Origin of the sequence: Pediococcus sp. M21F004 (genome assembly GCF_051122535.1) — a bacterium.
In the GTDB taxonomy this organism is placed as follows: Bacteria; Bacillota; Bacilli; order Lactobacillales; family Lactobacillaceae; genus Pediococcus; species Pediococcus inopinatus.
On record NZ_CP177314.1, the window covers coordinates 516034 to 631376 of the forward strand.

General features: G+C 38.2%; 108 protein-coding genes, 21 tRNA genes, 3 rRNA genes, 1 riboswitch and 3 other annotated features (2 of these 136 only partly in view). Of the genes, 21 read left to right on the plus strand and 111 right to left on the minus strand.

The genetic code is table 11. From position 1 onward, the window contains the following. The 3 genes from ACLHK8_RS02675 to ACLHK8_RS02685 form a co-directional block, all read left to right on the plus strand. A protein-coding gene (locus tag ACLHK8_RS02675; protein WP_063697358.1) for a hypothetical protein crosses the window boundary here: on the plus strand, positions 1-324 show its 3' portion. Its footprint begins 189 nt before the window's first position; the window shows 324 of its 513 coding nt (coding positions 190-513); the start codon falls outside the window, past its left edge; its stop codon occupies positions 322-324. A gap of 70 nt (positions 325-394) precedes the next feature. Continuing rightward, positions 395-931, plus strand: coding sequence for a helix-turn-helix domain-containing protein (locus ACLHK8_RS02680; RefSeq protein WP_063698703.1), 537 nt, complete (start codon positions 395-397; stop codon positions 929-931). Between the two features lie 59 nt (positions 932-990). Further along, positions 991-1740: an IS3 family transposase gene (locus ACLHK8_RS02685; protein ID WP_434520487.1), complete on the plus strand. Its 750-nt coding sequence runs from the start codon at positions 991-993 to the stop codon at positions 1738-1740. Here ACLHK8_RS02685 and ACLHK8_RS02690 read toward each other — a convergent pair. Together ACLHK8_RS02690 and ACLHK8_RS02695 are read right to left on the minus strand one after the other, a co-directional pair. Next, entirely contained in the window at positions 1737-2585 is an 849-nt protein-coding gene (locus ACLHK8_RS02690; protein ID WP_320531864.1) for an IS3 family transposase, read from the minus strand. The two genes, ACLHK8_RS02685 and ACLHK8_RS02690, sit on opposite strands and share 4 nt — an antisense overlap. Before the next feature lie 20 nt (positions 2586-2605). Next, on the minus strand, positions 2606-3091 hold the full coding sequence (locus ACLHK8_RS02695) for a helix-turn-helix domain-containing protein (RefSeq protein WP_063698689.1): 486 nt from the start codon (positions 3089-3091) through the stop codon (positions 2606-2608). Between the two features lie 50 nt (positions 3092-3141). Between ACLHK8_RS02695 and ACLHK8_RS02700 the strand changes: the two genes are divergently transcribed. After that, positions 3142-3246 carry an IS3 family transposase gene (locus ACLHK8_RS02700; RefSeq protein WP_406827437.1) on the plus strand — a complete coding sequence of 35 codons (105 nt, stop codon included), beginning with the start codon at positions 3142-3144 and terminating at the stop codon, positions 3244-3246. 400 nt (positions 3247-3646) lie between these two features. Here ACLHK8_RS02700 and ACLHK8_RS02705 read toward each other — a convergent pair whose 3' ends face one another. The 8 genes from ACLHK8_RS02705 to ACLHK8_RS02740 all read right to left on the minus strand — a co-directional run bounded on the left by ACLHK8_RS02705 (position 3647) and on the right by ACLHK8_RS02740 (position 11027). Next, positions 3647-4189 (minus strand): dUTP diphosphatase, encoded by a 543-nt coding sequence (locus tag ACLHK8_RS02705; protein ID WP_320531865.1) that lies wholly within the window; start codon positions 4187-4189, stop codon positions 3647-3649. A gap of 14 nt (positions 4190-4203) precedes the next feature. Next, the gene (locus ACLHK8_RS02710; RefSeq protein ID WP_063697223.1) at positions 4204-5145 is read right to left on the minus strand and encodes a hypothetical protein; all 942 of its coding nucleotides are present in this window, start codon (positions 5143-5145) and stop codon (positions 4204-4206) included. Further along, positions 5138-6016, minus strand: a complete 879-nt coding sequence (locus ACLHK8_RS02715) for an exonuclease SbcC (protein WP_320531866.1) — start codon at positions 6014-6016, stop codon at positions 5138-5140. Before ACLHK8_RS02715 ends, ACLHK8_RS02710 begins: the two co-directional genes overlap by 8 nt. A 243-nt stretch (positions 6017-6259) precedes the next feature. After that, a complete protein-coding gene (glnA, locus tag ACLHK8_RS02720; RefSeq protein ID WP_063697218.1) occupies positions 6260-7603 on the minus strand; it encodes a type I glutamate--ammonia ligase in 1344 nt (447 codons plus the stop codon). A 35-nt stretch (positions 7604-7638) separates the two neighbouring features. Next, a complete protein-coding gene (locus tag ACLHK8_RS02725) occupies positions 7639-8013 on the minus strand; it encodes a MerR family transcriptional regulator (RefSeq protein WP_057772542.1) in 375 nt (124 codons plus the stop codon). A gap of 86 nt (positions 8014-8099) precedes the next feature. Continuing rightward, on the minus strand, positions 8100-9362 hold the full coding sequence (locus ACLHK8_RS02730) for an aminotransferase class I/II-fold pyridoxal phosphate-dependent enzyme (RefSeq protein ID WP_063697216.1): 1263 nt from the start codon (positions 9360-9362) through the stop codon (positions 8100-8102). Between the two features lie 5 nt (positions 9363-9367). After that, positions 9368-10291, minus strand: a complete 924-nt coding sequence (gene miaA / locus ACLHK8_RS02735; RefSeq protein WP_063697214.1) for a tRNA (adenosine(37)-N6)-dimethylallyltransferase MiaA — start codon at positions 10289-10291, stop codon at positions 9368-9370. Position 10292: 1 nt separating this feature from the next. Continuing rightward, positions 10293-11027: a glycerophosphodiester phosphodiesterase gene (locus ACLHK8_RS02740; protein WP_063697212.1), complete on the minus strand. Its 735-nt coding sequence runs from the start codon at positions 11025-11027 to the stop codon at positions 10293-10295. Between the two features lie 90 nt (positions 11028-11117). Between ACLHK8_RS02740 and ACLHK8_RS02745 the strand changes: the two genes are divergently transcribed. Next, on the plus strand, positions 11118-11294 hold the full coding sequence (locus tag ACLHK8_RS02745) for a DUF3042 family protein (RefSeq protein ID WP_082623232.1): 177 nt from the start codon (positions 11118-11120) through the stop codon (positions 11292-11294). A 138-nt stretch (positions 11295-11432) separates the two neighbouring features. Here ACLHK8_RS02745 and ACLHK8_RS02750 read toward each other — a convergent pair whose 3' ends face one another. From ACLHK8_RS02750 to ACLHK8_RS02780, 7 genes are all read right to left on the minus strand, one after another. After that, on the minus strand, positions 11433-11846 hold the full coding sequence (locus tag ACLHK8_RS02750) for a rhodanese-like domain-containing protein (protein ID WP_057772533.1): 414 nt from the start codon (positions 11844-11846) through the stop codon (positions 11433-11435). A gap of 120 nt (positions 11847-11966) precedes the next feature. Next, positions 11967-12929 (minus strand): ROK family glucokinase, encoded by a 963-nt coding sequence (locus ACLHK8_RS02755; protein ID WP_063697210.1) that lies wholly within the window; start codon positions 12927-12929, stop codon positions 11967-11969. Between the two features lie 18 nt (positions 12930-12947). Further along, a complete protein-coding gene (locus ACLHK8_RS02760; protein WP_057772529.1) occupies positions 12948-13169 on the minus strand; it encodes a YqgQ family protein in 222 nt (73 codons plus the stop codon). Positions 13170-13229: 60 nt separating this feature from the next. Next, positions 13230-13910 carry a rhomboid family intramembrane serine protease gene (locus ACLHK8_RS02765; protein ID WP_063697208.1) on the minus strand — a complete coding sequence of 227 codons (681 nt, stop codon included), beginning with the start codon at positions 13908-13910 and terminating at the stop codon, positions 13230-13232. A gap of 2 nt (positions 13911-13912) precedes the next feature. Continuing rightward, positions 13913-14467: a 5-formyltetrahydrofolate cyclo-ligase gene (locus ACLHK8_RS02770; protein ID WP_231908589.1), complete on the minus strand. Its 555-nt coding sequence runs from the start codon at positions 14465-14467 to the stop codon at positions 13913-13915. A gap of 83 nt (positions 14468-14550) precedes the next feature. Then, positions 14551-14700, minus strand: a complete 150-nt coding sequence (gene rpmG, locus ACLHK8_RS02775) for a 50S ribosomal protein L33 (RefSeq protein ID WP_082623231.1) — start codon at positions 14698-14700, stop codon at positions 14551-14553. A 110-nt stretch (positions 14701-14810) separates the two neighbouring features. After that, positions 14811-16865 carry a penicillin-binding transpeptidase domain-containing protein gene (locus ACLHK8_RS02780; RefSeq protein ID WP_231908588.1) on the minus strand — a complete coding sequence of 685 codons (2055 nt, stop codon included), beginning with the start codon at positions 16863-16865 and terminating at the stop codon, positions 14811-14813. Positions 16866-17000: 135 nt separating this feature from the next. Here ACLHK8_RS02780 and ACLHK8_RS02785 point away from each other — a divergent pair, with 135 nt between their 5' ends. Continuing rightward, positions 17001-19655, plus strand: a complete 2655-nt coding sequence (locus tag ACLHK8_RS02785) for a YfhO family protein (RefSeq protein WP_063697204.1) — start codon at positions 17001-17003, stop codon at positions 19653-19655. 52 nt (positions 19656-19707) lie between these two features. Here ACLHK8_RS02785 and greA read toward each other — a convergent pair whose 3' ends face one another. The 8 genes from greA to ACLHK8_RS02825 all read right to left on the minus strand — a co-directional run bounded on the left by greA (position 19708) and on the right by ACLHK8_RS02825 (position 27733). Further along, on the minus strand, positions 19708-20193 hold the full coding sequence (gene greA, locus ACLHK8_RS02790; protein WP_057772521.1) for a transcription elongation factor GreA: 486 nt from the start codon (positions 20191-20193) through the stop codon (positions 19708-19710). A gap of 77 nt (positions 20194-20270) precedes the next feature. Continuing rightward, entirely contained in the window at positions 20271-20930 is a 660-nt protein-coding gene (gene udk / locus ACLHK8_RS02795; RefSeq protein ID WP_063697201.1) for a uridine kinase, read from the minus strand. 17 nt (positions 20931-20947) lie between these two features. After that, positions 20948-22069 (minus strand): endolytic transglycosylase MltG, encoded by a 1122-nt coding sequence (mltG, locus tag ACLHK8_RS02800; RefSeq protein ID WP_063697199.1) that lies wholly within the window; start codon positions 22067-22069, stop codon positions 20948-20950. Between the two features lie 97 nt (positions 22070-22166). Continuing rightward, positions 22167-24590, minus strand: coding sequence for a phenylalanine--tRNA ligase subunit beta (gene pheT, locus ACLHK8_RS02805; protein WP_063697197.1), 2424 nt, complete (start codon positions 24588-24590; stop codon positions 22167-22169). An 8-nt stretch (positions 24591-24598) separates the two neighbouring features. Continuing rightward, positions 24599-25645, minus strand: a complete 1047-nt coding sequence (pheS, locus tag ACLHK8_RS02810; RefSeq protein WP_057772513.1) for a phenylalanine--tRNA ligase subunit alpha — start codon at positions 25643-25645, stop codon at positions 24599-24601. Between the two features lie 51 nt (positions 25646-25696). Beyond that, positions 25697-25906: a binding site (T-box leader), on the minus strand. 45 nt (positions 25907-25951) lie between these two features. Then, a complete protein-coding gene (locus ACLHK8_RS02815) occupies positions 25952-26302 on the minus strand; it encodes a winged helix-turn-helix transcriptional regulator (protein WP_057772511.1) in 351 nt (116 codons plus the stop codon). 30 nt (positions 26303-26332) lie between these two features. Further along, positions 26333-26833 (minus strand): hypothetical protein, encoded by a 501-nt coding sequence (locus ACLHK8_RS02820; RefSeq protein WP_057772509.1) that lies wholly within the window; start codon positions 26831-26833, stop codon positions 26333-26335. Between the two features lie 123 nt (positions 26834-26956). Continuing rightward, a complete protein-coding gene (locus tag ACLHK8_RS02825; protein ID WP_057772507.1) occupies positions 26957-27733 on the minus strand; it encodes a TrmH family RNA methyltransferase in 777 nt (258 codons plus the stop codon). A gap of 169 nt (positions 27734-27902) precedes the next feature. Here ACLHK8_RS02825 and ACLHK8_RS02830 point away from each other — a divergent pair, with 169 nt between their 5' ends. Next, positions 27903-28175 (plus strand): acylphosphatase, encoded by a 273-nt coding sequence (locus ACLHK8_RS02830; RefSeq protein ID WP_057772506.1) that lies wholly within the window; start codon positions 27903-27905, stop codon positions 28173-28175. Positions 28176-28248: 73 nt separating this feature from the next. Continuing rightward, the gene (yidC, locus tag ACLHK8_RS02835; RefSeq protein ID WP_320531868.1) at positions 28249-29178 is read left to right on the plus strand and encodes a membrane protein insertase YidC; all 930 of its coding nucleotides are present in this window, start codon (positions 28249-28251) and stop codon (positions 29176-29178) included. Positions 29179-29230: 52 nt separating this feature from the next. Here yidC and ACLHK8_RS02840 read toward each other — a convergent pair whose 3' ends face one another. From ACLHK8_RS02840 to ACLHK8_RS02900, 13 genes are all read right to left on the minus strand, one after another. Next, entirely contained in the window at positions 29231-30760 is a 1530-nt protein-coding gene (locus ACLHK8_RS02840; RefSeq protein WP_320531869.1) for a HAMP domain-containing sensor histidine kinase, read from the minus strand. Continuing rightward, positions 30757-31443, minus strand: a complete 687-nt coding sequence (locus tag ACLHK8_RS02845) for a response regulator transcription factor (RefSeq protein ID WP_046871247.1) — start codon at positions 31441-31443, stop codon at positions 30757-30759. Before ACLHK8_RS02845 ends, ACLHK8_RS02840 begins: the two co-directional genes overlap by 4 nt. Before the next feature lie 202 nt (positions 31444-31645). Beyond that, positions 31646-33064 carry an NADP-dependent phosphogluconate dehydrogenase gene (gndA, locus tag ACLHK8_RS02850; protein WP_057772502.1) on the minus strand — a complete coding sequence of 473 codons (1419 nt, stop codon included), beginning with the start codon at positions 33062-33064 and terminating at the stop codon, positions 31646-31648. Positions 33065-33209: 145 nt separating this feature from the next. After that, on the minus strand, positions 33210-33392 hold the full coding sequence (gene rpmF, locus ACLHK8_RS02855; protein WP_057772501.1) for a 50S ribosomal protein L32: 183 nt from the start codon (positions 33390-33392) through the stop codon (positions 33210-33212). A 61-nt stretch (positions 33393-33453) separates the two neighbouring features. Then, positions 33454-33999 (minus strand): YceD family protein, encoded by a 546-nt coding sequence (locus tag ACLHK8_RS02860; RefSeq protein ID WP_063697192.1) that lies wholly within the window; start codon positions 33997-33999, stop codon positions 33454-33456. Between the two features lie 74 nt (positions 34000-34073). After that, positions 34074-35195 carry a nucleotidyltransferase gene (locus ACLHK8_RS02865; protein WP_320531870.1) on the minus strand — a complete coding sequence of 374 codons (1122 nt, stop codon included), beginning with the start codon at positions 35193-35195 and terminating at the stop codon, positions 34074-34076. An 8-nt stretch (positions 35196-35203) separates the two neighbouring features. After that, positions 35204-35938, minus strand: a complete 735-nt coding sequence (locus ACLHK8_RS02870; protein WP_320531871.1) for a class I SAM-dependent DNA methyltransferase — start codon at positions 35936-35938, stop codon at positions 35204-35206. Then, positions 35935-36294: a ribosome silencing factor gene (rsfS, locus tag ACLHK8_RS02875; RefSeq protein WP_323707327.1), complete on the minus strand. Its 360-nt coding sequence runs from the start codon at positions 36292-36294 to the stop codon at positions 35935-35937. Before rsfS ends, ACLHK8_RS02870 begins: the two co-directional genes overlap by 4 nt. An 11-nt stretch (positions 36295-36305) precedes the next feature. Continuing rightward, on the minus strand, positions 36306-36911 hold the full coding sequence (gene yqeK, locus ACLHK8_RS02880) for a bis(5'-nucleosyl)-tetraphosphatase (symmetrical) YqeK (RefSeq protein ID WP_057772492.1): 606 nt from the start codon (positions 36909-36911) through the stop codon (positions 36306-36308). Continuing rightward, positions 36898-37500: a nicotinate-nucleotide adenylyltransferase gene (locus ACLHK8_RS02885; RefSeq protein ID WP_406827447.1), complete on the minus strand. Its 603-nt coding sequence runs from the start codon at positions 37498-37500 to the stop codon at positions 36898-36900. The genes yqeK and ACLHK8_RS02885 overlap by 14 nt, the downstream gene beginning before the upstream one ends. Positions 37501-37565: 65 nt before the next feature. Then, entirely contained in the window at positions 37566-37877 is a 312-nt protein-coding gene (locus tag ACLHK8_RS02890; RefSeq protein ID WP_057772488.1) for a YhbY family RNA-binding protein, read from the minus strand. 17 nt (positions 37878-37894) lie between these two features. After that, entirely contained in the window at positions 37895-39007 is a 1113-nt protein-coding gene (yqeH, locus tag ACLHK8_RS02895) for a ribosome biogenesis GTPase YqeH (RefSeq protein ID WP_063697180.1), read from the minus strand. Beyond that, the gene (locus ACLHK8_RS02900; protein WP_057772485.1) at positions 39008-39535 is read right to left on the minus strand and encodes a YqeG family HAD IIIA-type phosphatase; all 528 of its coding nucleotides are present in this window, start codon (positions 39533-39535) and stop codon (positions 39008-39010) included. It abuts the gene before it with no gap. A gap of 215 nt (positions 39536-39750) precedes the next feature. Here ACLHK8_RS02900 and ACLHK8_RS02905 point away from each other — a divergent pair, with 215 nt between their 5' ends. Then, entirely contained in the window at positions 39751-40698 is a 948-nt protein-coding gene (locus tag ACLHK8_RS02905) for an NADP-dependent oxidoreductase (protein ID WP_320531873.1), read from the plus strand. A 111-nt stretch (positions 40699-40809) separates the two neighbouring features. On the opposite strand, the gene rplT is transcribed toward ACLHK8_RS02905, so the two are convergent. The 14 genes from rplT to ytpR form a co-directional block, all read right to left on the minus strand. After that, the gene (gene rplT, locus ACLHK8_RS02910) at positions 40810-41166 is read right to left on the minus strand and encodes a 50S ribosomal protein L20 (protein WP_057772482.1); all 357 of its coding nucleotides are present in this window, start codon (positions 41164-41166) and stop codon (positions 40810-40812) included. 55 nt (positions 41167-41221) lie between these two features. Continuing rightward, positions 41222-41425: a 50S ribosomal protein L35 gene (gene rpmI, locus ACLHK8_RS02915; protein WP_057772480.1), complete on the minus strand. Its 204-nt coding sequence runs from the start codon at positions 41423-41425 to the stop codon at positions 41222-41224. A 19-nt stretch (positions 41426-41444) separates the two neighbouring features. Then, positions 41445-41945: a translation initiation factor IF-3 gene (gene infC / locus ACLHK8_RS02920; RefSeq protein WP_057772478.1), complete on the minus strand. Its 501-nt coding sequence runs from the start codon at positions 41943-41945 to the stop codon at positions 41445-41447. A 44-nt stretch (positions 41946-41989) separates the two neighbouring features. After that, positions 41990-42111, minus strand: a sequence feature (ribosomal protein L20 leader region). A gap of 45 nt (positions 42112-42156) precedes the next feature. Further along, the gene (gene thrS / locus ACLHK8_RS02925) at positions 42157-44130 is read right to left on the minus strand and encodes a threonine--tRNA ligase (RefSeq protein ID WP_323707326.1); all 1974 of its coding nucleotides are present in this window, start codon (positions 44128-44130) and stop codon (positions 42157-42159) included. A 312-nt stretch (positions 44131-44442) separates the two neighbouring features. Then, positions 44443-45369 carry a primosomal protein DnaI gene (dnaI, locus tag ACLHK8_RS02930; protein ID WP_063697173.1) on the minus strand — a complete coding sequence of 309 codons (927 nt, stop codon included), beginning with the start codon at positions 45367-45369 and terminating at the stop codon, positions 44443-44445. A gap of 2 nt (positions 45370-45371) precedes the next feature. Continuing rightward, positions 45372-46775 carry a replication initiation and membrane attachment family protein gene (locus ACLHK8_RS02935; protein WP_063697171.1) on the minus strand — a complete coding sequence of 468 codons (1404 nt, stop codon included), beginning with the start codon at positions 46773-46775 and terminating at the stop codon, positions 45372-45374. Then, entirely contained in the window at positions 46775-47278 is a 504-nt protein-coding gene (gene nrdR / locus ACLHK8_RS02940) for a transcriptional regulator NrdR (protein WP_057772471.1), read from the minus strand. The genes ACLHK8_RS02935 and nrdR overlap by 1 nt, the downstream gene beginning before the upstream one ends. Before the next feature lie 20 nt (positions 47279-47298). Further along, the gene (gene coaE / locus ACLHK8_RS02945) at positions 47299-47895 is read right to left on the minus strand and encodes a dephospho-CoA kinase (RefSeq protein WP_323707325.1); all 597 of its coding nucleotides are present in this window, start codon (positions 47893-47895) and stop codon (positions 47299-47301) included. Beyond that, positions 47895-48734, minus strand: coding sequence for a bifunctional DNA-formamidopyrimidine glycosylase/DNA-(apurinic or apyrimidinic site) lyase (mutM, locus tag ACLHK8_RS02950; protein ID WP_320531874.1), 840 nt, complete (start codon positions 48732-48734; stop codon positions 47895-47897). Before mutM ends, coaE begins: the two co-directional genes overlap by 1 nt. Before the next feature lie 23 nt (positions 48735-48757). Beyond that, on the minus strand, positions 48758-51421 hold the full coding sequence (gene polA / locus ACLHK8_RS02955) for a DNA polymerase I (RefSeq protein WP_320531875.1): 2664 nt from the start codon (positions 51419-51421) through the stop codon (positions 48758-48760). Between the two features lie 159 nt (positions 51422-51580). Continuing rightward, positions 51581-52285 carry a Bax inhibitor-1/YccA family protein gene (locus tag ACLHK8_RS02960; RefSeq protein WP_063697163.1) on the minus strand — a complete coding sequence of 235 codons (705 nt, stop codon included), beginning with the start codon at positions 52283-52285 and terminating at the stop codon, positions 51581-51583. 138 nt (positions 52286-52423) lie between these two features. Then, complete coding sequence (gene murC, locus ACLHK8_RS02965; protein ID WP_057772462.1) at positions 52424-53755, minus strand: UDP-N-acetylmuramate--L-alanine ligase; 1332 nt, start codon at positions 53753-53755, stop codon at positions 52424-52426. A gap of 67 nt (positions 53756-53822) precedes the next feature. Next, a complete protein-coding gene (locus tag ACLHK8_RS02970) occupies positions 53823-55808 on the minus strand; it encodes a DNA translocase FtsK (RefSeq protein ID WP_063697161.1) in 1986 nt (661 codons plus the stop codon). Positions 55809-55826: 18 nt separating this feature from the next. Next, on the minus strand, positions 55827-56483 hold the full coding sequence (gene ytpR / locus ACLHK8_RS02975; protein WP_063697159.1) for a YtpR family tRNA-binding protein: 657 nt from the start codon (positions 56481-56483) through the stop codon (positions 55827-55829). A 97-nt stretch (positions 56484-56580) separates the two neighbouring features. Between ytpR and ACLHK8_RS02980 the strand changes: the two genes are divergently transcribed. Next, complete coding sequence (locus ACLHK8_RS02980; RefSeq protein ID WP_057772456.1) at positions 56581-56904, plus strand: PepSY domain-containing protein; 324 nt, start codon at positions 56581-56583, stop codon at positions 56902-56904. Here the strand turns inward: ACLHK8_RS02980 and trmB are convergent. The 3 genes from trmB to ACLHK8_RS02995 all read right to left on the minus strand — a co-directional run bounded on the left by trmB (position 56901) and on the right by ACLHK8_RS02995 (position 59558). Next, positions 56901-57539 carry a tRNA (guanosine(46)-N7)-methyltransferase TrmB gene (gene trmB / locus ACLHK8_RS02985; RefSeq protein ID WP_063697156.1) on the minus strand — a complete coding sequence of 213 codons (639 nt, stop codon included), beginning with the start codon at positions 57537-57539 and terminating at the stop codon, positions 56901-56903. The genes ACLHK8_RS02980 and trmB overlap by 4 nt on opposite strands. A 68-nt stretch (positions 57540-57607) precedes the next feature. After that, positions 57608-58825 (minus strand): ABC transporter permease, encoded by a 1218-nt coding sequence (locus ACLHK8_RS02990; RefSeq protein WP_063697154.1) that lies wholly within the window; start codon positions 58823-58825, stop codon positions 57608-57610. Beyond that, complete coding sequence (locus tag ACLHK8_RS02995) at positions 58818-59558, minus strand: ABC transporter ATP-binding protein (protein ID WP_057772450.1); 741 nt, start codon at positions 59556-59558, stop codon at positions 58818-58820. The genes ACLHK8_RS02990 and ACLHK8_RS02995 overlap by 8 nt, the downstream gene beginning before the upstream one ends. 143 nt (positions 59559-59701) lie before the next feature. Here ACLHK8_RS02995 and ACLHK8_RS03000 point away from each other — a divergent pair, with 143 nt between their 5' ends. From ACLHK8_RS03000 to ACLHK8_RS03010, 3 genes are all read left to right on the plus strand, one after another. After that, positions 59702-60145, plus strand: a complete 444-nt coding sequence (locus ACLHK8_RS03000) for an HIT family protein (protein WP_057772448.1) — start codon at positions 59702-59704, stop codon at positions 60143-60145. Positions 60146-60147: 2 nt separating this feature from the next. Further along, complete coding sequence (locus tag ACLHK8_RS03005) at positions 60148-60501, plus strand: hypothetical protein (protein WP_063697151.1); 354 nt, start codon at positions 60148-60150, stop codon at positions 60499-60501. A gap of 121 nt (positions 60502-60622) precedes the next feature. Beyond that, the gene (locus ACLHK8_RS03010; protein WP_063697149.1) at positions 60623-61504 is read left to right on the plus strand and encodes a peptidylprolyl isomerase PrsA; all 882 of its coding nucleotides are present in this window, start codon (positions 60623-60625) and stop codon (positions 61502-61504) included. Between the two features lie 68 nt (positions 61505-61572). Here ACLHK8_RS03010 and ACLHK8_RS03015 read toward each other — a convergent pair whose 3' ends face one another. The 18 genes from ACLHK8_RS03015 to asnB form a co-directional block, all read right to left on the minus strand. Continuing rightward, complete coding sequence (locus tag ACLHK8_RS03015) at positions 61573-62196, minus strand: HD domain-containing protein (RefSeq protein ID WP_406827448.1); 624 nt, start codon at positions 62194-62196, stop codon at positions 61573-61575. Positions 62197-62597: 401 nt separating this feature from the next. Continuing rightward, positions 62598-65264 (minus strand): ATP-binding protein, encoded by a 2667-nt coding sequence (locus ACLHK8_RS03020; protein WP_197460017.1) that lies wholly within the window; start codon positions 65262-65264, stop codon positions 62598-62600. Continuing rightward, entirely contained in the window at positions 65242-66471 is a 1230-nt protein-coding gene (locus ACLHK8_RS03025; RefSeq protein ID WP_057772438.1) for a metallophosphoesterase family protein, read from the minus strand. Before ACLHK8_RS03025 ends, ACLHK8_RS03020 begins: the two co-directional genes overlap by 23 nt. A gap of 101 nt (positions 66472-66572) precedes the next feature. Next, on the minus strand, positions 66573-66917 hold the full coding sequence (locus ACLHK8_RS03030) for a YlbF family regulator (RefSeq protein ID WP_057772436.1): 345 nt from the start codon (positions 66915-66917) through the stop codon (positions 66573-66575). Between the two features lie 80 nt (positions 66918-66997). Further along, positions 66998-69151 (minus strand): PBP1A family penicillin-binding protein, encoded by a 2154-nt coding sequence (locus ACLHK8_RS03035; protein ID WP_063697144.1) that lies wholly within the window; start codon positions 69149-69151, stop codon positions 66998-67000. Between the two features lie 157 nt (positions 69152-69308). Further along, positions 69309-69773: an arginine repressor gene (locus ACLHK8_RS03040; RefSeq protein WP_063697141.1), complete on the minus strand. Its 465-nt coding sequence runs from the start codon at positions 69771-69773 to the stop codon at positions 69309-69311. Positions 69774-69839: 66 nt separating this feature from the next. Then, on the minus strand, positions 69840-70535 hold the full coding sequence (locus ACLHK8_RS03045; RefSeq protein ID WP_063697138.1) for a Crp/Fnr family transcriptional regulator: 696 nt from the start codon (positions 70533-70535) through the stop codon (positions 69840-69842). Between the two features lie 116 nt (positions 70536-70651). Beyond that, positions 70652-71773 carry an aminotransferase gene (locus ACLHK8_RS03050; RefSeq protein ID WP_434520389.1) on the minus strand — a complete coding sequence of 374 codons (1122 nt, stop codon included), beginning with the start codon at positions 71771-71773 and terminating at the stop codon, positions 70652-70654. 362 nt (positions 71774-72135) lie between these two features. Beyond that, complete coding sequence (locus ACLHK8_RS03055; protein ID WP_231908584.1) at positions 72136-72798, minus strand: EAL domain-containing protein; 663 nt, start codon at positions 72796-72798, stop codon at positions 72136-72138. A gap of 309 nt (positions 72799-73107) precedes the next feature. Continuing rightward, positions 73108-73770 (minus strand): EAL domain-containing protein, encoded by a 663-nt coding sequence (locus ACLHK8_RS03060; protein WP_082854826.1) that lies wholly within the window; start codon positions 73768-73770, stop codon positions 73108-73110. A gap of 458 nt (positions 73771-74228) precedes the next feature. Next, positions 74229-75077 carry an IS3 family transposase gene (locus ACLHK8_RS03065; RefSeq protein ID WP_320531864.1) on the minus strand — a complete coding sequence of 283 codons (849 nt, stop codon included), beginning with the start codon at positions 75075-75077 and terminating at the stop codon, positions 74229-74231. Between the two features lie 20 nt (positions 75078-75097). Beyond that, positions 75098-75583: a helix-turn-helix domain-containing protein gene (locus ACLHK8_RS03070; RefSeq protein ID WP_063698689.1), complete on the minus strand. Its 486-nt coding sequence runs from the start codon at positions 75581-75583 to the stop codon at positions 75098-75100. A gap of 76 nt (positions 75584-75659) precedes the next feature. Continuing rightward, the gene (gene argS, locus ACLHK8_RS03075) at positions 75660-77348 is read right to left on the minus strand and encodes an arginine--tRNA ligase (protein ID WP_057775071.1); all 1689 of its coding nucleotides are present in this window, start codon (positions 77346-77348) and stop codon (positions 75660-75662) included. 292 nt (positions 77349-77640) lie between these two features. Continuing rightward, positions 77641-77711 (minus strand) — tRNA-Gly (locus tag ACLHK8_RS03080). Between the two features lie 99 nt (positions 77712-77810). Beyond that, the gene (locus ACLHK8_RS03085) at positions 77811-78518 is read right to left on the minus strand and encodes an aspartate/glutamate racemase family protein (RefSeq protein WP_063697130.1); all 708 of its coding nucleotides are present in this window, start codon (positions 78516-78518) and stop codon (positions 77811-77813) included. A 5-nt stretch (positions 78519-78523) separates the two neighbouring features. Beyond that, on the minus strand, positions 78524-79780 hold the full coding sequence (locus tag ACLHK8_RS03090; RefSeq protein ID WP_063697128.1) for a hypothetical protein: 1257 nt from the start codon (positions 79778-79780) through the stop codon (positions 78524-78526). After that, positions 79780-81324 (minus strand): UDP-N-acetylmuramoyl-L-alanyl-D-glutamate--2,6-diaminopimelate ligase, encoded by a 1545-nt coding sequence (locus ACLHK8_RS03095; protein ID WP_063697126.1) that lies wholly within the window; start codon positions 81322-81324, stop codon positions 79780-79782. Before ACLHK8_RS03095 ends, ACLHK8_RS03090 begins: the two co-directional genes overlap by 1 nt. 18 nt (positions 81325-81342) lie before the next feature. Next, positions 81343-83223, minus strand: a complete 1881-nt coding sequence (gene asnB, locus ACLHK8_RS03100; protein ID WP_057775060.1) for an asparagine synthase (glutamine-hydrolyzing) — start codon at positions 83221-83223, stop codon at positions 81343-81345. Between the two features lie 360 nt (positions 83224-83583). On the opposite strand from asnB, the gene ACLHK8_RS03105 reads away from it, so the two are divergent. Next, positions 83584-84735, plus strand: coding sequence for an MFS transporter (locus tag ACLHK8_RS03105; protein ID WP_434520390.1), 1152 nt, complete (start codon positions 83584-83586; stop codon positions 84733-84735). 82 nt (positions 84736-84817) lie between these two features. Then, entirely contained in the window at positions 84818-86644 is a 1827-nt protein-coding gene (locus ACLHK8_RS03110; RefSeq protein WP_063697120.1) for a heavy metal translocating P-type ATPase, read from the plus strand. A 62-nt stretch (positions 86645-86706) separates the two neighbouring features. Here ACLHK8_RS03110 and ACLHK8_RS03115 read toward each other — a convergent pair whose 3' ends face one another. Then, positions 86707-87366 carry a deoxynucleoside kinase gene (locus ACLHK8_RS03115; RefSeq protein ID WP_057775055.1) on the minus strand — a complete coding sequence of 220 codons (660 nt, stop codon included), beginning with the start codon at positions 87364-87366 and terminating at the stop codon, positions 86707-86709. A gap of 333 nt (positions 87367-87699) precedes the next feature. On the opposite strand from ACLHK8_RS03115, the gene ACLHK8_RS03120 reads away from it, so the two are divergent. Next, a tRNA-Leu gene (locus ACLHK8_RS03120) sits at positions 87700-87783 on the plus strand. Positions 87784-87862: 79 nt separating this feature from the next. On the opposite strand, the gene ACLHK8_RS03125 is transcribed toward ACLHK8_RS03120, so the two are convergent. From ACLHK8_RS03125 to ACLHK8_RS03145, 5 genes are all read right to left on the minus strand, one after another. Further along, positions 87863-88141 (minus strand): hypothetical protein, encoded by a 279-nt coding sequence (locus tag ACLHK8_RS03125; RefSeq protein ID WP_057774837.1) that lies wholly within the window; start codon positions 88139-88141, stop codon positions 87863-87865. Positions 88142-88159: 18 nt separating this feature from the next. Next, the gene (locus ACLHK8_RS03130; RefSeq protein ID WP_082854819.1) at positions 88160-88375 is read right to left on the minus strand and encodes a hypothetical protein; all 216 of its coding nucleotides are present in this window, start codon (positions 88373-88375) and stop codon (positions 88160-88162) included. A gap of 23 nt (positions 88376-88398) precedes the next feature. Continuing rightward, a complete protein-coding gene (locus tag ACLHK8_RS03135; protein WP_063697002.1) occupies positions 88399-89217 on the minus strand; it encodes a Cof-type HAD-IIB family hydrolase in 819 nt (272 codons plus the stop codon). Positions 89218-89325: 108 nt separating this feature from the next. Next, the gene (locus ACLHK8_RS03140; protein WP_063696999.1) at positions 89326-90408 is read right to left on the minus strand and encodes a glycosyltransferase; all 1083 of its coding nucleotides are present in this window, start codon (positions 90406-90408) and stop codon (positions 89326-89328) included. Between the two features lie 154 nt (positions 90409-90562). Further along, complete coding sequence (locus tag ACLHK8_RS03145; protein ID WP_057774849.1) at positions 90563-91021, minus strand: universal stress protein; 459 nt, start codon at positions 91019-91021, stop codon at positions 90563-90565. 131 nt (positions 91022-91152) lie between these two features. Between ACLHK8_RS03145 and ACLHK8_RS03150 the strand changes: the two genes are divergently transcribed. After that, positions 91153-91989, plus strand: coding sequence for an NAD(P)H-hydrate dehydratase (locus tag ACLHK8_RS03150; RefSeq protein WP_063696997.1), 837 nt, complete (start codon positions 91153-91155; stop codon positions 91987-91989). 60 nt (positions 91990-92049) lie between these two features. On the opposite strand, the gene ACLHK8_RS03155 is transcribed toward ACLHK8_RS03150, so the two are convergent. The 4 genes from ACLHK8_RS03155 to leuS all read right to left on the minus strand — a co-directional run bounded on the left by ACLHK8_RS03155 (position 92050) and on the right by leuS (position 97582). Continuing rightward, positions 92050-92775 carry a pseudouridine synthase gene (locus ACLHK8_RS03155; RefSeq protein WP_063696994.1) on the minus strand — a complete coding sequence of 242 codons (726 nt, stop codon included), beginning with the start codon at positions 92773-92775 and terminating at the stop codon, positions 92050-92052. Positions 92776-92785: 10 nt separating this feature from the next. After that, on the minus strand, positions 92786-94465 hold the full coding sequence (locus tag ACLHK8_RS03160) for a putative polysaccharide biosynthesis protein (RefSeq protein WP_063696992.1): 1680 nt from the start codon (positions 94463-94465) through the stop codon (positions 92786-92788). Positions 94466-94697: 232 nt separating this feature from the next. After that, positions 94698-95024 (minus strand): hypothetical protein, encoded by a 327-nt coding sequence (locus tag ACLHK8_RS03165; protein ID WP_057774860.1) that lies wholly within the window; start codon positions 95022-95024, stop codon positions 94698-94700. Positions 95025-95167: 143 nt separating this feature from the next. Continuing rightward, positions 95168-97582 carry a leucine--tRNA ligase gene (gene leuS, locus ACLHK8_RS03170; RefSeq protein WP_057774863.1) on the minus strand — a complete coding sequence of 805 codons (2415 nt, stop codon included), beginning with the start codon at positions 97580-97582 and terminating at the stop codon, positions 95168-95170. Between the two features lie 54 nt (positions 97583-97636). Beyond that, positions 97637-97854, minus strand: a binding site (T-box leader). Positions 97855-97951: 97 nt separating this feature from the next. Here leuS and ACLHK8_RS03175 point away from each other — a divergent pair. Both ACLHK8_RS03175 and ACLHK8_RS03180 read left to right on the plus strand, forming a co-directional pair. Continuing rightward, positions 97952-98596: a phosphatase PAP2 family protein gene (locus ACLHK8_RS03175; protein WP_063696990.1), complete on the plus strand. Its 645-nt coding sequence runs from the start codon at positions 97952-97954 to the stop codon at positions 98594-98596. Then, positions 98593-99159, plus strand: coding sequence for a tRNA (mnm(5)s(2)U34)-methyltransferase (locus ACLHK8_RS03180; protein ID WP_063696988.1), 567 nt, complete (start codon positions 98593-98595; stop codon positions 99157-99159). The genes ACLHK8_RS03175 and ACLHK8_RS03180 overlap by 4 nt, the downstream gene beginning before the upstream one ends. Before the next feature lie 39 nt (positions 99160-99198). Here the strand turns inward: ACLHK8_RS03180 and ACLHK8_RS03185 are convergent, their stop codons facing one another. Beyond that, positions 99199-100668: an MDR family MFS transporter gene (locus ACLHK8_RS03185; protein ID WP_063696986.1), complete on the minus strand. Its 1470-nt coding sequence runs from the start codon at positions 100666-100668 to the stop codon at positions 99199-99201. A gap of 62 nt (positions 100669-100730) precedes the next feature. After that, positions 100731-101918: a methionine adenosyltransferase gene (metK, locus tag ACLHK8_RS03190; RefSeq protein WP_057774874.1), complete on the minus strand. Its 1188-nt coding sequence runs from the start codon at positions 101916-101918 to the stop codon at positions 100731-100733. Further along, a riboswitch (SMK box riboswitch) is annotated at positions 101916-101999 on the minus strand. (Overlaps the previous gene by 3 nt.) A 214-nt stretch (positions 102000-102213) precedes the next feature. Between metK and ACLHK8_RS03195 the strand changes: the two genes are divergently transcribed. Then, entirely contained in the window at positions 102214-102939 is a 726-nt protein-coding gene (locus tag ACLHK8_RS03195; RefSeq protein WP_057774877.1) for a hypothetical protein, read from the plus strand. Positions 102940-103112: 173 nt separating this feature from the next. Here the strand turns inward: ACLHK8_RS03195 and ACLHK8_RS03200 are convergent. The 25 genes from ACLHK8_RS03200 to ACLHK8_RS03320 all read right to left on the minus strand — a co-directional run bounded on the left by ACLHK8_RS03200 (position 103113) and on the right by ACLHK8_RS03320 (position 113478). Continuing rightward, a tRNA-Asp gene (locus tag ACLHK8_RS03200) sits at positions 103113-103187 on the minus strand. 4 nt (positions 103188-103191) lie between these two features. After that, a tRNA-Met gene (locus ACLHK8_RS03205) sits at positions 103192-103265 on the minus strand. 24 nt (positions 103266-103289) lie between these two features. Beyond that, positions 103290-103362, minus strand: a tRNA-Glu gene (locus ACLHK8_RS03210). Positions 103363-103370: 8 nt separating this feature from the next. Then, a tRNA-Ser gene (locus tag ACLHK8_RS03215) sits at positions 103371-103458 on the minus strand. Between the two features lie 2 nt (positions 103459-103460). Next, positions 103461-103535 (minus strand) — tRNA-Ile (locus ACLHK8_RS03220). Positions 103536-103547: 12 nt separating this feature from the next. Further along, a tRNA-Gly gene (locus ACLHK8_RS03225) sits at positions 103548-103618 on the minus strand. A gap of 16 nt (positions 103619-103634) precedes the next feature. Next, positions 103635-103707 (minus strand) — tRNA-Phe (locus ACLHK8_RS03230). A 4-nt stretch (positions 103708-103711) separates the two neighbouring features. Next, positions 103712-103786: transfer RNA gene (locus tag ACLHK8_RS03235), tRNA-Asp, on the minus strand. Positions 103787-103790: 4 nt separating this feature from the next. Continuing rightward, positions 103791-103864 (minus strand) — tRNA-Met (locus ACLHK8_RS03240). Positions 103865-103874: 10 nt separating this feature from the next. After that, a tRNA-Ser gene (locus tag ACLHK8_RS03245) sits at positions 103875-103964 on the minus strand. Between the two features lie 50 nt (positions 103965-104014). Further along, positions 104015-104088: transfer RNA gene (locus ACLHK8_RS03250), tRNA-Ile, on the minus strand. Between the two features lie 21 nt (positions 104089-104109). Continuing rightward, positions 104110-104183 (minus strand) — tRNA-Met (locus ACLHK8_RS03255). A 33-nt stretch (positions 104184-104216) separates the two neighbouring features. Beyond that, positions 104217-104290: transfer RNA gene (locus tag ACLHK8_RS03260), tRNA-Pro, on the minus strand. 4 nt (positions 104291-104294) lie between these two features. Next, positions 104295-104368, minus strand: a tRNA-Arg gene (locus tag ACLHK8_RS03265). Between the two features lie 10 nt (positions 104369-104378). Beyond that, positions 104379-104464 (minus strand) — tRNA-Leu (locus ACLHK8_RS03270). Between the two features lie 29 nt (positions 104465-104493). Further along, positions 104494-104565: transfer RNA gene (locus ACLHK8_RS03275), tRNA-Gly, on the minus strand. A 12-nt stretch (positions 104566-104577) separates the two neighbouring features. After that, positions 104578-104650 (minus strand) — tRNA-Thr (locus ACLHK8_RS03280). Between the two features lie 47 nt (positions 104651-104697). Further along, positions 104698-104770 (minus strand) — tRNA-Lys (locus ACLHK8_RS03285). A gap of 2 nt (positions 104771-104772) precedes the next feature. Further along, positions 104773-104845: transfer RNA gene (locus ACLHK8_RS03290), tRNA-Val, on the minus strand. A 9-nt stretch (positions 104846-104854) separates the two neighbouring features. Further along, positions 104855-104971, minus strand: a 5S ribosomal RNA gene (gene rrf / locus ACLHK8_RS03295). A gap of 92 nt (positions 104972-105063) precedes the next feature. After that, positions 105064-107986, minus strand: a 23S ribosomal RNA gene (locus ACLHK8_RS03300). Between the two features lie 228 nt (positions 107987-108214). Continuing rightward, a 16S ribosomal RNA gene (locus ACLHK8_RS03305) occupies positions 108215-109792 on the minus strand. The 16S, 23S and 5S rRNA genes sit together here with 19 tRNA genes alongside, the layout of an rRNA operon. Before the next feature lie 440 nt (positions 109793-110232). Next, positions 110233-111267: a lysylphosphatidylglycerol synthase transmembrane domain-containing protein gene (locus tag ACLHK8_RS03310; protein WP_320531879.1), complete on the minus strand. Its 1035-nt coding sequence runs from the start codon at positions 111265-111267 to the stop codon at positions 110233-110235. 3 nt (positions 111268-111270) lie between these two features. Beyond that, entirely contained in the window at positions 111271-112278 is a 1008-nt protein-coding gene (locus ACLHK8_RS03315; RefSeq protein WP_105782252.1) for a glycosyltransferase family 4 protein, read from the minus strand. Positions 112279-112302: 24 nt separating this feature from the next. Then, entirely contained in the window at positions 112303-113478 is a 1176-nt protein-coding gene (locus tag ACLHK8_RS03320) for a glycosyltransferase family 4 protein (protein ID WP_063696982.1), read from the minus strand. A gap of 307 nt (positions 113479-113785) precedes the next feature. Here ACLHK8_RS03320 and ACLHK8_RS03325 point away from each other — a divergent pair, with 307 nt between their 5' ends. Next, on the plus strand, positions 113786-115069 hold the full coding sequence (locus ACLHK8_RS03325; protein WP_010620868.1) for an ISL3 family transposase: 1284 nt from the start codon (positions 113786-113788) through the stop codon (positions 115067-115069). Positions 115070-115178: 109 nt separating this feature from the next. On the opposite strand, the gene ptsP is transcribed toward ACLHK8_RS03325, so the two are convergent. Next, on the minus strand, positions 115179-115343 hold the 3' end of the coding sequence (ptsP, locus tag ACLHK8_RS03330) for a phosphoenolpyruvate--protein phosphotransferase (RefSeq protein WP_434520391.1). 1557 nt of this gene lie beyond the right edge of the window; 165 of the gene's 1722 nt are visible here — the last part of the coding sequence; its start codon lies beyond the right edge, outside the window; its stop codon occupies positions 115179-115181.

Genomic DNA, 115343 nt, shown 5'->3' on the forward strand with positions numbered 1-115343 from the left:
ACGGCAAATAAAATTTATTCGGCTATTGATGAATTAAATAAAAATGCCAGCAAAAATATGTCAAAACAAGACAAAAGCCAGTTGAAGGCCGTTTTAATCAGTAACAAGAAGAGTATTAAGCATATCGTTAAAAACGCCTATGAAAATCACTACGGTTTTGATGACGATCTATCGGGAACCATTAGTACTGAATTCCATAAATCTGTGAAATTGATGGTCAAACCAATTACAAAGCAAGCCTCAAACCGGCAAAAAATATACGATCAATTAATTAAAGATACTAACGCTCAGAAAAGACTAAATAATGTCGGTACAAATCAATAAGACAGTAGAATAAAGGCTGAAGTGAACCCCCAAGATTGGACAGATAAAATCTAATCTTGGGGGTTCTTTTATGGTTAAATTTAATTTTGATTTCAAAGTGAAAGTAGTAACTGAATATTTAGGTGGTCTGCCCGTTAATTCATTAGCACACAAATACAGGATTGGTAGTAGTGCCACAGTTTTAAATTGGATTCAAAGATATGAGAAATTTGGCCTTAACGGTCTTAAACGCAAAGCAATGGATTTAGAATATGCTAGCCAGTTCAAAGTCGATGTATTAAACTGGAGAAAACAAAATCAGGCCTCGCTTCCAGTAACTGCCTTACATTTTAATTTATCCTCGCCGAGTACCATTTGGCAATGGGAAAGTCGGTTTAAGGCATTAGGAATTGTGGGTCTAGAGCGAAAGCGAGGCAACGCCAAGAACATGGTAAAACACAAGAATAAAAGTCGCAAACCCATTGTCCAAAAGGACAATTCCACAGCCAAAGAGGATTTAAAACAGCTTCAAAAAGAAAATGAAATGTTAAAGATTGAGAACACCTACCTAAAAAAATTAGAGGCCTTAACTCGGAAAAAATCAGTACAAAAGAAATCTCAGAAATAGCCATCGAGTTAAGGCAACTATTCCAAACTTCTATCAAACTGATTCTTAAAGTAATCCAAATTCCACGCAGTACCTATTACTACACTCAGAGTCATGAGAGACGTAAATTTGATGATGACCAGATTATTCAAGCAATAGACGAGATTCGCCAAAAAGATCCAAAATACACCAAAAAATACGGCTATCGAAGACTTACAAATGCATTACATGATTTAGGATTTAAAGTTAATCATAAACGCGTTTTGCGAATTATGCAGGAACACGGGTGGTTGTGTCATGCCTTTAATCGACAAACTAAAAAATATAATTCATATAAAGGTTTAGTGGGTAAAATCGCCGCTAATCGCTTAAAGCGACGCTTCAAAACCGATAGACCTTATCAAAAGCTCGTCGCAGACGTTAGTGAATTCAGATATGGAAACATGGGAATGAACGAACGAGTTTACCTCGAACCAGTTCTTGATTTGTTTTCTGGAGAAATTCTAGCATTCAATATTAGTGAACATCCAACAGCTAAATTCGCAATTAAACCGCTTAAAGAGGCTTTAGAAAAGCTACCAAAACTAAATTACCGGACAACAGTCCATACTGACCAAGGCTTTCAGTATCAACATCGACACTGGCAGCAGGTTTTAAAGCAACATCACGCTTATCAAAGCATGTCACGTAAAGCAACTTGTCTTGATAATGCGGCGATGGAGTCATTCTTTCACATTATGAAAGCTGAAATGATGGATGAACATTTTGAAGATAAAGCTAGCTTAATCCAAGCAATTGAACTGAACCCCATAATTTGGAGTGAATTTTAAGCAACCAACTGGTCGGATAGGTTTCGGTATTGTACCGGAGTTTTTCCGGCCAGTTTTGTTCTAATTCTTTTATTATTATAATAACTAACGTATTCAGTTATGGCTATTCTTAATTCTTCGTAGGAGGAATAGTGGTTATTATGCACCGTTCCAACTTTTAAAATATGGAAACAACTCTCAGCAACCGCATTATCCAGACAAGTCGCTTTGCGACTCATACTCTGCATAATGTGGTTTTTCTTTAGCTTGGAAACATACTGATAATTCTGATATTGAAAACCTTGATCTGAATGAATTGTCATCTTATAAGGTAATTGTGGTTTTGAACGAATTAAATCCATTAAAGGTTTTGTGACAAACGCTACATTAGGGCTAAGACCAATATTCCATGACAATATCTCGTTACTGTAAAGATCAACAAATGAAGTAAAATAAGCACGCTCAGAAATCGAACCAGAACCCCAGCGAACTTCAGTCACATCGGTCACTACTTTTTGATAAGGTCGATCCGTATTGAATCTGCGATTCAGTTTGTTTTTAGCAAGTTTACCAACAGTACCTCGATAAGAATTATATTTTCTAGTTTTTCGATCAAAAGCATGACAAAGCACGTCATTTTGTTTCATGATCTTTAATACCACTTTATGGTTAACAATTTTACCGTTGTTCCTTAATGCATCGGTAACCGTACGATACCCGAAATCTGGATTATCTTGTCTAATTTGAAGAATTTCATCCACTAAGTCCTGGGAATAATTAGTTTTATATTGTCGGTTAAGTGCATCATGATAACTACTACTTGACATACCGACAACTTTTAAAATAAAGCTAAGCACTTCGTTCAAATCACGCCTTAATTCAGCAACTATTTGTGCTTTTTCCTGGTTTTTAATGCTTTCTTTTTCTGAACCAAGGCGTGTAATTTTTCCAAATAAGCTAATTTAACTCTCAATTCACGGTTTTCTTCTTCTAATTCCTTTTTAGACTTTTCATTATTACTATCTGACATGGTATTTGACCGCCTTTGATTAGGATTAAGGCGTCCTTGTTCAAGAGCTCGTTCCCATTGCCAAATTACAGCTGGATGTTTAATTCGAAACTGCTTAGCAGTTATCGGCAAGGATGCATTTTGATCTAAACGCCATTTAATTACTTTCATTTTAAACGAATAATCAAAGTAAGTCTTCTTATGGTTTAAACTTAGACCTTCAACACCGAACTGTTCTAACCTGCGTTTCCATTCATATAAAGTGGCAGAGCCCTTGATACCGTACTTTTTCATGATAATACTTTGCGGCAGGCCACTAGTTAATTCTAAAACTGCATTTATTTTATTTTCCTTTGAGAACATAACAAAACCCCGATAATTTGGATTACTCCAATTATCGGGGTTCAGTTCAAATGACCGAATGGATAGGTTTTTATAATAATCGTCGAATTAAAACAAAATTGAACGGCAAGTCCCCGGTAAAATACCGAGAACTCGCCGTTCAGAGAGCAGCATAAATATTTGTCCAATTTTATGGGTTCACTTCAGGCTTGAGATAATTTATCTCAAGTTTTTTTGTATACAAAAATCTAAGCGTTTATTCAAAAATGTTGCTATACACGATGAATGAGCATATCAGTTGAAACATTTCTGTAACACAGCCATAATGAGAATGTAAAATTCGATTGGAGGCGTTCATATGGGACCATTGATGATCATTCTTTTTATTTTTATTTTTGCTGTTATTATTCAGGTAATAAACGATTGGAATTCCTTGTCTCCGCAATCGAAAACGCGCTCAAAGGACAAAGATTTGAAAACAATTCGTAAGTAATATAAATATAATAAAATAGGATCGAAACAAAATTATTGCGTAACTAATTTTGTTTCGATCCTATTTTATATTTTTAACTAACCTTAGTATCCAGATTGTTGCCGTTTATAATTAATTTTATTCTTATCATAGTAAGCTTTTTCAATTTCTGCTGCTGAAAAGCCAAATCCAACCATGCCCAATTTTAAATATAAACGCCAAGCATGTCGAAAATTATCTGGTCGATTGCTGACTTGACTGCTAAACAACATGGACTTAACGGACAAGTACGTACTTGTCAAATCTAGTTTGCTTGTTTTGTCTGCTAACTTTTCAAACTGTTCGTTTGTTAAATCAACATTTTCTACCCATTGTTTTTGGCTTGCAAACACTAAGAAAAAATCAATCGCATCCACATATTCAAACAAAAGTGTCTCACGAACTGTTTTACCGTCATCATGTTTCCCTTTATGCTCTTTCCAAACTTTAAACCACTCCGAAGTATTAGCTACCTCAGATAGTTCCACATCCAGAGATAATAACGTGTTTTTTATACGTGCACTGCCATTCAAAGTTAGCTGTTTTTCAGTTGCAATACTCCGATCTAGCTGAACAGAAGTTTGTAACATTTTTGGAATATCTATCACTTGTTTCACCCACTCTAAACCATTTTGGAACCAATTTGAAGCTCATCAAGATTATCGAGAAACCATTTCTTTAAGAAACTAAATTGATTAAAAATTTCAAAAAGTGAATACTGCTCTTCAGGATCTTGCACTGTAATTACCCAGTTACTACTACCATCAGCGTGCATTTCTTTGTACAAGCTAAAGATAATGTGGTTACCAAGGTCCAAAAATGCCCCCTGAACCTCATCCATGTTCTGCAGCATTAAATTATTATCAGCAGTTGCAACAAACAATTTGTCCATAATCTGTTCTGATAAATCTTTATTAGCTAAGATATACTTCTTATTATTTGAAGCATCAAGCATATTAAAGTCTACGTTAAAGTCAAAATCACTAACTAAATATTGGCCAAACTGAATAAACAAATCGACAGCGTCCGTAATGGCATCTGTATCTGATTTATCACTCCACTCCGTAATAAAAAGCTTCGTAATTGTGTCAGAGTTAAAATACATCGTTTTGGCTTCGAGATTTAAGGAAAAAATAACTTGATGGCTATTTTGTTCAACATAAAATGCTCCATCTTGATTAGCACGTTGCTCAAAGTGAAACTCCTCTGTGTCATCAACACTTGGAAAAGTTTGAAACAATGTATCTGCTTTTAAATTGTCCTCGCGTGAATGCAAAACGGCATCTTTGTCATTGTGCAGTTCAAGTAAGCGACTCATAAAAATTAAGTAATAGTCGTTAGCATCATATTTATTTGGATAGACAACATAATCTGTGTCCATTTGAAAATTAAAAAGTGCAGTAGACGCTTCCAAAAGTTCATTCGCATCTTTTGTATTCGTTAACTGATCAAATAATTTTGTAAATTCGATACCATGCTGAATGCCAGCCTTTAACGAATCACTGTATGCCACCAAACGACCACTAGTTGTTAAGCTTGAAGGATTCAAAGATTCATTACTCATCAGCACGTACCTTTTCCTTTCCAATCAAACTCGTCAAATAGTCTGCATACAATTTCCTGGAATGGTTTGTAAATGACTCAAAACTTCCAAACGCTTGCTTTATGGATTGTTTTTCATAGCTTAAAATAGTATCTTCTTTTGACAATGCTAAAATTCGATCTTCATTACTCTTCATCGTATTCCGTGCATCTGCAGCCTTTTGGTCTTCGTCAGTTAATTTGCTGAGCTCGTCTTTAACTGCTTGGCGTTCTTCTTTAACCTTGCCACTCTCCCAAAAGGAACTATTTGAGCTCGTATCTTGGAGTTGATCACGCAATTGTGCTTTTCTCTGTTCTCGCTGATCCTGATTAGCCAGCAAGTCTTGTAATTGTTTGTTTTCTTCTGAAATTTGAGCAATCTTTTCTGTGTTTAGATGTTTATTATTAGCATCTAATTCAAAAGTACCAGAAAGTTTTTGATACTCATCCTTATCAAACTGAAATTCAAGATTTAAAACGTCTAAGAACCCGAATTCACGACGATCCCACCAGTTACCAAATAAGATCTTAAATTCTCCTTCAGAGACCTCTCGATAATAGAAGAATGGATAGATTTCAGCTAAATAATCAATTAGTTGGTAACTTAAATAATGACCAATTTGGCTTCGGACATCTTCAACCAAGTTGAAATAACCAGATTTTACTGAGTCATTTGTACTCGAAATCTCTGTATGATAACGTTCTGGATCTAATAATTCATAGATCAACCGATCATCTTGTTGATCAACGGCAGTCTGCAATGAATTTAAGAAAGCCACTTTTCCTGAAAGGCTTTGTTTCAATCTTGCGTTTGGCTGTTCTTGTGTTTCTGTGGTCTGATTTTCATCACTCATGTGTATCGCTCCTAGTTTCGTAAGTTACCCTTACATTATTGATTATCTCTAATGTACCAAACAATTATGTAATCAACAAAGAATTTTTCTCATCATAATTAAAGTTTAACAGAATTTGTTTAAAATACATGCCTACTTTCAAAATTCTTTTAATTATTTTAAAAAATTCACAAAAAAACCAACTAACCCAGCGTTTTACATAACAACGTCGATTAGTTGATCATTTTAAGTTAATTTAACAATTTAATATTGATCAAGGTATTGATCACGTTCCCATTGGGTCACTTCTTGACGATAAGAAGCCCACTCTAACCGTTTTGCTTCTAAGAAGCTTTGGTAAATATGAGGTCCAAGGGCCTTTTTCATGACATCATCGGCTTCAAAAGCCTTTAATGCATTATGCAAGGTCGAAGGTAAGTCTTCAATGTGGCTATCCTTCCGTTCTTGTTCATTCATTCGATAAATATTACGATCGATTGACTTAGGTGGCTCAATCTTATTACGAATCCCATCAAGTCCAGCTTCCAACACGGTTGCAATTGCCATATATGGATTGGCTGAAGGATCCACGCTTCGGACCTCCAAACGGGTTGAAAGGCCTCGGCTACTTGGAACTCGAATTAAAGGAGAACGATTACTTCCAGACCAAGCTACATAAACTGGTGCTTCAAATCCAGGAACTAATCGTTTATACGAATTGACAAGTGGGTCACACACAGCCGTAAAGCTACGTGCATGTTTTAACAATCCGCCAAGGAACCAGTATGCTTCTTGAGATAACTGTAAATCATTTTTTTCATCGTAAAAGGCGTTCCCTTTATTATGGAATAAGGACATATTAAGATGCATACCAGAACCATTAATTCCGTCCAATGGCTTGGGCATAAATGTCGCGTGCAAATTATACTTGCGAGCGACCGTTTTAACGACCAGTTTAAAGGTTTGAATGTTATCAGCCGCTGCAAGGGCATCAGCGTACTTAAAATCAATCTCATGCTGGCCTGGGGCTACTTCATGATGAGAAGCTTCCACATCAAAGCCCATATTTTCAAGTTCAAGGACAATGTCGCGACGACAATTTTCACCAAGATCCATTGGTGCTAAGTCAAAGTAGCTCCCTTTATCATTTAAATCAGTTGTTGGTTTGCCTGTTTCAGGATCTAATTTAAATAAGAAAAACTCGGGCTCAGGTCCAATGTTAAAGTCCGTATATCCAGCTTCGCGCATTTCTTTAAGAACTCTGATTAAGTTATTTCGAGGGTCACCTTCAAATGGTTTTCCATCCGGTGTATAAACTTCACAAATCACCCGAGCAATTTTTCCATGTTCATTTCCCCAAGGAAAAACCATCCAAGTTGAAAGATCAGGATAAAGATACATATCACTTTCTTCAATGCGTACAAATCCGTCAATTGAAGATCCATCAAACATCAGCTTATTATCAAGTAATTTGTCTAATTGACTAACAGGAACTTCCACATTCTTGATCATTCCAAATAAATCTGTGAACATTAATCTTAAGAAACGAACGTTTTCTTCCTTCGCCATCTTGTGGATCTCATCTTTGGTATATTGTCGCTTTGCCATCTGTATCGCTCCTATTCTTATTTTTAAGACTGCTATCAATTGGAAAAAGTTCCACTATCATGTCTGAATCCACCAACCGTTAAAAACTCATTATGCAATGCATCACGCAAATCAGCATCTGTAACTGGTTTCGTCAATTTTTGCTGTTCATGTTGACGACGAGCAGCTTGCTTTTCATAAACTCGCTTTATTTCAGCCATATTAAATCCTTCAGCCAAATAGTCTTTAATCTCAAGTAAGCGGTCAATATCGTTTAACGAATACAACCGCCGATTACTCTCACTACGAACTGGCAAAATTAAATTTTGCGATTCATAATAACGAATTTGGCGTGCGGTCAATTCGGTTAGCTTCATAATTGTGCCTATTGGCAAAACTGCCCGTGATCGTTGGAGTTCTTTTTCTTTCATGACAAGCCTCCTCATTCAAAAACAAGTTCAGTCTATCAATGAAAATAACCAAAGTCAACGGATCATGTTACATTTTATGACATGGCCTAGATTGTTTTAAAAAACAATTGAGAAACGGCCTCTGTAGTGGCAATCTTGACATGTGCATAGGTCAATCCGCCTTGCATATAAAGGGTATAAGGTTCTCGAAGTGGCCCGTCTGCCGAAAATTCAACACTGGCCCCTTGAACAAAGGTCCCAGCAGCCATAATGATTTTATCATCGTAACCACCCATTTCGCTTGGAACCGGATCTACATACGAATTAATGGGCGAATAATGTTGAACAACTTCAGCAAATTTAATCATAGACTCTGGATTACCAAAGTTAACCGTTTGAATAAGGTCGGTTCGAGGAGCATCCCATTTGGGGCTCACGTCCAAACCGCATTTTTCTAGAAGCGCACTTTCATAAATAGCCCCTTTGATTGCCTCACCTGTCACATTGGGGGCTTGGAAAAAGCCTTGAAACATATCTGCAAGTGTATTTAAGGTTGCCCCCTCGTCCTTACCAGAACCAGGAGTCGTAAGCCGGTTACCAATTTTTTCAATCAAGGCTTTTTTCCCCACAATGTATCCACCTGTTTTGGCTAAACCACCACCGGCATTTTTTATCAATGAGCCTGCCATCACGTCAGCCCCATACTCGGTTGGTTCGCTAGTTTCGGAAAATTCGCCATAGCAATTATCAATAAAGATTTTAACGTCTGGCTTAAGTCCTTTAATAAAGCGAATCATTTTTGCAATTTGAGCCACTGTAAAACTTTCTCGAGTTGCGTAACCTCGTGACCGTTGAATAGCAACCACCTTTACATCATCAGAAAGTTTTTGCCGCACATTTTCTTCAGAAAATTGTCCTTTTGAATCTAATTCAGCATAATCAAATTTTATTTGAAAATCCTTTAAAGATCCAGCGTCGGGCTCACCAGTTATGCCAATCACTTCCTGAACCGTATCATAGGGCATCCCTGTTGCATACAATAGTTTATCTCCTGGGCGAAGCATCCCCCACAATGCCGTACTGATCGCGTGAGTACCAGATATTATTTGTGGACGTACCATTGCATCCTCTGTTTTAAAAACATCCGCATAAACAGCATCTAACGCATCACGACCAATATCATCGTAACCATAGCCAGTTGAACCATTTAATTCCTCTTCAGAAATTTTTTCGTTACGGAAAGCATCCAAAACCTTTTTTTGGTTAAAAAGCACTTGTTCATCAATTTCTCGTAACTTAGGCGCAATTTGTTGATCGACTTCTTTAACCCACGTAATAAGTTTGTTGTCTAAACCATCTGTCCACTTCATACTGATTATTCCCCATTCCATTTTTTGATTTTTTCAACTATCTGATCTTTTTCTTCTGGATGTTGAACTAAGTCAAACCAGTTTACCTGCATTTTATTTCGAAACCAAGTTAATTGCCGCTTCGCATAATGCCTGGAATTCTGTTTAATTTTTTCGATCACTTCGTCTTTGGAAACGCGGTTTTCAAAATATGGATACCATTCCCGATAACCAATTCCTTTTCCGGCTGGTAAATTGGTACCACCTTGCTTAAATAATTGTTTTGCTTCAGTCTCCAAGCCTGCCGCCACCATGCTCTCAACTCTTTGATTGATCCGGTTATATAACAAGCCTCGATCTGTATTTAAGCCAATTAATAAGGCATCATACGAATCATTTGTCACAACTTGTTGATCTGAAAACAGTCGCCCCGTTTTTTCAAAAACTTCTAGTGCCCTTACGACTCTTACTTCATTACTGGGTGGAATCTTTTCAGCGGCTTTGGGATCAATCTGATTCAATTGTCGCCACAAATCAGCCTGCGAATGAGCCTGTGCAAATGCATGCCATTTGTTACGAATCCGTTCATCCGGTTCGTACGTATCACTTCCGAGAGACAAATCTTGTAGGAGTGCCTGTAAATAAAAACCGGTTCCTCCTACGATGATTGGTAAATGGCCTTTTGCCGTAATTTGTGTAATTTGCTCGGCTGCAGCCTGTTTAAAATCTGATACAGAGAACCGTTGATCACTATCACGAATATCAATTAAATGATGTTTAATCCCCATTTGTTCAGCAGGTAAGATTTTGGCGGTTCCAATATCCAAATGACGATAGACTTGCATCGAATCGCCAGAAATAATTTCACCGTCAAATCGGTTAGCTAATTCAAGCGATAAACTTGTTTTTCCTACCGCTGTGGGTCCAATAATTGCTAATACTTTTTCCATTTTAACCACCTTGAATTGATCTACGAATAATACTGGCTCTCCCTGGATAGTCCGTTATAATACCATCAAAATTCCGTTTGAAGCAGTATCGCATGTCATCTGTACTATTTACTGTCCATGGTCGTAATTGCACATGTGGTAGAAAAAAGCGATGTGCTCTCACCCACCGAATATCCGGGTGCCAATCTTTCACCAATCGGCTCCGATAAAACTTACGGGCAAATTTTGTTTGTACTTTGAATAAACTGGCAAATTCTATATCCGGATCTAAAGTATGCATTTTAACTAAAGACTGGGGGTGAAAACTCGAATAAACCAATTGGAAGGGAACTTTTTGTTGGGCCATATAGGCCGAAACTTTCTCTTCAATCCCTGGATACTGAATTTTATCCGTTTTGAGTTCCAGATTAAACAGACCTTTATAATTTTTCTCGATCAGAAATTTAACAACTTCATCCAAAGTAGGAATCCGGGTGCCTAAAAATTCATAACCAAAGTAACCACCTGCATCTAGTTGTTTTAATTCTGCAAGGGTCTTATCAAAGATACGCCCAGTTCCATCTGTTGTCCGATCTACCGTTTCATCATGCATAATAATTAGGTGCCCGTCTTTTGACATATGCACATCAGTTTCAATGCCATCAGCACCTTCATCAATTGCCTTTTCAAACGCCGGGATCGTATTTTCTGGCCTAATTCCCTTACTTCCACGATGTGCAATAATTTTTGTTAGCATAAAATCAGTCCCATTCAATTAATTTACTGGATATTTTTGTTAAAAAAAGCCATAATGAAGATAATTAAAGATAGAAAGGGGTTTCAAAAAATGAAAAATTTTGCTAAGGGTTTTATTATTGGTGGCTTCTCAGTTGTGGGGGCTGCTGCAGCTGTCCTCTACACCTTCCACAAAGTAATCGTTCAACCCATTGAAGATCAAGAAAATCGTGCAACAGAAAATCGTAAACGCGCAATGCGTAAGCAACATTCAGCACACAACGGTTAATTCTCAAAATTTCTGTACTAAGGGCTGGCACCTTGCGGCCCTTTTTATTATGGTTTTAGATTAACAGAAAATATTGATAAAAAAAAGATAAAGAGAGTTCAAGGATTTCACCTTAATACTTCTTTATCCCGAATTTAATTAATTTCTTTTTTTAGTTTTTCCATTCCAACGTTGAAAACCATAACGAAGAATAAAAAGTTCTTTATAACCTTTTTTGGCAAGAAATAAAGCCGCACGTGAGCTTAAGCTCCGACCTTGATCATAAATATACACTGGTAAATCTGGACGTACTTCTTGAAAGCGGGTCTTTAACGTTGCGTAAGGGATACTTCGGGCACCCAAAATATGGCCTGCATCAAAATCCTTTTTCTCTCTTAAATCGATGACCTGTCCTTTGTGCATACCCTCACGAAAATCATCTTCGTCAAGCGTTTTGGCTACACGGTTTCGCTTCCAAACAATATATCCCTGATAAATAAAATAAGCAACAATTAAGATAATCAAAATTGTGTTTATAATAAAACTTGCGGTTGAACTTGCACCTAATACCACGTTATTCTCCTCCTATGTCATTCATACATTTATTCTACACATAAATGAACTCTTTGCCTAGCCTAGAAAAAATAAAAAAAGCCGATCCTGGAAAACTCCAAGTCGACTTAACGCAAATTCTTAGCCAAAGCTTAATGCTAAAGATGCTGCACCGATAACACCAGCATCATTCCCCAAACGGGCTAACTTCAAACTTGTTGAATTACGAACTGTGCTAAACGCAAACTCTTGGAAATAATGATCAACTTGCTTTAAAAGATAATCCCCAGCAGCAGAAACCCCACCACCAATGACAATACTTTCAGGATTTAATGTGTTGGCAAGATTACCCAAAGCTAGGCCTAAATAATAAGAAACTTTGTCCACTACCCGGACTGCCAAAGTATCGCCACTTTTAGCAAGATCAAAAACAAGCTTAGACGTAATATCTTGACCATCATCTGTCTGACGTTTTAATTCAGATTCACCAGAAAACTCTTCAGCCATATCACGAGCAACATGAACAACTCCAGTTGCAGAAGCATATTGTTCCAAACAGCCACGTTTTCCACAAGTACATAAATAGCCATTAGGTTCTACAGTCACATGACCGATTTCACCAGCAGCTCCAGCTGTCCCATGTAATAATTGGCCATCTGCGATTAACCCGCCGCCAATTCCAGTTCCTAATGTAACGAAGGAAACATCCTGGCCATTTTCACCAGCACCCTTCCAACGTTCGCCCAATCCAGCAACATTTGCATCATTATCCATGATGAACTTAATGCCCGTACCAGCCTCAACTTCAGCCTTAACGTGCTGAGTTGTTTTCCAATTCAAATTATAAGCGCCGATAACGGTACCTTTATCACGATCAACCGTTCCCGGTGTGCCCATACCGATTCCAATAAACTGATCCTTATCCATGTTGTAAAGTGATAAATGGTGATTAATTGACTCGATAATATCTGGCACAATGTGGCTACCTTCATCTAAAATATTAGTCTCCACACTCCATTTTTGTTGAACATCGCCATTATCTGTTAAGATGGCAAATTTAATCGTTGTACCACCAAGGTCAACCCCGATCAATTTCCGATCCATTGCTTGTTTCCTCCAATATTAAAATAATTTGTTGGGCTGCTTATCGCGAGCCTCTTCTAAATGATGTTCATGCCGCAAAACCATAACCGCTTTTAAATAGGTCTGATCTTCCACCACACCCGCATCGTGTAAATGTTTTAATTCAATACTCATTAATTCAATATCCCATAGCCGTTTTCCAACGTAAATAAAGATCCCAAATTTTTTAAGTAACTGTTGCACATCATAAAGTGTTTTCATAACATCATCCCAATTAATTATACAGATAAAAATAGATTTGTAAACGTTATTTTACAAACGTTATCTACCAATTAAGGCCCAAACTGCAACTCCGAACAAAACAACAAGGGTCACACTAGCAATAACTCGTTTCGATATTTCGATTTTTCCGAGCCGTGGCACCCCAACAAGGTATCCAATTAAGAAGCCCCCGAGCATGCCACCAACGTGCGCATAAACATCAATTCCAGACTCCATCAAACTTGAAACTAGTGCTAAAACTACAAATAGACCAAGCTGTCGAGCCATCGCGTGAATATAGGGATTCTGATGGAAAGATTCTCCTAGCATCAGCCAAACGCCAAACAGCCCAAAAATGGCACCACTGGCTCCTGCTGACAAGGCTAGTGGATTACCAAACACCAAACTAACTAAATTTCCGAAAATTCCAGCCAAAAAATAAATAATAAGAAATTTAAAATGGCCAAACAGATTTTCAATTTGAACTCCGACAAAGTATAAAGTGACCATATTCAGCACAATATGTGTGATGCCGATATGAATAAACGTTCCGGAAACTAGTCGCCACCACTCTCCATTTTGAAGAATAAAAGGTTTAAATATCGCCCCAAACTTCAAAAGCGTCTGAGTATTCTCGGAACCACCACTGATAGTCATCAGGCCAAAGACAATAAAATTAATCACAATTAATCCAATGGTCATATAAGGATACTGATTCCAACGTTTCAATGTTCGTTGCATAATTATGCCTCACTATTAAATAACTTTTTGATTTTAATATCGTGCCTTTCTACAGGCCAAACTGCTTTGTTAAAATGTTGCACGCTAAGTACTAAACTCACAGTTTCTCCCAGGTAGTCACTCAAAAAGCGATCGTAGTAGCCACCACCAAAACCTAGGCGAAAATTACCTTCATCTGCAAAGCCTAGGCCCGGGACTACAATTAAATCAATTTGTGATTTGGGAACGTCACTCCCATTATCTGGTTCTAAAATTCCAAACTTACTTTTTATTAATTGCGTTTCTGAATCAAGTTTTCGAAAAGCCATTTGCCATTTGGGCAATGTTTTTGGAACAAGAATTATTTTATTTTCTGTTTTTGCTCGTTCAATAATCGGCTGTGTATTAACTTCAACCGCGCCACTTAACGTGATGCCAATTGTAGTTGCTTTTTTCCATTCCTCACTAGCAAAAAATCGTTCATACAAAACTAATTCTTCCTGCTCTTTTTGCTTTTTGTCCATTGCTTGCAAACGAACTAACTGTTTTTGTCGTTGTTGCTTTTTTTCTGGTTGCACAAAAATCACCTCAAATACTGGGGATATAAAAAGTTTTTCAAATAAAAAAGATCGGAGCAAAATTCGACCATTTTGTTCCAACCTTATTTGGTTTCGCGGTGTAATGTAACCTTTCTATCACGTGGGCAATACTTATTTAACTCCATACGATCCGGATTGTTACGCTTGTTCTTGCTTGATAGATACTGTCGATTATGACATTCTGTACATTCTAATGTAATGTGTACGCGCATAGCTCCAACCTCCCAACTATAAATTCTGATGGGCGTTGCGCCCTCAACTTAAAACATGATACCACAGTTCCGTATTCTGACGCAAGCACCATTCATACTTTTCCTTAAATCTATTTAGAGGTGCTCTTCAATGTAGACGTGCTCTTAACAGTTTTCCAATATGCTGCATAAACTTTCTTTGCCAAAGCAATATTATTAGTTTCAGCACTTTCACCAAGTCCGGGCATCGCGACAGCCACCACCACTTTAGGATTTTTAGATGGGGCATAGGATGCCAAACTTAATGTGACCGTCGATTTACCATTGGTGACTGTTTCGGCCGTCCCTGTTTTAGCAGAAATTTCAGGACTAATGCTGGCCAGTGAACCACCAGTCTTGTACGTGTTTGTTCCGTGGACTACATCATACAATCCCTTTGTCACAACTTTCTTTTGGGCAGCTGTGTCATCCACATAATTTAATATCTTGGGCTCGATCGTTTCCTGAAGCTTGCCTAAACCACCATTGTTACTCGTCCCTCTGATCTGAGAAACCACATGGGGAGCAATTCGATAACCACCGTTAGCAATTGTAGAAATATATTGAGCAACTTGAATCGTTGTATATGCATCGTATTGACCAAAGGCTAAATCAAGTGCTTTACCAATATCTGATTGCGTACTTGGACCCGTATATCCAGAAGATTCACCAGGTATATCAATTCCAGTATCAGTCCCAAGACCAAATTGCTGGAAATAACCCCGCATCTTAGCAAAGACACCCGTACCCATCGTCAAAGCTGATCCAGACGAATACTTAAATCCGCCTTCCTTCATAGCAAGTTGCATCATATACGAGTTAGAAGATACTTCCAAAGCGGTAGATGCATCTAAACTAATATCTTGACCCCCAGCCTTATTAAACCAAGAAGCTTTAGCACTCGTACCAGCTAGTTTAATTGGTTTATCAGTTAACGTACTATTTGATGGTGTAATGACACCATCCATTAACGCACCAGTCACCATTGCGCCCTTAACAACCGAACCCATAACAATTGGTTCATTAATCGTTCCAAGTGCATTATCAGTGACTTTTCCGGTGCTTGTATTACGATTGACCCCAGCTAACGCTAGTACAGCTCCAGTATTGGGATTCATTACAACTACATAACCACCAGTTGATTCACCACCGGCCGAAGTAACCGCGCTTCTCGTATCAGCCTGCACTTGTTTTTGGAAAGCAGCATTTATGGAAAGTATCAGGTTGTCTCCCTTTTTACCTGCGTACTGCTTAACTTCTTTTTTAATTGTGTCATCGCCCGTAACTTCAACTCGTGTTTGAGATTTAGTTCCTTTTAAAATTGGATCATATGCTTTTTCCAGGTAGCTTTGACCTACACTATCGTTGCGTGAATAACCTTGTGCCAACAAGATATTCACTTCATCACTTGGTAAACCTGATTTGGCACTTGATACCGTCCCAGCGATACTTTTAATTGAATTACCTTCTGGATAGTCTCGTGACCAACTTGTCCCGACTTTTACACCTGGAAACTCAGACAAGTGTTCGCCAATTTCGGCAATTTCTTTGTTTGAAACATCTGATTCTTTTAGATAAACAGTTGATAACTCGTATGCGCCACTCATCAAACTGAAAATTTGCGCCGCATTCCGCTCGCTTTTACTAAGATCAACTGTTTTTGTTACTTTTTTTACTGCCAAACTATACAAAGCTTTAGATCCATATTCACTATGGTCTTTAATACTGTTTTCAACCTTAGTTAGATTCTTCGTGTTTGCTAAATAATAATCCGCCTGATCCTGCGTAGAAAGCGTTGACGTGGATACCGTTAAGTACTTGCCTAAATGGTCCGCCGTTTTTCGCAAAGTGCTAGATAATACGTTAACACCCTTTGTGTACTGAATGGCTTGATGCGATTCATTTCCAACTAACACTTTTCCTGTTGAATCGTAAATCATCCCTCGCTGAACATTGCTAGTTTCAGTAGTGGTATCTGTTCTTTCGACATCAGCCACATATTTAGAGCCATTAAATATCTGTAAATACGCTAATCTAGCAATTAGCATAATTAACAAAACAACAACGATTCCGAAAATTAAATTAAGTCGGAATGGTAATTCAGATTTCTTTTCGCGATTTTTGGTGGTCCCTTTTTTTGATTTCAAAATTTCAAGCTCCTTCACGCTGCTGAGACTATTCTAACAAAAAATTCAAACTCCTTCTATAACTTGTTCACATTTTTAGATTATCTTAGTCAATGTGGTATGCTAAAGAAAGCAATTTGGGAAAAGAGGAACATGATGCAAAGAACTAGTTTAAACAACACCAAACACCTTATTGGCTCACTGAAACAGCAACTTATAGTTAGCTTTTTAATTCCTTTAATTTTGATGTCAAGTTACTTCATTTATCGGAAAATGGCTCCTTTTGGATCAAGTAGTTTATTAACTGTTGATTTAGGTCAACAATACGTTGATCTTTTTGCCTATTTTCGCCATACAATCTTACACGATCCAACGGCCTTCTTCTATTCTTTTTCAAAGGCAATTGGCGGCGACATGACCGGCACCTGGGCCTATTATTTAATGAGTCCATTCAATCTTATTTTGCTCTTTTTCCCAGGCAAATCAATTACAACTGGGATTTTTATCATTACCGTTCTTAAATATGCTTTTGCTGGACTAACTTTTGCAATTCTTTTACAAAAGCTTTATCCCCGAGCAACTTGGCTTGTTCCGGGATTGGCAACCGCATATGCTTTGATGGGATTTTCGATTGCCAACCAGTTAAATTTAATTTGGTTAGATGCGCCCATTCTTTTACCATTAATCATTCTCGGCATTGACCGAATCTTTACAGCGGGTAAAATTCGTTGGTTTGTTTTATGGCTGAGTCTAATGCTTATTATTAACTACTACATGGCGTACATGATATGTATTTTTAGTATCCTGTATTTCATCTTTGCCAGCGCCCGTTATTATACCTCATTTCATGATAGTCTCACAGCCAGCAAACGTTTTGCTGGTGGCGCCTTGTTATCTGGGGGCTTTGCTTCTTGGATCCTAATGCCTACTTTTTACATTTTGACACAAAGTAAGGTCCAATATACAGAAACAAGTGTTAAATTTAAATTTGATTATTTTCCATTTAAAATGATCAGCAAACTTTTACCCGGGACTTTTAACTTCCAACAAATGCCTAGTGGACTTCCCAATATCTTTATTGGCGCATTTTGCATAATTGGTTTTATTTTGTATTTTACGAGTGCAAACATAAAACGACGAGAGCGAATTACTGCTGCAATTATTTCATTATTTCTGCTTCTTTCGCTTTGCTTTGAACCATTAAATCTTTTCTGGCACGCTATGCAATTTCCATGGTGGTATCCATACCGCTTTAGTTTCATAGTCAGTTTCTGGATGATATTTTTAACGGCGCGCTATTTATTTTCAAAACCAACTTTTAACCCCCGTGCGCTTCTAACCACGGGATTCATTCTAATCATCGGGTTGATCTATTTATGGTTGAATCTCTCTAAATTCAAAAATTACGTTGACCAGAATCAACTAATTATTGGGTGCTTATTCGCGGCTTTAGGGTTGCTTTCATACGTCCTGCTTCGTCAAAAGCCTGCTTTTAGTTGGCTGATTACGATAATTATTGTTTTAGATGTCTTTTTCAACGCCTGCTTATCTTTAAACAATATTTCTTTTGTCTCGCAATCGGAATTCGGAAACTATACGACCGAGTTAGACAAAACAATTGGCAAAATTCAAAAACAAGATCAAGGCTTCTATCGAATTGGTAAGACTTACATGCGCACAAAAGATGATGCTATGCAGGCTGCTTTCAATGGTGGATCACATTTCAGTTCCACTTTTGAAACGCAGATTCCTAATTTTATGCAAAAAATTGGGCAACCTGATGGCGATGGTTTTGTAACTTACTCTAACGGGACCCTCATTACTGATAGTTTGTTGGGTATGAAATACTGGTCAAAAAATATTGATTCAAATCAATTAGGCACGTCTGCAACATCAACCGCCACACCTACACTCCCTGCATTAACGTATAAGCCGGATTTAAGTAGTTACAATCTAATTGGTCAGGATAGTTTAACACAGACGTACAAGAACCCATATGCGCTTTCAATTGGCTTTGGGGCTTCTGGTTCAGTTAAAAATTTCAACGGTAGTAAATTAGATCCTATGCAATATCAAGAAAAATTGTATGGCAGCCTGGCAGGCCAGACAAATTCTAAACTGTTCACTTCTCAAAATTTCAATGAAGTTGTTTTCCAAAATATCAATCAAACTACAAAACTAACGGGAAGTGTGCTTAAAAAGAACAATCTGTCTAAACCCGGTGTAGTGACCTTCAAATTTACGCCAACCACCAATGATCCCTATTACTTAACCTTTGGCCAAGATTTGAACCCTGACAACGCAACCTTTACTGTTGATGGTAAATCACTTACGCAATACTCGCCATACCGTAACACAGTCGTTGTTAACTTTGCCAATCACAGTAAAGGGAAAACCGTTACGCTTAAGATACAGCTCAAGAAAATGAGTTTGTGGTTGGAAAACTTTACTTTATATCGTTTGAATCAAACTAAATTCACGACACTCCAACAAAAACTCAAACAAGCTTCTTTAAAAGTAACTAGTCACAACAGTCATCGAATTGCTGGAAATATCACGGTTTCTAAAAAGAATAGCTTTTTAATGACCACCATCCCTTACGGTAAGGGCTGGCACGCTAAGGTTGATGGCAAATCTGTTAAGGTAAGTAAAATTGCTAGCACCTTTTGTGGAGTCCAACTAACTGCTGGAACCCACCATGTCGTCCTCACTTACTGGCCACCATATTTATTTATTGGCTTAACCATCAGTATCATTGCTTTAATTCTTGTCGTCGGCTACTTCTGGTGGGCAAGGAAAAAACGGGAATAAACAAAAATAGCTTCAAACTAGGAATTCTAGTTTGAAGCTATTTTTTTAATCATTAAGCTGATACACTAACCTTCAAAATTTGAACGTGCATATCCCCACCAGGAGTGGAAATTACAACCTCATCGCCAACTTTATGATCTAACAAAGCTTTTGCAATCGGTGAATCATTTGAGATCTTACCTGACATTGGGTCAGCTTCAGCAGCTCCAACAATCGTGTAGGACTCAGGTTCTTCATCAGGAAGTTCCTTGAACTCAACAATCTTCCCTAGAGAAACAACGTCATTAGCAACAGCATTATTGTCAATAATTTCAGCGTTTTGCAACATATGCTCAACGGTACTGATTCGACTTTCAACCATGCTTTGCTCATTTTTAGCAGATTCATACTCTGAATTTTCAGATAAATCACCAAAACTTCTTGCAATCTTGATACGTTCAATTACTTCTGGACGTGTTTTTGTTTTTAGCTCTTCTAGCTCATCTTGTAATTTTTTTCGACCCGCTTCTGTCATCGGGAATGTTTTTTCATTTGCCAATTTATAGACACCTCTAATCTATGATGAAAATATAACGATTTCAAGAGTACCATGAAGTAATCCGCTTGTAAATACTATTACTCACGAAAAATATTATCGCGACCTTCTTGAGAAAGAATATCCTTAATTTTCGTGGTTAATAAGTCAATAGCCACGGTATTCGCCCCACCTTCTGGAACAATTATATCCGCGTAACGTTTAGTTGGCTCAACAAATTGATGAAACATAGGCTTCACCGTTGCTAAATACTGTGAAATAACCCAGTCAAGTGTCCGTGCGCGTTCATTAATGTCACGCTCAATCCGCCGAATGATGCGAATATCATCGTCTGTATCAACATAGACTTTAATATCCATTAAATCTCGCAACCGTTTATCGTCTAAAATTAGAATTCCTTCTAAAATAATCACATCTCGTGGTTCTTGATGAACTGTTTCATTACTTCGAGTTAGTTTTGTGTAATCATAAACTGGTTTTTCGATAGCTTCATAATTCAACAACATTTTTAGCTGATCAATCAGCAAATCCGTGTCAAAAGCTAACGGATGATCATAATTAACCGCAGCTCGTTCGTCCATTGTCATATCAGCCTGATCTTTATAATAAGAATCTTGCTGAATTGTCATGATGGAATGTCCTGAAAGGTTGTTATATATCTTACGGCTAACGGTTGTTTTGCCACTTCCCGAACCACCAGTCACCCCAATTAGAATAGGACGTTTTTCCTGTATTTTCATAAAACTAACCTCATTTATTATTTATTACTTGGGTCTTGACTTGCCGCATTTTCCAAATGTTCATCGTACGTTGCTGAAAAATAAATCTTCCCTGTTTTCAAATTGGCAACAAAATAGAGATAATCTTTATTTCGTGCTTTAGGATGCAACACCGCTAAAACAGAGTCCTCACTTGGATTATTAACCGGACCTGGTCCATACCCATTTTTGATTCTCAAGTTGTAAGGAGATTTACTCTTAAGATCTGTTTTAGTCAAATCAGATCCAAAGGCTTTGTTAACGGCATAATAAACGGAAACATCAGACTGCAATGGCATTTTGACATCAATTCGGTTCAGGAAAACACCAGCAATTTTTTCCCGATCACTTGTTGTGTTTCCTTCCCGTTCAACTAAAGCAGCTAAAGAAAGAATTTCTTGTACGGTCATTTTTTCTTCTTTAATCTTAGAATAATAAGGTTTTAATATCGTATTTTCTTTGGCAACCATCTGTTCAACAACTGTTTTTAAGCTTGTCTTTTTCCCGAGTGAATAAGTTGCTGGATAAAGATACCCTTCAAGGCGATAACGCACATCGGAGGCCTTCATGGCAGAACCTAACAGCTCTGGATATTTTTTATAGAGGGTATTTATAAACGCCTTGTCCTTCATCAACGCAATAAATTGAGCCTGGGTAAAGTCAGACGATTTACTTATTGATTGCCCAACTTCATCAATTGTCTCACCTTCTTTAATCAGCACATATTTGCCTAAAAGAACAGGTGTGGCGCTCCCACCTTTTTGAAGCTTTGTAGCGATTTTGTGAAGACTCATTGAAGGCTTCATAACATAATAGCCGGCTTTGAAGTTTGTTAAGTTATGCGATTTTACGTAATAATTAAACACCGCACCGCTTTTAACAACTTTCTTCTCCTGTAAAATAGAGCCAATTTGACGTGTTGAAGAACCTTCTGGTACATTGATTTGAATTTGTTGCTTACTATCTGGATTCAAAGGTTCTAAAGCATCTGAAAAATAATGAAAAACAACAAAACCAGTTGCCACAATTACCACTGCCAAAACCGTTACGACCCACCTGATGATGGAATGCCCTTGCGCTTGTGTACGTTTTTCAGCATTCCCGTCTTGATTATTCAAGATTCATTCCTCCGTTCTAAAATCATTATCTGTTATTATACTAAAAACTCGCTCATCATGCATCGTTGGGCTCACATGATTTAAAAGTTCTTACAAATTTCTAGCGAATTTCAACTTCAAAGCTTGTTTTTAGAGCTTCAATTGCTTGTTCAAATTCTTTATTCACTTCATCTTCAGTTAGCGTATTATGTTTATCACGATACGTTAGCGTATAAGCAACAGATTTCTTACCCAAAGGAATGTGTTTTCCAGCATACACATCAAATAGTTGAATCTTTTCTAAATGACGATTTGAAGCCGATTGTAAAGCCGCAACAATTTCAGTATTGGAAATCTTTTGGTCAATCAAAAGAGCAACATCACGGGTAATGGCCGGATATTTAGAAATCGGGTCATAATGTTGAATTTTCTTTGGTGCATCCAATAACATTTGTAAATTCAATTCAAAAACATAAGTTTCAGGAATCTTAAATTGTTTAGCAATTTGGGGATGAACTTGACCAATAAACCCAATCACTTGATCGCCTAAATAAATATCTGCGGTCCGACCTGGATGCATTTCTGGATGCTCTTTACTTGCCACATAACTTACAGATTCCTCGAAATTCAAGTCATGCAAAAGTAAGGTCACAATCCCTTTTAACTGATAGAAATCAACCGGAGCTTCTTTGCCATACCAGTTTTTAGTCTCAAGCGAGCCCGTAATGGCCCCTGCCAAATGTTCAACCTCAGTTGGTCGATCAACATCAGCCGTTCGATAAAATACTCGGCCTTGTTCGTATAAAGCGACATTGGCCTCTTTACGGGCCACATTGTAAGCCACATCATCTAATAAACCACTGATTAAGTTCATCCGCAAAACGGCATGATCGAGACTCATTGGAAAATCAAGTTTTGTTTCTTCGCTTTCTTGCATCATAAACTGTTTTGCTTTTTCAGCAGTAGTTAATCCATAACTCATGGCCTGGTTAAGACCACTGCCTTGTAAAACAGACCGCACACCACGAATAACCTGTTGACTTGTTGTCAAGCGCCCAATTGTAGTTGAACCAGTTGGCAACGTTGATGGTAGATTATCGTAACCGTAAATTCTCGCAATTTCTTCAAGAATATCAGCAGGAATATGAATATCCCAGCGTCTGGCAGGAACCGTAACCACAAAGGTTTCATCTGTAACTTGGACGGTAAATTGAAGACGCTTCAATATTTCAGTAACGTCGTCCACGGATAATTGCGTGCCCAAAACATGATTAACTCTTGTTAAATCAAGGGTTACTTCAACATCTTGTGGCTTAGGATCAACAGCTGATATTTGTTGTTTAACAGCTTTACCGTTTCCAAATTCAGCGCTTAATTCTAGCGCCTCATGAAGAGCATCCGTCACAGTAGCAGGATTAATTCCCCGTTCAAAGCGCATGGAAGCTTCACTATGTAACACATGATAACGCGCCGTTTTTCTAACTTTAATCGAATCAAAAATTGCTGATTCGATCACTACAGTTTTAGTATTATCATCAATTTCAGTATCTAAACCACCCATCACTCCAGCCATGGCAATATTTTTTTCGCCATCTTTAATCATGAGATCGGCCGCTCTGAGCTTTCTTTCTTCGCCATCAAGGGTGACAAATTTGGTTTGGTCTGGTGAGTAGCCAACATGAATTTCTTTAGTCGTTAATTTATCATAGTCAAAAGCGTGTAATGGTTGCCCATATTTCAACATAATGTAATTCGTAATATCAACTACATTGTTAATTGGCCGAACACCAGCGGTCATCAAACGAACCTGCAACCAAAACGGACTCGGTGCAATTGTGATATTTTTAACAATTCCCATTTGATACGCTAAAACATCATCTGGTGCATCAATTTTAATTTTCAATAAATCATCAATAGTATCCGTTTCATCCACAGTTTCTAGCTGACGATGATTTAAAGTGAGTTTTTTATTATAAATCGCACCAATTTCATAGGCATTCCCATCCATACTAAACAGATCCCCACGGTTGGGGGTGACAGATGTATCAATCACATCGTCATCCATACCAAGATAACTATAAACTGGTTCACCAGGTTTTACCCCACTGTCTTCTGGAAATACATAAATACCATTAACATAAGCCTTAGGCACGACTTTTTCGTCAAACCCAATTTCTTGTAAAGCACAGATCATCCCGTTTGATTGTTCACCACGCATTTTGCTACGTTTAATTTTAACGTTGTCTTTAATCCGAGCACCATGTAATGCCACAATGACATATTGTCCCTTGGCTACATTGGGGGCACCACAAACAATCTGAATCGGTTCATCTTCACCCACATCAACTTGGCAAATATTCAAGTGATCAGAATCTGGATGAGGCTTTACATCCAAGGTGTAACCCACAATAATTTTTTTAAGACCATCTTCAGCTCGTGTAACCTGATCGACTTCAACGGCAGTTCTTTCAATTTTTTCAGCGAGGACTTTGGGCTCAACATCAAGATCAAAGTACTCTTTTAACCATTTATAAGAAACTTTCATGTTAGTTGTTATCCTTTCTTTGAAAACTGAGTCAAGAAGCGGACATCATTTTGATAGAAGTTACGAATGTCATCAACCCCATAACGTAACATCGCAAAACGATCTGGTCCAAGACCAAATGCAAATCCACCATAAACTTCTGTATCTACACCAGCCATTCTTAGCACGTTTGGATGTACCATTCCGGCTCCTAAAACTTCGATCCAGCCAGTGTGTTTACATACTGAACAACCTTTTCCCATACAATTAAAGCACGTAACATCTGCCTCGACTGAAGGCTCAGTAAATGGGAAATAGCTCGGACGAAGCCGCACTTCAAAACGATCGCCAAAGAGCTCTTTGGCAAGTGTCTCTAAAGTCCCTTTTAAATCAGCCATTGTAATATTTTTATCAATGACCAAACCTTCAACTTGATGAAACTGATGTGAATGGGTTGCATCATCAGTATCACGACGATAAACAACACCTGGTGAAATCATTTTTAAGGGTCCTTTACTGAAATCATGTTTCTCCATTGTTCTTGCTTGAACTGGAGAGGTCTGACTACGCATCAAAATTTCATCAGTAATATAAAATGTATCTTGCATATCACGTGCCGGATGGTCTTTAGGTAGGTTCAACATTTCAAAGTTATATTTGTCAGTTTCAACTTCGGGGCCTTGAATAACTTGATATCCCATCCCTAAAAAAAGATCCTCAATATTATCAATAATTTGTTGAATCACATGCGGCTGACCTTGAGTAACTGGTTTTCCAGGTAAAGTTACGTCAATTGTCTCGCTCTCTAATTTTTTGGCAGTCTGAGCTGCTTCTAATTCAGCCTTTTTTTCTTCAAGTGCTGCCACAATGTTGTCGCGCACATGATTAGAAAGTTCCCCAACTTTCGGACGTTCTTCCTTTGGAATATCACGCATTCCTCGTAATATTCCCGTTAAAGGTCCTTTTTTACCCAAGATATTCACACGAATATCTTCTAGTCCTTTCAATCCATCCGTTCGTGAAATTTCTTTTAAAGATTTGGCTTTTAATTCTTCTAACTGTTCATGTAATCCCATCATCAAACCTCCTAAAATTTAAAAAACGACACAAAAAAACTCGCCCCTCAAAAAAGGGACGAGTTATCGCGTTACCACCCTGGTTTGTAAACAAAAATTGTTCACACACTTGGCATCAATAACGGCGATTTACCGACTTATTTTTTCAATAAATAACTCAGAAGTGAATTCACTAATGTTGCTTTTTATATCTGATTTCAGTCAAAGCCAGATACTCCCTTTAAAAAACCACTAGTTACTGCTCTTCATCATTGCTTTTCCGACTTAAATATTAGATTAAAAACAGCCAATAGTCAACACTTCTTTTTAATTTTCGCTATCGTACCAACAATCAGCAAATTGGTGAACTGCGCTCATAACTGGGCGTAAAGCCTCACCTTTTTCGGTAAGTTGATATTCAATTAAAGAAGAGTCTTTATAGGTAACTCGATCAACGATTCCCTCAGCTTCCAAACTCTTTAAACGTTCAACCAATACACGATCACTGCACTTTGGCACGCTACGAGCAAGGTCTTTGAAACGTAGTGAATCTTCGTTTAACAAAACTTCAATAATTAAACCGTTCCATTTTTGACCCAAGACAGAGAATGTCCGACTAAACTTGGGACAAAGTGAAAAATGATCAGCGGTACTTGTAGTTTCTAATGCTTCTGACATTGCTCTTCCTCCATTCAAATCCAACTCCGCCTATAGAGCGCGACGTTGCATTTTGTTTAAAAATAAATGTAATTTCTTTTGGACATGACCTAAATATTCCTGGGTTGCTGCGTAATCATCAACAACTGAGACAATCATGCTTTCTTTATACTTCGGAAACGCGATTGTAGCGCCCCACATATGCTTTAAAATAATATCCTTTTCCATCGGTGACAAAGGTGTCAACTTCTCTGCATTTCGCAAAGCGATTCGCGGATGAATATATGCATGGGTACCTAGATCAAACTTGGTTGTGCGCCAATCATAATAAAACAAGTCATGTAACAAACCTGCTCTGGCAACCGCACGAAAGTTAAGGTGTCTTTTTTTGGCAATCAAATAACTTTGATACGATACTGAAATTGAGTGTTGTAAACGGGTGTAATTATGATGCTGCGTATATTCGTCTAATTTTTGAACTTCTTTTGTATTCAATAAATCCGAAACCAAGTTTAAGTACTCTTGATCTTGTTTCCATGCATTTGTTTTCATTAAATACTTCCTTTTCATTATTAATAAATCTAGCTATTAACTTACATTTAGTTAACAACATAATACTCATTAATGGACTAAAAAGCAAAGAAAACACTACCCTAATTTGAAATGTAATCAAATCTAAATATCTTTTAAAGAAAACATCAAAATTCCGGCCGCTACCGCAACGTTTAATGACTCTGCTTGACCTTTAATTGGAATGTATAAGTTGGCCGTTGTCTGAGAAAGCAACTCTTTGGACATGCCATTTCCTTCGTTCCCCATAATCAAGGCAAAATCATTAGTTGCTTCAATTTCTTGATAGCTTTTTGCCTGAGGATTAAGTTCAGTTCCAAAAACAGGAAGATTAGCCTTTCTAAAGCTCTTAACCCACTCATTTAGATCGCCCAAGACAAGGCGAATATGAAATTGACTTCCTTGCATCGCACGTTGAATTTTCGGATTGAAAATATCTGCCGTTCCTTTTCCAAAAACAACGCCCTCAAATCCTGCTGCATCAGCTGTTCGAACCATTGTTCCAATATTACCAGGATCCTGAATATTATCCAGCAATAACCACGCACCTTCTATATATGAGGCAGGTTCTTGAATTTGCCGTTCTTTATTTGGAATCCGTACAATTGCAAAAATACCTTGAGTAGTCACTGTATCACTCAAATGATCAGCAATTTTATCTGAAACCACTACGAGTAAATCATTTGGCACCTCAAACTTTATTTCATCTAATTCATCCTGTGTAGCAACCACATAAACTACATCGGCATCATTTTGAAGAACTTCACTCACTAAATGACGTCCCTCAATTAAGTACATGCCAGTCTTTTTACGCCCTTTTTTAGTCTTTAGTTTTTCCCATTCTTTAACACGATTATTTTGCGTTGATAAAATTGTTTCCATAGTTATCCCCTTATTTAATGTTAGTAGGTCGATAACTTAATCAAACCATACAAATTACTAAATATCAATGTTTCCATCTTTAAAATTACCCTAAAAAAGCGATCAAATTATTTCTTTTCCCTTAGAAATGATAAAATAATATTATGACATTTGAAAGGAAGAGATTTATATGAAGTCAGTTACAATTCAAGTTTTCGGCCGTGTTCAAGGAGTTGGTTTCCGTTACTTAACAAAAATGGTTGCTGACAAACTTAACATTAAAGGCACCGTTGCAAATTTAAACGATGGCTCAGTCTATGTTGAAGCAGAAGGTTCAGAAGATAATTTAAACGAATTTATTAACGCCGTTAAACTATCTCCTTCGCCAAGTGGCCATGTTGAAAAAACAGTAATTAACGACGTGGCCCTGCAAAACTTTACTGATTTTCGTGTTACAAACTAATCAACCATTGAAAAAGCGGCGTCAATCACGTATAGTAGCCGTTGTTAGTTTAATTTGAAAGGGAATGTCTTTAATGAAAAAAATGAAACACCTGAGCACGTTAACAGCTATTGCTGGATTGGCGCTGCTTTTAACCGGATGCGTACAACGAACTAAGTCTGGTAAGCCATATGGCGCTATTTATGATTACCTTGCTGTTCCTACTCAACACGTCATGAGTTGGCTAGCGGAAATGCTTGGTGGTAGTTACGGTTGGGCAATCATTGCCGTAACCTTTATCGTTCGAATGGTACTTTTGCCTATGATGATTAACCAATCACGTAAAGCAACAGTTCAACAAGAAAAGATGTCTTTTGTTAAACCTCAGATGGCAGCAATTCAAGAACGTCAAAAAAATGCAACCACGAATGACGAAAAAGCCGCTGCAAGTCAACAAATGATGAGTTTATACAAGGATAACGGTATTAGCATGACTGGCGGTATGGGATGTTTACCAATCCTAATCCAGTTTCCAATCTTTGCCGCTCTTTATGCGGCAATTCAATATTCTCCAGCATTGGCAAGTGGCGCTTCGGGTAGTATGTTCATGGGAATCAGTCTTGGCAAACCAAATCTAGTTCTTGCAGCGTTCTCGTTCATTATTTACTTGTTGCAAGGCTGGCTTGGAACCTTAGGAATTCCTGCCGAGCAGAAGAAATCTATGATGTCCATGATGATTGTGAGTCCTTTGATGATCTTCTTTGTTTCATTTAAAGCCCCTGCTGGTTTGGGTCTGTATTTCTTCGTTGGTGGAATTTTTGCTTGTGTCCAAACACTAATTATCTATTTCTATCGACCAAAAATTCGCGCATCAGTAGCGGAAGAAATGAAAAAAAATCCACCAAAGGTTGTGATTGAACCTGTAGTACCTGTTGCACCGAAAACGACAGTTACTCCAACTCAAACTCACCACAATAATCGCCAAAGAAATGCTGGCAAACAGCAACATCATCATTCAGATTAATTTTGTAAACATAAAAAAAGGAACTGCAAAAAATTTGCAGTTCCTTTTTTCTCTATTCAATTACATTTGTTTCTTCATCTTCGGAATGTTTATCTGTTTCATGTTGATCAATCGGTAACGTAATTCTAAAAATTGAACCATATCCCACAGAACTTTCAAGCGAAATCTGTCCATGATATCCTTCAACTAAGCGTTGCGCAATTGACAAACCTAATCCATTTCCACCTTTGTCTCGACTACGTGCCTTGTCCACCCGATAGAAGCGATTAAAGACCTTCTTAACGTCTTCTTCTGAAATACCCTCACCGAAGTCTTGAATGGCAATCTGAACGTTGTGCATGTCCTCTGCTGCCGAAATATGAATTTCTTTCCGTTTAGTTGAATACTTCACAGCGTTATCAAGCAAGATAATGAGCACCTGTTCAAGATGATTACGATAAATTTGCACAATTGGGTTTGAATGAACATCACTATCCAAAGTAAAAGTAAATTCAGGATGAATCATCTTAAAATCATTAAAAACTTGGTTAACAACCCGCATAACCGGTGTCTCTTCTTTTGAAAAATGAATTTCTAACTGATCTGCTCGAGTTAAATCAAGCATTTCTTGCACCAAACTCTTCATACGTTTCGTTTCGTCAAGGGATGCCTGCAACGATTCATCCAAAATCTTTGGATCATCTTTACCCCAACGATTCAGCATTTCCATATGTCCTTGAATCACTGCTACAGGTGTCCGTAACTCATGAGAAACGTCTTCAACGAATTGATGTTGCTGGTCAATATAGCGTTGCATTCGATCCAGCATGTCGTTAAAAACAATCGCCAAATCCGATAACTCGTCATTTCTTTCTAAATCAGGAATTCTAAGTTCCGTTTGGGGATCGTCCGTCACCTGTTTCATTGTGTTATTCATCACATTAATGGGTCGCAATAAATACGTGGCAAGTAAATAACCAAAAATTGAAATTAATGCAAATGCCACAATGGTCAAAAGAATCACAATCCAAATAATCTTTTGTTGGGTCCGTTTAACACTTGTTAAGGTATCTACCACTTGGATATATCCAATTAACTCGTTTTTATTATTTCTAATCGGCGATCGCCCAACTAAACCATTAAATTGCCTAGATTTTTCATGCGCGATATTTCGTTTCTCAGGAAACTGAAACTTTTTAGAATCCCGTCTGGTCGCAAATACTTGCTCGCCCTTAAGATTATAAACTGAAACCACAACATCTCGACGCGCCAAATTAGTCAACAAAGTATTATTGTATGGCCGTTCATTCTGATCTGTGTTGCCAATTGAACTATCTGGGCGTAAGTATTTACCAACCGTAATCCCATCAATTTCAGAAACCCTCTGCAAACGGGAATCAACCGAATCAATCGTCGTGTTCACTTGCGTGCGTTCCTGACTAATCATAACCTGCGAAATGCTATTAAATACAAAAAATGAAAAAAAGGTAAATATCAACAGAACACCGACACCCGTTCCGATTGCCCATTTCCATTTTAACGATATTCGCCTTTTAGTTATTCCTGTTTGAGTTGATTGGAAATCAGTTTGTTTCTCACTCACGATCGCATCACGTACCCTGTTCCTCTGACTGTTTGAATATAAGATTGTTCACCAGGACGATCAATCTTATTCCGTAAATAACGCACATAAACATCAACTACGTTTGTCTCAACTTCATTATCAATGCCCCAAACTTCATCTAAAAGAGCATCTCGAGATTGCACAACATTGATATTTTCCATCAATAACAATAAAAGTTGATACTCACGTTTAGTTAAATTAATAATCTTGCCATCACGCCGAGCAACTTGATTTTCTTTTTCGATTGTAATGTCTCGGTAAGTTACCGTTGTTTGTTGAAAGGCCTTTTGTTCGCTTTCAATGTCGATCCGACGCAACAAAGCACGTAAGCGCGCCAATAATTCTTCAATGGCAAATGGTTTAACAATGTAGTCATCTGCCCCATGATCCAAGCCAGAAACCCGATCCATTACTGAATCTCTGGCTGTCATCATAATAATTGGGGTCGTCTTTGCTTCTCTTACTCGGCGACAAACTTCAATTCCGTTCAATTCTGGTAACATTAAATCTAACAGAATGGCATCAAAATTTTTATTTAATGCAGCATCTAAACCTGAACGGCCGTTAAATTGAACTTCTGTTTCATAGCCTTCATGCTGAAGTTCCAATTCAACAAACCGTGATAAACTTTTCTCATCTTCAATAATTAATATCCGACTCATTTTCCCACTCCTAATTGATCATACTTAAGTTATTTTAATCGAGCTTAATACATACAACTCAAAGTTTACCATTAAAATGAGATTTTGCCTAGAATTTACTCACTTTCCTATAAGAAATTCAGGAAAACAAAAAACCTAAACTTGCTAAAAAAGATGTTTGCAATCTTTCAAAACAAATTTAGGTTTAATAATCTAATTAACTTTATTGTTCTTCATACCATGGGAAATGATAAGTTCCCTCACGGTCAACTCGTTCATACGTATGAGCACCAAAGTAATCTCTTTGTGCTTGTAATAAGTTTGCAGGTAAGACTGCTGAACGATAAGAATCATAATAAGAAATTGCAGAAGCAAATCCAGGGATTGGCACACCAGCCTTAACTGCTAGCCCAACAATGTCTCGAACTGATTCTTGATACTTCTTAGCAATATCTTTAAAGTAATCATCTAACAGCAAGTTATCCAATTCAGGATCCTTATCGAAAGCATCTGTAATATTTTGTAGGAAACGTGCACGAATGATACAACCAGCACGCCAAATCTTAGCAATTTCACCAAATTGTAAGTCCCAATCATAATGTTTAGCAGCAACTTTCATTTGTTCAAAGCCTTGCGCATAACTCATGATCTTACTAAAGTATAGTGCCTGACGAATTTTCTCAATTACTTCGTCTTTGTCAAAGCTAACTTTACCTTCAGGCTTAGGAAGCACTTTGCTAGCTGCTACCCGTTCGTCCTTCAAAACTGAAATATAACGTGCATAAACCGACTCAGTTATAAGTGATTGTGGCACACCAAGTTCAAGTGCATTTTGAGAACTCCACTTACCAGTTCCCTTATTGCCACCCTTATCCATAATTAAATCAACGATTGGTTTGTCAGAACCTAAATCATCTTTACGAGTTAAAATATCAGCTGTAATATCAATTAGATAACTGTCTAATTCACCCTTGTTCCATTCGGAGAAAATGTCAGCAATCTCATCAACCGATAGCCCAACCATATTTCTTAACAAGTTGTAGCTTTCGTCAATTAACTCTTCATCACCGTATTCAATACCGTTATGAATCATCTTAACATAATGGCCAGCACCGTTTGGTCCGATGTATGTGACACAAGGAGCGCCATCCTCAGCCTTAGCAGCCATCTTTTCAAAGATAGGGGCAACTAAGTCATAAGCCTCTTTTTGACCACCAGGCATCATTGAAGGACCCTCTAAAGCACCTAACTCACCACCAGAAACACCTGTACCGATAAAGTTAATCCCAGAATTATCTAATTCAGCATTTCGACGCATTGTGTCTTCAAAGAAGGTATTTCCACCATCAATTAAAACATCACCCTTGTCCAAATGTGGTAATAATTCTGCAATCACTGCATCCGTTGGTTTGCCAGCCTTCACCATCATCATAATCCGACGAGGTTTTTCAAGTGAATTTACAAAATCTTCAATTGTATAGCTTGGAACCAAATGTTTTTCTGGATGATCAGAAACAACTTTTTCTGTCTTAGAACCTGTTCGATTATATATTGCAACCGTGTAGCCGCGGCTTTCAATGTTAAGGGCTAAATTCTTACCCATAACTGCCATGCCGACTACCCCAATTTGTGGTTTATCCATGTTGCTGCCTCCTAATATTTAGTTCGTACTAATCGTAACAAAAACGCTAACAAAGTTAAAGCCATTCAATTCAAAATTAATTTTTTGACAAAATAAAAAGCAGGAAAAACCATGGCTTTTTCCTACCTTTTGATAAATAATCTAATTATTTACTTTTAACATCCATAACTTGCTTGCCATCATAAAATCCACAGCTTGGGCAAACACGATGTGAAACTCGTAATTCACCACAATTTGGACATGGTGCCAAACCTGGAAGTTGTAATTTGATATGTCCACGACGATTACGTTTGCGTGATTTTGATGTTTTTCTTTTTGGTACGGCCATCAATAGCACCTCCTTTAAGAGAATTACGGTTTCCCGTTATTTTTTATGTCTTACGTTAAAACTACTTAGATTCAGAACTCTCTGAGTTAAATAAGTCTTTTAGTTTAGCAAGACGTGGATCAACATGATTAGTTTGCGCCTTTTCAGCATCCTGTTCGGAAACAACTTCCCAATCATTGCCACTTGGCATTGGTTCGTCGCCTGTTTCTTCCTCAGGTGCGAAAACTTGCATCGGAATCTGCAAGATAATATTATCAGCTACTGCTCTAGAAAAGTCAATCTGATCATCTTCAATAGGCAAAACCGTTTCTTCTGGACCAAAACGATCCAAGTTTGTTCCCTCAACCGCATAGTACTCACTGATTGAAAAATCCAAATTCAAATCAACCAGTTTTAACGAACGCGAAGATGGTATCACAATTTTCCCAGTAACTTTAGCTGAAACTAATACTGCATCCCGATCTTTAATTGCATACCCATCAACTTTGATTAACGACGCATCTGAAATACCAAATGATCGATTAATCAAATCTTCTTTTAAGTCAAGATTCTCATTAAAATGGAGGGGTTCTCTGTGTTTCATAAGATCAGAAAGTGACCAATTCATCTAAAAACCTCCTAATGCAACGAATGTAATTATACCTGTGCAAAAAATCTTTGTCAATGGAAATTCCTTGACAGTCAGGGAAAAATAATTGGTTTCCGGCCAATATTTTGCTCTGTATGACTAATTAGACCATAAATATTGTCTGCTCGCAGAGTTGTTTGATAGTTGATAGTCATTTGATTTTGACCAATCTTGCTTAGTAACGGCAACTCTAATTTAGCCAGTCGATGCAGCAGTTGTTGCCCATTTTCATTAAAACCCAACACCCTTAAAACGGCCGGCTGGTTCAGCATTTGCGAATCCTTTAAATTTAACACAATCGCCAAACAAAGTCTTTGTAAATGTGTATAAGTATAGCGTTTGGACTTCATTTGTGACAAAAATGATGCCATGTCAGAACTATTATGAATCACTTTCTTAAAACGAAATTCAAGTCCTTCTGACATTCCATAAATATTTTTCAATGTCATTTCAGATTCAGTAAGAATACGATATTTTAAGAACGGCCATAGTTTTGACCAATCTATCACAGTCCCTGATAAATCTGTTTTAGTTTGGTCTGGAATAAACTTTTGATAATTAGATAAATCTTCTAAACGGGCGCGCCGAATAGCGGAGGCACTAGTAATATGTTCAAAATCTAAAGAAAGTTCATCATGCCCAGCCTCTTTTCGCATAACCGGTAATAACTGCATTGTGGTTCCAATCTGTTGAGCAGCACGAAAATAGTTAAAGGCTAAAATGTCGTTGGCACTTTTTAAATCCACACCAGTCTTTTCACGTAATGCCGTAAATAACTGACTGGCAAAATTTTGCGTAAAAGATTTAGTCGTCAGTTTTAGTTGTTGAGCCTCTTTTGCCAACATTTGATAATCCACTTGAGGATGCTCACTACCAAATACCAAATAATCACTCTCAATGAGCGTTGCCATTTGAACGGCTCCAAATGCAAAAAGATGCGCGGCCTGCATCGAAACATTAATTGGCAATTCAATCACCAAATCAGCTCTTCCTGAAAGGGCCTCTCGGGTTCTTTTCCACTTATCGACAATTGCTGGTTCGCCACGCTGTAAAAAATTTCCGCTCATAAAAACCACTAAAACGTCTGCATGTGTCAGTTTTTTAGCTTGATCTAAAAGATATTGATGCCCATTGTGAAACGGATCAAACTCTGCAATTACGCTACAAATCTTCATCTGATCACCTACTTTATACACTCAAAAAACCATCGGGTACTTTCATCGTTAATTTCTGCTTTTCCAAAATCACTTGAATAGCTAATTTTGCTAAAACCAACTTTTTTTAACAGGTCTACATAAGTTTCAAGTTCATAAGTACGCTCATGATGTAATTCATTAATTTTACTATATTGCTCTTTATCGCTATTTTTCACGAAAAAAGTCAGATCATGTTCGACACTATGAGGTTTTTCTGTTTGATAGGTGGTCCACAGAAAAGCCTGTTGATCATCTACATAATTGTACATATATCCTGGGTAAACCTCATCCGTTTGATAAGGAGAAATCACATCAAACAAAAATTTTCCCTTAGAACTAAGATGTTTAAAGACTTCGGCTAAACATTGTTTCAAGGCAGTTTCATCAGGTAAATAACAAAGAGAATCTGCAAAACAAGAAACGACATCATATTGGTCAAGTTCACTTAAATCCAGCATATTTCCCTGCACTAACGGAAGCTCAACCTCTGCGTCATGCGCGTGCTCATCAGCTAAAGCTAACATTTCTTCTGATAAATCAAATCCAGATACTTGATAGCCCTCCTGAATTAATTTTACAGCTAAACGGCCGCTACCACACGCCAAGTCTAACCAATTTGCACGCTTGTTTTTTTGCCGTTTGGAAACAAAACCCAGCCATTGATCATACATAGCTGGATCCATTAAATCGTCATATAGTTTTGCAAAAGTTTGGTAAATCATGCTTCAAGCCATGGCTTAACGTCAACTGAAGTAGCTTCAGACCAAAGCTTTTCCAAATTATAGTATTTACGCTGATCTGTTTGAAAAACATTGACGATTACGTCGCCTAAGTCAATCAAAATCCATTCAGCTGCGCGTTGACCTTCAGTATGGCGAATTGTCACGCCGGCTTTTTCGTTTTGGTCAATAATTTCATCAGCAATCGCATCAACCTGTCGATTTGAATCTGCATTCATGATGACAAAATAATCTGCCAAAAGACTGACATTTTCCATATCTAAAGCCACAATATTTTCAGCCCGTTTGCTATCTGCTGCTTTTACCGTTGTTTCTAAAATTTCTTTGATTTCTGTCACTGAATTTCCTCCTAAATGGCACTTTGCCATGCATTATATGTTGTAATAGTTCCAGGATAAATCGGTTTTGCGGTTTCTACCAAATGCTTTAACGTTTGCTGTGTTTGAAAGAAAACACCCTTCTTTAAATTCTCATGTGTAATCTGACGAGCCTCGTCAACACCAGGAAAATCCCGTCCAGGCTCAATATAATCCGCCATATAGACAATTTGATCCAATTGGGTCATATAAGGTGCACCAACCGTATGACGCCGTACAGCGTTCAAAATCTCTTCATCAAAGATCTGTAACTCATCTTTGATAAATTCCGCACCAACTACCCCATGCCAAATTGCGTTGCCATAATCTAACAACACTGGATTCATCTGCTTGTCATTAATCACTTTAATAAAATCATGGTCGGAACGTTGTTTAGCATAATCATGCAAGAGACCAGCAATTGCCGCTTTTTCCACATCGTAATCATTTTCTTTAGCCAGTTCAATTGCTTGTTGTTCAACTCGTAAACAATGTTGAAAGCGTTTATCATCCAACTTTTCCTGAACTTTACCAACTAATTGTTCTCTAGTATACGGAATCAAATTTTCTTCATATTTAATTGTTTCATCGTTTTCCATACAGTTTATTCTCCTCAATATACTCACAAACAGGATCTGGAACTAAATACCGAATCGAATGGTGCTTCGCTATCTTATCACGAATCAGTGTCGAACTCACATCAATCTCCGGCGTATCTACCCACAAAATTGGATACGAACTATGAACTTTTACACCCGGCCGTTTGACACCCACAAATTGAACTAGTTTTGTGAGCTCTGTAATTCGATACCATTTTGGTAAATAGGCAACCATATCAGCACCAATTATAAAATAATACTGATTTTCTGGATGACGTTTATGCAGTTCCACCATCGTATCATAGCTATAGCTTTTCCCGCCGCGTTTAATTTCTGTAAGTTCAACGCCAAAATTAGGATTCCCCATAACTGCTCGTTGAACCATAGCAACTCGGTGTTTCGCATCGATGGCCTGCTTAGGATCAATATGAGGAGGTTGAAAATCCGGCATAAAATCTACCCGATCCAATCCCAGTTGGGTACAGACTTGCTCCGCCATAATCAAATGGCCTAAATGTGGTGGGTTAAACGTGCCTCCAAGCAATCCAATCCGTTTACGCGGAATGTCACTGATCACTTCAGTTTCAATTTCAGTTTTAGTTTGCTGATTTACTTTTGTTGCCGTCAAAATTTTTCACGCTCCGTCAATTAAACTTAAATTTCTTTAACTTGCGCAGAGATTCGTCGTTTATCTTCATCATCTGACTCTTTAAATAAAACCAAAACATGGCCAATCATTTGAACGACCTGGATGTTTGTATGGTCTTCAATATAGGCTTTAACTTCTTCTGTAGTCACGTCAGTGTTTTGCTGCAAATTAATTTTAATTAACTCGTAGTTATTCAACGCAGCATCCAGTTGAGATACCCAAGCTTCTGTTAAACCATTTTTGCCGACCGAAAACTTAGATCGAAAACGTTGTGCCTTACTTCGTAAAAATCTTTTTTGTTTGCCTCTTAAATTCATAATTTCCTCTTTCACTTTTAAACTAGGGGTTTGCGAATCACTACCGAAATTCCTTTAGGTGCCCAGACTGCCACCGTTGAATGTTCTGGAACAGTTATCCATCCCAGGCCTTCAACAACAACGTCGCTTCTATTCTCTAAATGTAACTCATGTCTTTGCAGATCAGGTAATTTTTCCAGACCATCTTCGTCTGGTGGGGTTAAATAAGTTCCCACGTGATTATCATAAAATTCATCTGCATTGGCCAATTTAGTTCGATGAACCATTAAATTATTTTCGAAATACGTGCTAACTGCTCCATGGCCTCGTAAATAATCAAAACGTGCAATTCCACCAAAGAATAGCGTTTGCTGATCGCTTAATTGAAATGTTTTAGGCTTGATCGTTTTTTGAGGTGAAACATACTTCAAATCTTTACCAGTCAACACATGGGCCATTTGATCTTCATGGACAATTCCGGGTGTGTCGATCAACATTTTACCATCTGCAAACGGAATCTCAATTTTATCAAGCGTTGTTCCTGGAAAACGAGAAGTTGTAATTAAATCTTGTGTACCGTTATTCAAACGAATAATTTGGTTGATTAGAGTAGATTTTCCGACATTGGTAACCCCAACAACGTAGGCATTTCGTTTCTTCCGATACTTTTCGATAGTATTAAGCAACGTCTCAATTTCATCAGGCTTTTTTGCACTCGTTAAGAGAACGTCAATCGGCCGAATTCCTTGAGCATTGGCTTGCTGTTTAAGCCATTCTTTCATCCTAGAACGCTTCATAGACTTTGGAAATACATCATCTTTGTTACCAACCAATAAAATTGGATTATCACCCACAAAACGATGAATTCCGGGAATCATACTTCCATTAAAATCAAACATATCCACAACGTACACGATTAAAGCATCATCATCACGAATTTGACTTAATAATCTTAAAAAATCATCATCGGTTAAAGAAACTGGTGCAATTTCGTTATAATGTCGTAGTCGAAAACAACGTTGACAATAAACTTCACCCTTTTCCAGCCCTTTATCTAATGCGCCTTGAGGTGTGTACCCCGTTCCGTCTTTTTCTGTTGTTTGGATTTTTGCGCCACAACCAATACAATAAACTTCTTCAGCTTCATCCATTTATTTAATTTCCTCCTGCCAGTCCGTGCCTGGGTATTTTTGAACGAGTCTTTTTTTTATAAAAAATTCAAAAAAGCGATTTATCTTTGTGTTCCAAGCATCTGAATCTAGCAACGGCTTCACTAGAATGCTTCTTGTTCCTGTTATGTTTGCAGCTAAAATATCAGTTATAAGTTGATCTCCTACCATCACAACCTGATCAGTATTAAGATTTAGTTTTTTTAAAGCCCGGCGAATACCATATCCAAAAGGCTTCAGTGAACGTGAAACGAATGGTAGCTCAATGTGGCTCAGTGCCCGTTTAACGCGAGCGTGACTATTATTAGAGACAACGACAACTGGAATTTCAGCAGCCTCCATTTCAGCAATCCACCGTTTCAGTTCAACGGTTCCTTCTGGATTATCCCAGGCAATTAATGTATTGTCTAAATCCGTAAGAACCGCCTTAATTCCAGCTCTCTTTAGCTCTTCTGGAGTTAGACTATAAATTCTTTTTACCTGCCAAGTTGGCTTAAACTTTTCAATCATGCTTCTCTCCTTAAAACACACTATCACACCATTATAGTTGATTTTCACTTTTTTTGCATTTAAACTTATTCAAAACAGATATTGAATTTTTTTACTTTAGATTTAAAACTGACTCACCACAAGCCGTTTAATTAAAAAAATGGCCCGTAATAGGTTACCATAACTGTGTATCGAATTCATATACTAGCTAAAACATATTAAAAAGGAGGTCTCTTATGCAAGCATTTGGTTTTAAAAAATTTGGTGATCCTAATGTCTTCGAGGAACTTACAATTGCAAAACCTGCCTTAAAGAAAGGCCGCGTCCTTGTTCAAACCTCAGCATTCGGCATAAATCCTTTCGACAGTAAATTACGTCAGGGGTTAGTCTCTTTTAAAAAGCCACCGGAATTCCCATTAATTCCCGGAAATGATGTTGCAGGTACAATCATCGACCTGGCCCCTGATGTCACAGAGTTTCAGATAGGCGATTCGGTGATTGGCCGAACCGCTAATGGTGCATATGCTGAAATTGTATCAGTGCCTCATTTAAAACTAGTCCATAAGCCTGACGGAATTTCATTTACCAAAGCTGCCGGAATTCCAAATGCTGGTGTAACCGCCTATGATCTGCTAAAAAGTGCCCTTCAGCTAGAAAACGTTACATCAATCCTAGTTTTGGGTGGCTCAGGCGCTGTGGGTTCATTTGTAATTCAAATTGCTAAAGCGATGGGATTATTTGTGGCGGCCACTGCAGCTCCCCAAAATACCGGCTTCGTAAAAGGACTGGGTGTGGATCTTTTTATACCGACCAATCAATTAGCAAAAAGAAATTTCTTGGATGATGCCCCGGTTGATGTTTTAATTAACGCAACTCCCACTCCTTTTGATGGTGAAGACACTTACCGATGGTTAAAATCAAATGGACAGTTAGCAACATTAAATGGGCTACCTAGTGGCTTTCAATCACAGCACGCCGAACAAACCATAATTGATTTTAATGATGTAAAATACCACCAAAATAAAAAGGCATTAACTTATTTAACTGAGTTAATTACTCACAATCAGCTCGAAGTCCCCGTGGCGCAAGCTTTTCCATTCTCACTTGAAGGGGTCATTAAAGCTCAAGCGCTGTTAGATACCCACCATAAACCAGGCAAAATTATTGTTACTAAAGAAATTTAAAATAACAGCAGGCTTAATACCGTAATAGTTGGCATCAAATCTGCTCCATAAAAAATCCCCGCATTGCAAAGTATTTCAAATTGAAATAACTTTACAATCCGAGGATTTTTATTATGCGATCGCTTTTTTTGCTGTTTCTACTAATGCTGTAAATGCTGCAGCATCGTTAACTGCAAGATCAGCTAACATCTTACGGTTAATATCGATTTCAGCAACCTTCAAACCGTGCATTAATTGGCTGTAACTCATATCATTCAAACGAGCTGCCGCATTAATACGGGCGATCCAAATCTTACGGAAGTCTCCCTTACGGTTACGACGATCACGGAATGCATACAAACCTGACTTCATAACTTGGTCTTTAGCAACCTTAAAGTTAGTATGTTTTGGTCCGCGATAGCCTTTAGCAAGCTTTAAAATACGTTTACGACGACGATGTGTTACTGTTCCACCCTTTACTCGTGGCATAATAATTCCTCCTAGAACTGGTCACCCAGCATGATATTCTTTTAAATTAATTAAATTACTTGTTGATTGGAGCTAGCATCTTACGATAACGTTTAACGCTCGTATGATCCATCATGCTTAATCCACGTAATTGACGACGTTGTTTCTTTGTCTTTCCATGGAATCGGTGACTCGTGTAGGCGTTGGCACTCTTAAAACCACCAGTACCGGTCCGTTTAAAACGCTTTGCTGCTGCACGATTTGTCTTCATTTTTGGCATAATATGTTCCTCCTACTTTTTACTTTTCTGAAATTGGCGCCAGCATCAAGAACATGCTTCGTCCATCCATCTTAGGATATTGTTCGATCGTAGCCACATCAGATGCGGCTTTAGCCATCCGATTTAACACTTCACGACCAATTTCCTTATGCGTAATTGCACGACCCTTAAAACGAATTGAAACTCGGACTTTATCACCTTTTGCTAGGAACTTTTTAGCGTTCTTAAGCTTAGTATTAAAATCATTTGTATCAATTGTAGGGCTAAGACGAACTTCTTTGATGCTGATTGTCTTTTGTCGTTTACGAGCTTCACGTTGTTTCTTTTGAAGTTCAAAACGATATTTTCCATAATCCATGATCTTGGCAACAGGCGGTTTAGCTTTCGGGGAAACTAATACCAAATCAAGTTCTGCTTGATCCGCTAAATCTAAAGCTTCCTGTTTCGACTTTACACCCAATTGAGTGCCATCATCACCAATTAATCGTACTTCACGGGCACGAATACCGTTGTTAACCATCATATCAATAGCTATGGCAATTCACCTCCAAATTATTTTAAGAAAAATGCAGAAAAAGACGAGGTGCATACACACCCCGCCAGTCAGACTATTAAATAGTCTTTTCATCGTTTTAGCCCAGCGATTCAATCACTAAGGCGAGAAGCGGGTGCCTCTGCTTAATTTCTCAACTTTTTAAGTTTACCAGAAACAGCCTACCCTGTCAAACTGTTTACTTGATTAACTCATCATTTTTAGAAGAGTCTCCAGTGCGACTATAATTCTGAATTTCTGCGATCAAACTATCAATAAACATATTGTTGTTTTCACTTTCAGAATCCTTTTCGCCGTACTTACGAACATTAACGGAGCCGTTCTCTAATTCTTGATCTCCTACTACTAATACATAAGGAACTTTTTGTGTTTGAGCTTCACGGATTTTGTAACCCATCTTTTCATTACGATCATCCACATTAACCCGAATATTTTTAGCAGCCATCTTTTGACGCAGTTTTTCTGCATATGCACCATGGAACTTCTGATTAACAGGAATAATTGTAACTTGCTTTGGAGCCAACCATGTTGGGAAAGCACCTTTGTAAATTTCTGTTAAATAAGCTGTAAAACGTTCCATTGTAGATACAAGACCACGGTGAATCATGACTGGACGATGATCTTCACCATCGGCACCAACATAATGTAAATCAAATCTTTCAGGCAACATAAAGTCTAGTTGAATAGTCGAAAGTGTTTCTTCATTTCCAAGTGCAGTCTTTGTTTGAACATCTAATTTAGGACCGTAAAATGCAGCTTCCCCTTCAGCTTCAACATAGTTAAGGCCAAGGTCATCCATAGCTGCCTTCAACATTGCTTGAGACTTGTTCCACATTTCATCATCATCGAAATACTTCTTTGTATTTTTAGGATCACGATAACTCAAACGGAACGTGTAGTCAGTAATATCAAAATCATCGTAAACTTCAACCATTAATTTAAGAATACTCTTAAACTCATCTTGAATTTGGTCAGGTGTTACAAATGTATGTCCGTCATTTAAAGTCATTTCACGAACCCGTTGTAAACCAGAAAGAGCACCTGATTTTTCATAACGGTGCATCATCCCTAATTCAGCAATCCGGATTGGTAATTCACGATAAGAACGAATATGGTGCTTATAAACTTGAATATGTGAAGGACAATTCATTGGACGTAATTCCAACATTTCGCCATCGCCCATATCCATTGGTGGAAACATGTCTTCACGATAATGTTCCCAATGACCGGAAGTTTTATAAGCATCCAAGTTCATTAAAACAGGAGTGTAGACATGTTGATACCCGTTAGCAACTTCCTTGTCGATGATGTACCGTTCAATTGTCCGCCGAATTGTAGCACCGTTTGGCATCCAGTAAGGAAGACCAGCACCCACTTTAGGATCAACGAAGAACAGATCCAAGTTGTTTCCAATAACACGGTGATCACGATCATGTGCCTCTTGTTGGCGTGCTAATTCAGCATCCAATTCCTTTTGCTTGAAAAAGGCTGTTCCATAAACCCTTTGTAACATTGGGTTACTTGACTTACCTTCCCAATAAGCACCGGCAACTGATAACAATTTGAAGACCTTAACATCTTTTGTATTTTCTAAGACTACTTCGTCACTCAATACTGTCATGTCAGCAATCTTGTAGACACTGACTTTGCCATTTTTAGCATTGGCATGGGCTAATTTTGCCTGGTAAGGATCGCCATCCACAATTTTAAGGGCATCACTTTCAGAAATCCACTCTTGTTTAAGCGGTAATTGTTTTTTGATCAATTCTGCCATTTTATCTTCAATGGCTGGTAAACTATCCACACTGATTTGTTCAGCACCATTATCAGTATCACAGTAAAAACCATGTTCGCTATTTCCTTTTGTCCCAAAATGAATGTCTGGATAGATTGATTGAACAGCTGCTTCTAAAACAACTGCGGCAGTATTCCACATAACTTGTAATCCAGTTTCAGAATCTTTTGTCACAATTTCAAGCTTGTCGTTCTCACTTAAAATTTGATCTAAAGAAACAATTTGATCATTTACTTTTCCAGCAACTGCTTTTTTTGCCAAGCTAGTACTAATCGCCTTTGCAACCTCTAAAACACTTGATCCGTTTTCTACAGATCGTTTTGCACCATCTGCTAATGTAATTTCCATATCTGCCATGTTTTTTCTCTTCTTTCTAATTTTTTGTATAAAAAAATCCCGAATACAATCTAATGTATTCGGGACGTTATTAACGCGGTTCCACCCAAAATTACAGATTACTCTGCATCTCATGGGTTCGATAACGGGAACAATCCGTCCTGACATTTCCATCAGGCTCAGAAAAGTGGTAATCATTAGTGTTCATTAGGTAGCTTCCAGCTATAGCTACCATTCCCTGAAATGATGCAACTAACAATCGTGTCTTCTCTTTGATTTCAAAACTAATTAAACCACACTCTGAGAAAAAGTCAATAACTTCTCATCAATCTTTTATTTTTGGCGACGATTTACACCCACCATGGTAACCTCTGTAGCCAAAAACTTAATTCGTTCCATTAGGCGCTTCGCTTTTAATGGTTCCGACTCACCGCGCTGGTTAATCTGTAAATGTTCTGTTTCTAATTGGGTCATCGAAAAATTAGAACTAAAAAATGTGGGTAATTCATTTTGCATACGATATTCTAAAATAACACCCAGCACTTCATCTCGAACCCAACTAGACATCGCATCCGCCCCCACGTCATCTAACATCAAAATGGGTGCTTTTTTTACAAGATTTAATTTTTCGGCCAAATTATTTTCGCCAATGGCATTTTTCATTTCAACTGCAAAACTTGGAAAATGAACCAAGGTAGATTCATATCCTTGCGTAGCTAATTCGTTAGCAATTGCGCCTAAAAGATAGGTCTTTCCCACTCCAAAACTACCTGTTAAATAAAGACCTTTGTGAAATTGATGGGGGTCTTTTTCATAAGCTTGAATAAAATTCAAGGCAGCCGTTAACGCAGTCTGACGATCCTGATCCGGAAAAAAATCGTCAAACCGAGCCCGTCTGATCATTTTTGGCATATTAACAGCCTTAACGCGCATATTAAAAGCACGTTGTTTTTCGTTTGCTAATAACTTTTTGCTGGGTTGATAAGACACCTCAATCATATGATTATTTACAATCAAAATTGGCTGATATCCGGGCATTAAGGTTGGCTCATTACGATTATATTTATCACGTTCTTGAACATATTCATAAAGTTTTGACGCAGAACGAGCTACACCATCAGTAGATAACTCATTTTTATGTTCTTCACAAAATTTGAGAACATCTGCATCTTCGTAAACCGGAGTCATTAGGTCCTGAAATTTCGTGTCTAATTGACGTTTACTCATGAGTTCTTTTAAAACCTCACGTATATTTTCCATGGCTAATTTTCCTCCTTATTCTGTTTACGCATTTCTTTCAAACGCCGCTGCAAAAGTTCTTGATCACTCTTTTTAATTGGGGTCGTTTTAACAGTTGGTGTATCATTTTTTGCCCAATCTGGTAATGTTTCTTTTTCAATAACTTTTCGTGTACTTATCCTTGGCTTACGAGCGCTATTTTTTTCAGTAGCAAAACTTTTAATTTGTAGAATAGCATCTTCTGGTGTTGAAACGTGTGCCCGACTCCAGCTGTTCACCACCGTATCCACTAATTTTCCAGGGAGCGTTGTGACGCCCCGGTCAATAACAATGTATGAGAGCAAAATATTTATAACACTCACTGGAAATAAATTCCGATCAATTAAATCTTTAAGTATTTGTTTTTCACCGTACGTGACATAGCCACCATGGATAGCCATCTTCAGATTTTCCAAATAAGTTGCCGGTGCATAGGACTTAGCCGCTTTAATCAGCTGCTTGTCTTCTGACGTCAACTTGTTTTCGTCTGTCTTCGAACTTTCTACTGGTTTAGTTTCTGTACTTGAAGGACTCGCCGCATAACCTTGTTTATGGGCCGTTTGGCTAGTAAAGCTTTTAGAAATCTGTTGTTGTAATTTCTTGGTGTTTAACTGATTGGTCACTAAATCCGTTGCTTGACCAATTTGACGGCTCATTTCAACTTCGTCAATTCCATACAAAAGGTGTTCACTCAAGATTAGTCGTTGGGCTTGATTAACAGACTCCCACTTGGTAAAACCATGACTCAGAAGGTCTTTTAATAATTTAAAATCAAAATCATTGTTTTCAACCTTGATTGGTTGATCCTCCGTTTGTGATTTTGCCTGCTTAAATTCTGCTTGAGTCTCACGAATTAAGGAATTAGGTTCTTTAATCGTGTTATCTGAAATATGAAAAGCAGTCAAAAAATCAGTTGAAACATCTTTTAGATTTTTTTTATCAACCTGCGTTAGTTTAAACTGTGCAGCAAGTTCTTTAAACCGATTTTCACCAATGGCTTCAAGAAGCAAGCTGCTCAGCAAATCATCCTTAAAAAACGCGTCTGGTGATATAGGTCTGATCAATTGATACACAAAATAACGGCCAAGGTTATCTTGTCCTTCAAAAGATTTAAGTAATCCGATTCCCTCCAACTTTTGTCGACTCAAGTAGAAATTGGGTAAATCACAATTCAGAATATCAAATAATTCTAAATGCGACTTTCTCTCTGAACGAATGGTTGTCGGACTCATTTCGGTCCAAAGCGTCAAAAATAAGCTAAACGCCTTAGCTCCAATAATCGGTTGGTATAAAAAAGTAAGGACTTTTTGATCAAAATCGCTCAAATAGTCCCTTTGAGTAACTAAAAACCCATCTTTGGGGCTTAAATTAGCCCATCCTTCATTCATTATGACTCGCCACCATCATCTTTTTTGGAAGTTTTCTTTTTAGTCGCTTTGTCTTTTGCCATCATATCTTTCAATTCTGACATAAATACATTCATATCCTTAAATTGACGGTAGACACTGGCAAAACGAATATAAGCAATTTCATCGACTTTTGCCAGTAAGTTCATGACATACTCACCAATGATTTGGCTAGAAACTTCATTTTCGCCTAGAGCCCGAATTTTGTTTTCAACTTCATCCACAATTTTGGACATTTCGTCCATACCAACTGGCCGTTTTTCAGCAGACCGAATAAGCCCGCGAAGTAGTTTTTCTCGATTAAACTCTTCTCGTGTCCCGTTTTTCTTAATCACCAACAAAGGTGATGCTTCAATTCTTTCAAACGTTGTAAATCTAAAACCGCATGCTTCACATTCTCTTCTGCGGCGGATCACACGCCCATCATCTGTTGGACGACTATCCACCACTCGAGAACCATTGTGATGACAATGTGGACATCTCATGGGCACTCTACCTCCACTTACTAACGTAACTTACTATTGTCAAGCCATTTTACCACTTGCTGACGCGTTTCTTCAATAGACCCACTGTTATCAATCACAATATCAGCGAAACTAATCTTCTTTTCTAAGGACCACTGCGCCGTTATTCGCTGTTCAGCTTCTTTTTTAGAAAAGCCATCACGGCGGATTAAACGCTCCCGTTGAACGTTGGCATCACTCACAACAACCATAATTTGATCCACAAACTTCTGATATCCTTGTTCTAAGAGCAGTGGCGCGTCCAAAACAATTAATTTTGTCGACTCTTTTTTTTCTGCTTTTAATGTTTGTAGAATTTTCGTTCTAATTGCCGGTTGCATCACCGCATTAAGTTTTTGTAATTGCACAGAGCTTCCAAAAACAATTTTTCCTAACCGATTTCGATTTAGCTTAGCACCATCAAAAATTGCATCCCTGAAAATTGTCCGCAGTTGGTCAGCAACTATAGTCCCTGGCTGCACAATCTCACGAGCAATCTGGTCTGCGTCAACGACTGGATACCCTAGTTTTTTTAAATAACTGCTAACCGTTGACTTCCCTGTAGCAATGCCACCAGTTAATCCTAAGATAACTGTCATTAACCTTTAACCTCAATTAATTTCTGACAAAACGGACAAAAATGAGTCCCCCGTTGAGCCACTTTAATCCGCTCAATCGCTGTACCACATCGTTCACAGGGTTTTCCAGTTCTTTGATAAACATGTAATTGATTTTGAAAACTTCCTGCATGTCCACTAGCATCTAGATATGAAAAAACGGTGGTCCCCTTTGCTTGAATCGCTAAGTTAAGTTCTTCAAAAATTTTCTCTCTTAGTGTAACAATCTTGCTAAGTGAAATGGTATTCGTAGGTTGTAACGGGTGAATTTTTGCTAACCAAAGGACCTCATCACAATAAATATTGCCTAGTCCAGCAATCATATTTTGATCCAACAAAAACGATTTAATGGATTTATGATGTTTTTTCATCGTTTCCGCCATGTATTCAACACTTAGCGTTTCCGGGGTTGGTTCCGGCCCAATTGTTTTCAGACCAGCAACAGTAAATTCTTCGCCCGTTGGTACTAGAACCATACGCCCAAATTTTCTTGTATCGTTATAGCGTAACTCTGAACCATCTGTAAACTCAAAAACCACATGATCATGTTTGTTTAACGGCATTTCATGTGAATGAACAGAATACTTTCCTTCCATCCGTAAATGCGACACCATAGATTGTTGATCACTAAAGTGAAAAAGAAGATATTTTCCACGGCGATCAATTCCTTGAATTGTTTGGCCAGTTAAGGCTTTGGTAAATTCGGTTACATTTGGTAAAACCATTTTTGGATAGTAAATATCAATTTTTTTGATTTTTTTACCGACAACTAGGGCATCTAATCCACGTTTTACCGTTTCAACTTCTGGTAATTCAGGCATAATAATTCCTTCTTATTCATTTGTTATTTAGCATTATACCAGCTTTTGCCAAACGCGCTCTCTACTTTCAGAGGGACGTCTAATTTCACTGCAGAATCCATGATACTTGGCACTAGATCCTTAACTAACGCCAATTCATCATCAGGCACTTCAAAGATCAGTTCATCATGAACCTGTAGCAACATTTTGGTTTTTAACTGTCGCTTTTCTAACTCATCTTGCATTTGAATCATCGCAATTTTAATAATATCAGCAGCACTGCCTTGAATTGGCGTGTTCATAGCCGTTCTCTCAGCAAACGAGCGTTGATTATGATTGCTAGAGTTAATGTCTGGTAAATAACGACGTCGGTGCGCAATCGTTTCTACATAGCCTTGCTTTCTAGCTGTTTCAACGATTTGATCCATAAATGCTTTAACCCCTGGATATTCCTGGAAGTAAGTATCAATAAAGGTTTTAGCTTGCTTTCGTGAAATACCAATATTTTGCGACAAACCATAATCGCTAATTCCATACACGATCCCAAAATTAACAGCTTTTGCCTGGCGTCGAATATTCGGTGTCACTTCGGATGCATCCTTTAAACCAAAAATCCGGACCGCAGTACTAGCATGAATATCTTCCCCATTTTTAAATGCCGCCTGCATATTTTTGTCACCAGTAATGTGTGCTAAAACCCGTAATTCAATTTGGGAATAATCGGACGAAAAGATTTGCGCATTATCTTCACTTGGAACAAATGCCTGTCGAATTTTACGACCTTCCTCTAAGCGGATCGGAATGTTTTGCAAGTTAGGATCAATTGAAGACAAACGACCGGTTTGCGTCAAGGTTTGGAGATAGGTTGTGTGCACTTTTTGATCTGAAGAATGGACAACTTTCAATAATCCTTTTACGTAAGTTGATTGAATTTTTGAAATTTGTCGGTAAATTAAAATATTATCAATAATTGGGGCTTGTCCTCTTAAACCTTCCAAAACGCTAACTGCGGTTGAATAGCCTGTTTTCGTTTTTTTAGAACTTGGCAGTCCTAATTTTTCAAATAAAATTGAGCCAAGTTGTTTAGTAGATTTAATATTGAATTCTTCGCCGGCTTCATTGTAGATGGTTTGTTCAATTTCAGTCAGTCGTTCTGTGAATTCACTTTCCATCTGTTCCAAACGATTGGTATCTACGCGAACGCCCGCAATTTCCATTTTGGAAAGGACTAAAGCAATTGGTAACTCGATATCGGTATACAATTTGATTTGTTCGTTTTGTTCAAGCTCACTTTTTAGCTGCGGTACCAACTGCTGAATAGCCCGAAGCTTGGCTGCTAAATGTGTTAAAAATTCTGCATCGTCATCTGGAATATGACGTTTCACACCAGTTCCATAAACCTCTTCGTCTGTCTTAATATCTTGATACCCATGGCGATGAGCTAAAGCACCAAGATCGTTAGAATTATCATTGGTATCTAACAAGTACGATTCCAAAAGAATATCATTTTTCCCGTTTGTGAAGGATACCCCCAGGCGGTTTAATCCCACATAGGTCCTTTTAAGATCGAAGACACTTATTTGGTTGTTTGGATCTGTGAAAAGTTTTTTAAATGTGGCCGTAGTTAATAAATCAACATTTCTAGAAACAAACCACTTATCTTCACGACCAATTCCGAATCCTACTAAATCTGACACATGATAATTTTTTTCGGGCATCTCCAAATAAAAAGCCATCTCACCCTTTAATTTAGCCACCTCATTCAAGTTATCTGTAGTTAGTTCTGTAAAAGCGATTTTTTTCATAGTCTGTGGGGCTTCAAAACCTTCAGTTGAACGAATTTGTTTCAAAAAAGATTGAAAATTCATCCGTTCGTAAAAATCCACTAAAATTGCGGGGTTTTTACCTGAATATGCCAAATCCGCCAACGAAATCGCAATTGGTGCTTCACGATTAATTGTAGCCAGTTTCTTGCTTAAAAAGGCATTATCACGGTCTTCGATTAAATGTTCCTTCATTTTGGAAGCTTTTAATTCATCGATGTGTTCGTAAACACCTTCAACAGAATCGTACTGTTGTAATAATTTAATGGCCGTTTTTTCGCCAACTTTGGTAACTCCGGGATAATTGTCTGATGTATCACCAGCTAACCCTTTCATATCAATAATTTGCGCTGGTGTTAACCCAAGCTTTTCTTGCACATGCTCCGGCGTATAGTGCTCAACTTCACTAACTCCCTTCACCGTTACAGAAACAGTTGTTTTTTCACTAGATAATTGGGTTAAGTCCCGATCTCCGGTTACAATCGTAACTTCATACCCAGCCGTTTCCGCTTCTTTTGAGAGGGTTCCAATAATGTCATCCGCTTCATAATTAGCTAATTCATAAGATTTAATGCCATAAGCCTTTAGCAACTCACGCAAATAAGGCATTTGTTCGGAAAGTTCGGGTGGAGTTTTGGAACGTCCACCTTTATAGTTATCAAACATTTCGGTTCGAAAAGTTGTTTTCCCAGCATCAAATGCCACCAACGCATCTGTGGGCTTAACAATCTCCAAAATGTGATCAAGCATTTTGTTAAATCCATATATTGCATTTGTATGTAACCCATCTTGATTTGTAAATTTACTTAGCGCGTTATGGAGCGCAAAAAAGGCTCTGAACGCCACACTATTTCCATCGATTAAAAGTAATTTTTTTTGGGTCATATTTTTCTCCTTAGTAGTCATACCTCTATTCTAACAAACTAGCTTGTCTTATTATACTAATGGTTCCTCAATTTTTTTGAAAGCTTTTGGAAATTCATTCAAAATAAAAACGGCTAATTTCCTCTTTCGAGTTAATTAGTCGTTTTTTTATAAATTCGATTAGTCTCGACTGCCACCAAAGCCGCCGAAAATTTGTAATAAAAACTGGAACAAATTCAAGAAATCCAAATATAAGGTCAAGGATCCCTGAATGGCCAATCCTGTCATCGAAACTTGATCGCCATATTGTAAATACAACTGTTTCATTTTATTCGTATCAGTCATTGATAATCCTGCAAAGATAACAACCCCGACAAATGAGAATAAGTAGCTAATTACAGCACTTCTTAGAAAGATATTAATGACCATAACTACCAGTAGGGCAATCAATGCAGCAAAAAGCTGATTGCCAACTTTGCTCATATCTTTATGGGTTGTAGCCCCAATTAAGGACATCGATATAAATGTGATCGACGCCGAAACAAATGCGGAAGTAATCGTAGGTAAGCTAAACGTTAAGAAAATAAACGAAAACTCTAATCCGAAGAATAGGGAAAAGAGTGTTAAAATCGTGAAACTCATCCCCGCACTTTGCATTGCTTTCCGAGTTGCAGCGGAACTAAAAATCATCAATCCAATTAAGACGAATAAAAATATAAAAGGATGATCATTAAGAACTGGCATAATCTGAGCGCTAAATGTCACACCACTAAGATAAGCAACAACGGCAGACAAAGCCACTGCATATCCCATAAATCCGTACATTCTCGTCATAAAACTACTGAGACCTACTTCAGTATTAACCAGGTTTCGTGGTTCTTGCATACCTAATTCCCTCTTTCTTTTAATTTGAATACATTCTATCAGATTAAGAAAATGAATCAAGTGAAAAGGTCAAAATTAGTCAGTTATTTATTTTTCATGGTGGGTTTACCTTATAAGCGCACCATTACACTCTTATTCTTAATTATTCTTTAAGCTTAAATTGCTCAGTAATTCCTCATAAGCTTTTTCATAACGCTGGACATCACCAGCACCCATAAAGACCACAACCGCATTATGATAATCCAAAAGTGGTGACATATTATCAGCTTGGAGGATTTCGCCGCCTTTATTAATCTTAGCTGCTAAATCTGCAGATGAAATTTTACCACTCTTTTCACGTACCGAACTAAAGATTTCCGTTAAGTAGACCTTGTCTGCCAAATTGAGACTTTTAGCGAAATCATCTAAAAGTGCGATTGTCCGACTAAATGTATGTGGTTGGAAAACTGCAATAATTTCTTTTTCTGGATATTTCTGACGGGCAGCATCTAAAGTAGCTTTAATTTCGGAAGGATGGTGAGCATAATCGTCGATGATTGTCATATCAGCAACTTTCTTCTCTGAAAAACGGCGCTTAACTCCTTGGAAATCCAATAACTCATCTTTAATTTCTTCCAAGTTAACTTTTTCAAAATAAGCAACGGCGATTACCGCTAAACTATTGAGGACATTGTGTTCCCCGAAGAGATGAATTTGAAAATGGCCTAAAAATTCATCTTCGTGATAAACATCAAATTCTGATCCTTCAGTTGTTCGTTTAATATCGCGAGCTTGAAAATCATCATTCTTGCTCGTTCCATAGTAGTAAACAGGAACATCTGCATGCAAACGACGTAAGTTTTCATCATCACCCCAGGCAAAAATTCCTTTTTTTACCTGCTGAGAAACGTCCTGAAAAGCTTGGTAAACGTCTTCGATTCCTGTGTAATAATCAGGATGATCAAAATCAATATTTGTCATAATCATGTAATCTGGATGATAAGCCATAAAATGACGCCGATATTCGTCAGCTTCAAACACGAAGAAGCGGGCGTTAGGTGTCCCTTTCCCACTTCCATCACCAACCAAATAACTCGTGGGTGCTACACCACTTAGAACATGGGAAAGAAGTCCTGTGGTGCTGGTTTTTCCATGCGCACCGGCCACGCCAATACTGGTGTAACCAGGTAACATTTTTCCCAAGAATTCATGATAACGAGTCACAGGCAAGCCCATTGCTCGTGCCTTTTTTATCTCAGGATGGTCATCTGTAAATGCATTTCCAGCAATTACTGTTAACCCCTCCGTAATGTTAGCCTCGTCAAATGGGAGCACTTCAATTCCTGCTTGCTCTAATCCTCGTTGGGTAAACGTATATTTTGCAATATCGGAACCTTTCACATGGTAACCCTCATCATGTAAAATCAATGCTAAAGAACTCATTCCAGAACCTTTAATCCCTATAAAATAATAAGTCGTCGCGTTATCCAATTTTCCTCTTCCTCTTTATCAGTTTTGTTAATAGTTTACCACACTCAAAATCTAAGTATGTTGTAAGTCAGGCTTGACTATCATGAATCTTTTTCAAATCTGCTTGAGTAAAATACACCTCACGCGGTTTGGAACCTTTTGCTTCGGAAATATCTCCTTGAGCCTCCAATTGATCAATAATCGTTGCAGCATGGTTATACCCAATCGAAAAGACCCGCTGAAGTTTCGAAGTTGAAATTGTATCTTCCTCAGCTAGATACTCCAAAACATCTGGCATCAGGTCATCTTGCTCATCTGTTTCTTGAACCTGTTTTTTTAAAGACTCTGGATCAAATTCATAATGCGGTGTCGATTCTGCACGAATAAAGTCCGTAATCTGGTCAATTTCGCCATCGACATAAGATCCCTGCAAACGAATTGGAGTGCTATCGCCATTACCAAGAAACAACATATCTCCTCGTCCAAGCAACCGTTCTGCCCCACTATGGTCCAGAATTGTTCGAGAATCAATTTGGCTAGAAACCATAAATGCTACCCGGGTAGGAATATTATTCTTAATTAATCCTGTAACCACATCCACGCTCGGCCGTTGCGTTGCAATAATCAAATGAATGCCAGCCGCACGTGCTTTTTGTGTAATCCGCACGATATAGTCTTGAACTTCTGAAGAAGCTACCATCATTAAATCAGCTAGTTCATCAATGATCACGACTATGTATGGCAAATAATCTGCGGCATGACCCGTTGTTTCAGCCTTGGTATTGTATTGTTCAATATTTCGAACTCCTGCGGCAGCCAATTTCTCATAACGCTCATCCATTTCATTAGTGACCCATTTTAAGGCAGCAGAAGCTGATTTGGGATCTGAAATGACTGGTGCTAATAAATGAGGAAGATCGTTATACGGCGCCAACTCAACTGTTTTTGGATCAATCAAAAGTAATCGAACTTGTCGCGGCGTGGCTTTATAAAGGATTGAAATCAGTAAACTGTTAATAAAAACACTTTTACCAGAGCCAGTCGCCCCTGCAATCAAGCCATGGGGCATTTTTCTCAAATCATAAACTCGTGGTTTCCCAAATAAATCCACTCCTAATGCAATTGTCAAAGGTGACTCACTTTGTGCAAAAACAGGCGCATTTAAAACTTCAGACAACATAACTGGGCGGGATTTGAAATTAGGCACTTCAATTCCAACGGAACTTTTCCCAGGAATTGGTGCTTCAATGCGAATATCTTTTGCCGCCAACTGCAACTTTAAATCATCTGCTAAGTTGGTGATTTTATTTACTTTGACGCCCCGACCCAACTCAACTTGAAATTGGGTAACAGTCGGTCCAACTGTCCAGTTAGCAACCTTAGCATTAACCCCAAAGGCACTTAAAGCTTCGTCTAGACTTTTCACTTGAGTTTGTAGCCATTCAGACTGGGAATCGGCATCTAGTTTGACAGGAGGCTTTAACAGACCCACTGGTGGAAATTGATACCCCACCGGGTCTGGACTTTTTTCTTCCAGACTTGAGCCACCATCCGCCGTTAGAGACTTTTGCTCGATCTGGCGAGCTGCAAAATGGGCTTCAGTAGAAAAACCAGGATCAGACGCAACTTCAATTTTAGGTTGTGGATTACTTGTCACAAGTGGTCTAACAACTTCTTCGCTGTTTGCTTGTTTTACTGGTTCTGCTGGTAAAGGATTTTTATCGGCCAATAACTGATTATTTTTTTCTTCTAAAATTACAGGAGGCTGGTTGCTTTCCGAAACGGATGTTGATGCTGGTGCGGTTGCATTTTTAAGCAGGTCGCTATTTTTACTTTCAGTCTCGAATGAGGTTAGCGGTCTTGACGAACGCTGTGAATATTGTTCAGAAGCTGTCGTGGTGAAATTTAACGGATTAGTCACAGATTGTTCTGATTTCGGTTTTAAAAACGGCACATTTTCTGAATGACGTTTTGTAATTAACGGTTTTCGATGTGATTTACGGACGGACTGTTTCGTTTGTTTTAAAGGTTCTTCGTCTTTACGATAAAAGGCCGGACCATCATAATGTTTCATAATTCAAATCACCTAACTTTATTTGTCTGATGGCTGAAATAATTTTGCTCCTTGAGTAAAATCAAAGGCCTCTCCAACTTTAAAAACATCATCTGATTCAGGCAAGATTAAAGCACCTTTCTTTTGTGGTGCGTTTGGCAGTCCCAGTTCACGAGCCGAACAAATCATGCCGTCACTTTTAACGCCTCGTAAACTACCAGGCCAAATAATTAACCCGTTTGGCATCATGGCGCCTACTTTAGCAACGACAACTTTAATTTTTGCTTTCATATTTGGCGAGCCACTCACAAGCTGAACTTTCTGATCATGGTCCACTAAGGTCTGTGTAACTAACAGATGGTCTGAATCTGGATGTGGTTCTGTCGAACTGACATACCCAATAATAAACTTGGGTTCTAAATCAGCTTCTAATTCGGCTTCAAAACCAGCCTCTTGCAGATAAGCATTAAGTGTTTTAACTTGATCCTTTGACAAAAATATCTGACCATTTACTGAGATTTCGCCTAATTGTTGAGAAACATTTGCAAAATTAAATCCTAAAGTTTTATTAGTCTCCGCATCAAAAATACGTGTCACATTTTTTTTAGTCTCAGTTACTTGTGTATCCGAATCCGGATTCAAGATACAGATTAAGGTATCTCCTAATTCATTTGGGTTATAACTACTAATTAACATACGCAATTCCTTTCCATTGAACTCGTTCTAATATATTATTTTTTCTGGTCTTGGTATACTATGGTTATAAATAAGATCTTTAAAGGAGTGTTTACCGATGACAAAAAAAGAAACTCTGACAACCCTTGCTATGGCTGGGACTGCAAGCTTAACAACCGGCTTATTGACAAGCTGGCTACTAAATCACAAATCCACTATTTCTGCTAACAACATCCTAGATACCGTTCGTCAGGCATTCTTAAAAGAGGGCCCTATTGAAGGATCCTGGATTGAAATGAAAAAAGCGCCCTTACAAAAATTTGCCATAAAGACTCAGGTCTATTATGGGGGGATTACACGGTATGAAGATAATAAACTCATTCAATACGAATTTTTAGCAGACGCCAAAACCGGGACAATCATTGATATTTATCGTCTCTAGAAATGACCGCTAAGTTTATAAATTCTTTGGCCCTTCGCACTAAATTTATGCTCGTATTCCGTCTCAACGTTTTCTACGGCTTCCTCGCTATGATGCAGGTCCAAAAAAACAGCATCAAATACAAAGCCATAATTATTCAGACTTACCAAAGAATACTCAAATAGCCCTTGATTATCAGTTTTAAATTCTAGAACTCCGTGATCCACCAAAATTTCTTGATAGACATGCAAAAAAGACTTGTACGTTAACCGTCTTTTTACATGTCTTTTTTTTGGCCATGGATCTGAGAAATTCAAATATACACGATCAATTTCGCCATTATCAAAATATTCATTAAGATCAGCTCCATCAGCTAACACCAACTGCAAGTTTGGTAAACTTTCTTCTAATGCATCCCTTAGCGCAATGGCAGCCACAGACCGTTGAATTTCAATGCCAATAAAATTAATTTGTGGGTACTTTAAGGCCATCTGAATAATAAATTGGCCTTTTCCCATGCCAACTTCAATTCGGATTGGTTGTTTCTTTTTAAAACGTTTCTGCCAATCACCTTTATTTTGTAAGGGATCGGTGATCATTAATTCGGGATGGGCCTCAATTAACGGCTCAGCCCATGCTTTATTTCTAACTCTCATTATTTTTCCTCAAGTTTTTCTTTCAAAATTCCGTCACCTATTAATTTTATAGATTGTCCCAACAACCGTCAAGAATTCATTTTTTTTATTCGGATTGGAAAGTAGAACTTTAACAATCCCCAAACCTCGATGCTTCCTGTAAACCACGTTATGACAGCTTGCAAAATGGACATGTTGCTCAGTCCCCCAACAATTGCCAAAAGACTAACTGTAAACTCAAGCAATATCATAACTAATTGGTTGAATCCCGCGGCCTTAGTGACAGCACTAATTGGGTAAAGATGTGTAAACACATTTTCATTGTAGTTTGCAAATAACGGTAACAATTGAAAACCAATTAAATAAACAAATAATAGTTGTAAAAAAATCGCTAAATAAATGTTTGAAATAAACATTAATAACACGACACCTAGAATCGTCAAACGGAAATATAATCCACTATAGACGGTACTTCGCATTAGAGCTCGTGAAAAAAGGTAAACATACGGGTTTTGCGAACGCCGATCAATCATGCCAAGAATTCGATCTAAGTATTTGCGTCGATGAACAGTTCCGTGCACATTGGGAACATCTGTAAATAAATTAAAGAATCGATAAATCTTCAGCATTCGTTGATCTTCCAGATTTACTGCAAGTTTCCAGGCTAAAGAACGAGTTTGCCATTGTTGCTGCTCTCGCCTAATTTCTAGAAAGCTTTGGATTATGGCTCCAACCAGAGCAAACCAAAAACTAAGATAAATGCCACCTGTAAACCAAATTAGCGGAAATATCCAGTTGGTAAGTAAACTTTGCTGCCATCCAAAAACTCGATTTTGATACAACTGATTCAGTTCTAATGAAAGTGAACCAAACGTCAAAATAATTAACGTGATTATAAAACTACCAATTTGAATCACCGATAGTTGAAAAGCAATCGCCATGAATGGAGAAAGAATGACGACCCCAACAACTTCAACTACACTGCTAAAAGTCCAACTATGGATACGAGACTTTTTCAAGTATCCATGCATATCATGTTCACGTGGTAATAAAAAGACCGGATCAGCTCGTTTAAGCAAGGTAGCCAAACTGCAAAACTGCAAAATAATTGTTAAATAAAAAATTGCAACTGGGCCAGCCCACCAGGTACCCGCATGAAATGTTTTTAAAAAGTTAGAATACCCAAATCCTAATCCACCTACTAAGAACATAAGAGCAATTACGAAATGATCATTTAAAACGTACCTCAAATACTTCAGCATTTCTAGAAAATGGGCACGTTTACGTTGTGTCCATAAATTAAGCATGCGGTTCACCTGCTCTTGCTAAACCTAAATAAATTTCGGTTAATGATTTCCCTAAAGTTGGATTTTGTGCACGTAACTCTGCCAAATTACCCTGATTTTGAATTTTGCCATCATGTAACAGAACAAAACGATCACAATATTTTTCAGCTGTATCTAGCACATGAGTTGACATCAAAACCGCCGCACCATGGGATTTACGTTCGTCAATTAATTTCAAAAGATCGTCGGTTGCTAACGGATCTAATCCTAAAAAAGGTTCGTCAATAATATATAATTTTGCATCTGTTAAAAATGCACAAACAATCATCACTTTTTGTTTCATACCTTTAGAAAAATTATTTGGAAACCAATCCAATTTATTAGCAAGTCGGAATGTTTCAAGCAACTCATTTGCCCGTTTCCAAGCCTGCTCTTTATCTAATCGGTACGCCATAATCGTCAAATCAATATGTTCTTTTAAAGTTAATTCTGGATATAAAACTGGCATTTCCGGAATATAAGCCATTTGCTTTTTATAAGCATCGCTATCTTCATAAACTGTTTTGCCATTAATCGTAATCTTTCCCTTTTGTGGGGTCATTAGGCCGATTACGTGATTTATCGTCGTCGATTTCCCTGCACCATTTAAACCGATCAATCCGACCAGCTCACCTTCATTAACCTCAAAGCTAATGTCTTTTAAGACTGGAATTTGTGAATAACCACCAACTAGGTGTTCAATTTTTAATGCCATGTTAACCCTGCCTCTTTCACTACTTGATTTGAATTGATTATATCATGATCTGACCGTTTTCACAGATAGAAGCAGTGAAGTTCTTTGGCTTGCTTCAAAATATTGGTATAATGAAAGCAATTAATAAAAAAGAGGTAATGTACATGACAAATCAACGTGAAGCATCTTGTATTTTTTGTAAAATTATTGACGGTGATATTCCTAGCTACACAATTTATGAAGATGAAAATATTAAGGCGTTTTTGGATATTTCTCAAGCCACTCCAGGTCATACACTGGTTGTGCCTAAAACACATGTCAAAGATATTTTCGCCTATGATCCTGAACTAGCGTCAAAAACCTTTGCTAAAATTCCATTGATTGCTCAGGCAATTAAGGCGATGGATCCTAAAATTATTGGAATGAATATTGTAAATAATAACGGAACAATCGCTTCTCAATCTGTTTTTCATTCTCACTTTCATTTGATTCCCCGTTATTCTGAACAAGATGACTTTAAAATTATTTTTGGGGATAACACCAAAGCTTATACGGAGAACCAATTAATCCAAATTCAAGATAAAATTAAATCTCAATTGGAGAAATAAAAATGGCAAAAAAAAATAAGCATCGTTTTCTAAAATTTACATTATTATCCGTTTTAAGCTACCATAGCGGAAGGTACGTATTTGCTCACCCCCACATTCTAAATGATCTCAAACAGACATTTAAAGACACTATGAACAGCCTTCAAGAGTTCAGCAAAGCGGTCACAAATTTGCAATCTAGTACAACTAAGTTGCAAGACGCTGTTAAAGCAAGTCAGCCAACTTTTGAGGCTATCCAAAAAGATGTCGAGCATTTTCAATACAAGTTACAACCGCGACTGACAAAAATTAACGAGCTCACACAAGATATCGATAACCAAATCAATAAAATTTCCACTGATAACACAAAAAAATAGCATTCGTGAATATAGTTTGAATTTTTGTTAAAGATTCATGCTGACTTATAAATCAACCGTTTTGTATGGTATGATGGGTATTGAAGTTTTTCAAACAATTAAGAATAGGATGTGTTTATAGATGAAGAAATGGTTAATTGCATTAGCCAGCGTTTTTATGGCAGTAAGTTTAGCTGCCTGTGGTAACAAGACCGTCGCAACAACAAAGGGTGGTAAGATCACCGAAAGTACATACTACAGCAGTCTGAAATCGACTTCTAGTGGTAAACAAGTACTTCAACAAATGATCTTAAACAAAGTTCTCGAGAAAGATTACGGGAAAAAGGTTTCTACGAAGAAAGTTACGAAGCAGTACAATGCTTATAAGACCCAATATGGTAGTCAATTTAAGAGTGTTTTGACCCAAAACGGTATGACAACTTCAAGTTTCAAAGAAGAGATCCGTTCTAACCTTCTCTTGGAACAAGCTGTTAAAGATAAAGCAACTGTGACAAATGCAGACTTAAAGAAACAGTGGAAGACTTACCAACCTAAGGTTACAGTTGCGCAAATCTTAGTTACTAAGAAATCAACTGCTGAAACTGTTATCAAGAAGTTGAAAGATGGCGAAAGTTTCACATCTCTTGCTAAAAAGTACTCTACTGATAGTTCAACTAAGAACAAAGGTGGGAAACTTGCAGCATTTGACGATACAAACACAACCTTAGACTCAAGCTTCACAAAGGCAGCATTTAAACTTGACGAAGGTAAATACACAACAACCCCTGTTAAGACGACTTATGGTTATCAAGTAATTAAGATGATCAACAAGCCTTCTAAGGGTAAGATGAGTGATCATACTGCAGCCCTTAAACAACGTGTTTGGACAGCTGATATGAGTAGCAGCAGCAAGTTAAAAGCCGTTGTTACGAAAGTCCTTAAGGATGGTAATGTTTCAATTAAAGATAGTGACTTAAAAGATGTTTTATCTGACTACCTTTCAAGTTCATCATCATCAAAATAAATAAGTAACAAAAAGTGCCACCTACTTCAAGTTCTTGAAGTTAGGCGGCACTTTTTATTTTGCCAAATTTATTCAGTTTTATGATCTAGAGGTTTATAGAAATTACGGCCATCCATGGCAAATAACCGTTCAGAAAATGTTCCACCCTTTGTATGACCTAATGCTCCAGTCACCATCTGGATAGAAGCATCCAAATCGTCTAACGCATGTAAAACAACTGCCTCAAGGAGCAGTGGCTCGATTGGTGACCCATATTCCTTTAAGCCATGATGGGAAACAATCATGTGACGTAACAATAAAATATCCTCACTACTGTCACTAATCTTGAGTTCTTGGCATGCTTTCACGATTTCGCCATCCATGATCACAATATGTCCTAACAAATTTCCTTCCACCGTATAAGTTGTGGAAACTGGCCCAGATAACTCAATCGTTTTACCCAAATCATGCAAAATAGCTCCCGCATACAACAACGATCGATTGATCTGAGGATATTGATTACTAACTTGTTTAGCTAACCTTAGAATTGAGATCGTGTGATAAGCCAATCCACCTTGGAAAGCATGATGATTAGTTTTTGCGGCTGGATAAGTATAAAACTGTTGATCATATTTTTGGAGCAAAAATCTGACAACCCTATTCCAGTTGGGATTAGTAATATCAAAGAGCAGCTTACTTACTTCCTCTTTCATATCCGCTTCATTCATTGGCGCTTTTTTGGTATACAAATTGGGATTATTAGGCTCCGTTTCCGTTGCCAACCGAATGCCCAAAATCTTAATCTGTGGTGTACCCTTATAATTTTCGCGTTTTCCGTTCAAAAAAATAACTTTTCCAGCCACAAAATTTTTAATATCTTGCGGACTTGCATCCCAAAACTTTCCACCAATATCACCAGAACGATCTTCAAATACCATTGATAGAAAATCTTTTCCATTTTTTGCAACTCGAACCTCAGCACTTTTAATCAAAACAAATATATTTAAAGTTTCATCAACTTCATAATCAAAAAGCTTCTTATTATCCATTTTCAATATCCCTTCTCAATCTCAATGTGGATCCCAACTAAATGCAAACCTGTAAACGCATTTCCTTATTCAAGCCGAATCATTTTACTATTTTGCGTTGTAGCAGTCATTTTTGTTTCTGTTGTGAAATATATAACTTGATGTTTTTGACTAATTTTATCTAGTAACTCAAAAACATTCTGCTTTCGTGTTGCATCAAAATTAACAAAGCCATCATCAATAATAATTGGTAGGTCCACTAAATCTGTCATGACTTCAACAAATGCCAACCGGATGGCTACATAAAGCTGTTCGGCCGTTCCTTGTGATAGCTCGCCTACATCAAAGCTTTGATTCTGTGCATCAAAAACAACGATGGTTTCTTCGTTAAACCTAATCTTATTGTAACGTTTATTTGTCAACAAGGAAAAATATTGTTCAGCAAAGGTGATAATCTTTGGTAACCGTCCTTGACTAGCAACTGATAATGTCTCATCAATCCATTGAGCTGCCAACTTATTCGTTAACCAATTTCGCGTTTCTGCCGTTATCTCTGCTTCTTGATTAGCCAATTGCTGTTGTAAATCAGAATACGTGTCATCATCAGCAAGCTGTTGCAGTTTCGTGTTCAGAACCGTTTTTTGTTCGATTAAATTTTCTTGCTCTTTACGAAGTTGCTGTAAGTTCTCTGCCTGTGCATCTAATTCAGCTTGAATTTCTGCTTGATTTTTAAATTTAGCTAATTCTGCTAATGTTGTGGCGTTTACTTGCTGTTTTAGCTTCGTAATTTTTTCGTGGTTAATTTCCTGCTCGTTTTGCTTTTCTTTAGCAATCTGGAAATTTTCCCAATTACTTAATCCAAGGCTTTGTAAATTCAGATTTATTTCATTTTCAATTTTTTCTCTTTGTTTGACTACTTTTTCAAGTCGATTTTGATAATAAATTAAATCTTGACGCGTTTTAAGCATATCCTGTTGAGCTTGATTCATTTTTTGAAAATAATTAACTAAATTTTCAATTTGCTCACTTGCTTCACCGGTTAACACGACCCAATCAGATAGAACTTTGCCCTTTTTCAAGAAATCATCAATTTCTTTTTGTGTCTGTCCTACTTGTTGCTCACTTACTTTTTGCTTTTGTGTCAGTAATTCGAACCGACTTAAGGAATTTTGTAAAGTCGGCCACGTTTGTGGATCTGAATTAGCAAGACCTTTCTTACTTCCAATTTCGATAAGCCTTTGCGTTACCATTTGTTGTTGCTGTGAAATTTCTTCCAACTGTCCATTTAAATCAGTTAATCGAGTCTGTAAATCTTCAGATTCAGAATTAGTATCAGTTTGGTTAATCGGTTTTCTTCGGCCAATAAAACGCGCGCCAATGCTGACTAAGCCCAATACTAATAACCCAATTTTAAGCCCCATCCCCAGATTAAACAGCCAGGGAACCAGGATTAGCACAACTCCAAGGATAACAAGACCACTCTTGGTACCCTGATTTTGAGTCGCTTGCCTAACTGGTTGTCTTGAATTAGTCTCTTTTAATAATTGACTTTGTATATCTACAATTTGATCTTGGATAGATTGTTTTTGCTTTTCAAAACTTGATTTTTGGGCTAAATTAGTCCGAACTTGATCCATTTCCTCTTCTGTAAAAGGATCTGGTATTGACTCAACAGTATTTAATTGCGCCCTAATTTGGGCTTGTTCTTGCTCCATTTCAACAATTTGTTGTTTTGTTTGTTTAACTTTATTTAACAAATTTTGAATGTTAGGTAACTCTTCGTTTATGGATTTTAAATTTTCTTCATGCTCGTCAAAAAAGGCCACTCGCGGATTTGACTGTAATTTCTCTGTAAACTGACTAATTTTTTCGTTCTGCTCTTCAATTGTTTGCTTGGTTTCTTTTAAGCTTTGATTCAACTTTTCTAGCTCTTGAATCTTATCTTTAGGTAAAATCGAAGACTCAGTGGCACTTAATTGAGTTAAATCTCGTAATTGTTGATAAATTGCCCAGCCATTTAAATCCCGTTTAATTCGTTCTAACTTGTCTTGACTATGCTTAATCCGGCTTTTTACTTGGGTAAGCTTTTCTTGGGTTTGATTAGCTGTATTTGTTTCTTGCTTATACACACCAAGCTCTTGTCCTGCTTCCTGCACGGTCTGACTTAGTTTTTGATGTTCTTTGATCAGCTTATTCAGTGGACGAACGCGTCCTTTGGGGGCATATATCTTATCAGCATTTTTCTCGAAATTACTTTGCAAGCTAATCCACTGATCACTGCCCACTGCACCAATTTTTAAAACACGTTTACGAAATTCGTCGCGTTCCAACTGTCGAATTTCAGCAAGCTCTGTTTGGCTAAAACTAAACATTTCGTTAAACAAGGTTTCATCCACTGAGCCCAATAACGTAGCTAAAATATCATTTGAAAGGATTTCTTGAGTTTCAACATTTGTAATGGTAAGTTTGCCACCACTTTTCCCCTTGACTCGCGTAAGCAAATAGTGTGCGCCGTTGTGTTCAACTAACAGCTCTCCACCGTACTTAGATCCATCTTTAGGTTCATATCGTAAATAACGATCTGCACCACGTTTTGTTCGAAACCCGAATAAAACACTTAAGATAAATTGACGTAAGGTTGATTTTCCAGCCTCATTCGGGCCAGAAAAAAAAGTGAGATTTTGAGCAAGATCAAACTTCTGATCCTGCCATTTACCAAATCCGTATACATTAATCTTCAGTATTTTCATCATTTTGCTCCTCACGCCCACCATTTTTAAGCAACAAAGTCTCTGCCCAATCTTGGAGTTGATCGATTGGCATATCATGTTGTAGCGCTTCTGCAATGAATGGTTGATTCAATAAACTTCCAGCAAGCTGGTTAATGTTTTCACCAGTAAAAACTTTTTTCTGACTTTCTTTCCAAAATTCATCGTCAATTGCATTCAGTTTAAATGTTTTTTGTGTCGGCACCGGTGTGATTTCATAAACCCAATGCATGCTTTTACTCAATAGGGCTTGTTGAACAACTTCTAATAAACTATCGTCTTCAATTCGCGACAACACCGAGCTCGTCAATTCTTGAATGTTTTCAATTTTAACATTGATAAAATTTGGTTTTTCGTCCTTTAAGTCCACAATTTGATCCAGGATTTTTGCGACTAACTGGTCAAAAGTCTCTTCCGAATCCGCTTGAACCTTCATCGGCTGCCAATTAACGACCGAAGCCTGCACAAATTTAGGCTTTAATTCATGCCCTTCACTTGTGACCAAATAAAAACCTTTTTTACCTGCCTCATTTTTATGTCTACCTTGTAAATTTCCTGAATAAATTATTGCCGGCTCTTCATTTAGAATTTGCCGTTTGTGAATATGCCCTAGTGCCCAATAATCATAATGTAGGCCTAATAATTCACTCTTAGAAAATGGGGCATAATTTGCCTCTGGTGCATTCAAACTATCCATACTTCCATGAACCGTTCCAATTTCAAAATCAGATTGATTTCTGTCCGGAAATTTAGCCACCATATCTTCCTGAACAGCCTGTTTATCATAACTGAAGCCTACAATCGTAACCGTTGTACCGTCATGTAAGGTCAACTGTTGCACTTCAGGTTGAGCAGAAAATACATAAACGTTATCTGGATAATGAATAATTTCTGTGTTTTCATTTAAATAATCGTGATTTCCATAACTTAAATAAACCGGAATCTGTTTTTGATTCAAGCGCTCCAACTGCTCATTCATAAACAAATCAGCCTGAATACTATGTTGAACCCGGTCATAAAGGTCACCCACAATTAAAACAAAATCTACGTTTTCTTCAATTGCTGTGTTAACCATATTTATAAACGCTGCATAGGTAGAATTATGGATTTTCTCCCAAATTTGATCTGGTGCTTTACGTAATCCTCGAAACGGACTGTCTAAATGGATATCCGCTGCATGAATAAATTTCATAAAAATACTTCCTCACTTCATAAAAAAAGGGTAAGAACAAATCATTAATTTGCACTAACCCTGTTCGTATTTAAAATACGCTTTTTTTAAATTTTCAATTTTTAATCGTGGTATAAATTTTGAACTGGTTTGGTAATAATTTGATTAATATCATTCAAAAGTTGATTTAATCCACGTTCCTTATCCATCAAATTCTTAATCACATCAACGTCGCCAACTTGAGAAGCAATTTCACGTGCATGAGCCATCTCGTCGTCACTTAGCTCTTCACCATTCATTTGCTTCTGCTGTAAATTTACTTGCACCTCTTGAAAATCCTTGAAAAGGTCATATGCTTTCTGATCTTTTTTCATCTCTGCATATGCTGCAACTAAACTCTTATATTCAGTTGTTTCCCGGAGCTCTTCTTCCATCTGGTTCGCGGTATCATAAATATTAACAGCCATTGTCTTCCTCCTAGATGTTTTACTTTTATATTGCTATTGTATCATACCCAGCCTCGTTTGATCCTTGCATTTAGCCAAGTTTATTGCCCAATAAAGCTTTTTGCCTTGTCTAACCACTCGTTGGCTTTTTCCTTAACTGAATCTGTACCCTTAGAAAAGTTCTTTTCTGCACTAGAAGTGCCATTTTTGATAGAATCCCATAAATTGGATGAACCTGATCCAGAATTTTCGGCAGCTGCCAAACTAGAAGCATTGCTGGTGCCAAATTCAGTACCAGCAGTATTCGGCAAAATACTTTCCATTTCAGACTTAAATAGTGAGCCCAACCCTACACCACTTAGATTTTCCAAATGATTAGTTTTGGTCGTATCATCGAAACCTTCCCAAGTAGCGACTACCATGTCAGGCGTATAACCAACCATCCATTCATCGCCAGTTGCATCACTACTTGAAGCTCCGTCAACCTCTGTACTTCCAGTCTTTCCAGCAATTGTGTAATTTGCGGGCTTGGCACTTACCCCAGTCCCGTAAGAGTCACTATACACTCCAATCATCATACTGGTCATTTCTTTAGCTACTTTCTTAGAGATAACCCGTTTTTTCTGAGTTTTATTGTTCACAATTGTTTTACCTGAGGAGTCCACGATCTTTCGGATGAATCCAGTTTGGGCTAATTCACCATTGTTAGCAAAAGCCGTATACGCGCTAGCCAATTGATAAGGTGAAATTCCCGTCGTCAATCCGCCTAATGCAAGTGCTAAATTTTTATCGCTTTTGTTCAAATTCAAGCCAAAATTCTTAGCAGAATCATAGCCTTTTGAAACGCCAATTTTGTTTAACAACCAGACAGCTGGTGCGTTACGACTTTCAGCTAGTGCTTTGTACATAGGAATGGTGCCATCATATTGCCCATTATAATTTGCAGGACGATATTTATTTGTTCCATATGATTTTAATTTATCCTGCAAAGTAGAATCATAAGAATAACCACTACTCAAAGCCGGCGCATAAGCAACAATTGGCTTTAAAGTTGATCCAGGTTGCCGTTTAATCTGTGTGGCCCGATTAAAACCTCGGAAAACATGCTTACCACGTCCACCAACAACAGCTGCAACCCCACCCGTTTTCGGATTAATAGCAATTGAAGCAGCTTGAACCTTGGTTCCATCAGAGGCGTTATTCGGAAAATAACTTGAATTCTTAAACTGAGTTTGCATACTCGTTTGGTCAGATTGATTCAAGTAAGTATAAATTTTATATCCATGATTCATGATGTCAGATTCCGTTAATCCATAACGACTGATTGCCTCGCTGATAACTGCATCAAAATAATAAGGATACTTGTAATCACTCGTATTCGTATAACCGTTATAGGTCGTAAGTTTTGTGTTTTGGTAGGCTTTTACCTGAGAATCGGATAATTTATTATTTTCACCCATTAATTCTAGGACAACGTTCCGACGTTGCTTAGAGGCTGCTGGATGATCATCCGGATTGTACGCACTTGGGGATTTTAAAATTCCTGCCAAAACTGCTCCTTGAGGAACTGTTAACTCACTTGCAGAAACACCAAAGTAACGCTTTGCAGCATCCTGAATCCCCCAAACACCATTACCAAAGTACGCATTATTTAAATACATTTCCAGAATTTCTGATTTAGTATATAAATTTTCTACCTCAATTGAGAGGAAAAGTTCCTTGGCCTTTCGTGTAAAAGTCTGTTGTTGTGACAAGAGCGCATTTTTAACAAGTTGTTGGGTCAGCGTACTTCCCCCACCACTAATATAATTACGATGCATCACTTTGTTTACAGCATACAGTAACGCCGCTCGTCCAATTCCTTTTACAGAAAATCCATATTCTTTGTAAAAATTACGATCCTCCGTAGAAATTACGGCATTTTGAACATTCACTGATATCTTGCTCAGGCCAACCCACGTTCCTTTTTGAGAATATAAGGACCCTGCTTTGTTATTTTTTGAATCATAAACGACAGTTGTTTTTTCCAACGCATTTTTAAGATTACCTACATCAGCCGTCTTAGCCTGATAAGTTAAATAGCCACTCATAATAAGAAAAAAAGTCAAAAACGCAACAATTAACCAGCGTGTCAATTGAAACCTTTTCCAATATCGTTTTATAAATGCGTGTAATCGACGCCAATAAGGAGCTAAAAAATGTCCAATTTGTTTTAATCCCAATTTTAGCGAAGAGAAAAATTTATTTGTTTGCATAAGAATCTCCGTTTTTATTAATGATAGCTGTATTGTATCACACTTACCATCACAGACTTTACATCCGGCGCAAGCCTTAAAACACCTTTAAAAACTTACCTCAGAAATCAATTAAAATAGAGCAAAAACTGAGTTATCAGTCCTTGCTCCATTAAATTTATTTTCCTTCATCAGGTAAATATTTTGATAGTCTTTGATTCAACTGAGCAGCTAATTCTTGATTAGGGCTAAAAACTACAATTGTATCAAATCCTGCTAAGGTACCAACCACTTCTGGCATTTTTGTATCATCAAAGACGGCCGCCAAACGATTACCATCATTTGACGCAGTTTTTATAATATTTACAAATTGAATTTGATCAATTTGCAAGGCCGTTTGTTTAAAGGTACGAAAAAGCAAGCTAGTTGGATCTTCAGTAGAAGACTGAAAAATCATATAACGTTGAACACCTTGACTGTCCGCTGACTTAACAATATGCATTTCACGCATATCACGTGAAATCGTGGCTTGGGTAGCCACAACGCCACGGGTCTTCAGCAAGTCCATAAGATCATCTTGTTTTGCTACTAATTGATTAGAAATAAGATCTGTTATAATCTTTTGCCGTTCACTTTTCTTCATTCTTACACTTCACTTCCGTGTTAACTATCCTAAGTATACCAAACATCAAAATAGCAAAACAAGTCGTTAAGTTTCAAACGTAAAATCCGGAAAAAATAAATACTTGTCGGTATAACTAATTTTTTCAGCCCTTACCAGCTCTCTGATAACTAAACTGGTTGTTTTTCGATTAACTCCACAAAAGTACGAAAGTTCTTTAATTGTAATTGGAAATGGAATTTGGCGACCATCCTTTAAATTATCATCTGCACCAAATTGCTCATTTATCGACCGTAAAGCTTGTTCAATTTTTCCTTTTGCAGAGGAATTAGAAGTTCGTTGAAGAAAGGTCTCGGTTTCTGCTATTACATCATCCATTTGCTTCGTTATTTTTAATGAAAATTGGTGATTTGAATATCTAAGTTTATCAAATAGACTCCTTGGAATGTATACTACTTCCGCATCCGTTAGCGCCGTAGCCGTGTAATAATAAGAACGGTCCGTATCCATTCCTCTTAATGGAAACACCATTTCAGGACAAAGAAACGACATAAAAGAGGAACCACAGTCGCTATTAACTGACTCCGTTTTGAAGAATCCTTTCTTTAAAAAGAAAGTATAATTACGCACATCATACTGATCAATCAGGTGTTGACCTTTCTGCACTTGTTTAAATTGCATATTTTTTAACACTTCGGCAAGCTCTGGTTTACTAAGCACTTTACACTCATGAGTCTGTGATAGATACCTTTCATAATTACCTTTATTTCTGGGATCAGTCATCATTAACCTCTTTCATTATCAAATTATAATGTTTTCCATTATCCCAGAAATTATTATGAAAGCAAAGTAGTAGAATTGATACTTTACTCTGTAGTTTTACTATCAAAATCCGTAAATTATTGACATGCTTTCAAAAAGCCAGCTAATTCTTCTAATCCTTTTTTCAGAGTGTCCGTATCCGTGCAATATCCAACTCGAGCATGGCCCGGCATATCAAATCGATTCCCCGGAACTAATAAAACACCGGTTTCATCTAATAAATTCCGACAAAAAGTCTCATCATCCATCTCGATATTAAGCTTAATGCAGGCTGTTGAAACCTGCTCAGGCATAATAATGTCAACTTTTTCCTGAGAATCAACCCATTTACGTAGAATTTCATGATTACGCTTCACAATCTTTTCATTTCGTAAAAGAATTTCTCGGCGGTTTCTTAAAGCAACACAAGCTAATGTGTCATTAACAACTCCCCCAGAAATCATGGTATAATCTCGATATTTTCGGAAGATATCGGCTAATTTCGACGATTGTGTTGCTACCCAACCAATTCGTAATCCAGGTACTGAATAAGTCTCAGACAGACTATTCACAGAAATTCCTCGTTCATAAAGATCTGCCACCGACATAAACTGATCAACTTTATCTACCGGCTGATAAACTTCATCTGCCAATATATATGCACCCACTTCTCTTGCCAACGTCACAACTTGCTTTAGTAATGACTCTTTGAGGAGGCTGCCCGTGGGATTTTGTGCATTATTCAAACAAATCATTTTTGTTTTCGGAGAAATAAGTTGCTTCAATTGTTCAATATCTGGTTGCCAATCAAGATCTTCTTGAATATCCCAGTTATCAACCTTTACACCTAATGACTTCGGAATATCGTAAAGCTGCTGGTAACTTGGATATAAGGAAATAATCTGATCACCTGGATTTAACAAACTAAATAGTACTAGGAAGTTTCCACCTGTGGCGCCATTTGTTTGTAGAATATTTTGACTATCAACGTTAGCATAAAGTTCAGCAACTAATCGTTTAAATTCAGGGGATCCTTCAATCCACCCGTAATTTAATTTTGTATCTAGATATTTTGTGATTTGTTCGGTTGGGTCCTGGCTATCAAACTTTAGTAACTCCCCCAGTGTTAGTGACTTAATTGTACTTTGTGAGATATCGAGCCGAGCCGTTTTTTCATTTTCGTTTAGCCATTCTTCAACCCCAAAACCTTTGATTTCCATAATTTATCCCTCCCGGATGAACTTCGGCTCAGTACATTCTCAACAGAAATATTATACCAAGCTTAAAATTTACATGATGTCCTTTTTACCCATGCAAAATGTGTAACCTTTCCCATTTTGCATGGGTAATTTCAACGTTAAAAAAGCATTCTCTCAATTTTTGTGTTCTTTTATACTATTATTTTGAATATCTTTCCTATATTTTTTGCCGCATTTATATCTAGCCCATTCAAAAAAATACTATAATTTTTCTAGTCTTAATTAGTATATCATCAAAAATTCTCAATTAGAAATCTACTTTTAAGACCAGATTTTTAACAAATAAAAAAGACTCGTTTTAAAACGAATCCCCTAAATTACCTTTAATAAAATTGTTGTGGTCGATCGTAATAGAAGCCTTGACCATATCCCACAGCTAGTTGTTGTGCAACTACTAAATCCTCTTCTGTTTCAATACCTTCTAGCACAAACTTTTTTCCTTGAAAGTTTGCTAGTTGCTGCCAGAAGTAGAGTTTGTTGTAGGCTTGCTTTAATTCTGCTTTAAAATTTTGCAAAGCAAATTTTAGCTCACTCACAAAAGGCAAGATAGGCTTTAACATTTCAAACTGATTAACACCTGTCCCAACATCATCAAGGCTAAGCTTCAAACCATTGCTTGTTGCATACATTGCAGATCTGAGTAACTCCACATCCATAATCATTTTTGTGTTAGCCCGTTCAGTTAATTCTATCGTTAGTGTGTAATCTGGCATCTGGTTATGAACTTTAATTAGTGCATCCAGCATCTTTCGATCCACAAATTGTTCATGATCTAAATTAACCATAATTCGAGATTTGGAAGGCAAGTGTTCCATTGCTTCACTTACAAGTTCTGCGAAAAAATCTGGACTTAATAAACTAAAATTGGTTGGCACTTGCCATTCATCATTCACCAATTCGCGGAGTAATAATTCATAGCCATCCACCATGCCATATTCAAGATCATAGCAAGCTTGACGTAATAAACAATATTTTTTATTTTCCATTTTTTACAACCTTCGTATTTGTCTTCTAACCTAATCCATCAACTTAAAATTAAAATTAAATTTACAGTAAAAATCAAATTACGAGTTTTCATCTTGGTAACTCGCTTCAAATAGTCCGAACAACTTAGTCACAGTTGTTTTTCTTCCTGACAGTTATAATTACGCCCCTTAACTTTAAAGACGTGCAATTACTATTATAGCGCAATAAGCTGCTTATTTGTATCCCACACAGTAATTCCTATATATATTTTAAAAGAATGAAGTTCTCCCCAACAAAAAAAGAGCCCTCAAATGGCTCTTTCTAATTAATTAATAAAACTTTTGTGGGCGATCATAATAAAACCCTTGACCATATTTGATGTCCAACTGTTGCGCAATAATCACATCTTCTCTAGTTTCCATTCCTTCTAACACAAACTTTTTATCTAAATAATTTGCTGTTTGGCTCCAAAAGGCAAGTTTGTTATAAGCTACATTTATTTCTGGCTCAAAGTTTTGAAGCGCAAACTTTAGTTCTGCCACATAAGGAAATAACGGCTTCAAAATCTCAAACTGATTAACACCAGATCCAACATCATCAAAACTAAGCAGTAATCCTTTGCTTGTCGCATATATCGCAGACTTTAGTAATTCTACATCCATAATGGTTTTGGTGTTATCACGCTCTGTTAATTCTAACGTCAAACTGTAATCTGGCAGTTTTCTATGAACATCAATTAAGGCATCCAACATTCCCTGATCGACAAACTGATCATGGTCTAAATTAACCATCATTTGCGATTTAGAAGGTAAATGTAGCATGGCATCGGTGACAATTGTGGCAAAGAATTCTGGCGTCATCAAACGAAAACTTTTTGGTACTTGCCATTGCCCGTCCACCCGCTCGCGCATTAATAATTCATATCCTTCTACCATGTCGTAACGAATGTCATAACATGTTTGCCGGAAAAAACAATAATCCTCAATTTTCATTTTTCCTATCCCCTATTTATCTTTTACTAAAAGATCAAAACTGCGTCATATTTTGTGAAACCTCATTGTTCTTAACTTTTCAAACAGAAAAAACAATTAATTGATAACGCTATTATAATCTTTAAGAACTTTTTTATCGACCCCTACTTAATAACAAATACGTCAATTATTGCATGAACTACTTAGAAATTTTCGACTCCCAATTATTACAAATCAAAGCAAACTGCCATGATAAGGTAATAGTATCCTATACTGATTTTAATGTTAATATAACTCATATAGTTTACCACAATTAACACCGAATGAAAGACACAAGTTTTAATGGCTTCGCTAATCACTAAAGTTAATAATTAAAGTTGGCTTAAAATTGTTTGAAATCCAACAAAGAGATCGTACCTTTCTTAAATGCTTAAATCAAAAAAACACTATGAACTGAACCCCATAATTTGGAGTGAATTTTAAGCAACCAACTGGTCGGATAGGTTTCGGTATTGTACCGGAGTTTTTCCGGCCAGTTTTGTTCTAATTCTTTTATTATTATAATAACTAACGTATTCAGTTATGGCTATTCTTAATTCTTCGTAGGAGGAATAGTGGTTATTATGCACCGTTCCAACTTTTAAAATATGGAAACAACTCTCAGCAACCGCATTATCCAGACAAGTCGCTTTGCGACTCATACTCTGCATAATGTGGTTTTTCTTTAGCTTGGAAACATACTGATAATTCTGATATTGAAAACCTTGATCTGAATGAATTGTCATCTTATAAGGTAATTGTGGTTTTGAACGAATTAAATCCATTAAAGGTTTTGTGACAAACGCTACATTAGGGCTAAGACCAATATTCCATGACAATATCTCGTTACTGTAAAGATCAACAAATGAAGTAAAATAAGCACGCTCAGAAATCGAACCAGAACCCCAGCGAACTTCAGTCACATCGGTCACTACTTTTTGATAAGGTCGATCCGTATTGAATCTGCGATTCAGTTTGTTTTTAGCAAGTTTACCAACAGTACCTCGATAAGAATTATATTTTCTAGTTTTTCGATCAAAAGCATGACAAAGCACGTCATTTTGTTTCATGATCTTTAATACCACTTTATGGTTAACAATTTTACCGTTGTTCCTTAATGCATCGGTAACCGTACGATACCCGAAATCTGGATTATCTTGTCTAATTTGAAGAATTTCATCCACTAAGTCCTGGGAATAATTAGTTTTATATTGTCGGTTAAGTGCATCATGATAACTACTACTTGACATACCGACAACTTTTAAAATAAAGCTAAGCACTTCGTTCAAATCACGCCTTAATTCAGCAACTATTTGTGCTTTTTCCTGGTTTTTAATGCTTTCTTTTTCTGAACCAAGGCGTGTAATTTTTCCAAATAAGCTAATTTAACTCTCAATTCACGGTTTTCTTCTTCTAATTCCTTTTTAGACTTTTCATTATTACTATCTGACATGGTATTTGACCGCCTTTGATTAGGATTAAGGCGTCCTTGTTCAAGAGCTCGTTCCCATTGCCAAATTACAGCTGGATGTTTAATTCGAAACTGCTTAGCAGTTATCGGCAAGGATGCATTTTGATCTAAACGCCATTTAATTACTTTCATTTTAAACGAATAATCAAAGTAAGTCTTCTTATGGTTTAAACTTAGACCTTCAACACCGAACTGTTCTAACCTGCGTTTCCATTCATATAAAGTGGCAGAGCCCTTGATACCGTACTTTTTCATGATAATACTTTGCGGCAGGCCACTAGTTAATTCTAAAACTGCATTTATTTTATTTTCCTTTGAGAACATAACAAAACCCCGATAATTTGGATTACTCCAATTATCGGGGTTCAGTTCACTAACGAATTTCGTTAGTGTTTTTTGCTTACATTTCTTCTGGGGACTGTACACCTAACAAGCTGAGGGCATTTTCTAAAACAACACTGACACTCTTAACAAGTGCCAAACGTGCATTTAGTTGCTCATCTTTTACCAATACTTTTGAATTTGCATAGTATTGATTAAATGATTTTGATAAATGAAGTGCATATTTTGCGATGATTGATGGTTCATACTCTTTAACCGCACGCAAAATTGTATCAGGATAGTTCTGTAACTGTTTCAAAGTTTCCCAGGCATTCGGATCTGCCAGCTTCAAACCATCCGTAGTTACTTGATGTTCTGCTTTCCGTAAGATACTTTCTGCACGCGCCCTTGTGTACTGAACGTAAGGTCCTGTTTCACCTTCAAAACGTACAACCTCATTCAAGTCAAAATCAAAAGAATTCATTCGTTCATTTTTAAGATCGTGGAAAATTACGGCTCCCACACCAACTTCATGAGCAACTTTATCTGCATTAGCCAAATCAGGATTTTTATCTTGAATCTGTTTTTTGGCCAAATCAATTGCGTCATCCAAAACCTTATCCAAAAGAACCACCCGACCTGAACGGGTTGATAGTTTCTTTCCGTTTAAGGTAATTAAACCAAATGGGACATGATGAATATCATCCGACCAGTCAAAACCCATTTCCTTCAGGACGGCCTTTAATTGTTTGAAATGGTTAATCTGCTCCGCGCCAACCACATATAAAGACTGTGAAAAATCATAAGTTCGTTTACGATAAATGGCAGCTGCCAAATCACGTGTGATATAAAGCGTTGCCCCATCAGTTTTCTTGATCAATGCTGGATTTAAATTGTACTTGTCTAAATCAACAATTTCAGCACCTTGGCTTTCTTTTAGAAGGTTTTTATCTTCCAAAATTTGAACAACTTCGTCCATCTTATCATTATAGAAAGCTTCACCCTTGAACGAATCAAACGTAATTCCTAATTTATCATAAATTTGTTTAAAGGAGTCCAGAGATACAGAACGGAACCACTCCCAAAGTTTTGTGGCTTCCTCATCACCCTCTTCAAGCTTCTTAAACCACTTACGAGCCTCGTCATCAAGTTCAGGATGTTCCTGGTCTTCTTTATGGAAACGCACGTAGTATTCCAATAATTTATTAATTGGATCCGCCTTAACCTCTTCTTCACTACCCCAAAGCTTGTAGCCTTCAATTAGCTTACCAAATTGCGTTCCCCAATCGCCTAAATGATTGATTTTAACTGGTTGATAGCCAGTTTTAGCCAACAAGTTTGCCAACGCATTTCCGATAACCGTTGAGCGTAAATGCCCCATTGAAATTGGTTTAGCAATGTTTGGTGATGACATATCAATTGGGACCTTGCCATTATCACCAACTGTAGCATCCCCAAAATGATCCTCTTCAGTCAAAACAGTTTGTAAAATTTCAGAACTGAAGGCACTTTTATCCATGAAAAAGTTCACATAAGGGCCTGCAGCTTCAACTTTTTCGTAATCATTTTGATTAATTTTATCAACTAAATCCGTCGCAATCATTTGTGGGGCTTTATGCATAGTTTTTGCTAACATAAACGTTGGAAAAGCAAAATCACCCATTTTACTTGTCTTAGGAACTTCGACTTTTTCATAAACTACTTGTTCTTCAACTTGCCCCTCAAGAGCAGTAACAATGCTTTGTGCAATCTGTTTTTTATAATCCATGGTGTTTCCTCCTATTTTGTCTACTAATCAGCTATCCCAGAGCCATTCTTACACTTCTATGTGCAATAGTATAAAGCTAAACACTCTTTCAAAATTATCCATAAAAAAAGTCTCTTACAAATAAACATTGTAAGAGACGAGTTCACCCGCGGTACCACTCTAATTGATTTTAAAAATCCACTCAATTTCTTTAGTTGTAACATAAAAGTACGTTCCCTGAGATCTCTTATTCGGCTCACATCATTCCGAACTTGCTTTAAAGAAACTGATCAAGTACTACTCTTTTATGGAAAGCGGGCAACGGGAATCGGACCCGCGACGCAAGCTTGGGAAGCTTGAATTTTACCACTAAACTATGCCCGCAAATACAAAAATAAGTATAGCATATTGGGTCCCTTTTGTCATGGCTGATTTGCTCTATTAAGCCTAAAGGACACACTATTACCTATTTTCTTTTTAAATCTATTTTCGTAATTTATCGGCCATTTCAATTGATTTATCAACCAAAACAGATTGCGAATCAGCAATTGGAAAAGTTGTTTCAGGTGCCAACTCTTGCGCATAAGACAGTTCTGTACACCCCAAAATAACAACTTCGGCATCTTGTTCTTCAACCATCTTTTTAATGATCGTATGGAAAAGCTCCCCATCAACCTTGTTTTGATTTTTTATGTCGTCAAAGATTAATTGAGTTGTTAATCGTTGAATTTCTTCAGTTGGCTTAACAACTTTTAAATTTTGTCGTTCCAATTCACGATCATAAATACCATCTGTGGTTGTTCCCTTAGTTCCGATGACCCCTATCCGTTTGGCATTGGGATAGTTCTTTTTGATATCATTAACTGTTTCTCGGGGCATATGCACAATCGGCACTTTCGTAGCTGCTTGTAAATCATCATAAAAATAATGAGCCGTGTTACAAGCAATTACAAAAAAGCTTGGTTTCAACAAAGTTTGCTGTTGAATATCTTCCAGTAAATCAGGCAACGGGCTTGGTTGTGAATGATCCATTAGATAAGTTGATCGATCTGGAACTGTTGCGTGATTTACTAAAATATAATTAAAATAATCTTGATCTCGATGAGCTGGAGTCCGTTTATTTAATAAACGTAAATAACTCTCGGTTGCTGGAGTCCCCATTCCACCAATAATCGTAAAAAAGTCTTTCATTTAATTCATCCCTTATTTTCTTCAAAATAACGATCGAAGTTTTTCGCATAATTATGATTCATCCACGTTAAAAGTGTCCATCGTTTTAGATTCATGTCCTTTGCATAAAAGGCCGTCATCCCATAACGCTTTTGTTTAATCAAGCGTAATGCAGTCTGCTTATCCTGATTATCACGCGTGTATTTTTTAAATACTCTAATGGGAACACCCAACCACAACTGGTGCATTTTTTCATCCCGATTAGCATAAACTGTTGGTTTATTGGTCAAATCCTCAGTCACATAATCATCTACGACCCATTTAGCTAAATTGTAACCATTTAATGTTACAAAGAAACTGCTACGTCCTTGTCGTAAATTAATCTCAAACAGCTTAAAGGTCTGATCACGTGAATCATATTTCAAATCAAAATTAGCATATCCGGTAAATTCGATTTTTTCCAAAAAGTCTTGGATCGTTTTATAAATTGTTGCGTTATATTCAGGTAAAATGGCCACATAATTTCCAATGGCAGAAGGAGCTGCATCTTCAAGCAACGGATGTCCTAGGCACATCATTTTTACTTTATGATTTTGATCAACATATGCATTCAATACTCGCATATTACTATCATCACCTGGAACAAAATCCTGCAAAATCAGATCAGATGTATAGCCATTGTCGTAAATTTTACCAACAATTTCATCAAACTCAGCTCTGGACTGAATTCGAAAAGCCTTCTTGCGACCTTCAAAATGGATATCTAACCACTCCACACTGTTTGCAGGCTTTAAAGCGACTGGAAAATCAAAAGGCTCTTCAATTGGTTCTGAGCTTTCATACTCCGCTTTTGTAATAATCTTTGTTTTGGGATAAGGCAAATCAAATTCATCACAGATTTTATAAAAACGTTCTTTATTATTTAACTTACGTAATAGATCATAGTCGACATAAGGACAAACAAAAGTTTTGGAAAGTTCTTCTTTATGTTTAGAAATAAGCTCTGCATAGCCATCGCCCATTCCAAGTAAAATAACTTTTTCGGGTCGATTTTCATAACGCTTGGCAATTTTCTTCATGGCTTCAAAAAAATCAGGATCTTCCGAGAACCCCGGAATTAATTCTAAATCAACAATTTTTGTAAAACGCGTTGGTGCTAATTGCATCTCCGCAAATGCTTTAACCTTTTTACCCGTCATTTTATAAAAAGAACGAGCCATCCCATAAGCATTAAAGTCACTTCCCAATAAAATGGGAATAAAATCAGTTTTCGACGTCTCCATTATGCCAGTCCTTTCAAAACTTCTTTTGCTACCACTGTGTCCGTTGGCCAAGGGGTATCAACACCCTTAACTTTTTGATAAGGATCTTCTCCCTTGGCCGCCAAAATAACAACATCTTCTGGATGACTAAGTAAAATTGCTCGTTTAATGGCCTCATAGCGATCCACTACTTTTTCAACTTGCACTTTTTGATGATCCACATAACTATCAATTTCTTCAATAATGTCGGCAGGATCTTCAAAACCAGGATCATCAGCCGTTAATATTGCGATGTCTGCGTGGTCAGTCAATGCCTTACCAAACCCTTTGCGCCTTGAAATCCCTTTATCACCAGGGCTACCAACCACAACAATCAATCGTCCCTTCGGATATTGGCTTCGTAAAAAGCTGAGCAAAGCGTTCATACTTGCGTAATTATGCGCATAGTCTACATAGATCACCCCGTGCTTCTTGGACTGAATTGATTCCATCCGTCCCGGGACCTTAACCTGTGCTAAGAGATCATGAGCTTGTTCATAAGTCACACCTGCGACACCAACGGTAATCAATGCAGCAGTGGCGTTACTTTGATTGTAGCCGCCAGGCATGCTTAGCACATAACGTCCATCAATTTGTAGTGTCTTTGCTTTCTTGGTATGTGACTTCAATTCGATTTCATCTACTTGTAAATCATCGCGGTCATTATGAAAAGTAAAATCAATCGGAACTTCTTCCGCAAGTTTAGCAGCTGATTTTTTGTATAAATAGATTTTTTCTGGATCCGTGGTTGCCCGTGCTGCTTGATAGATTTCTTCAAAATGATCAGTTTCAGCATTAATTACGCATACCTCTGAATTTACAAGCAATTGTAGTTTGCAATGCAAATAATTTTCAAAAGTCGGATGTTCATTACGTCCAATATGATCTGGGGAAATGTTCAAAAAGACCCCAACATCATAGTGAAGACCATAAACGCGGTTTCGCAAATAAGCTTGCGATGAGACCTCCATCACAAGGGTGTGCATGCCGCTGTCAACAGCTTCGCGCATATCATGAAACAGATTTAGTGATTCAGGAGTCGTTAAATCAGACTTGAATTGTTGTTTTGGTTTTGGACCAACAATCCGATCAATTGTTGAAAATAAGGCCGTTTTGTCTTCAGTCGTTTCTTTAAGAATATTATGCGCATAATAGGCCGAAGTTGTTTTCCCTTTTGTTCCTGTAAAAGCAATAATAAATAAATCGTTTTGCGGGTACCCGTAATAAGCGGCCCCAATTAGAGCCATTGCCTTGGAAACATTACTGACAATAATTCCACACATTGCGGGCACATTATCATAGAGTTGTTCCGCAATATAGACGGTTGCCCCTTGAGACTGAGCATATTCCAAATAAGCAGGTTTAAAATTACCTTTACAGAAGAACAAATCATTGGCGCCGGCGCGACGAGAATCATACTTAACTCCCGTTATTTTTTGATGATCGCCTTTCACATTATTTACTATCTGTTTCAGTAAATGATGTTCTTTTAAAATTGTGGTGATTTCGGCAATCTCAAGTGCCATTTTTTTCATCTCCAACTTTTAAACCTGGGTACGATGAACTAGCTTACTTGTTGTAGCAGTTGTATTTTCTGGGAAAAAGACTTCATACCACAAAATAAACGTATAAATCGTGAAAATCTTTTGCATACTGGATTTGCCATTAATATGTTCATGCAAAATATGCATCAATGCTTCCGGCTTAAAGAATTTCTTGGCTACATCAGAATTAAAAGCTGTTTCGATCCGTTTACGATATTTATCTTCTTTAATCCAACTGGCAATTGGAGATGGAAAGCCCATCTTTTCTTTTTTAGCGACTCGTTCAGGCAATTCACTTTCAGCTGCCGTTCTCAATGAAATTTTAGTTTCATCTTTATGAATTCGGGTATTAACTGGCATCGTAGCCGCAAACTTCGCCACTTCTTTGTCTACTAATGGTGTCCGGACTTCTAAAGAGTTCGCCATACTCATACGATCGGCTTTATGCAAGATATCAAACGGCAACCAAGTATTAATATCGAAGTATTGCATTTGGGTCATTTCATCTTTGCCTTTAACTTCATCAAAAATATGTTTCGTATACTCTCCAGAATCCACGTTAATGCTTGGATCACGCAAAATTTCATCGCGTTCATGCTTATCAAACACATAATTAACCCGGTAATAGCGTTCACTTAACGGCTCGGCACCACGCACTAAGAACCGTTTACCGTGAAAACGAGGAAGATTTTGAACTAATTTTGCTAACCCCGTCCGAACAAACTGAGGAACCCATTTTTGATATCTCTCAAATGGAAAGGCCTCTAAATAGGTATTATAGCCCCCGAAAAATTCATCGGCACCTTCGCCAGATAACGCCACCTTCACATGCTCCCTAGTTCCTTTTGAAAGGTAATACAACTGCATAGCAGAAGGATTAGAAAGTGGTTCGTCCATGTAATACATGATAGTTGGCAAAATATCAAAATAATCATCGCCATCCATAGTTAAGGGCGTGTTTTGTTGATGAATCTCTTTAGCAAACTCAGTTGAATAACTTAGTTCACTATATTTAGAATCGTTAAATCCTAACGAGAAAGATTGAATTGGCTTAAGCTTTGCAGCCTCTGCTAACACATAGCTGGAATCGATCCCGCTTGATAAAAAGCTTCCCACTTCAACATCGGCAATCATATGAGCTTTTACTGAATCTTTCACAATTCCGCGAATTTGTTTAGCGTCCCCTTCGACGGTTTGTGAATTATCAATGTGGTCATAATTAAACTTGTAGTAAGTATGAGTTTCCGTTTTACCATTTTTATGCAAAAAGTATGTTCCTGGTAAAAGCTTAAACACGTTTTTAAACATCGTTTCTTTTGAAGGAATAAATTCAAAACTCAGATGAATTGGCAACAGCCGTTCGTTAAACTCTTTTACAAACTTGGGATGATCCAAAAAGGCTTTAATTTCTGATCCCCAAAGGAAAGAAGTCCCGTCATCATAATAATAAAGTGGCTTGATTCCGAAATGGTCACGTGCCCCAAATACTTCTTTTTTCTCCATGTCATAAATAACAAAAGCATACATTCCTCGTAGCTTCTGCAACAATTCAGGTCCCCAAGCATCATATCCATGAATCAACACTTCAGAATCCACATCAGTCTGGAATTTGTAGCCAAGTGCTTTTAATTCTTCACGAATTTCTTGATAATTATAGATTTCACCATTAAACGTCAAAACTTTCGTCTTAGTTGCATTTAGCATTGGTTGTTTTCCATGTGCTAAATCAATAATCGACAAACGTCTGAACCCTAATGATGCATCTTCATTTTGAAAATAGGCTTCGTCATCAGGTCCACGATGCTTGATCCGATCTGCCATTGATTTGATCACGTCAGTGTCGACGTCAGTTTGATTTAAGTACCCCACAAATCCACACATAATTTATATAGACCCCTCAATTAATTAATTTTTAAAATAGTTATTTTTCGATTTTTATCCGATATTTTTTAAATTACCGTAACAGAAATATTTTACCAAATTTACGGCTATAATACTACCACAGCCAAAAACTCTTAGTGTCTTTGCAAACTTTTAATGGCTTTCTTTTTTCATTGCTGGCACAAGCAAAATATTGTGAGCTTCTAATCAACTTTTAACATTTAAAATTGATTATTTCCACACACACCCCTTCAGCCTGGATTTGCTTTGGCTCTTAAAAAGATTTGAATTAAAAAAGTTGATATGCAATAGTATTATTAATACTTTATGAGCGAAATAAGTAAAAAATTAGAAAGTTTGTTGAAAAATTTGAAAAATAAATTCGTTCTTCTTACAAATATGCTTGTCAACATGGGCATTGGTCTTATCATGCCAATCACAACGCTTTATATCCATGGTACCTTAAATAAAAGTTTAGTTACGGCGGGTTACGTCTTGTTTTGTTTTTCTGGTGCCATGATGGTCGGTAATTTAATCGATGGAAAACTATTTGATAGTTGGAAACAATTACCACTCATGTATATCTGTGGCTCAGGAATTGTTTTGGCCCTCCTCTTGGTCGGCATTTTTCCGCAATGGCCTATCTATCCTGTTTTGATCACGTTATATGGGCTTTTTTTAGGTGGCCTAAATTCGTCAATTAATGGTTATATTGCCTTTTTACAAGTTTTTGATCCAAATATTTTTAATAACGGTTACTGGTTCGCTAGTTTAGGGATGGGATTTGCCACTTTCTTATCCGGTATTCTTTTTGGAATTAATATCCGCGTCGTTTTTTTTAGCTCTGCCATTCTTTTTCTACTAACTACACTAATCATCCGACTTACCTTTCATCCTATTAAAAAACAAGAGAAAACTGAATCAGTAACAGATATTAAACCCAAAACTGATCATTCTTTTCTAAATGTGATCCTCATTTGTCTAGTTATGATTATTATCTGGATTTGTTACGAACAATGGAACAGTAATGTTTCAGTCTTAATGGTGGCAAAACACATTTCCATTCCTAAATACAGCATGCTTTTCACGATCAGCACAATTGAAGTTATTTTAATACAGCCCTTTATGAATCGTTTCTTTAAGCCAAGTTTTAAATCTGAAAAAAAGCGGATAATTCTAGGCCTCTTAGCTTTTGCCTGTTCTTACTTATTCATCGTCAACGCTGAAAGTTATTGGCGCTTTGTGGCAGGCATCACCATGGTCACGTTGGGTGAAATGCTGGCATTAATCGCCATCCCAGCCGTTTTAAACCGTTATGCAGAAGATCATAATCGTGGCACCATCCAATCACTAGGTAGTTTTGCTGGTTCCATGGGTCGTGCCTTAGGACCACTTTTGGGTGGCTACTTTATTACCGGATTTGGCTATAACTGGACATTTTTAGCTATGTTTATCATTCATATTTTACTGGTTATCCCAGTATTTTCTCTAAAGCTCAACAAACAAAAATAAATAATTATCTGGCTGGTATTTTTGAACAACTACGCTTATAATGTATTTAGAATCATTCTAAATACAGAGGAGCTGCTTATTTATGAAACATTCCACCAAATTCGCATTAGTTTTAGGGCTAGGTATTTTAGCATTAATTTTAGAATTCATTTTTCATTTCCCCTTAGCGGCACAAATTATCATTACCGCTGTCGGAATTGTCATTTCTTTTTCAATGTTGTTAGAAATGATCAAAACTCTTCGTGCAGGTAAATATGGTGTAGATTTATTGGCCATTACAGCGATTATTGCTACTTTAGCGGTTGGTGAATATTGGGCAAGTATCGTGGTCCTGGTTATGCTAACTGGCGGAGATTCTCTGGAAGACTATGCCGCTCACAAGGCAGGTAAGGAATTACAAACCCTTCTAGATAATTCTCCACAAACAGCGAACGTTTTAATGAACGAACATTTAACCGTCAAACCGGTAGATGAAGTATTAGTGAATGATCAAGTCGTTGTTAAACCTGGTGAAGTCGTCCCAGTTGATGGCGTGATTTTATCAGGAACTTCCATTTTTGATGAATCTTCGCTTACCGGTGAATCTAAACCGGCCAATAAAAGTCTTGGGGACGACTTGATGTCGGGATCTGTAAATGGCGATGGGGCAGTGACAATGAAAGTCACAAAACTTGCAGCAGATAGCCAATATCAAACAATTGTCAAACTTGTCAAAAATTCAGAAGCACAACCAGCTCATTTTGTTCGTTTAGCTGATCGTTATGCAATTCCATTCACCCTTGTTTCTTATCTCATCGCGGGTGTTGCTTGGTTTGTTTCAAAAGATCCTGTTCGTTTTGCTGAGGTTTTGGTTGTGGCCTCACCTTGTCCCCTCATTTTAGCCGCACCGATTGCCCTTGTTTCCGGTATGAGTAGTGCTAACCGAAACGGGATTATTATAAAAAATGGTACAGCTATTGAAAAACTAGCCACAACTAAGACCATTGCATTTGATAAAACCGGTACTTTAACAAAGGGTATTTTAGCAATTGACAAGATTAAGAATCTTCCCCCATTTTCAGAAACAGAATTTCTAAGCTTAACCGCTAGTGCTGAACAACAATCAAGCCATATTCTAGCTCGTTCAATCGTAAAGGCCAGTGATCCACACAGTTTAATGCCAGTCTCACATATTAAAGAGGTCACTGGAATGGGGGTCACGGCTCAAGTGGATGATCACCAGATAAAAATTGGTCGAAAAAGATTTGTCACTGATCAGAATTTTGATTCACCAAGCCAGACTGCGATTTTTGTCGCAATTGACGATCAATTTGCTGGGTATATTACATTTTCCGACCAAATCAGACCTGAAGCTGCCGTCACAATTTCACAGCTAAACAAATTAGGAATTCAAAACACATTAATGATCAGTGGTGATCAAAAAGCTACCGCTGATGCTGTTGGTAAACAAATTGGAATTTCAAAAGTCTATGCCGAATGTCTGCCTGAAGATAAAATTACCATTTTAAAGGACCAAGAAGACCATTTGCGGCCTGTCACAATGGTTGGTGATGGTGTGAATGATGCGCCCTCTCTAACAGTGGCTGATGTTGGAATTGCCATGGGTGCTCGTGGTTCAACAGCTGCAAGCGAATCAGCAGACATTGTCATTTTGAAAGACGATTTAGGTCGGGTCGCGCGGGCCCTCAGCATTTCAAAATATACAATGAAAATTGCTAAACAATCCGTGTTGATTGGTATTTTCATCTGTATCGGGTTAATGTTGATTGCGGCGACCGGGATTATCCCAGCGCTCTTGGGTGCTCTTTTCCAAGAAGTTGTTGATACAGTAACCATTCTCTGGGCCCTGTTAGCTCACCGAAATAGTACTCAATTAAAACAAATCATTGCTGAACAAAAAAATAATTAAACAAAAAAGTTATCCATGACCGATTTTTATAAAAATCGATTATGAATAACTTTTTAATTACGCTAAATTGCTTCTTCAACACTCTTAGGCGCGCGAATTTTTTCTAAAGCTGCATCAATCTGCCCTAAGACAGCATCAACGTTCTTGGGATTTTCTAGATCATACTTTTGTAAATCAATTTTAATTTTTGGACTTGCATCATACTCTTCATACCAGTCCTTATAAGCCAACCACATTTTGCGATAATAATCTTCGAGATCTGGATTATTATCAAACTGTTCATAATCGCGGCCTCGTTTTTTTATACGATATAAGATCGTCTCGAAATCAGTTTCGGCATACACCATCAAATCTGGTGCTTTTTTTGGAAGGTCATTTAGCTCATTCATCATATTATCAATGAGACTTGTATAGACACCAAATTCAGTATCTGTAATGTTTCCCTCTTTATTATTTTCTCGTGTAAATAAAGCATCTTCATAAATTGAACGATCCAAGACATTATTATCATCGGAAAGTGCCTTTTTGATCATCGCAAATCGCTTGTTCAAGAAATAAATTTGTAGTAAAAACCCGTAACTTTTTTGGTCAGAATAATAAAGTGGTAAAACGGGATTGTCCCCCACTGGTTCATAAAATGCTTTTGATCCGTAGTGTTCTGCAATCTTTCCAGTTAATGTTGTCTTTCCAACACCTATCATTCCTGCTGTAATTATCACCATACAAGGCCCCTCTTTATCTTTAATCAATATTCAGTATATCATAAATCATTTGCATACAACATCTTGTGTTTTAACTAAAATTATGTTTTTTGTACTAAATGGCTAAAATCATTGATTACAACCATTCTTTTAATTACACCTAACCCAATAGCTACAAACATGCAGGAATAATCATACCATATTTCCACGCTAAATTTAGAGAAAAATATATTATTATGTTAACAAATTCAAGACAAACAAAACATGCTGATTTGAAGGAAATTTTGAGGCGCTTAGTTGTTTGGAGAGGCTTTCCATTTTTCAGAATATAGTGTAAAATGATTAGTGTTGTTTGCCCCAGTGGCGGAACTGGCAGACGCGCAGCGTTCAGGTCGCTGTATGGGCAACCATGTACAGGTTCGAATCCTGCCTGGGGCATATAAAAACATCATAAAAACGGCTAGATTTTCTTTTAATACAAGAAGACCTAGCCGTTTTTATATTTTCTTAATTTAGACTACTCATCCAACTTTACAACCGTTCCGTAACCCACAACTACCAGAAATTTTGGTGCCACACTGACATTAACAATTTCCGTATTAAAATGGACCCCGACCAAGCCATCGCCATCTTTCAATTCTGCGCGCTTGGTTAATTTTTGCTTTGTTTCTTCGATGAGTTGATCAAACATTTGATATTGATCAATTTCATCTGCCGATAACATAATGCGACTTGTTGCTGACACAATGTCGATGATTGTGTGTCCGGCATTCACTTCTTCAGTAGACATAAACATAATAATCCCTCTTTTACTTTAAGGTCGATCTTCTTCGTCTTGTTCCGCTTGGTGCCGTTTTAGAGCGGCCATTCTGATTTTTAATTCGATCAAGACAACTGAAAGCATCGCGAATAAAAAACCGAGAATCCATAAGATAACTAAAAGCCAAAAAGGCAACTTAACAAATTCAGTTATCAAAATTAGCCCAATCGCAACCAAAGCTGGAATAACAATTATCGCTGCTTTTTGCACAAGAAACCTCCATTCTTGAAATTTTAGTCCAAAACAAACTTATGGATTGCTTCTGCCACACCAGTTTTATAATTATTTTTGGTCACATATTTAGCAATGCTTTTCGCCTCATCTGTCCCATTAGACACAACAACTGGCATCCCTACTTTCCGCAACATTGGTAAATCATTGCTATTATCTCCTAAGGCCAAAACTTCATCTTTTTTGATTCCCAAAGATTCGGCTAACTCTAATGAGGCCGTTCCTTTATCAGTACTAAAATGATTAAATTCGGCGTACATTCCAGAAGAATAACTAGCGTTTAATTGATTATCAAAAGCTGCCATTACCTTATCATGCACTGGATGGAGAGCTTTTTCATCTGGATTCATCGTGATGACTTTCATAATTTTTTCGTTTTTAAAAATTGAAAAATCCTTATCAGTCATAATTTTATACTCAACATGACGAGGCTTCAAATAAGCCAAATCTTCCTCACGAGGATTATAAATATACAACTTATTTAATGTATAAACATGTGTATCATTGTGTGGATATTGCGATGTAATATCAAAAACACCTTTGGCTTCTTCGTACGTCATTTCATTTGTCTGTAACACACGGTTGTCCTGATTTTCAATGATCGCACCCCCATTGTATGAAATCACAAATTCATCAGGCTTTTGAAATAAGGACAACTTTTTCAATAAGGGTTGAACTGAGGCAAATCCTCTCCCTGTATTAGGAACAAATTTTACACCTTTTTCGGAAGCGGCCTTAATTGCAGCGATATTTTCATTAGAAATGCTTCCATCCCTGCTAAGTAAAGTTTCATCTAAATCACTAACTATTAATTTATACATTTCAAACCATCGACTTTCCTAGTTCACTATAATTGTAAACGCTATACTCATACCATATCGAAGTTTTGCGATGTTTTCAATGCTATTTTTCATTTTTTACTTCTTTTTTTAAGAAAGAATTGTTAGCCATTGTTTTATAATAGTATCCACCATAAAAGAGCTTCGAATCCGTTCACATGACTTCTTAGCATAAAGCTGTCTGAGTGGTTCGCTTATTATCAGCTTATTTAAGGATTCAACAAAATCTGGAACATCCTTTGCTTTAGTTAAAACTCCATATTCATTTTTTCCTAAGAATTCTTTTGAACCTGTATTTTCCATCGCAACAATTGGCAACCCAAATCCCATAGCTTCACCAATGACTAAGGGCATCCCTTCCCATCGCGAAGTAGATACAAAAATAGAGGCAGTCTCATAATGGGCCTGTAAGGCTTCGTCTTTAAGCGCTCCACGGTAAATGATTTTATCTGCCACATCAAATTGAGCGATCAATTGTTTGAAGATCTTCATTTCCGATTCGGGACCCTCTCCTGCCATGGCAATTTTCCAATCATCTGGTAAATATTGGGCGGCCTCCAGTAAAAAATCAATTCCTTTGTGTTGAATGGAAATACGAGCCGTAAACGCAATGGTGTGGGCTTTTAAGTCAGCTCGTTCTTCAGCCACGATTGTGAGAGGATTATAAATTTTGACTGTGTTTTTATTAAATTGGCGATAATTCAAATAATCAGATTCAGTTAGCACTACCACAACATCCGCTGCTTTTAATCCCTGAATAAATTCAGATTTCATTAACTGATAATACTGCGTTAGATAAGTTTTATAATTATTATGCATCCACGCAATGACATGAATTTCAGGAATTTGGGCCTTAATTAACGGAGCAAAACTTGTTGTTAATCCTGCTGGTAAAATAACGGTTTGAAATTTTTCAGCCTGAATATAATTACATAAGTCCTCAATTTGGGGTTGGTATCTTTCATAAGGCTTCTCACCAAAATAATTTAGAATATGTCCCGGTGCTGGGCGTTTTGCAATTACTAATTCAGCATCCAGTTCATAATAAGGTGCCACATCTTCTAACGAGTAGTAAGTCACATCCACATATTCGGTGAGTGCGTTACCTACAACCGTTGCGGCCCGTTTCACACCATCCATTTTTACATTTTCCAGTACAATTAGTAATTTCATATTTGAATAACCGAGATAATCTCGGCTTTCCCCCTCTCTTTTGGTTAGTTTAATAAGACCAGCTTTCTTTTTTGCGTAAACTAATAGCGGACCAGTCGTTTTCTTATTTAAATGACCGATCCACCATTAATTTTCTGAATTTATTTGTAAATTTTTATCTAACTACCATGACGTCTGCCAAAGAGTGTTCCAAAATATAGGCCGAATTTGATCCCAAAAACATTTGTGCAACCCGATTTGCGCCAGTTGCCCCAATGTAAATTAAATCAATTTGGTTCTCCCTTTGAATCGTTTTGGCCAATTCTTCGTGTGGACTACCAATTTTTACAATGCCAGTCACTTGTTCAACACCTTCGCCTTGAACGCGCGCGACAATTCCGTCAATGGTTTCCTGTTGCTCTTTCAATCGATTATTTTCGTCAACATCAGTTTCAACAACGCCAAAACCTAATGACGACTGCCCTATTGAAGATTGCCGTGGTTTTAAAACTTGAGCAATATACAGTTTTGCTTGATTTCGTTTAGCTGCATCGATTGCCTTATCTAAAGCCCTCATTGAAGTTTCTGAACCGTCAATCCCAACCAAAATATTTTTATATTGTTGATCTTGCATGTGACTCATCTCGCTTCCTGATTATTTAACTTTATTATAGCAAGCGTTTACGAAATCTTATAGTAAAAGGCTCTTCTTGTTTTTATTATCGCCTTATTTTCGTTATACTAACCCTAAGGAGGCATAATGCCATGCAGACGATCACACAAACGTTAGTAAAAGAAACGATTAAAAAACGGGCAACACAGACCCATAAAGGTTCGTTTGGAAAATTATTAATCATTGGCGGTAATGCCCAATTTGGGGGAGCAGTTATTTTAGGGAGTAGTGCCGCCGTTTACTCAGGTTGTGGTTTGGTTACGACTGCAACTGACCCCCATAATTTTACGAGCCTTCACGCCCGACTACCTGAAACCATGGTGATTGATTTCACTGATAAGCAAACGATTCAGACCATACTAAAAAAAGTGGATGGTGTCGTGATTGGTTCGGGTCTCGGTGAAACGCCATCTTCTTTAGAAATTTTACAATTTGTTTTTCAAAACATTCAAGCCAATCAAAAACTGATAATTGATGGCTCGGCCATTGATTTAATTGCTACCCATCATTTAGTGCTACCTCAGGCTCATATTATCTTTACCCCGCATGAAATGGAATGGCAACGACTATCTGGTATTCCCATTAAGGAACAATCAGAAGCAAATAATCATGCGGCTCAACAAAAGCTAAATGCCACGGTAATCCTAAAAAAGCATCACACAGAAGTTTATACGAATCATGAAACCTATCAGCTCCTAATTGGTGGCCCAGAAATGGCAACTGGTGGAATGGGTGACACTCTGGCCGGCATGGTTGGCGCTTTTGTAACTCAGTTTTCTGACAATGAAACTAAGAGTATTTTAAGTGCTGTTTATCTTCACAGCTTCATTGCCGATCAAGTTGGTAAAACTCAGTATGTTGTTTTACCCCACCAACTTATCAAACAGATTCCTCAAACGATGGCGCAGTTTTCTAACCAAAATGACTAATCAGCAAAAAAGGCTTCCTAGCGAATTCTCAAATTCACTAAGGAGTCTTTTAATTTAATTTTATTCGGTTAATTTTAGTAAATCGTCAACTTCTGTTTGAGTTAGTTCACGATAATTTCCGGGTAGTAACCCTTCGTCAATAGAAAGGGTCCCCATCTGAATTCGCTGTAGATTGACAACCTTTTGCCCTACTGCACCAAACATTCTGCGTACCTGATGATACTTGCCCTCTTGAATTTCAACATGAATAGTTGTTGTATCTTCCATCCTGTTATAATCCAAAATTTCAAGGCGAGCCGGATAAAGTTGGGTCCCGTCTTTTAGTTCAATTCCCTTAGCAAACTTCTCGATTACTGCATCATCTAATTTGCCGGTTACCGTTGCTTCATAAGTTTTTTTAATATGATGAGTTGGTGACAATAATTTATGTGCAAGGTCGCCATCATTGGTAATCAGCAATAGTCCTTCCGTATCTTTATCTAGGCGCCCGACCGGAAACAAATCCGGCCGATAATCTGATTTATTGAATATATCCATGACTGTTTTTTGGTGAGTATCAGTCGAAGCCGAAATCACACCTAGTGGCTTATTTAGTAAATAATAATAGTGAACCTGATACTTAATTTCCTGTTCACCCAGTTTAACTAAGTCTTGGGCAGGATCTAATTGAGTTTTCCCATTACGGACACGTTGGGTATTTAAGGTCACTTTCCCTTTTTTAATCAGCTGGGTAATCTGGTTTCGTGTGCCCACGTTCATTTGATGTAAAAACTTATCAACTCGCATAATTCACCCCTTAATGAATTCTCAATAATCGTCGAATTTGTTCCACTCTGGATCCCAGCATGAAATCTGCCAACCTTGTCTTTAATGTCGCGTATAAATAGACAAAACCGCCTAGGCAAGCTGCTAAAACACAAACGACTACTGCTATCATCTTGCTGTACGGATCCAAGAACAAATAAGCCAGCCGAACGACTGCAAAAGCAACAATAAATGTCAATAAACTAAACCCGAGGATCCCAGAAATTGGTTTACTCATTCGTTTAAAACCAATTCCGTATTCTTGATTTAAATGGCGTAAGATCAGCCAACTAACCACACAAAATCCGATTCCTGTCGAAAGGATTGGCCCCATCGCTCCTAAGTAAGCGACCAGCGGATACTGAAGGACAAGCTTCACAACCACGCCAATCGCAAAATAAGCGACTGCCCGCACGTTTTCGGAAACCCCCTGCATAATTGCCGAGATAACGGTAAAGAGCCCTAGAATGACGGAAACGTAGGCAGAAACCTCCAAAATGGAGGTCCCAACTACATCATAGTGATAAAATAATGTATTTAGCGGTTGGGCTACAGCTGCCATCCCTAAAGCTGCGGGAATCATAAAGAATGCAAATAGTAACAAAGCATCCGTAATCTGGCTATTAATTTCCCGTTTATCCCCACGCGTTTTTGCCTCTGAAAGCATTGGAACAGCTGTAATGGCCATTGCCGAGCCCAAAGAAACAACAATCATCACTAATTTATTCGAGTTAAACGCAAAATCAGCGTAAAGGGTATTCACAAGTGAGGTCGAATAGTTGAAGACGTGGTTCATAATACTAAAGAATGAATACTGATCAATCAGTTGAAAAATGGTGATTGCCGAGCCAATAATAATAAATGGTGTTGCTTGTGCAATAATTTCTTTATAGAGTTGTTTTGTTGGAATCGCTAACTCTTGTTTACTATTTTGGGCTAACTCTCGCAAACGACTGCGATGGCGCAAATAATAGAAAACAAGCACTAACATTCCCCCAATGGCACCAATAAACGCTGCAAACGTAGACTGCGAAACTGCGCTGACCCAATTACCATGCTGCACTTTCATAATTAGAAACGCAGTAACTAACATATACACTACCCGGGCTAGCTGTTCGACAAACTGCGAAATCGCAGACGGTGCCATTTCCTGATACCCCTGGAAAAAGCCCCGGGTTAAACTCATTGTGGGAATAACCAAAACTGCCCAGGCTAACGAATGCAGAATAGGAATCACATTCACATCCCCACTCGAAAGCACCGGTGCACCAAAGTACAGAATTAACGCGCAAATGATCCCAGTGGCTCCGGATAGTAACAACCCGCGTTTATACAGTCGTTGTCCTACCGCAAACTCATTGATTGTATTATAATGCGCAACTTGTTTGGCGATTGCAGAGGGAATCCCCGCAATCGCAGCAATTAGGAAAAAACTATAAATATTATATCCCTTAGCAAACAACGCATTCGCGTTATCACTCATACTACCAAACCAAATCACCCAGGGAATTATGTAGATTGCCCCCAGAATCCGAGAAAAAATACTTCCCGCCGTCATCCAGGCTGATCCCTCGATCATTTTATCTTTTGAACTAGATTCTTTATTAGTGTTTCGCAACGGTTGAAATCCCGCGCTAGTTGTTTGTTGGTTATTTTGAGGTTCTTCAGACATAATTTGTTGACCTGCTTTCAATTACTCAATCTTAACTATTTTATCATGCCTTGAAGGCAATTCAAATTTTAATTTATTTCGTAAGAAAATATAAAGAAATGAGCGAGGATCGTTAAAAAAACGAAAACGGCCTTTGCTAAATTCAAAACTTTGCGGTATACTAGTTGGAGTTGAGATAGTGCTGAACGCCAGACCATTTATAGTGGTCTGGCGTTCTTTTTTGTATCCATAATTAATTTTTTGAAACCCCGGCTGCCACGTCTTCAATGAGCTCGTCCATGGCTGTCGGTTCCTCATCGCATTCAAAATAGGCTCCGTGATAGACTTTCCGCAAGGGATCTTCAACATCCATGTACCGCGACTCAAACTTAGTCACTGTATAGCTGCCATCTGTTTCTACTAAAAAAATGGCACAACCGTCAGCCTCTTTATAGCCATCCCGCGTAAATGTAACAGGAAATGTGCATCTCTCAAACTGGTACTTAATTCCATCTGTGCGAGGATGCAACCGCATATTAATTTCTGAAACGATGTTGCCCACTATACTATCAATAGTCATATTTTTTAAAGCCTCTATTTTCAATTGAATAATTTCAAAATACTAAGTTCTAGCGTATCATATCTAGAATTACTTTCAAGTCTAACAAAAAGGCGTCCAGAAATAAGCTCTGGGCGCCTTTTGGATCTGTTTATTTAGTTGAATTAAACAACGATATTCACAATCTTATTTGGAATGGCAATCACCTTTCGGATCGTTTTGCCATCTAACCATTCTTGCATACCTGCATCGGCCAAAGCCAATTTCTCGAGTTCATCTTTGCTTGTGTCTTTAGCAACCTTCATGTGAGAACGAACTTTACCGTTCACTTGAAGAACGATTTGAACTGTTGATTCTTCCAATTTTTTCGGATCAAAAGTTGGCCAAGCAGCATACGTAATGGTTTCATTATGACCTAATAATTGCCATAATTCTTCTGCAACATGCGGCATAATTGGTGAAATCATTTTTACAAAGCCTTCCATGTAGGCTAAAGGTAAGGCATCTACCTTATACGCTTCGTTCACAAATACCATCATTTGGGAAATGGCCGTGTTGTAATGTAAATGTTCAAAATCTTCCGTGACTTTCTTCACAGTCTGATTATAAACTTTATCAAGTTTGCCATCATTAAATGTTGTCACGCGATCACGAGGATGATTATTTTCATCAATCATCAAACGCCAAACACGTTCAATCCATTTTTCACTACCATGAATGCCATCTTCACTCCATGCCACCGATTCAGTCAAAGGTCCCATGAACATTTCGTAAAGCCGCAAGGTATCTGCGCCGTACTGATCCACAATATCATCTGGATTAATAACGTTGCCTTTAGACTTAGACATTTTTTCGTGATTATCACCCAAGATCATGCCTTGGTTAACCAACCTCTGGAAAGGTTCCTTAGTTGGAACAACTCCGATATCATACAAAACTTTGTGCCAGAATCGGGCATAAAGTAAATGTAAGACCGCATGCTCTGCACCACCGATATATAGATCAACGGGTAACCATTCCTTCAAAAGATCCATATCAGCAATTCGATCTTCATTATGTGGATCAATATATCTCAAGAAATACCATGAACTCCCCGCCCATTGTGGCATTGTGTTTGTTTCACGCCGGCCCTTACGACCATTTTTATCTACAACATTAACCCAATCTGTCAGGTTAGCAAGCGGACTTTCGTATGATCCAGAAGTTTGAAGATCTTTTGTTGCTGGTAATTTTAGTGGCAATTCGTCTTCTGGGACTAAAGTTGTTTCCCCATCTTCCCAGTGAATGACGGGAATTGGTTCACCCCAGTAACGTTGGCGTGAGAAAATCCAGTCCCGTAAACGGTAATTAACTTTCTTATGCCCAGCACCCTTATCTTCAAGCCAGGCCAACATTTTATCAATCGCCGTCGCCTTATCCAAGCCATTTAAGAACTCAGAGTTAATGTGCACACCATCCCCAGTGTAAGGAGCATCCTCTACATCGCCGCCTTCAATAACTGGTTTTATTGGCAAATCAAACTTCTTGGCAAACTCCCAATCACGTTGATCATGCGCCGGAACAGCCATAATTGCACCAGTTCCGTATGAAGCCAACACATAATCGGCAATCCAAATTGGTAATTTTTCGCCATTAACTGGATTAATTCCGTAAGCTCCAGTGAATACACCGGTCTTGTCTTTGTTTAAATCGGTCCGCTCCAAATCAGATTTAGTTTCAATCTTCTTCTCATAGGCTTCCACAGCTGCTTTTTGAGCGTCTGTCGTGATCTTTTTGACCAATGAGTGTTCTGGTGCGATAACCATGTAACTTGCGCCAAACAGCGTGTCAGGACGGGTTGTATAGACTTCAATTTCATCATCTGTACCTTCAACTTTAAAGTTGACGCTAGCACCTGTTGAACGACCGATCCAGTTACGTTGCATTTCTTTAATGCTTTCAGGCCAATCAATTAAATCTAAGTCATCCAACAGCCGATCTGCATATGCCGTAATCTTAAGCATCCACTGCTTCATTGGAACCCGATAAACCGGATATCCACCACGTTCTGTTTTGCCATTAATAACTTCTTCATTGGCAACAACTGTGCCTCCCATCATATCAGGAGCCCAGTTAACTAGGGTTTCTTTTTCGTAAGCTAATCCCTTTTTATATAATTGTTCAAAAATCCACTGAGTCCACTTGTAGTACTTAGGGTCGGTTGTGTTAATTTCACGATCCCAATCATATGAAAAACCAAGTGAGCGAATTTGACGTTTAAAATTTTTAATATTTTGATTAGTAAATTCACGGGGATTATGGCCAGTTTTCAATGCGTATTGTTCAGCTGGTAATCCGAATGCATCCCAACCCATTGGATGAAGAACTTTGTAGCCTTGCATCCGTTTGAAACGAGCCATGATATCAGTTGCTGTGTAACCTTCAGGATGCCCAACATGTAAACCCTGACCAGAAGGATAAGGGAACATATCCAAAACATAGTATTTAGGCTTGCTTGAATCCTCAACTGTTTTGAATGTTTTGTTTTCGCGCCAGTAATGCTGCCATTTGCGCTCAATTATATCGTGATTATATGCCAATTTGTTCCACCCTTTCTAAAATAAAAAAAGTCCTATAAGATATCAAAAAATATCTTATAGGACGGAAGTTTCCGCGGTACCACCTATATTTACGATTGAATAAGTCAGTCGAACTCTCAAATTCTTAACGCGAATTCACGTTAACAGCTACTTTATCTTCACTATTAATCACCAAAAAGATGAGTTCAGCACAGTTCCAATCCATACTCACATTAACCGTATAGTTTCTGGAAAAGGGTTCTGTACTTACTATTTCTTTTCAACTAATATTAATGGATTAATCCTATCAAACTAACCACAAAAAAGCAAGATGCCGATAGAAATCTGATATACTAGAAGCGCATTAGGAAAGTTAAGAAGGAGAATTTTATGTCATCCACTAAACAGCATCATTTATGGCTCATTTTTGGTTTAATCACTGCTATTCTTTTTATTGGTCTGATGGCCTCAGTTTACTTACAGACTAATTTGGTTAAACAATTTGATCAAATTATCGCCAGCTTTATTCAAACAAATCGCACAGCAAACAAAACTAGTTTTTTTCTATTCTTAACAACTCTAGGTAATCCATTACCGCACATTGGTTTTATTTTAGTCTTGGTTGCTTGGCTACTTTACAAAAAACATTCTAGATTACTGAGCTTTACCGCACTTGCTCTTTTACTCGCAACTTCTGGAAATCAAGCCATCAAACTAATTATTAAAAGACCTCGTCCCCTTCATAAACTGATTTCCATTGGGGGCTATAGTTTTCCAAGTGGCCATTCTACTGGTATTACAGTCCTTTTAGGAACTATCATTATCATTGCAGCTGTGCTGGTTAAAAAAAGTTGGCAGCGCTGGCTCATTTATCTAATTGCCTTTATTTTTATTATCCTAATTGGAATTTCACGTATTTACTTAAACGTCCACTACCCTAGTGACGTACTTGGTGGCTTTCTTTTGGGAACCACCATTGTCTTATTAACTGCCTATTTAGTTTTACCAAGTAAAAAGGAGCTTGTTCAAAAATGAATTTAGAATCAGCATTACGTTATAGTCACACTTTGTTAGATCAAGTGGTTGTCCCAGGAGATACTGTGATTGATGCCACCGTCGGAAATGGAAACGATACTGTTTATTTAGCCGCCAGTGTAGGAAAATCTGGCCATGTCTATGGATTTGATGTTCAATCAAGCGGATTAGAGAAAACGAAAACCCAACTTTTATTGACTGGATTGTTACCCCAAACGACTTTGATCAAGGATGGTCATGAACATATTAACAACCATATCCCAGAAGATACGGAAATTTCAGCAGCTATTTTTAACCTCGGCTATCTCCCAGGAAGCGATAAATCAGTGGTAACCCATGGCAAAACGACCATTGCGGCTATCAATCAATGTTTATCAATGCTAAGTGTCGGTGGTTTAGTCGTTGTCGTTAGTTACTATGGTCATCCAGGTGGGCGTGAAGAACTTGAATCCCTACAAGAGTTCCTAAAAAAATTGCCTCAAAAAGACTTTCAAGTATTAACCTATCAGTTCATTAATCAACAAAATGATCCGCCAATTTTATTTGCCATTCAAAAACGCTAAAAAAATCGATTCCTGCTTTTAAAGGCAGAAATCGATTTTTTAGTTAGTTGTTTTTGAATGCCGATAATCCAAACTATTAATTAAAATGGCCAGTATAATTAAGATCACACCTGCTAAATAAATATTGTGCAAGGCTTGATACAAAATCGTCCGTAATTCTGGAATCAGTTTGGCTGGTAATGATGAAGCCGTCTGCGGATTAATTAACTTGTTCATCATGCCAATATTAAGATCTGAACTATGGGCAACCCCTTTATTCATAGTTCCATTCATAATAATTCCAAAAATGGACATCATTAGCGTTTGACCAAGCGTTCTTGCCAAGGTATTAAATGAAGTTGCCACTCCCATATCTTTTGCGGCCACCAACCGTTGTGAAGTCACCGTGGTCGATGTAATGGTAATCCCAAACCCAGTACCTAACACGGTGGCAATCACGAAGAACAACCAAAATGGGGTTGTTTGTGGAAGTAACGCCAGCCACGCACTACCAATCAGTAAGAAGACCAAACTAATCATCAAGGTCTGTTTTGGAGTTAGTTTAAGAATAAACTTCCCTGCCAAAAACGAACCAAAAATCCACATTACCGAACTTGGTGTCACCGCGAACCCTGCTAAGGAAGCTGGTAGGCCAAGAATTCCTTGCGTCCAAGTCGGCAAATAAACTTCAAAACCGATCAAAAAACCAGAAACAAGCATCGTAGCCAAGTTTTGGGTGACAAAAGTACGGTTCTTAAATAATTTTAACGAAATAATCGGATCTGATGCTCGTTTCTCACGATTGATAAATAAGTAGAGTGCTACCAAGGTAATGACAAAGCAAACTATCACGGACGTCCAAGCAAAGTTGGCTTCACCAAGGATCTGAAAACCATACATTAGACTCAATAACGTCAATGTCAGCCAAAGACTTCCTAAATAATCAATTTTCCCGACAGCCGTATGTGGTTTCTCGTGTAAATACAAAGCGATCAATAACACTGTCAAAAGTCCGATTGGCACATTAATGAAAAATACCCAGTGCCAAGTCAGTTTATCAACAATAAAACCACCCAATAATGGCGCGATAATTGCCGCAATTCCCCAAGCAGCCCCATTGAATCCCATCACACGTGCACGTTTCTCGAAGGGATAAATGTCAGCGATAATCGTATTTGAAACAGGCATAATACAGCCGGCTCCAATTCCTTGTAAGGCTCGCCACCCAATCAAAGTAGGCATCGAATTAGCAGTTCCGCTTAAAACTGACCCAATAATAAAAATCATAATTCCAATAATAAAAATTCGTTTTCGCCCAAAAAGATCAGCCAACTTCCCATAAATGGGCGTTGCTACCGCATTCGTTAATAAATAAATGGATACGATCCAGTTCATTAAGTTAACGCCATGTAAATCGCCAACAATTGTAGGCATCGCCGTTGATACAATTGTACCTTCAACGGCAGTTAAAAATGTGGCCACAAAAATTGCAATGGTAACTAAAGTAACATTTGTTTTTTTTGTTGTCATGTAGTCCCTCTCCAACTAAAAAACCTCTCCCACGCGAATTGCGGAAGAGATCATTTAAATTCTTACTTCAATAATTCTTTTAAAGCATCGACCTTATCGGTATGCTCCCAAGGTAAATCAACGTCTGTTCGACCAAAATGTCCATAAGCAGCGGTCTTTTTGTAAATTGGTCGCTGCAAGTCTAACATTTTAATAATTCCTGCTGGTCGTAAATCGAAAACTTTTCGAATTGCGGCAGCAAGCTTTTCCTCTGAAACAGTTCCTGTTCCAAAAGTATCTACAGAAATTGATACTGGTTGAGCCACACCAATGGCATAAGCTATCTGAACTTCAACTTTGTGTGCCAATCCAGCAGCTACAATGTTTTTCGCAATGTAACGAGCCGCATAACTAGCTGAACGGTCAACTTTAGTTGCGTCTTTTCCGGAGAAAGCACCGCCACCATGACGAGCAAAACCACCGTAAGTATCAACAATAATCTTACGACCAGTTAATCCGGCATCTCCTTGTGGTCCACCAATAACAAAGCGGCCAGTTGGATTAATGAAATACTTAGTATTATCATCAAGTAACTCAGCAGGAATCACTGGTTTGATAATATGTTCAATGACATCTTCACGAATTGTTTCAAGCAATACGTTTGGATCATGCTGAGTACTCAAAACAACGGTATCAACCCGAACTGGTTTTTCGTTGTCATCATACTCCACAGTCACTTCAGCCTTAGCATCTGGACGCAAGTAACGTAATTCACCAGATTTACGAACCTGAGCCGTCTTTTGCATCAAATGATGACTAAGCATAATTGGTAATGGCATTAATTCAGGTGTTTCATCAATGGCAAAGCCAAACATTAATCCCTGATCACCAGCACCAATCTTGTCTAATGGATCCTCGTCACCTTCACGAGTTTCTAAAGAATCGTCAACCCCCTGAGCAATATCAGGTGATTGTTCATCGATAGCAATCATCACGGCACAGTTGTCTCCATCAAATCCGTATTGACCATCTTTATAACCAATTTCTTTAATGGTATTTCGAACTGTCTTTTGAATATCAACATAAGCCGTTGTACTAATTTCACCAACGACAACAACTAATCCTGTTGTCACGGTCGTTTCACAGGCTACTCGAGCTTCTGGATCTTGTTCCAACATGGCATCCAAAATAGCGTCACTGATTTGATCAGCAATTTTATCTGGATGACCCTCTGAAACTGATTCCGATGTAAATAAATGTCTCTCTTGCATTTGAAAATTTCCCCCTTATTATAAACGGTTACAAGGTATCTTTGCTTTTACGCAAATCCTTTCGGGAACAAAATAATGTTTGTTCAATATCATAACCTGTGCAATGACGTCTTTGTATTCTTCGCCAAATTAAGTTTAAAGAGTTGATTGCTACAGCTTTTCTCAATTAAGTTTAGAATTAAAAACCATCTTAACAAGTCTATCACAAATAGAAAACCTTTAAAAGACAGATTTTGGTTGACGTTCTGGCAAACTTTGTTTACGATTGAAGTATTTCACATAGGAGAAAATAAATATGCAAAAGATACATTTAACGACTGTAAATAAAAAAACAATTATTCCCGTAACATTGACAGTCATCCAAACATTTGCGACTTGGCTAATTCCTTCAATGTATGGCCACCAAGTTAGCACAACGATTCAGCATACTTTTACGAATCAAGTGATTTTAATTTTATTTGTTTTTATGTTCAATTTCCTGATTTTTGACCGCTTCACAAACAAAATGCCAATCCCCATTTTCCTTGGCATGACGGGAATTTCAATTTTAGTTGTGGCATTCTCTTTTTCGAGCATTGCACCCACAATTGGGCTACTGCTTTTCACTTGTCTCCTCTCATTACTGCCGTTTCTTTTTTCAGCGAAAAACAACTGGGCTGGCTGGCTTTTGTTCGCAATTAGTTCCATGTTCATTCTTCCAGAAACATTCTTCTATGTTCAATGTGGGTTTTTATCAACAAATTTCTTAAAAATTTTAATTATTCCCCTACTCAGTGCCTTGTTTTTCTTTTATCCATTTTTTATAAAAGAAATTTCTCATTCAGGTATTTTTAATTTAATCCTTGGTATCCTTTGTGTCGGTCTAACAGTTCTTGGTAATTTAAACACTTATACTTTAATTGCCGGCCTGTTAGTTTTAATTTCTTGGGGTTATCAACAATTTGCGAAACAGCCTAAACTGTTACTAACTGTAAATGTGATCTTATGTTTATTTTTTAACGTTCTAATTCTCATGAAATAATCTCCAACATTTCTACTTAATCCTGATAGCTTTTGGCTATTGGGATTTTTCTCTAAATCGAGCCTAATATTGATTGAACTTCTAAACGAGGTTAGGTTAATATTTGAATTGCAAAAAGAGGCTAACACCTATTGTGTTAGCCTCTTTAGCATTCTTTATTTATTTTTCCGAGACGGTTCCAACGAGACTCGAACTCGTGATCTCCTGCGTGACAGGCAGGCGTCCTAAACCAACTAGACCATGGAACCATAATTGCGGGAGCAGGGTTTGAACCTGCGACCTTCGGGTTATGAGCCCGACGAGCTACCAGACTGCTCCATCCCGCGATAATATTAATAAAACTGTGAAAATGACCCGTACGGGATTCGAACCCATGTTACTGCCGTGAAAGGGCAGTGTCTTAAACCACTTGACCAACGGGTCAAAAAAAACGGAGAAGAAGGGATTTGAACCCTTGCGCCGCTTACGCGACCTACACCCTTAGCAGGGGCGCCTCTTCAGCCACTTGAGTACTTCTCCAATGGGCCTAAATGGACTTGAACCATCGACCTCACGCTTATCAGGCGTGCGCTCTAAACCAGCTGAGCTATAGGCCCATCATATGAAAAAGCGGGTGACGAGAATCGGACTCGCGACAACAGCTTGGAAGGCTGTGATTTTACCACTAAACTACACCCGCATAAATGAACATTAGATGGCGCGGGACAGAATCGAACTGCCGACACACGGAGCTTCAATCCGTTGCTCTACCAACTGAGCTACCGAGCCATAACGGTTCCAACGAGACTCGAACTCGTGATCTCCTGCGTGACAGGCAGGCGTCCTAAACCAACTAGACCATGGAACCATAATTGCGGGAGCAGGGTTTGAACCTGCGACCTTCGGGTTATGAGCCCGACGAGCTACCAGACTGCTCCATCCCGCGATAATAAAAAAGGAGGATGAGAGATTCGAACTCTCGCGTGGTTTGACCCACCTGACGGTTTTCAAGACCGTTCCCTTCAGCCAGACTTGGGTAATCCTCCATTACAATATACGGTTTTCATGCCCACTAACATATCAAAAACACATTAGATGGACCTTGTAGGACTCGAACCTACGACCGAACGGTTATGAGCCGTCTGCTCTAACCAACTGAGCTAAAGGTCCAAGTTCGTATATTAAAACCTATCGCGGCAGGGGGGATCGAACCCTCGACCTCCCGGGTATGAACCGGACGCTCTAGCCAGCTGAGCTACACCGCGATCTTAAATATAAATGTATATAAAACCATTTAATCGGGAAGACAGGATTCGAACCTGCGACCCCCTGGTCCCAAACCAGGTGCTCTACCAAGCTGAGCTACTTCCCGAAAATGCACCCAGTAGGAGTCGAACCTACAACCTTCTGATTCGTAGTCAGACACTCTATCCAATTGCGCTATGGGTGCTTATTAAAAATGCCGAGGACCGGGATCGAACCGGTACGGTCATCACTGACCGCAGGATTTTAAGTCCTGTGCGTCTGCCAATTCCGCCACCCCGGCAATGCTTGTGCTTGTAGCTGAAACTACAAAGCGGAAGACGAGATTCGAACTCGCGACCCCCACCATGGCAAGGTGATGTTCTACCACTGAACTACTTCCGCATAATTATAAAATGCCGACTAGAGGATTCGAACCTCCGACCCCCTGTTTACAAGACAGATGCTCTGCCAACTGAGCTAAGTCGGCATCATTCTATAATTAATTATTTAAAAAACAAAGGCACATAGTGCCAATGAGCCGTGGCAGTCTCGAACTGCCGACCCTCTGATTAAAAGTCAGATGCTCTACCAACTGAGCTAACGGCTCAATGGAGGATACAGGGCTCGAACCTGTGACCCTCTGCTTGTAAGGCAGACGCTCTCCCAACTGAGCTAATCCTCCATAATAAACGCATGGCAACGTCCTACCCTCGCAGGGAGCGATCCCCCAACTACTCTCGGCGTTAAGAAGCTTAACTTCTGTGTTCGACATGGGAACAGGTGTATCCTTCTCACTATCGTCACCACACTTCTCCGATCCACTTCCGCGGCTCGTGTGAAAGAAATTTATTCTCTCAAAACTAAATAATATCGAAATCTTCTCTTTGAGAACACCACTTTGTGGTTAAGTCCTCGACCGATTAGTATTGGTCCGCTCCATGTATCACTACACTTCCACTCCCAACCTATCTACCTGATCATCTCTCAGGGGTCTTACTTCCATAAATGGAATGGGAAATCTCATCTCGAGGCGAGTTTCACACTTAGATGCTTTCAGCGTTTATCTCATCCATACGTAGCTACCCAGCGATGCTCCTGGCGGAACAACTGGTACACCAGCGGTATGTCCATCCCGGTCCTCTCGTACTAAGGACAGATCCTCTCAAATTTCCTACGCCCGCGACGGATAGGGACCGAACTGTCTCACGACGTTCTGAACCCAGCTCGCGTACCGCTTTAATGGGCGAACAGCCCAACCCTTGGGACCGACTACAGCCCCAGGATGCGATGAGCCGACATCGAGGTGCCAAACCTCCCCGTCGATGTGAACTCTTGGGGGAGATAAGCCTGTTATCCCCAGGGTAGCTTTTATCCGTTGAGCGATGGCCCTTCCATACGGTACCACCGGATCACTAAGCCCGACTTTCGTCCCTGCTCGACCTGTCTGTCTCGCAGTCAAGCTCCCTTGTGCCTTTACACTCTGCGAATGATTTCCAACCATTCTGAGGGAACCTTTGGGCGCCTCCGTTACTCTTTAGGAGGCGACCGCCCCAGTCAAACTGCCCACCTGACACTGTCTCCCGCCACGCTTAGTGGCGCGGGTTAGAGGGTTCACACAACGAGGGTAGTATCCCACCAACGCCTCCACCGAAACTAGCGTTCCGGTATCTACGGCTCCTACCTATCCTGTACAAGTTGTACAAACACTCAATATCAAGCTACAGTAAAGCTCCATGGGGTCTTTCCGTCCTGTCGCGGGTAACCCGCATCTTCACGGGTATTATAATTTCACCGAGTCTCTCGTTGAGACAGTGCCCAGATCGTTACACCTTTCGTGCGGGTCGGAACTTACCCGACAAGGAATTTCGCTACCTTAGGACCGTTATAGTTACGGCCGCCGTTTACTGGGGCTTCATTTCAAAGCTTCGCCGAAGCTAACTCATTCACTTAACCTTCCAGCACCGGGCAGGTGTCAGCCCCTATACGTCATCTTACGATTTTGCAGAAACCTGTGTTTTTGATAAACAGTCGCCTGGGCCTATTCACTGCGGCTGATCTTGCGATCAGCACCCCTTCTTCCGAAGTTACGGGGTCATTTTGCCGAGTTCCTTAACGAGAGTTCTCTCGCACACCTTAGGATACTCTCCTCGACTACCTGTGTCGGTTTGCGGTACGGGTAGTTAAACTCTAACTAGAAGCTTTTCTCGGCAGTGTGACATCAGGAACTTCGCTACTTAAATTTCGCTCCCCATCACAACTTGTCCTTAAAAGATAAAGCATTTGACTCTATCTAAGACTTGTTGCTTGGGCACACTTATCCAACTGTGTGCTTTCCTTAGCCTACTGCGTCCCTCCATTGTTCAAACAAGTTTAACTAGTACAGGAATCTCAACCTGTTATCCATCGTCTACGCCTCTCGGCCTCGACTTAGGTCCCGACTAACCCTGGGAGGACGAGCCTTCCCCAGGAAACCTTAGTCATTCGGTGGACAGGATTCTCACCTGTCTTTCGCTACTCATACCGGCATTCTCACTTCTAAGCGCTCCAACAGTCCTCACGGTCTGCCTTCATCGCCCTTAGAACGCTCTCCTATCACGCCACCTTACGGTGGCATCCACAGTCTCGGTAATATGTTTAAGCCCCGGTACATTTTCGGCGCAGAATCACTCGACTAGTGAGCTATTACGCACTCTTTAAATGATGGCTGCTTCTGAGCCAACATCCTAGTTGTCTATGCAACTCCACATCCTTTTCCACTTAACATATATTTAGGGACCTTAACTGGTGGTCTGGGCTGTTCCCCTTTCGACGATGGATCTTATCACTCACCGTCTGACTCCCGGACATAAATCAATGGCATTCGGAGTTTATCTGAATTCAGTAACCCTAGATGGGCCCCTAGTCCAAACAGTGGCTCTACCTCCATGATCCTAAGTCCGAGGCTAGCCCTAAAGCTATTTCGGAGAGAACCAGCTATCTCCAAGTTCGTTTGGAATTTCACCGCTACCCACACCTCATCTCAGCACTTTTCAACGTACACGAGTTCGGTCCTCCAGTGCGTTTTACCGCACCTTCAACCTGGACATGGGTAGGTCACTTGGTTTCGGGTCTACATCTGCATACTCAGTCGCCCTATTCAGACTCGCTTTCGCTACGGCTCCGTTTCTTCAACTTAACCTGGCATGCAAACGTAACTCGCCGGTTCATTCTACAAAAGGCACGCCATCACCCATTAACGGGCTCTGACTTCTTGTAGGCACATGGTTTCAAGAACTGTTTCACTCCCCTTCCGGGGTGCTTTTCACCTTTCCCTCACGGTACTGGTTCACTATCGGTCACTAGGGAGTATTTAGCCTTGGGAGATGGTCCTCCCGGATTCCGACGGAGTTACACGTGTTCCGCCGTACTCAGGATCCTGAACTGAGGGATCTTCATTTTGCCTACGGGGCTATCACCCGCTCTGGCCAGTCTTCCCAGACTGTTCGGCTATGAAAATCTTTGGTAACTCAAATGTTCAGTCCTACAACCCCAGGAAGCAAGCTTCCTGGTTTGGGCTGTTCCCCTTTCGCTCGCCGCTACTCAGGGAATCGATTTTTCTTTCTCTTCCTGTGGGTACTGAGATGTTTCAGTTCCCCACGTCTACCTCCAGCCACGCTATGAATTCACGTAGTGGTAACAACGGATTAATGTTGTTGGGTTTCCCCATTCGGAAATCTCCGGATCAAAGCTTACTTACAGCTCCCCGAAGCATATCGGTGTTAGTCCCGTCCTTCATCGGCTCCTAGTGCCAAGGCATTCACCATGCGCCCTTTATAACTTAACCTAACTTTATCGAAGATAAAGTGGTTTTGAGTTTAGCGATTATTTTAAGAACTAATCTTGTTGTAAAACTCTATAAAACGCAATGTTCTCGGTTTAATTATCTGATAATTAAAATTAGAAAATTTTTCGATATTATTTAGTTTTCAAAGAACAAATTTTGAGAGTAAACCTCTCAAAACTAAACAAAGTTTCGACATATGTGTAGGTTTCCGTTTCTAAATATCCTTAGAAAGGAGGTGATCCAGCCGCAGGTTCTCCTACGGCTACCTTGTTACGACTTCACCCCAATCATCTGTCCCACCTTAGACGGCTAGCTCCCGAAGGTTACTCCACCGGCTTTGGGTGTTACAAACTCTCATGGTGTGACGGGCGGTGTGTACAAGGCCCGGGAACGTATTCACCGCGGCATGCTGATCCGCGATTACTAGCGATTCCAACTTCGTGCAGGCGAGTTGCAGCCTGCAGTCCGAACTGAGAACGGTTTTAAGAGATTAGCTTAACCTCGCGGTCTCGCAACTCGTTGTACCGTCCATTGTAGCACGTGTGTAGCCCAGGTCATAAGGGGCATGATGATTTGACGTCGTCCCCACCTTCCTCCGGTTTATCACCGGCAGTCTCACTAGAGTGCCCAACTTAATGCTGGCAACTAATAATAGGGGTTGCGCTCGTTGCGGGACTTAACCCAACATCTCACGACACGAGCTGACGACAACCATGCACCACCTGTCATTCTGTCCCCGAAGGGAACGCCTAATCTCTTAGGTTAGCAGAAGATGTCAAGACCTGGTAAGGTTCTTCGCGTAGCTTCGAATTAAACCACATGCTCCACCGCTTGTGCGGGCCCCCGTCAATTCTTTTGAGTTTCAACCTTGCGGTCGTACTCCCCAGGCGGAATGCTTAATGCGTTAGCTGCAGCACTGAAGGGCGGAAACCCTCCAACACTTAGCATTCATCGTTTACGGCATGGACTACCAGGGTATCTAATCCTGTTCGCTACCCATGCTTTCGAGCCTCAGCGTCAGTTACAGACCAGACAGCCGCCTTCGCCACTGGTGTTCTTCCATATATCTACGCATTTCACCGCTACACATGGAGTTCCACTGTCCTCTTCTGCACTCAAGTTTCCCAGTTTCCAATGCACTTCTTCGGTTAAGCCGAAGGCTTTCACATTAGACTTAAGAAACCGCCTGCGCTCGCTTTACGCCCAATAAATCCGGATAACGCTTGCCACCTACGTATTACCGCGGCTGCTGGCACGTAGTTAGCCGTGGCTTTCTGGTTGGATACCGTCACTGCATGAGCAGTTACTCTCACACACGTTCTTCTCCAACAACAGAGTTTTACGACCCTAAAGCCTTCATCACTCACGCGGCGTTGCTCCATCAGACTTTCGTCCATTGTGGAAGATTCCCTACTGCTGCCTCCCGTAGGAGTCTGGGCCGTGTCTCAGTCCCAATGTGGCCGATTACCCTCTCAGGTCGGCTACGTATCACAGCCTTGGTGGGCCTTTATCTCACCAACTAGCTAATACGCCGCGGGTCCATCCAGAAGTGATAGCCGAAGCCATCTTTTAAAAGAAAACCATGCGGTTTACTTTATTATGCGGTATTAGCATCTGTTTCCAGGTGTTATCCCCCACTTCTGGGCAGGTTACCCACGTGTTACTCACCCGTTCGCCACTCACTTTATAGTTAAAATCATCTTCGATGCAAGCATCTCTAAATCATTCAACGAAAGTGCGTCCGACTTGCATGTATTAGGCACGCCGCCAGCGTTCATCCTGAGCCAAGATCAAACTCTCATATTATACTTGAGTTTTTACAAGCTCATTTGTTGTTTCATTGTTTAAAACGAATTGACTTCGCAAATGTTTGCTTCAAAATTTTCATTTGAAGACCCTACACATTTTACTTTGTCGAAACTTTGTTCAGTTTTCAAAGGTCTACTAAGTCACTGTTGGAAGCGCTAAACGCCTCAACGCAACTATTTAACTTTATCATCAGTTTTTACAAAAGTCAACAACCAAATTCAACTTTTTAAAAAACATTTGAAACGGTGGTTCGAAAGATAATTCTCTCAAAAACGACCTTAAATAGCATATCAAGAATTCCGTTCTTGGTCAAGAGCAAACTTCTAGTTTCATCCAAGTGGTATCTTCAAAGCACCGTCAATCCTGAAAATATTTAAAGAAACTTTTTTTGAAACAAACAAAAAAGCGACAACTTTTAATAGTCATCACTTTAAAAATCACTCTTTATTTCTTTTAATTTTCCGATCTATTCTATCAGGTTTTGTAACTAAAGCGAACATTCCGGCAAATATTCCGAAATAATATGTTAACAATCGCCAAAGTAACATGGCCAATACTAATTTGCTGTTACTGTGAATAAAACTGGAGAATAACACATCAAAACTATACTCTGCACCACCTGATCCTCCCGGAATTGGAAAAATCGAAATGACCATAACGATTAAAACATGTAATGAGGTTACCATAATAATGTTTATACCAGTATATCCCAAGGACAGCATAATATAGTATGGCACAAGGTAATAAAATAATAACTGAAAGAAAGTCATGACAAAAACTTTAATCAAAAGTTTCCATTGTGTTTTTATTCGCACACTCTCTTTGTAAAAGGTATCTACTTTCTCATCCAACGCTTGTTTCCATCGATCATAGCGCTCTGCTTTAACAAACCAACCAATTGGAATTAAAATCCAACTAATCAACTTTTTCGTAAAGCCGTGCCAATACATGATCAGTAGCAAGCCAATAATAACTGTAAAATGAATGACAAATCCAAAAACAACAAACAAAGAAAGATAGCTCATTTTTTCGGCCAGATATTGAAAACCGATCAACAAACTAAACATGAAATTAATCACAATCATCGCTTGGAAAACAACAAATTTCATTAATAGTACGGAACTTGCTCTGCCTGCCTCAACACCACTTTGCATTAAAGCTATCAATTGTGCCGGCTGTCCACCTGAAGAAAATGGCGTTATTCCGTTAAAAAGTTGTTCAATCAATGGAATCCTGATTGCATCCCTAAACGAGAAATGGTCTCCATTGCTAGTCACAAACATCCTAGTAATGATGGCCTCAATCCCAAAATACAGTAACATACATATCACAGCAACAATTAGCCATTGCCAATGAATGTGTAAAATATCATGGCCTAGATTATGTAGATTCACATTACGCAGCGAAAATCCAAAAATGGCAATTCCGAGCGCAAGCATTATACCTAGAACAACCTTATTTCTTCTTGACATAAATTAGCCCTCTCTTGCCTGCTGCAAATAAAAGCCATGCCAAATGTTTGCTAAATGATCTTCTGAATATTGTTCAGAAGCTTGGTTAGCTTTTTCGTGTAAGTTTTGTAGTGCTTCTGGATGCGTCGTCAGATAACTAATTTGGGTTTGCATTTCCCCTACATCCTTTGCAGAAGCATAGTAGTCTTTGATAATGGCCTGATATAGATCAAGGTCCCGCAATAGTACTGGCGTGCCACAACTAAAAGCTTCCAATACAGACATTGGAAATAGTTCATTATAGGAAGGGAGCAAAAATAGATTTGCCACGTTATAGTAATTAACCAATTCACTGCGGTCAATAATCCCTGTAAATTTAAGATTAGCCGGTGGATTGTCCACAACCTTCTTGAGTTCTGCATATCCATCAGTCATTCTTCCAAACGAAAAGCCCCCTGCCCAAATAAATTGGATTTGTGGATTTTGCCCGGCAAGCTTAATAAAGTCTTTGACGCCTTTACGCTCTTGAACTTGACCAATCCCTAAAATTACAAATTTATCCTTATCAAGGTTCATTTGTTTACGCAATGCCAGTTTTTTATCTTGGTCCATCTCATAGAATTCACTTTTATGGACAAAATTTGGAATATAACTAATTTTTTCTTCAGGAATTCCATAAGCTGTTAATTTAGGAATAAAAGTCGGATTGACCACAACAATATGATCCATCCGTTTATAAAACGCAATAATATATTTATAAAAGATCCCTCGAAATGGTTGAGGAATTTTTAGACTGCCATCAATAGTTTCAGGCAAAAAATGGACGTAACCAATTTTTCGACCTCTTCCTGGCATAAAAGTTGATAAATAAAACTGTGGATCAATCGTATGATAGTGACTTATTTCAGACCGACTAAACTTATTAATCTGCACTTGAAAATCTTCTGGAAAATGCGTCTTTAGTAGAGAAATCAGTTCTTCATAGGCACTACCAACCCCTTGGCCTTTTACTTTAGTTGCCGAAGAAAACATATTAATTCGCAAATCTATCCCCCCTTAATCTGAAAAATCCGAACTTTCCTCCCGATCCGCATACAAAACTAACGAATCTTTGTAAAACTCAACAACCTGCTTACCAAAATGGTCCGCAGAAATTTCATACAGCTTTCTTTCCCGAGGTTCTGGATCTTCAAAACTTGCAGGATGGTTCAAATAATTTTCAGCAAAATGAACAAATTGCTCTTCTGTTTCAAACGTAACCCCCAGTGAGGGATCATCCAGCAAACTATCAGTATATGGACCAGTTTTTACAACTATTTTAAGTCCGGCCGCCATTGCCTCTATATAAGTCAATCCTTGTGATTCAGACTCAGATGCCGAAACAAATAAATCTGCCATTTGATAGAAACGATAGACAATATCGTTATCAATCTCGCCCATGAATTTAACATGATCTGCAACTCCCGCGTCCTGTGCTTGTTGTTCAAGCGTTTCACGAGCGGGGCCATCTCCAACGATTAATAACAAGCTATCTGGCACAACCTCTAATATCTTCGGATAAGTTTTAATCACTTCTTGAATATTTTTTTCATACGCTAAACGACTTAAAGAAAGCAGAATTTTGGTGTTTTTAGCGAAACCATATTTTGCCCGCCAATCAACATCCTCATGTTGAGCGTAATGGTTAACATTCACGCCTGTTGGAATAATCCGAATCGGTGATTTTACGCCATAACCATTCAGTGTTCTAATCACTCGCTCACTTGGCGCAACCACCCCCATCAGATGATAACAGAAGGCCCGCATTGCTTGTTTAACGTGGTATGGCCGTAACAAATGACCATTCGCCACGTAATGCAAATAATCCTCGTACATCGTATGATACGTATGTACACAAGGAATATTCAAATTCTTCGCAACAAATTTACCAATCCAACCTAAAGAAAACTCGGTTTGCGTATGTACAATATCTAAATTCAATTCTTTTGCTACCTGATAGGCTTTAAACAACCCACTTACAGCAATTCTGCGGTCAGTGAAAGAAACAAAGGGAACACTTGTAAAACGGAAAATATTTCTTTCATATACATTCTTATCAACTTTAGGATCCGTAGTAGTAAAAATATACACTTGATGGCCTTGCTTTTCGAGTTGCTCACGCAAAGTCTTAATCGACGTTGCAACTCCGCTTACCTGCGGGTAATACGTGTCCGTAAAAATTCCGATATTCACAAGTATCCTCCTCAAAACGTAAACTTAATTAAGTTCAATTATATTGGTTTCATGCGTGTTATGCAAATAACACTAGCTTTTGGTTCCGCTAATAATTTAAAACCATTCTTCAACTTGTTAAGGTATCTCTGAGTCACTTTACTAAACGGCTTTAGTATAGCAAAAAAGGCTCTATACTTTTTCCTGTTGATGAACTACCAATGTGGTAATCTATTAACAGGATTTTTTTGAAAAAAAAAGAGGCCCACAGGTCCCCACACACAAAAAAATCCACCCACTACAGCATCATCAAAGGATGTGAGAAACCATGAACCCTATAGATAATAATATAAAATTTTCACTCAGTATTAAAGACCCAAATGTTATTTTTTTCAGTTATAAGCATCAATTCATAAAATCAAAACCTGCTAAAGTCTATGTTGCCAATGTAAAAGCCACTTATACAAGGTGTCCTCAATGTGGTTTTGAAAACTTTAGTCATAACGGACACTATGTGTCACGCGTTTCATATCCGTCGGCCAACGCTAGTGAGCCCGTCTATCTTGAACTTCATAAAGAACGATTAATCTGTAAAAATTGTGGAAACTCGGTAATGGCAACAACAGACCTCGTCAATAAGTATTGTAATATTTCCAAAGCTACCAGACAAAAAATATTCATGCATCTTCAGGATGATCGTACTCAGACTAGTATTGCTTTAGACAATAGTGTTTCTCCCAGTACCGTTTGTCGCTATTTAGACAACTATGATGATCTATTTCGGAGAAATTATCATTCTTTACCTGAGCACTTATCTATGGATGAATTTCGTGGTGTTGGCGGCGATTTCCACTTTCTTTGTATTAACGGTGATGGTGATCATGAAATTCAACAGATCCTACCGGATCGCTTTAAACAAACTATTATTGATTACTTTAATAAGTTTGACAGCACCGCTAGAAAGCAAGTAAAGACAGTTTCTCTGGACCTTAATAGTTACTATCAAGATATCGCCAGATTGGTATTTCCAAATGCCAAAATAATTGTCGATCGTTTTCATATTGTTGCGATGATGACTAGATCTTTTAACCAAAGTCGCGTTCAAATTATGAAAGAATACAAGAAACAATCCAAGGAATATCGGATGCTTAAATTCTCCTGGAAACTTTATTTAAAACACTTCGATGAGCTTGAGATTAAAAAAACATTTTTCGATCGACACCTTAGGAAACAAGTAACTCAACTCGAAAGAGTTCAGTTAGGTCTAGATGTTGATGAAAGACTGTTAAATACTTATAACGCCATGCAAGGCATTATGATATGTCTTAAAAATCACGACAAAGATGGTCTTGTTCAATATTTATATAACAACGATAAGCTTAGCTCGCAAATGAAAGATGTTTTAACCACATTTAAAAAGAATCTTGAAATAGTCCTCAATGCCAGTGAATCAAAGTATTCTAATGGTCCAATTGAAGGGATCAATAGAATGATTAAGCAAATTCAAAGAACTGCCTTCGGTTTCCGAAATTATCACCACTTAGTTTCAAGAGTTAAATTACAACAAATGAGAACCAAACCAAACAAAAAGACACTGTTAGAAGTTGCATAACTTCTAACAGTGTCCCAAATTCATCTATCAACAGGATTTGACAAAGAGCCGCAAAAAATCTCTCAGGATATGTATCATCCTAAGAGATTTTAAGTAAAATTAATTTCAGTTATTTAACTGCATCATTAACGAGTTTGATAACATCGTCGTTAGTTTCTGCTTCAGTAACTGCTTTATCAGCTAACTTCTTCATTTCTTTGGTGTCTAAGCGTTTCATCAATGAACGAGTCTTCAAAACTGAAGTTGCACTCATTGAGAATTCATCCAAACCAAG

Excerpts from the sequence above, each read along its gene's own strand:
- ACLHK8_RS03195 (WP_057774877.1), top strand. The coding sequence starts at position 102,214 with ATGCAAAAGATACATTTAACGACTGTAAATAAAAAAACAATTATTCCC.
- ACLHK8_RS02830 (WP_057772506.1), top strand. The coding sequence starts at position 27,903 with ATGAAGTCAGTTACAATTCAAGTTTTCGGCCGTGTTCAAGGAGTTGGT.
- ACLHK8_RS02695 (WP_063698689.1), bottom strand. The coding sequence starts at position 3,091 with ATGTTCTCAAAGGAAAATAAAATAAATGCAGTTTTAGAATTAACTAGT.
- ACLHK8_RS03010 (WP_063697149.1), top strand. The coding sequence starts at position 60,623 with ATGAAGAAATGGTTAATTGCATTAGCCAGCGTTTTTATGGCAGTAAGT.
- ACLHK8_RS02900 (WP_057772485.1), bottom strand. The coding sequence starts at position 39,535 with ATGATTGAAAAGTTTAAGCCAACTTGGCAGGTAAAAAGAATTTATAGT.
- ACLHK8_RS03015 (WP_406827448.1), bottom strand. The coding sequence starts at position 62,196 with ATGAAAGAGGAAGTAAGTAAGCTGCTCTTTGATATTACTAATCCCAAC.
- ACLHK8_RS03030 (WP_057772436.1), bottom strand. The coding sequence starts at position 66,917 with ATGGCTGTTAATATTTATGATACCGCGAACCAGATGGAAGAAGAGCTC.
- rpmF (WP_057772501.1), bottom strand. The coding sequence starts at position 33,392 with ATGGCCGTACCAAAAAGAAAAACATCAAAATCACGCAAACGTAATCGT.
- miaA (WP_063697214.1), bottom strand. The coding sequence starts at position 10,291 with ATGGAAAAAGTATTAGCAATTATTGGACCCACAGCGGTAGGAAAAACA.
- asnB (WP_057775060.1), bottom strand. The coding sequence starts at position 83,223 with ATGTGTGGATTTGTGGGGTACTTAAATCAAACTGACGTCGACACTGAC.
- rpmI (WP_057772480.1), bottom strand. The coding sequence starts at position 41,425 with ATGCCAAAAATGAAGACAAATCGTGCAGCAGCAAAGCGTTTTAAACGG.
- ACLHK8_RS02820 (WP_057772509.1), bottom strand. The coding sequence starts at position 26,833 with ATGAAAACAAATGCATGGAAACAAGATCAAGAGTACTTAAACTTGGTT.
- ACLHK8_RS02935 (WP_063697171.1), bottom strand. The coding sequence starts at position 46,775 with ATGAATGAAGGATGGGCTAATTTAAGCCCCAAAGATGGGTTTTTAGTT.
- mutM (WP_320531874.1), bottom strand. The coding sequence starts at position 48,734 with ATGCCTGAATTACCAGAAGTTGAAACGGTAAAACGTGGATTAGATGCC.
- ACLHK8_RS02980 (WP_057772456.1), top strand. The coding sequence starts at position 56,581 with ATGACAAAAAAAGAAACTCTGACAACCCTTGCTATGGCTGGGACTGCA.
- ACLHK8_RS03090 (WP_063697128.1), bottom strand. The coding sequence starts at position 79,780 with ATGGAGACGTCGAAAACTGATTTTATTCCCATTTTATTGGGAAGTGAC.
- ACLHK8_RS03150 (WP_063696997.1), top strand. The coding sequence starts at position 91,153 with ATGCAGACGATCACACAAACGTTAGTAAAAGAAACGATTAAAAAACGG.
- ACLHK8_RS03175 (WP_063696990.1), top strand. The coding sequence starts at position 97,952 with ATGTCATCCACTAAACAGCATCATTTATGGCTCATTTTTGGTTTAATC.
- ACLHK8_RS03085 (WP_063697130.1), bottom strand. The coding sequence starts at position 78,518 with ATGAAAGACTTTTTTACGATTATTGGTGGAATGGGGACTCCAGCAACC.
- ACLHK8_RS03045 (WP_063697138.1), bottom strand. The coding sequence starts at position 70,535 with ATGACTGATCCCAGAAATAAAGGTAATTATGAAAGGTATCTATCACAG.
- ytpR (WP_063697159.1), bottom strand. The coding sequence starts at position 56,483 with ATGTTAATTAGTAGTTATAACCCAAATGAATTAGGAGATACCTTAATC.
- dnaI (WP_063697173.1), bottom strand. The coding sequence starts at position 45,369 with ATGGAAAATATACGTGAGGTTTTAAAAGAACTCATGAGTAAACGTCAA.
- ACLHK8_RS03165 (WP_057774860.1), bottom strand. The coding sequence starts at position 95,024 with ATGACTATTGATAGTATAGTGGGCAACATCGTTTCAGAAATTAATATG.
- ACLHK8_RS03025 (WP_057772438.1), bottom strand. The coding sequence starts at position 66,471 with ATGAAATTTATTCATGCAGCGGATATCCATTTAGACAGTCCGTTTCGA.
- ACLHK8_RS02865 (WP_320531870.1), bottom strand. The coding sequence starts at position 35,195 with ATGAAGATTTGTAGCGTAATTGCAGAGTTTGATCCGTTTCACAATGGG.
- gndA (WP_057772502.1), bottom strand. The coding sequence starts at position 33,064 with ATGGATAAACCACAAATTGGGGTAGTCGGCATGGCAGTTATGGGTAAG.
- ACLHK8_RS02710 (WP_063697223.1), bottom strand. The coding sequence starts at position 5,145 with ATGAGTAATGAATCTTTGAATCCTTCAAGCTTAACAACTAGTGGTCGT.
- ACLHK8_RS03180 (WP_063696988.1), top strand. The coding sequence starts at position 98,593 with ATGAATTTAGAATCAGCATTACGTTATAGTCACACTTTGTTAGATCAA.
- ACLHK8_RS02905 (WP_320531873.1), top strand. The coding sequence starts at position 39,751 with ATGCAAGCATTTGGTTTTAAAAAATTTGGTGATCCTAATGTCTTCGAG.
- polA (WP_320531875.1), bottom strand. The coding sequence starts at position 51,421 with ATGACCCAAAAAAAATTACTTTTAATCGATGGAAATAGTGTGGCGTTC.
- ACLHK8_RS02725 (WP_057772542.1), bottom strand. The coding sequence starts at position 8,013 with ATGAAAGAAAAAGAACTCCAACGATCACGGGCAGTTTTGCCAATAGGC.
- ACLHK8_RS02680 (WP_063698703.1), top strand. The coding sequence starts at position 395 with ATGGTTAAATTTAATTTTGATTTCAAAGTGAAAGTAGTAACTGAATAT.
- ACLHK8_RS02745 (WP_082623232.1), top strand. The coding sequence starts at position 11,118 with ATGAAAAATTTTGCTAAGGGTTTTATTATTGGTGGCTTCTCAGTTGTG.
- ACLHK8_RS03160 (WP_063696992.1), bottom strand. The coding sequence starts at position 94,465 with ATGTCTGAAGAACCTCAAAATAACCAACAAACAACTAGCGCGGGATTT.
- ACLHK8_RS03110 (WP_063697120.1), top strand. The coding sequence starts at position 84,818 with ATGAAACATTCCACCAAATTCGCATTAGTTTTAGGGCTAGGTATTTTA.
- ACLHK8_RS03060 (WP_082854826.1), bottom strand. The coding sequence starts at position 73,770 with ATGAAAATTGAGGATTATTGTTTTTTCCGGCAAACATGTTATGACATT.
- ACLHK8_RS02815 (WP_057772511.1), bottom strand. The coding sequence starts at position 26,302 with ATGTCAGAAGCATTAGAAACTACAAGTACCGCTGATCATTTTTCACTT.
- ACLHK8_RS03155 (WP_063696994.1), bottom strand. The coding sequence starts at position 92,775 with ATGCGAGTTGATAAGTTTTTACATCAAATGAACGTGGGCACACGAAAC.
- ACLHK8_RS03145 (WP_057774849.1), bottom strand. The coding sequence starts at position 91,021 with ATGCAAGATCAACAATATAAAAATATTTTGGTTGGGATTGACGGTTCA.
- nrdR (WP_057772471.1), bottom strand. The coding sequence starts at position 47,278 with ATGAGATGTCCACATTGTCATCACAATGGTTCTCGAGTGGTGGATAGT.
- ACLHK8_RS02845 (WP_046871247.1), bottom strand. The coding sequence starts at position 31,443 with ATGAGTCGGATATTAATTATTGAAGATGAGAAAAGTTTATCACGGTTT.
- ACLHK8_RS03135 (WP_063697002.1), bottom strand. The coding sequence starts at position 89,217 with ATGTATAAATTAATAGTTAGTGATTTAGATGAAACTTTACTTAGCAGG.
- ACLHK8_RS02970 (WP_063697161.1), bottom strand. The coding sequence starts at position 55,808 with ATGAAACATTATGATGGTCCGGCCTTTTATCGTAAAGACGAAGAACCT.
- ACLHK8_RS03115 (WP_057775055.1), bottom strand. The coding sequence starts at position 87,366 with ATGGTGATAATTACAGCAGGAATGATAGGTGTTGGAAAGACAACATTA.
- ACLHK8_RS03125 (WP_057774837.1), bottom strand. The coding sequence starts at position 88,141 with ATGTTTATGTCTACTGAAGAAGTGAATGCCGGACACACAATCATCGAC.
- ACLHK8_RS03035 (WP_063697144.1), bottom strand. The coding sequence starts at position 69,151 with ATGCAAACAAATAAATTTTTCTCTTCGCTAAAATTGGGATTAAAACAA.
- ACLHK8_RS02860 (WP_063697192.1), bottom strand. The coding sequence starts at position 33,999 with ATGAATTGGTCACTTTCTGATCTTATGAAACACAGAGAACCCCTCCAT.
- ACLHK8_RS03000 (WP_057772448.1), top strand. The coding sequence starts at position 59,702 with ATGACAAATCAACGTGAAGCATCTTGTATTTTTTGTAAAATTATTGAC.
- ACLHK8_RS02740 (WP_063697212.1), bottom strand. The coding sequence starts at position 11,027 with ATGCTAACAAAAATTATTGCACATCGTGGAAGTAAGGGAATTAGGCCA.
- yidC (WP_320531868.1), top strand. The coding sequence starts at position 28,249 with ATGAAAAAAATGAAACACCTGAGCACGTTAACAGCTATTGCTGGATTG.
- ACLHK8_RS02960 (WP_063697163.1), bottom strand. The coding sequence starts at position 52,285 with ATGCAAGAACCACGAAACCTGGTTAATACTGAAGTAGGTCTCAGTAGT.
- ACLHK8_RS03050 (WP_434520389.1), bottom strand. The coding sequence starts at position 71,773 with ATGGAAATCAAAGGTTTTGGGGTTGAAGAATGGCTAAACGAAAATGAA.
- ACLHK8_RS02785 (WP_063697204.1), top strand. The coding sequence starts at position 17,001 with ATGCAAAGAACTAGTTTAAACAACACCAAACACCTTATTGGCTCACTG.
- ACLHK8_RS02890 (WP_057772488.1), bottom strand. The coding sequence starts at position 37,877 with ATGAATTTAAGAGGCAAACAAAAAAGATTTTTACGAAGTAAGGCACAA.
- ACLHK8_RS02730 (WP_063697216.1), bottom strand. The coding sequence starts at position 9,362 with ATGAAGTGGACAGATGGTTTAGACAACAAACTTATTACGTGGGTTAAA.
- thrS (WP_323707326.1), bottom strand. The coding sequence starts at position 44,130 with ATGGCAGATATGGAAATTACATTAGCAGATGGTGCAAAACGATCTGTA.
- ACLHK8_RS02700 (WP_406827437.1), top strand. The coding sequence starts at position 3,142 with ATGACCGAATGGATAGGTTTTTATAATAATCGTCGAATTAAAACAAAA.
- rplT (WP_057772482.1), bottom strand. The coding sequence starts at position 41,166 with ATGCCACGAGTAAAGGGTGGAACAGTAACACATCGTCGTCGTAAACGT.
- ACLHK8_RS02715 (WP_320531866.1), bottom strand. The coding sequence starts at position 6,016 with ATGAGTGATGAAAATCAGACCACAGAAACACAAGAACAGCCAAACGCA.
- ACLHK8_RS03140 (WP_063696999.1), bottom strand. The coding sequence starts at position 90,408 with ATGAAATTACTAATTGTACTGGAAAATGTAAAAATGGATGGTGTGAAA.
- ACLHK8_RS02990 (WP_063697154.1), bottom strand. The coding sequence starts at position 58,825 with ATGCTTAATTTATGGACACAACGTAAACGTGCCCATTTTCTAGAAATG.
- ACLHK8_RS02870 (WP_320531871.1), bottom strand. The coding sequence starts at position 35,938 with ATGATTTACCAAACTTTTGCAAAACTATATGACGATTTAATGGATCCA.
- ACLHK8_RS02765 (WP_063697208.1), bottom strand. The coding sequence starts at position 13,910 with ATGCAACGAACATTGAAACGTTGGAATCAGTATCCTTATATGACCATT.
- ACLHK8_RS03070 (WP_063698689.1), bottom strand. The coding sequence starts at position 75,583 with ATGTTCTCAAAGGAAAATAAAATAAATGCAGTTTTAGAATTAACTAGT.
- pheS (WP_057772513.1), bottom strand. The coding sequence starts at position 25,645 with ATGGGATTACATGAACAGTTAGAAGAATTAAAAGCCAAATCTTTAAAA.
- ACLHK8_RS03185 (WP_063696986.1), bottom strand. The coding sequence starts at position 100,668 with ATGACAACAAAAAAAACAAATGTTACTTTAGTTACCATTGCAATTTTT.
- ACLHK8_RS02825 (WP_057772507.1), bottom strand. The coding sequence starts at position 27,733 with ATGGAAACAATTTTATCAACGCAAAATAATCGTGTTAAAGAATGGGAA.
- metK (WP_057774874.1), bottom strand. The coding sequence starts at position 101,918 with ATGCAAGAGAGACATTTATTTACATCGGAATCAGTTTCAGAGGGTCAT.
- argS (WP_057775071.1), bottom strand. The coding sequence starts at position 77,348 with ATGGATTATAAAAAACAGATTGCACAAAGCATTGTTACTGCTCTTGAG.
- ACLHK8_RS02755 (WP_063697210.1), bottom strand. The coding sequence starts at position 12,929 with ATGGATCGGAAATTGATCGGGGTTGACCTTGGTGGTACAACGATTAAA.
- ACLHK8_RS03095 (WP_063697126.1), bottom strand. The coding sequence starts at position 81,324 with ATGGCACTTGAGATTGCCGAAATCACCACAATTTTAAAAGAACATCAT.
- glnA (WP_063697218.1), bottom strand. The coding sequence starts at position 7,603 with ATGGCAAAGCGACAATATACCAAAGATGAGATCCACAAGATGGCGAAG.
- ACLHK8_RS03325 (WP_010620868.1), top strand. The coding sequence starts at position 113,786 with ATGAACCCTATAGATAATAATATAAAATTTTCACTCAGTATTAAAGAC.
- rpmG (WP_082623231.1), bottom strand. The coding sequence starts at position 14,700 with ATGCGCGTACACATTACATTAGAATGTACAGAATGTCATAATCGACAG.
- ACLHK8_RS03020 (WP_197460017.1), bottom strand. The coding sequence starts at position 65,264 with ATGATGAAAATACTGAAGATTAATGTATACGGATTTGGTAAATGGCAG.
- yqeK (WP_057772492.1), bottom strand. The coding sequence starts at position 36,911 with ATGGAAAACGATGAAACAATTAAATATGAAGAAAATTTGATTCCGTAT.
- udk (WP_063697201.1), bottom strand. The coding sequence starts at position 20,930 with ATGAAAATACAGGAAAAACGTCCTATTCTAATTGGGGTGACTGGTGGT.
- ACLHK8_RS03055 (WP_231908584.1), bottom strand. The coding sequence starts at position 72,798 with ATGGAAAATAAAAAATATTGTTTATTACGTCAAGCTTGCTATGATCTT.
- infC (WP_057772478.1), bottom strand. The coding sequence starts at position 41,945 with ATGGTTAACAACGGTATTCGTGCCCGTGAAGTACGATTAATTGGTGAT.
- ACLHK8_RS03040 (WP_063697141.1), bottom strand. The coding sequence starts at position 69,773 with ATGAAGAAAAGTGAACGGCAAAAGATTATAACAGATCTTATTTCTAAT.
- ACLHK8_RS03310 (WP_320531879.1), bottom strand. The coding sequence starts at position 111,267 with ATGTCAAGAAGAAATAAGGTTGTTCTAGGTATAATGCTTGCGCTCGGA.
- coaE (WP_323707325.1), bottom strand. The coding sequence starts at position 47,895 with ATGACAGTTATCTTAGGATTAACTGGTGGCATTGCTACAGGGAAGTCA.
- pheT (WP_063697197.1), bottom strand. The coding sequence starts at position 24,590 with ATGAAAGTTTCTTATAAATGGTTAAAAGAGTACTTTGATCTTGATGTT.
- ACLHK8_RS02760 (WP_057772529.1), bottom strand. The coding sequence starts at position 13,169 with ATGAAAACACTTTATGATGTGCAACAGTTACTTAAAAAATTTGGGATC.
- ACLHK8_RS03315 (WP_105782252.1), bottom strand. The coding sequence starts at position 112,278 with ATGTTTTCTTCGGCAACTAAAGTAAAAGGCCAAGGGGTTGGTAGTGCC.
- yqeH (WP_063697180.1), bottom strand. The coding sequence starts at position 39,007 with ATGGATGAAGCTGAAGAAGTTTATTGTATTGGTTGTGGCGCAAAAATC.
- ACLHK8_RS03005 (WP_063697151.1), top strand. The coding sequence starts at position 60,148 with ATGGCAAAAAAAAATAAGCATCGTTTTCTAAAATTTACATTATTATCC.
- trmB (WP_063697156.1), bottom strand. The coding sequence starts at position 57,539 with ATGAGAGTTAGAAATAAAGCATGGGCTGAGCCGTTAATTGAGGCCCAT.
- ACLHK8_RS02995 (WP_057772450.1), bottom strand. The coding sequence starts at position 59,558 with ATGGCATTAAAAATTGAACACCTAGTTGGTGGTTATTCACAAATTCCA.